This window comes from Paracoccus methylovorus (assembly GCF_016919705.1).
In the GTDB taxonomy this organism is placed as follows: domain Bacteria; phylum Pseudomonadota; class Alphaproteobacteria; order Rhodobacterales; family Rhodobacteraceae; genus Paracoccus; species Paracoccus methylovorus.
The window spans coordinates 1,955,652-2,065,015 of the sequence record NZ_CP070368.1; the positions used below are offsets into that span (position 1 = coordinate 1,955,652).

Below are 109,364 nucleotides of genomic sequence, written 5' to 3' on the forward strand. Positions count from 1 at the left end.
ACTTCACGCATGATGTGCATTACGAGGCGGGCACATACACACTGACGCGCGACGCCATCGGCACGCGTTATGTCCTGCTTGCGCTCCGGCTCCTGGCCGATCCCAGTGATCCGGACGATCTTGCGAAAGTGCATGCTCTGCAGGATGCAATACGTGTTGAACAAGACGCTCAAGGCAGTTTCGACGTTCCGGAATGGGATCAAGCCAGCCAGAACGCCACCAGAAAGGCGCTGCTGGAACTTGCCGCCGGTCTGCCTGACACCGCGCGAATGTTTGGTTCGAAAGACCAGGTCGATCCCGTGCGGCGTCTGATCGGCGCGGCACTGGGGTGGGGCGGCAACCCGGACGCGGATGCGCTGTATCTGAACCGGACCGAAGCCGACAATGACGGCCAGACGGTCTATCGGGTCCAGGTCGGGACCGTGCCCGTAAAAAGTTTCTGGTCGATCAGCGTCTACAATGCCGACGGCTATTTCACGCCAAACGAATTGAATGCCTATACCGTCAACGACATCACGGCGCAGCCGGATGCAGACGGTGGCGTCACGGTGCAATTTGGCGGCTGTGATTCGGAGGTGCCGAACTGTCTGCCGATCACCGAAGGTTGGAACTGGATGGTCCGCCTTTATCGACCCGGTCCAGAAATTCTCAGCGGAGCGTGGCAATTTCCCCAAGCCCAGAAGGTGGCGCCATGAACCGTCGCACGCTTCTGAAACTCTCGGCCGCCGCCATGGCGTTTCCGATGCGTCCGGCATTTGCGCAAGACATCACCCATACCATTCGGGACGCTTACATTTACACCTATCCTTTGGTGAAGAATTATCTGACCTTGTATCAATACGCGGTCGAGCGTGACGGCGGACAATACAAGGGTCCTTTCAATACGGTCGCCAGCGTTGCGCGCGTCTATACCCCGGAAGACACGGCAATCATCACCCCGAATTCGGACACGCCTTATTCCTTTATCGTGTTCGATCTGCGTGCTGAGCCCGTTGTTGTCACCATGCCAAAAATCGAGCAGGATCGTTATTATTCGCTGCAACTCGTCGATCTTTATACCAATAATGTCGACTATCCCGGCACGCGTATGGACGGGAATGATGGCGGGGACTTCCTGATAACAGGCCCGGACTGGGGCGGCGACGCGCCCGCCGGGATCACCCGCATCATCAAGATGCCAACCTGGCTTGGGTTAGGGGTCATTCGGACCCAGCTTTTCTCTCCCGACGATCTGGATGCAGTGAAGGAAATACAGGCAGGTTACAAATCCCAGCCCCTCTCGACCTGGGCAGATACAGCAGCACCGCCTGCTGCAGAGCAGATCGACTGGCGGCCCGTCTCTGATGCGTTGATGGAGAGCGATTTCTGGTCTCTTGCGGATTTCCTGCTGCCCTTTGCCCCCGCGTGGCTGGGGGACGAGGCGCAGCGTGACGGACTGACCAGGCTGGGCGTCACTGGCGCGGGCACATGGCCGCCTGCTGACCTGTCCCCTGATACGGTCGCAGCCATGCGGCAGGGGATCCAGACGACCTATCAGGAAGTCCGCGATGCGGCGGGCGCATTGACCGACTCGTCAAAGATTTTCGGGACGCCGGTGCAGATGCAGGGCCAATACCTGACCCGCGCGGCTGCCGCGCAAGGGGGGATCTACGGCAACAGCGCTGAAGAGGCGCTTTACGTCATCCAGGTGCTGGATGGCGATGGTGTTCCCATGGATGGCAGCAAAGGCAGCTATGGCCTGACCTTTGCACCGGACGGGCTGCCCCCGGTCGATGCTTTCTGGTCTTTGACGATGTACGACCGTGAAAATCAACTGTTGGTCGCCAACCCGATCGGACGTTATCTGATCAACTCCGCGATGCTTGAGGGCCTTAAGCGTGACGATCAGGGCAACATCACGCTCTACTTGCAGACTGAAAGTCCGGGAAGCGATCTGGAATCAAACTGGTTGCCCACGCCGACTGCCCCATTCTATACCGTGATGCGCCTGTATTTGCCGCAGGATTCTGCGCTGAACGGCAACTGGATTGCGCCACCGATCCGCAAACGATCCTGACATCCGCCGGCAAGCGCGGCCATTTGCGCGCCGCCCTGCGTCACGCCCAAAGCTATAGGGAAACGATCCGATGAAACGCCTGGTCTTGGCGATAACCCTTTTTCTCGCGGCGTGCGGCAGCAAGCCGGGGCAGGAGGTTCTGCTGCCAGTAAAGTCAGCTGTCGCAAACGATCAGCCGTTTCGGATGTTCGTCGCAACTACGCGGGGTCGGTCTGCCACTCAGGCGCTGTATTTCGACAATGGCCGATCACCGACGGTCAGCTACGTCGCTTACGATATATCCATCCCCCCGAATCACGCGAAGGGTGAGATCGAATGGCCGAAGGATCCACCCGATCCGCGGACAGAATTCGTGACTGTAGGGCGCAGCGACTATGATCGCCGTGGCTTTCTGAACGCTCTGACAGAGCATGGCAACACGGATGTCAGCCTTTTCATCCATGGCTACAACAACAGCATGGAAGAGTCGGTCTTCCGCGCCGCGCAGATCGCGAAAGATGCCGACGCAGGCGGTGCGGCGATTCTGTTCGCATGGCCGTCCGCTGCCCGCGCGACGGGCTATGTCGCCGATCGCGACGCCGCGGATTTCTCTCGGGCGGCTCTGGCCACATTGATCGAAGATCTGTCCGATAGCCGCAAAGTTCGCCGGATCGTTGTCATTGGGCATAGCATGGGCGGGCGTCTGACGATGGAGGCATTGATGCAGCTGCGACTGAAAGGTCGCTCGGATGTCCTGCGCGAAGTCGAAGTCGTGCTGGCCGATCCGGACATCGACCATGACTTGTTTTGGCAGCAGGCGCGCATTGTCGGCAAATTGCCGACCCCACTGTCCGTGATGGTCGCACCCGACGACCGTGCCTTGCGGGTGTCGCAAATCCTCGCTTCGGGGCGCGAACGCATCGGCAAGGCAGATGTGCGCGACCCCGATATGATGGCGAAAGCCGAGGCACACGGCGTCAGGCTGATTGATGTCACTGCGATTTCGACTGATCGAATGGCGCATAGCCGGATCGTTCAGATTGCAGCGCTTTACGACACACTTCCTGTCGCGAAACCCGGAACCGGGTTGCGCCGTGCCGGTGCATTCGTCTTCGGCGCCGTGGGACTTGGCATGGCCGAGATCGGTTCTGAACTCGGTCCATCGCGTTGAAACATACATATGAGTAAAAACTGGAGATCATGATGCGGCTTTTGATGATGTCTGCGCTCGCGGCATTCGGCGGCGCTGTCCCGGCTTTGGCACAGGACGCGAATTGGAATTACAGCGCGACCTCGTATCTGTGGTTTCCACAGACGACCACGGGCATGGAAACACCGCGCGGCACCGCCGAGGCGGAGTTGAGCGCCAAGGATGCGCTTGAAAACCTAGATATGGGGATCATGTTGACCGGGCAGGCGCAGCGCGACCGCTGGTCGCTGGTTGGCGATCTGATCTATCTGGATGTCGACGGCAGCAGCCCGAGCCCGTTCGGGCTGCTCTATTCCGATGTGGCGGCGGAAAGCAAACTCACCTCGATCAGCGCCTTTGCGCTTTATCAGGTTTGGCAAAACTCGCAGCACAGTCTTGATCTGGGTGCCGGTCTTCGGGCGGTGAAAACGGATCTGACCATGACGTTCCGCGCCGGCATTTTGCCGCAGAGCCGGATTCGTATTCAGGACGACTGGATCGACCCGGTCTTGGCGCTGCGTTACTCGGGCCGACTTTCTGACCGGTGGACGGGCCATATGTCGCTGGATTACGGCGGGTTCGGCATTGGCAGCGCCTCTGACGAGACGTGGCAGGCAGTGGCCAGCCTGGGCTATCAGTTAAACGACCGCTGGAGCTTGCTGGCGGGGTATCGGCATTTGCAAATTGATCAGGAAAAGGATGGCCTGCCTTATCGGCTAGAGCTTTCAGGCCCGGTGATCGGCCTGAATATCAGGTTCTGAACCCGCCAACCTGTTTGACCGCAAACGGCAAGTCGTTCACTTTTTTCGGGGCCAGAGTTAACGCCGGAACAACAACTTGGGTGCATCCATCGACACAGATCGCCACCATACCGCCATCGTCGTCGATGATCATGAGATCGTCGTGAAGGGCGTGTGTGCCGCCATTGCAGAAAAGCCCGGCTGGAGGGTGGTCGGATCCACGACAGATCCTACACAGGCGCTTTCACTTGTGACGGACCTGCGGCCCGAGGTGGCTGTCTTTGACTACAGCATGGTGAAAATGGACGGGGTCGAACTGACCCGCCGCGCGCTTGAACTGCATCCGACGCTGAAGGTGCTGATCTTCACGATGCATTACAATGATCTGGTCATCCGCGATGCGCTTCTTGCGGGTGCCCAGGGCTTCATCCTGAAGTCCGATGTGACAAGCACCCTGGATGCGGGGCTGGATGCCTTGGCGTTAGGTGAGCCATTCCTGCCGGGCCCCGCTGCGAACGTCCTGCTTCGGGCCTATCTGGGCAAGCCAACGGACGATGTGCCGGTCCTAACCCCGCGCGAGCGCGAGATCATCAAGCTGATTGCCAGAGGACATTCCGGCAAGGAGATAGCGATTCAACTCGCCATCAGTCCGAAGACGGTCGAGGTGCATCGCGCGTCGATCCACCGCAAGCTGAATCTGCGCAATCTTGCTGATCTTGTGCGCTATGCCATCCGCAATGGATTGATCGACCCCTAGCGGACGATCTGCCCTGCTCCCGGGCAGGCAATAACTTATAAGCGTCGTCAAATGCTTGCGTTGGTGGTATTCATTGCGCGACCTTCAACGGGGGCGTGAATGAGTGCACCGTGGCCCAACGATCATACACTTGGTTTCCGATCGGCTTACCTTTGGACGGGCGGCGCTTTGGCCAGCCTGCTGATCGGGGCCAGCACGCTCATCTACTCTGCGGCTTTGACCGATCGTGACGAGCGGATCGCAAGGCTGCCAGAAACCGCCGCACGTCTTTCCCAACTGCTGGACAGAGAGATCGAGACGACATTGGCCCGCTTGGTCGGCCTGTCGACGTCGCCGGCGCTGCTGGATGACGATCTGAAGAATTTCCATCGGCAGATGACGATCACGCCGATCCCGAAGGGAACCGTGCTCGCGATTTCTGACACGACGCGGCAGCTTGCCAATTCTATGATGCCCTATGGCACCGCGCTGCCCGAACTCAGTGCCTATACCCCGCAACCGCTTTTCTTCGAGCGACTGGAAACCGAGGGCAAATACATATCAAGCCGTGTCTATGGGCCTGTTGCGAAGGTGAATGCCGTCACCGTCAGCATGAAAATCCCCGACGACACCGGGCAGATGAAATATATCCTGACAACCGCAATCTTGAGTGATCGCCTGGCAGAACTTATGCGCGCGGCAGGCGCGGCGACACCGGGAGGGCGCATCATCCTGTTTGATGCGATGGCGCAAGAGCTGGCAGGTTTTCCGGGGCAGGGCGCCGAGCTGCCGATCCCGGAGATCGCCGGGGCAGCGCGCCTAGATGGTCGTGGCGTGTTGTCGAACCAGGCCGGGCGCGCGGTGGTGGTGGGCTATGATCGATCTGCCGTGACTGACTGGACGGTCGCCGCGACCGCGACAGAAGCCTGGATCAATGCGCCTGTCAGCCATGCGCGGCGCGTGCTCGCGGTGATGTTCGCCATTGTCCTGGCGATTGCGGCAGCCATTGTCATCGTCTTGCGCAACCGCGTCGCCCGCCCGTTCGGTGCGATGATGGAAGAACTGGGCGATGCCCGCCGAGAAATCGCTGATCTGGGTAATACCCTGCTGGTGGCGCGCACCGAGGAACACCGGCGCATCGCACAAGAACTGCACGATACCACAGCGCAAAAGCTGGTCGCGGCTGATCTTCATCTTCAAAGCATGGGCCGCAAGGTCACAGCCTCAGAACTCGAACGGGCCCAGATCCCTGTAATCCGTGGCCTGCTTTCACAGGCGATGGATGAGCTACGGACCTTCTCCTTTCTTCTGCGCTTCGACCAGCAAGAGGGGGCCGGTTTCAAAGACGCGCTCGAGGCGCTTGTCAAAGGGTTCTGCGACCGAGCGGACCTTGCATGTCGAACAGAGTTTCCCGAATGGCTCGACCGCATTGATGAATGCACGCAGACAGTCTTACTACGGGTCACACGAGAGGCGCTATCCAATGTGTATCGACATGCCAAGGCAAGGTCCGTGTTTGCCTCTGCATCACGCGACTATTCAAGCTATGTGCTGACCATTGAGGACGATGGTGTCGGCGGAATATCCTATCCAACGGTGGGCACGCCACGACCATGCGGATTAGGTATAAGTGGAATGGCGGCTGCACTGGCCGAGCGCGGCGGCCAATTGCAGATCGCTGCTTTGCCAAAGGGGACACGACTGGTCGCCCGAGCACCGCGAGGTGTTCAGCATGAATAGATCACATAGAGACCCGTCCCGCCGAGCCCGCAGGCAGAGCACTCTTGATTGTCGCCGGCATGTCGCCTGACTTCGGCCAGTTTCCCGCCCGTCGAACGCGGAATCCGCGCGTGCCGCCGTTCAGGCTGACGTTGCCCCCAACTTTTATCCAGCGTGAGCGAGACTCCGAGGTTGAGTTTTGCCCATTTGGGCGGGTTGGACAACGGGGGCTGGCGCGGAGCTTAGCGGATTGCGCAGCGTCAGGCCCCGTTGCGGGGCGAAGGTCTGGGCGAAGGCGGCGGGCGTCTGCCAGCCGAGGCGCGAGTGAGGTCGTTCGGTGTTGTAGTCCGTGCGCCAAGCGGCCAGCGTGACGCGGGCATGATGCAGGGACGGGAACAGGGTCTCGTTCAACAGCTCATCCCGCAGTCTGCCGTTGAAGCTTTCGATGAAGGCATTCTGGGTCGGCTTTCCGGGTGCGATGTAGTGCCAGTCAAACTTGCGATCATCCACGAACTTCAGGACCGCGTTCGAGGTGAACTCGGTTCCATTGTCGCTGACAATCGTCTGAGGCTTGCTGCGGGCGTCGAACAGCGTTGCCAGTTCACGCGCCACCCGTGCTCCCGATAGCGATGTGTCGGCGATCAGAGCCAGGCATTCCCGCGTGCAGTCATCCACCACGGTCATGATCCGGAAGCGACGACCATCCGTCAGTTGATCGGATATCGAGCCATGGAACGCCACTGGTTCGAGTGACCATGGCGAGGGCCCAACGACCAGCGCTGGTTCGGCATCAAAGGCAATATCATCAGTGCCCGCGTGCCGATGGCCCGCTTGCGCCCGCCACGACGGCGCACGTGCAGCCGTTCCTCGCGGTAGATGCGGAACAGGCGCTTGAGGGGCTGCTTCGGTGGACGCTGTCGCGCAGCATGGTGACGGGCCGATCGTCCACAAAGGGCCGCGAGCGTCGGGCCAAAATCGGGATAATCGCTGCGGATCAGCGACAGGATGTAATCGCGCTTGAGATCGCTGATGCGGTTATTCGAGGGCCTGCCGCGCAGCTTGTGGCGTACCGCGATCGCACCGTTTGCCTCCACCTCGCGGACCAGTCGCTGCACCTGACGTTGGCCGAGGCCAAGCACATGGGCCGCCGTCGCCGTGCGCAAGCTACCATCCAGAACCTGCGCCAGAACCTCGATCCGCTGAAGCTCACGTTCGCTCATCACGATATCCTGGATCTCCATGAAGGAGCCATCCGGCCGCAGATAGCGGTGTCCCGGCGTGACATAGGTGCCCGTGGACAGGTGCAGCCAGGTGTCCGTCACGTTGTGAAGGATCTGCGTCACTCGGCCCGGAGCGAGAACGCCGTCGGCGTTGAAGGACAGGACTACATCCGCGGGAGTGATGTCCTCGATGGGCATGAGCCTGCCGTCCCACAAAGTGATTGGGGTGCCGGCAGGAAAGCACTGATATTGATCTTCGATAAGATTCTCGAAATGATTGATCACCAAGAACCCAGGAACCTGAACCTCAACAAACGCATGAATGAGCACGCCGCGTACGTAACTTGTGATAACTTCTGATCCCCAATCAGGATTATCCAAGGTGACAAAGTCAATTACTTGACGTACCGAGTCGTCTAGGTCGTGTTGACAAAAGGGATTCCCCTTGGGCTTGGGGCATGATTCAAGCTGGCATCTGCGATGGAGACCAGCTTGGCACGAGACCTTATGTCGGACGAGGAGTGGGCGTTCTTTGAGCGCTTCATCTTCGCCGTCCGCGCCCCGAACGGGCGCAAGCCCACCAACCACCGCCTCGTTCTTGATGGCATATTCTGGATCGCACGCACCGGTGCGCCATGGCGGGACCTACCTGCCGAGTTCGGCAAATGGTCAAGCGTCTATCGGCAGTTCCGGCGCTGGACGCTGGCAGGCCTGTGGGAGGAAATCATGGATGCCCTGAACCAGAGCGGAGCCGTGCCAAGCGCCCTGCAAATGATCGACAGCACCGTGATCCGTGCCCACCATCAGGCAGCGGGCGCTAAAGGGGGACTCCGCGACAAGGTTTCGGCCGTTCTCGAGGTGGCTTTACGACCAAGATCCACCTTCTGGTCAACGCGCACGGGCTCCCTGATCGAGGGGATGGCAAGGTGGAGGCGGTACTCGAAACTTTCCATCGGTCGGGACAGGCCTCCGGTCCTCCGGGAGCCATGCTCAGTCAAGGCAACCTGAATACCGCGGCCCTGACCCTGTTCCTCGCGTTGAACCTGTCAGTGCCGTCGCAGTTGCCATGGCTAGTGCTCGATGATCCGGTGCAGTCGATGGATGACGTCCACATTGCCCAGTTCGCCGCATTGTTGCGGACTTTCTCTAAGGGTCTTGGCAAGCAGGTGGTGATCGCAGTGCACGAACGTGCGCTATTTGAGTACCTGACGCTTGAGCTGAGTCCAGCCTTCGCTGGCGACAGCCTGATCACTGTGGAGATCAGCCGGAATTTCGCGGGGGACGCGGTGGCGGATCCGCACTTCTATGTGTTTGAGGATGATAAGGCAGTCGCTGCTTGAAATCGAAAGCGGCAATTGATGGCGGGCACTCCCTGACAGTCAAACGCGTCGCCGGAATCCAGATTAGACGGCGGCATTTAGTTACCGCGCGACATCGCGTCTCAGGGCGGCGCCCGCCATGCTGATCTCCCGCTGTTGAAAAATCATAGCATGCAACCGAGTTTTGACACAGCCTCGGCCGGGTTTCGACGCTCCGGGCGTTAAGTTAAGCAGACAAGAATGCTGTAAGTCACGCACTGTGTCACAGGATAGCGAACGCGTTAGGGACTCATCTGTCAGCCAAAAAGACCGCCTTTTTGAAACAAAAGGCAAGACTTTCTGAAACGCCATAAACATCCAAATGGTCGGAGCGAGAGGATTCGAACCTCCGACCCCCTGCTCCCGAAGCAGGTGCGCTACCAGGCTGCGCTACGCTCCGACCGTGAGGGGGCACGTAGCCCCTGAGACGGCGGAATGCAAGGGGAAATCTTGCCCCAGCATGCCGGAAAAAAGCCTCACCCCCAGCCGCGCAACAGGCGCTGCAACAGACTCCAGCGCGGGGCGGTTACCGTCTCGCTGCCAAAGCGTGCCCGCGTCGCGGGACGCAGCCGCGAGACGCCCAGCCGCTCTCGCATCAGGATGTAAAGCCCCGAGGCCATGATCAGCCCAGCCCCCAGCACCGTGGGCCCGTCGGGGCGCTCTCCGAACAGGAACCAGCCGTATGCCACCGCCCACAGCATCTGTGAATATTGCATCGGCGCGACATTGGCCGCCTCACTTGCCTGATAGGCCAGAATCAGCAGGAAACCCGCCACAAGACCAAGCACCGCGATGACCCCCGTCAGCGCCAAGGCGCCAAGTTCCATCGGACGATAGGCTAAGCCCAGCGCGGCGCCTGTCAGCACGAAATTCCCGATCATCGGCCAAAGCAACAGGATCACCGTCCGCTCGGACCTGCCAAGCTTGCGCACGGCGATGGCCGCCAGCGCCGTAGTCGACGCCCCCATCAGCGCGGCCAGATGCCCCAGACCCAGCGGCATCACACCGGGGCGCAGCACGATCAGCACGCCGCAAAGCCCGGCGCAGACCGCCAGCCAGCGGTGCAGCCCGACCTTTTCCCCCAGCAGGGGCACCGACAGCACCGTGACGATCAGCGGCGCGGCGAAGAGCATGGAATAGACCTGCGCCAGCGGCAGCACCGAAAAGGCGTAAAACCCACCGATCCCCGAAGCCACGATGCAAAGCGACCGCAACCCGACCCAGAACGGATTGCGCGGCAGCAGGGTGCCATGCGTCGGATCGCGCAACAACAGAATGGCCAGCGGTGGAAAGGAGAAAAGCGCCGAGAAAAACAGAATCTGCAACGCCGGATAAGTCGCGCCCAGGTGCTTGATGATTACGTCATGGGTCGCATAAAGCCCCATGGACAGAAGGGCGAGCAGCGCGCCCTTGACATTGCCCGCCGTCATGCCCCTCCCCAACCGTTCGAGACAAGGCCGCGCCCACCGGATGGCAGGCGCGGCCCGGATATTACAGCGCGGAAAGCGCGGTAAGGACGTGGTCGCCCATCTCGGTGGTCGAAACCGGCTTGCCGCCCTCGGCGCCCATCAGGTCACCCGTGCGCACGCCGTCGGCCAGCACCTTCTCGACAGCCTTTTCCAGCATGTCGGCCTCGGCGCCCAGACCAAAGGAATAGCGCAGGCACATGGCAAAGCTGAGGATACAGGCGATGGGGTTCGCCTTGCCTTGGCCGGCGATATCGGGGGCCGAGCCGTGCACCGGCTCGTAAAGCGCCTTGGGCCGGCCATTGGCCATCGGAGCACCAAGGCTGGCCGAGGGCAACATGCCAAGGCTGCCGGTCAGCATCGCCGCCGCATCCGACAGGATATCGCCAAACAGGTTGTCGGTCACGATCACGTCGAACTGGCGCGGGTTGCGCACCAGTTGCATGGCACCGTTATCGGCATACATATGCGACAGTTCGACGTCCGGATATTCGTTGTCGTGGACCCATTGCACCTCTTCGCGCCAGAGGATGCCGGATTCCATCACATTGGCCTTTTCCATCGAGCACACGCGGTTGTTGCGCTTGCGTGCCAGTTCAAAGGCCGAGCGTGCGACGCGACGAATCTCTCCGCTGGTATAGCGCTGGGTGTTCACGCCGACGCGACCACCCTCGTTGCCCGGGGTATCATCCGCAGAAATGCCGCGCGGCTCGCCGAAATAGACGCCCGAGGTCAGTTCACGCACGATCAGGATGTCGAGACCGGCCACCACCTCGCGCTTGAGCGAGCTGAAATCGGCTAGGGCATCGAAACATTGTGCGGGGCGTAGGTTGGCGAACAGGTCCATTTCCTTGCGCAGGCGCAGCAGCCCGCGCTCGGGCTTTACCGAAAAGTCAAGATTGTCATATTTCGGCCCGCCCACGGCGCCCAGCAGGACGGCATCGACCGACTGTGCCTTGGCCATGGTTTCATCGGCCAGGGGCTTGCCACATTTGTCGTAAGCCGCGCCGCCGACCAGATCCTCGCTGACGTCAAAGGACAGACCCCGGTTGGTCTGAAACCAGCCGATGACCTTGCGCACCTCGGCCATGACCTCGGGACCGATGCCATCGCCGGGCAGGATCAGCAGGGAATAGGTGGTCATCGCAGGCATCCTCTATGCTTCTGGCTGTCGCCAATCGCGTATCCTTGCGCCTGCGCTACGTCAAGTTCACGGCGAATTGGGTTGCGCCGGACGGGCGGATCGGGCCGGATGTGCGCGAACCCAAACGTCCAGAACAAAGCAAGGGAGCACCCCATGAAAGCACTCGCGGCGCTGGCCGGCGCGTTGATCCTGGGAGCAGGCGCGGCGCTGGCCGACGGAGGCATCACCGTAAAGCTTCCCGATGTCTCGGGCCTGTCCGAGACCCAGGCGAAATCGCTGATCGCCGAACTGGCGAATGTGAACGTCATCACCTCGAACTGCCCGGATTACGCGATCACGGACGGGGAATGGACGCTGATCACCGGCACCGGCGACCTGCTGGCGGCGAAACTGGGGCTGGATGCCTCGGCCTATGACCGGACCTATTACGGGCCAGCCTTCAAGCTTCTGGACGATCCGGGGGCGTGCGATCGCATCGGTCCGACGGCAAAACCGCTGGTCCAGCAGTTGGTCGGCATGGGCGGCGGCACAACGCCGCTGACGCAATCGCAATAATGTCCCGCGTTGTCGGCGTGATCGCAAACAAGGCGTGCGTTGCTGTCGCAATCGCGATGACGCACCCTTTCGGCGCAGGCGACGTCTTGCCCGTGCGCCCGTCACGCCCTAGCTTGCGCGGATGATCGCCGATCCGACCTATAGGGGATTCGCGCTGGATGCCGACACGGCGCTGGCGCTTTTGCAGTGGCAGGCCGAGATGGGCGCGGACGAGCCCTGTCTCGACACGCCGCTCGACCGCTATGATTTACCCGACCGCGCCGGGGCCGCGCCTGCGCCGGAACCCGCAGCCCCGCCCGTGACAAAGCCACGCGACGAGGCCAAGGATCTGGTTGCCCATGCCGAGACCTTGGCCAGCGCCGCGACGACCCTTGCCGAACTGGCCACTGCACAGGAATCCTTCGACGGGATCGAACTGAAAAAGGGTGCGCGCAATTTCTGCTTTTGCGACGGCAACCCGACGGCGCGCGTCATGATTATCGGCGAAGCTCCGGGCGAGGAAGAGGACCGGCTGGGCCGTCCTTTCGTCGGCCGCGCCGGGCAACTGCTGGACCTGATGTTCGGCGCCATCGGCCTGTCACGCGAGGCGGTGGATGCGGAACGCGCGCTTTATATCACCAACGTGCTGACATGGCGACCGCCCGGCAACCGCAGGCCCGAGCCGGCCGAGATCGCCATGATGCTGCCCTTCCTGACCCGACATGTCGAACTGGTGCAACCGCAGGTGCTGGTGCTGATGGGCAATACGCCCTGCATCGCTGCACTGAACCAACAAGGCATCCTGAAGCTGCGCGGCAAATGGACGACCGCCTTCGGACTGCCGACGCTGCCGATGGCCCATCCGGCCTATCTGCTGCGCACACCTTTGGCCAAGCGCGACGCCTGGGCAGACCTTCTGTCGCTGGCGGCCAAGCTGGAAGGTTAGTTCGCCGCCACGCGGCAGCCCTGAAACTCGACCGCGTCGTCAGGGCCGATCAGCGTCAAGCGCAGCGATGCCGGGTCCAGCGCAAAGGGCTTGCCCGAAGCGGCGACGAAATCCGCCTGCGCCGTCAGTTGCCCCCCGGCCTCATGCGTTTCCGGGGCCGAAACCCAGATCTCGTCATCGGCAAGCTCCATGGCGACCTCGTCGCCGCGGTCGCTGTCCGCCGTGGGCAATGTGGCGGTGACCTGCATACCGTCCGCGATGGGCGCGATATGGCAGTCGGGCTGCAGGTCCGAGGTCTCGGGCTGGCGGGCGATGGCAGCCTCGATCAGCGGGTCGGGCATGGACCCGGCCGGTTCGGCCTGCAACTCCACCCGCACCGGCACGCAGATATCCTGACAAATGCCGAAATCGACCACCACTTTCGCATCTACCGGCGCGATGGAAACGACGGGGGTGATCTCGATCGGCAGGACCAGCTCTTCGTGATAGCCCAAGGTACGCTCGCCACCCGATTCGATCACCTCGGGGCGCGGCCACAGCAGCCGCACCTCGCCCAGGTTCTGCGAGCCCGCCCAGTCAAAGCGCGGCGGCACGCCGGCATCACCGGGGCTGCGCCAATAGGTCTTCCAGCCCGGCTCAAGCCGCAGGTGCAGCGCGGTCATCCGATGGCCTTCGGACGTGGTCCAGCCGGGCAGAAGCGTAGCGGACAGCAGTCCGGGCGGCAGGTCCTGCGCCAGGGCCGGCGCGGCGGTCAGGAAAAGCAGGGCGAGGGTCTTCATGGCGCTGTTCTAGTCGCCTCGCCCCCTCGCCGTGAAGTCACATTAGCGGCAGTCCCTTGCGAAAACATCGCACAAGGCCGATCTTTAAGAAAAAGAGACGGAGCAGATCATGGAACAGTCCAGCAACCTGACCGGCAAGATGCTGATCGCCATGCCCGCCATGCGCGACCCGCGTTTCGAGCAGTCCGTGATCCTGATCTGCGCCCATTCCGAAGATGGCGCGATGGGGCTGGTGGTCAACCGGCCGCTGCCGGAAATCGGATTTTCGGACCTGCTGGCCCAGCTTGGCATCGAGGTCGAGGAAAACGCGCTGGACATCCCCGTACGCTTTGGCGGCCCTGTCGAGCCGGGCCGAGGCTTCGTGCTGCACCGCGCGCCTCTCGACATTGATCTGGGCGAAAACCGGATGCGCATCAGCGACGATCTGGCCATGTCCACCACCCGCGACATTCTGGAAGATTTCGCGCGCGGTCAGGGGCCGCAACCCGCCATGCTGGCGCTTGGCTATGCCGGCTGGGGACCAGGGCAGTTGGATACGGAAATCCTGGAAAACGGTTGGCTGACGTCAGAGCGGGGCGATGAAATCATCTTCGGGACAGACAACCCCGGCAAATGGCGTGCGGCGCTGAAATCCATCGGCATCGACCCGTTGATGCTGTCACCCAGCGCGGGCCACGCCTGATCCCTGACGCGGCGCGGCGGCGCGGCGCAGGCGGTCGTTGATCGCGGCCCCCAGCCCATGCTCGGGCACCGGCGCGACGGCGATGGGCACACCCCGCGCATCGGCCCGGTGCAGCAGATCGAAAAGCCTTGCCGCGGCCTCTGTCAGGTCGCCGGTTTCGCTAAGCGTCATTTCGCCAGCGACGGGACCAAAGCCGATCAGCAACTCGCCCGGCCGGGCCGCATCGGCATTCAGCCGCACGTCGGCGCGGGGCGCGTAATGGCTGGTCAGCTGCCCCGGCGCATTGGGCGCGTCGGTATTGATCCGGGGTTGGGTAAGCGGCCGTCCCAGCGCCGCCTCGATCTCTTCCGACGCAATGCCGCCGGGACGCAACAGTGCGGGCTGACCGTCCACCCAGCTGACGATGGTCGATTCCACCCCGACCGGACAGGCGCCCGCATCCAGCACCGCCGCGATACGCCCGCCAAGCCCGTCCTCGGGATCTGCGGCATGGGCCGCCGTGGTCGGGCTGATCCGCCCCGAAGGATTGGCCGAGGGCGCCGCCAACGGCCCGCCAAAGGCGCGCAGCACCTTTTGCGCGGCAGGATGCGCGGGTACGCGAATCGCCACCGTATCCAGCCCCGCCGTCACCAGCGAGGCGATGTCGGCCCCCGGGCGCAACGGCAGCACCAGCGTCAGCGCGCCGGGCCAGAACGCCGTCGCCAAATCCAACGCGGCTTTGTCGAAGACCGCGATACGCTGGGCCGCCGCCAGATCCGGCAGATGCACGATCAGCGGGTTAAAGGACGGTCTGCCCTTGGCCTCATAGATGCGGGCCACGGCCTGGGCGTTGCGGGCGTCGCCCGCCAGCCCGTAAACCGTCTCGGTCGGGATCGCGACCAACTCGCCCTGCGACAGCAGTTCGGCGGCGGCGCGGACACCCGCAGGATCATGGCCAAGAATCAGCGTCTGCATTCGTTACGTCGGGTTGTGGTTGATGGACGCGGGTCCGCAAATATGATCGAACCTCATGGCATCAGTTACGCGCCGCAGCAGGATTTGCCAAGGCGCCAGAGGGAGAGAGTGCGGATGGCCTATCAAGCCCCCGTCGAGCAAATCGAGTTCATTCTGAACCGGATCGTTTCGTTTCCGGAACTGTCCGGCACCGAACGCTTTGCCGAGGCGACGGCGGAAACCACGACCGCCATCCTGACCGAAGCCGGCAAGCTGGCGACCGAGGTCATCGCGCCGGTGAACCGCTTGGGCGACCTGACACCCGCGCGGCTGGAGAATGGCAAGCTGCGGTCAAGCCCCGGCTATGCCGAAGCTTTCCGCGCGCTGGCCGAGGGCGGCTGGATCGGCATCGCCGCCAGCCCCGAATATGGCGGCATGGGTCTGCCGCAGGCGCTGAACATGGCGGTGAACGAAATGGTGGCCTCGGGCTGCCTGGCGTTGCAGCTGAACCCGCTGCTGACGCAGGGCCAGATCGAGGCGCTGGAACATCACGGCAGCGAGGAACTGAAGGCGCTGTACCTGCCCAAGCTGATCTCGGGCGAATGGTCGGGGACGATGAACCTGACCGAGCCTCAGGCCGGATCGGACGTGGGGGCGCTGACCACAAAGGCCGAACGCGACGGCGACGGCTCGTATCGCGTCACCGGGCAAAAGATCTTCATCACCTGGGGCGACAGCGACGTGACTGAAAACGTCTGCCATCTGGTGCTGGCGCGCCTGCCCGACGGCGGCAAGGGAACGCGCGGCATCAGCCTGTTCATGGTGCCAAAGCTCATCCCCGACGAAAATGGCAACCCGGGCATTGCCAACGATCTGCGCGTCGTCAGTCTGGAACACAAGCTGGGCATCCACGGCAGCCCCACCTGCGTCATGAGCTTCGAGGGCGCAAAAGGCTGGCTCGTCGGCGAGGAAAACAAAGGCATGGCCGCCATGTTCACCATGATGAACGCGGCGCGTCTGGGCGTCGGCGTGCAGGGCGTGGCGCAGGCCGAGGCGGCGTTGCAGCAGGCCGTGACCTATGCGACCGAGCGCTTGCAGATGGGTCCGATCATCCGCCACCCCGACGTGCGCCGGATGCTGGCCGTCTCGCGGGCCGAAGTATTCGCCGCACGCGCCATCTGTCTGGCCTGTGCCGTGGCGCTGGACATGGCCCGGGCCACGGGGTCCGAGGAATGGGCCGCACGCGCCGCCCTGCTGACCCCCATCGCCAAGGCGCATGGCACCGATGTCGGCATGCGCGTCGCCGATACCGCCGTGCAAGTGCATGGCGGCATGGGTTATATCGAGGAAACCGGCGCCGCCCAATATCTGCGCGACGTTCGCATCACCGCCATTTACGAGGGCACGAACGGCATTCAGGCCATGGATCTGGTCGGCCGCAAGCTTGCCGATGGCGGCGCGGCGGCGATGGCGTTGCTGGACGAAATCCTTGACGGTGCAAAGGCCGCACAGACGGACGAGCCCGATCTGGCCAACCAGCTTTGGCAGGCCGCCGAGACCTTGCGCGAGGCGACGCAGGACCTGCTGGAACAGGACATGGCGGACCGTTTCGCCGGCGCCGTGCCCTATCTGTCCGCCTTTGCCCGGGTGCTGGGCGCGCATTACCATCTGCGCGCAGCGACCGGCGGCGGCAGCAAGGCGCTGGCGCGGTTGTATATCACCCGCATCCTGCCGCAATTCGCTGCCGATCTGGCCGCGGCGCGTGGCGGTGTGGGCGATCTGGAGGCGCTTGACGATGCCGTGCTCTCGGGTCAAATGACCGGGTGATACGCACCGAGACACATACCCCTCCGGCCGAGGGCGAGGCGCATGAGATCGCCCCCGGCGTATTCTGGTTCCAACTGCCCCTGCCCTTTAAGCCCGATACGGTCAACGCCTATGCCTTTCGCGACGCGGATGGCTGGACCGTGGTGGACACCGGCCTCGACACTCGTCGTGGGCGTGGTCTCTGGCAGGGTTTCCTGAAGGGGCCGCTGGCCGGCGCGCCGGTGACACGGCTGATCGCCACCCATCACCACATCGACCATATCGGCCTTGCCGGCTGGTTTCAGGCTCAGGGGGCCGAACTGTGGACTTCGCGCTCATCCTGGCTGATGGCGCGGATGGGGATTCTGGACGTGCAGGAACGCCCGACGCCTCAGGCCATCGCCTTTTGGCGTCAGGCCGGCATGCCGCCCGAACTGGTCGAGGAACGCAGCCACGAACGCCCCTTCAACAGCGCCGATGTCTGCGCCCCGCTGCCGCCCGGCTATCGCCGGCTGCACGAGGACCAGCAGATCGATTTCGGCGAGCGGCGCTGGATCGTGCGCATGGGCAATGGCCATGCGCCGGAACACGTCACGCTTTGGTCGCTGGACGACGATCTGGTAATCGGCGGCGATCAGATGCTGGCGACGATCTCGCCCAACCTGGGCGTCTATCCCACCGAACCCGAAGCCGATCCCGTCGGCGACTGGCTGGAAAGCTGCGAAAGGCTGGCGCAATTCGCCCGGGCCGATCAACTGGTCCTGCCCGGTCATAAGCTGCCATATCGTGGCCTGCCGACCCGGATGCGGCAACTGGCCGAGAACCAACGCGCCGCGCTTGCCCGGCTGCTGGACGGGCTGCGGCAAGAGCCGCTAAGCGTCGTGGATTGCTTTCCCCTGCTTTATCGACGCCAGATCGCCAAGCCGGAATTCGGCCTCGCCCTGGCCGAAGCGGTCGGGCATATCAACCACCTGCGCGGAAGCGGCCAGGTGTGGCCAATGGGCAAGACTGAAACCGGCACGGTGCTTTGGGGGGCGTGACACGCCTGCCGCCTTGCGCTATCCCTGCCCCAAGCATCGCATCGTTCACGGACAGGATCATGGTCTCGCATCACCAAATCACCGAACACAAGCATGGCGAAATGGACATCCGTCACCAGCAGGCGACCTTCGCCGGCTTCATCAAGACGTCGATCTGGGTCAGCGTCCTGACGATCTTCATTCTGGTGTTCATGGCCTTGGCCAACGCCTGATCCTGACCGGGGAAAAATCAAATATGCAAAGGCGTGCCTTCCTTGCGCTGGCGCTGCCAGCCGTGCTTGCGGCCTGCGGTGCCGATAACAAATGGGCCAGCGACGAATCGATCCGCCGAGTCCGCTATGTCGCGAACGAGCCGCCCTCGATCACGCTGTTCACCGTGATCGGCATACCGCGTGGCGAAGGCGGGCATTCCGCGTTGATGATCAACGGCAGCCAGCGCGTGATCTATGATCCCGCCGGCAGTTGGGAACATCCGTCGATCCCGGAACGGCGCGACGTGCTTTACGGCATCACGCCAAACTTCAAGAATTTCTATATCGATTATCACGCCCGCTCGACCTATTGGGTAGCCGAGGACACCGTGCAGGTGTCGCTGGCCGTTGCCGATGCGGCAATCCGCTCGGTCGAACAGCAGGGCCCCTCGAACAAAAGCTTCTGCGCCGTCAATACCGGCAAGGCGCTAAGCCGCGTGCCGGGCTTCGAAGGCGCGCCGACCGGCTTTTCGCCCCTCAAGCTGCGGGAATGGTTCCTGACCCTGCCGGGCGTGACCTCCAAGCGGCACATGGACGGCGACCCTGCCAACAATCACGACGTGCTGTTGCGCCAGAAAAGCGGTGTGATCGCCGGTTATGGCCGCGACGGCCAGCTTCACGTGATGAAGTAAAACGCCGTGTAAAGCGTGGCCATCCCGCTGAGGATGGCCGCCAGCACGTTGCGCGTCGTCACCCCCACTGCCACTGCCACAGCCGCCGCGATCATCCGCGCCGGGTCGGGTGCACCTTGCGTCGCAGCCGGCCAGACCACCAGCGGCGCCACGATCGCCGGCAGCACTCCAACCGCCGTATAGCGCAAAAGCCGCTGGGCCCAGAGCGGCATCGGCCGGTTGCCGAATGCCCCAAGAAAGGACCAGCGCAGCCCATAGGTCCCCAGCGCTATCGCCAGGATGATCAGCCAGATCGTAGCAGTGCTGTATCCGGTCATATGCGAGCCCTGTTGCGACGTTCCATCAACACTTCGACCCCCGCCCCGGTCAGCATCGCCAGAGGCGCGGTCACGAACAGCCCCAGCCCCGAGGGCAGGAATGCAAAGACCAGCGACCCCACGACTGCCACCAGCGCCGCCGCAACATGCGCCGGACTGCGCAGCATCGGCGCGATCAGCGCCAGAAATGTGATCGGCATGGCGAAATCCAGCGCCCAGTCCTCGGGGATCGCTTTGCCCAGCCAGACGCCCAGCAGCGTGGCCACCAGCCATGGCGGGCAGGTGGCAAGCACCGCGCCCAGAAAATAGCCGACCCGCTGTTCAAGGCTAAGCCGCGGGTGCTTTTCATAGTGCTGGATCGCCAGCGCATAGGTCTGGTCGATCAGCACATAGGCGATCCAGGCCCGGTCGCGCGGCTTGGCCCTGCCCAGCCACGGCACCAGCGAGGCCGAATACATCGCCATGCGCAGGTTCACCGCGATGGCCGAAACGATGACCACCAGCGCCGGGGCGTGATCGGTCATAAGTTGCACCGCCGTAAACTGCGAGGCCCCGGCCAGCACCAGCACGGTGAAGCCCAGGATCTCTGGCAGATCCAGCCCAGCCTCTGCGGCAACCACGCCGAACAGCATCCCAAAGGGCACGATTACCAGGATAAAGGACAGAGCCTGCAAAAAGCCATGCCGCACACATTGTGCCGGGCTGCGCTGCAGGGCGCGGCTCTGTTCGGGGGTCGGTCGGGGATGGGCCGAATGCTCGGCTTGCGCGGACATGGTGAAAATGGCTCGTAATACGGATATGGCTGGCGGCACATTGGCCAAAACCGCGACCCGTTACAAGGAGCCTCATGTCCGCAACTCTGCCCCCACCCTGCATCCTGCACGGCATCCCGCCCGAACTGCATGGGGCGGCGGCGGCGCTGTTCTGGCGGCATTTCGGCGCACAGATCCTGCCCTTACCGGTCGGGGCGCGGCGCGGCGTGGCGCTGATCCGCGCCGCCATGCAACCGCAACGGGCGCTGGTGGCGGTATCGCCCTCGGGGCGGCTTGTGGGGATGGCCGGCCTGCGCGACGCGACAGGCGGCTTTCTGGAGCCCGGCACCGACAGCTTTGTCACGGTCTGGGGTCCGCTGCAGGGGCGGCTGCATCATCTGGCGACAGGGCTTTTTCGGCCCGGGGCCGAAACTGCGGACCTTGTGCTGGACGGAATCGCCGTGCATTTGCAATACCGTCGGCAGGGCATCGCGCGGGCGCTGATTACCGCCGCCACCACCCATGCCCGCCAGCTTGGCCACCCGGCCCTGCTTGCCGAGGTCGAGGCCCGAAATCATGGTGCTCTGGCAGCATGGCAAGCGATGGGCTTTCAGCCGCAAGCCCGTCAAAGACTGGGCTGGCCGTGGTCCGCGCCTGCCCATGTGCTGCGCCTGACGGCTTAGCGCAGCGTCTCGTCACCATCGTCGGTTTGCGCGTCCGCACGACCCAGCATGCCCGTCACCTGCGCCAGCAGCACATATGCCCGGCCCGAGCGGGTCTCGGCCAGCGCGGCCAGCAATTGCGGATCGCCGTTGTCCTGTGCCTTGCGACTTAGCAACCGGTCGAAGTGGCGCAGGAAATGATGTGCGACATCGCGAAACACCTCATCGCCGCGCAGCATCGCCCCGGCACTGGCCAAGGCGGTCTCGTCGCGAATCACCGCCAGCGCGGCGACCGATTCGCCGCGCGCACCTTCGGCAAAGCGGCGCCACAGGGCGGGGTCGGTCTGGGGGACCGCAAGCTCATCCATGTAAACGCCCTGCCCGGCCAGCAAGGTGACCACATCCTGCGCGGCCCGGATCAGACGCGCCATGCCCGGATCGGCCAGCGCCAGCCGCAGGCAGCGAATCGCCTCTCGGTCCTCGGGTCCGTCGGGAAAGTTCAGGGCATAGAACAGCTCGGTGGCGGTCAGTTCGGTCGCGGGCGGCGAATCAAGCTCCAGCGTGGCCTGCCGTGTATCCGCCGTCGGACGCGGCGCGGGCGGAAGCGGGCTACGCGGGACTGCGGCGGCGGCTGGGTGCGGGGTCGCACGCGGCTCGATCACCGCCTCGGGCTGCGACGCGGGATCATGCTCTTGCATCCGGGTCAGCATGGCGCGCAGGTCTTCGGCCTCTTGGCGCAGCGAAAGCAGGCTGCGCGCGGACCAGACAGCCAGCCAGATCAACGCCAGAGGCAACAGCACGCCCACCAGCCAGACAATCCAGCCGGCCGCACCCTGCCCTTCGCCCTCGGGCCCGAAAAACGCGAAAAGCCCAACCAGCGCCAACCACGCCAGGCTGACTGCCGCGCCGATCGTCAGCAAACGGTCGCGGGACTGTTCGACAGCCAGCCGGCGCAGCGGATCAAGCGAACTCATGCGCCCAGCCCTACCCGGTCAGACATAGCGGATCGAGATGATCTCATAGGATTTTCCACCCCCCGGCGTCACCACTTCGACGCTGTCGCCTTCGTCCTTGCCGATCAGGGCGCGCGCCAAGGGCGAGCGGATGTTCAGCAACCCGCGTTCCAGATCGGCCTCGGCCTCGCCGACGATCTGATAGGTCCGTTCACCTTCGGTATCTTCGTCAAGCAGAGTAACGGTGGCGCCGAACTTGATGCTGCCGTTCAGCTTTGCCGGATCGATGACCTCGGCCCGGGAAATGATCATCTCCAGCTCTTTGATACGGCCTTCGACGAAGCTCTGCTTTTCCCGCGCGGCATGGTATTCGGCATTTTCCGACAAATCGCCATGCTCGCGCGCCTCGGCGATGGCACGGATCACCGCCGGACGCTGGACAGAGCGCAGTTCGCGCAGTTCCTCGTCCAACTGGTCATAGCCCGCGCGGGTCATCGGTATCTTTTCCATTCCAGTCCTTCCGGTCGCAACCGTGCGACGCCAATCAACGCGAAACAAGGTGTTGGAACGCCCCCGACCATTGGCCAGGGGCGCCCGCTGAAAATCCGAAAAGCATCGTGGCGCGATCCGGTCCCTGTTTCAAGTCCCGCCGAATAGGATCCGCAACAGCCCGCCGACAAAACGTCGCGAGTTGATTATCGTGCGTCGCGTTACGATTGCCCGCAAGAATATTACGCGCTAGGTCTTGCGCGCGAATTGTCGAGCTAGGGAAAGTTGGGGGCCAAGCCATGTCCGGAATTGAGCGCGAGTCGATGGAATACGACGTGGTTATCGTCGGCGGGGGTCCCAGCGGGCTGTCGGCGGCGATCCGGTTGAAGCAGGTCAACCCCGAGCTTTCGGTGGTGCTGCTGGAAAAGGGCTCCGAGATCGGCGCGCATATCCTGTCAGGCGCGGTGCTGGACACCTCGGGCCTCGACCGGCTGATCCCGGACTGGAAGGACAAGGGCGCCCCGATCACCACCAAGGTCACCTCGGACAACTTTTACCTGCTCGGCCCGCATGGCCAGATCCGGGTCCCGAACTGGCCCATGCCGCCGCTGATGTCGAACCACGGCAAATATATCGTCTCCATGGGCAATGTCTGTCGCTGGCTGGCCGAACAGGCCGAGGCGCTGGAGGTCGAGATCTTCCCCGGCATGGCCTGCTCGCAACTGGTCTACGAGGGCGACCGCGTCGCCGGCGTCGTGGCCGGCGAGATGGGGCTGAACGCCGATGGCACCCCCGGCCCGGCCTATGAGCCCGGCATGGAACTGCGCGGCAAATACGTCTTCATCGCCGAAGGCGTGCGCGGCTCGCTGGCCAAGGAGCTGATCGGCAAATACGATCTCTCGGCCGGCGTTGATCCGCAGAAATTCGGCCTCGGCATGAAAGAGATCTGGGAAATCGACCCCGCCAAGGCCCGCCCCGGCACGGTGACGCATACCATGGGCTGGCCCTTGGGCAAGAATGCCGGCGGCGGCAGCTTCATCTATCATCTGGAAGGAAATCAGGTGCTTGTCGGCTTTGTCGTGCACCTGAACTATGCCAATCCCCACGTTTACCCCTATATGGAGTTCCAGCGCTTCAAGCATCATCCGCTGGTCGCCGAACTGCTGGAGGGCGGCAAGCGCGTGGCTTACGGCGCAAGGGCGATCTCAGAGGGCGGCTGGCAGTCGATCCCCAGGCTTTCGGTGCCGGGCGCGGTGCTCTTGGGCTGCTCGGCCGGGCTGGTGAACGTGCCGCGCATCAAGGGCAATCATAACGCCATGCTGTCGGGCATCGCGGCGGCCGAGGCGGCGGCGGCGGCCATCGCCGCGGGCCGCGAGGGCGACGAGCTTGCCGATTACGAGGCCGATGTGCGCAGCGGTCCCATCGCCCGCGACCTGAAGCCGGTGCGCAACGTCAAGCCGCTGTGGTCCAAGCTGGGCCTGACCGCCAGCCTGATGCTGGGCGGCATGGACATGTGGGTGGCGAACCTGACCGGGTGGAACCCGCTAGGCACTTGGAAACACGGCAAATCCGACGCCGCGGCCACCGGCAAGGCCGCCGATTTCAAACCCATCGACTATCCCAAACCCGACGGCAAGCTCAGCTTCGACCGGCTGACCAACGTGGCGTTTTCCTTTACCAACCACGAGGAAAGCCAGCCTTGCCACCTGAAGCTGAAGGACCCCTCGATCCCGATCGCGGTGAACCTGCCGCTTTATGCCGAGCCGGCGCAGCGTTACTGCCCGGCCGGGGTCTATGAGGTGTTGGAAACGCCTGAGGGGCCGAAGTTCCAGATCAACTTCCAGAACTGCGTCCACTGCAAGACCTGCGACATCAAGGACCCCAGCCAGAACATCAACTGGACAACCCCGCAGGGCGGCGATGGGCCAAACTACCCGAATATGTGATCGCGCTGGCCGGCGCCGCCCCGGTCGCAGCGTTGCCCAATGGCGCCGCGCCGGCTAGGGTCGCGGCGCAAATCGCCAAGACATGGGCCCAAGTCGTGACCACAAGATTGCTCCCGCTGGCGCTGATCGCGCTGACCGCCGCGCCGCTGCCGATGCCTCTGGGCGTAGCCATGGCCGCACCCTCGCTTGCGCAGGCAGAAACGCCCGACGCCCCGCACAGCGAGCGGCCGGCGCATCGCCCGGACGAAGTGGCGCCCGACGTGCGCGGACTGTCCGGCCCCTACCTGGCCGGACGGCTGGCCGCCATCCAGAACGACTTTTCCACCGCCGCACGGTATTACCTGCAGGCGTTGGCCCATGACGACAGCGATGCCTTTCTGCAAGACAGCGCCCTCGTCGCGCTGATCGCTGCCGGAGAGATGGAGCGCGCCACCGCACTGGCCGGCACCATGTCCGATCAGGGTCGCGCCACCGAACTCGCGCGGCTGGTACAGCGCGCCGAGCTGGCCCACGCCGGACGCTGGGATGCGCTGATCGAGTCCATCGACACCGCCCCCTCGCCCGAGGACGATGCCGGCACCCCCGGCGGCGGCATGCTGATCGACGGCATGATGCGCGCATGGGCGCTGCTGGGTGCCGGAAAGGCCGGCGAATCACTGACCGCCTTCAAGAAGCTGGCCGAATTGCGCGGGGCGGCGCCGATGGTGAATTATCACCTGGCGCTTGCCAAGGCGCGGGTCGGCGATTTCGAAGGCGCGGAACTGTTGCTGGCCGATCCGGCCACGGGCGCGCATATCCTGGGCATCATCGCCCGCGCGCAGGTGCTGTCGCAACTCGAACGCAACAAGGACGCACTCGCCATGCTCGAGGCGACGCCCGGCCTGACCGAAGAGCCCTATCTTGTCGCGCTGCGCGACCGCATGGCGCGGGGCGAAACCTTGCCCTTCGATTCGCTGCGCGGACCGGCAGATGGCATGGCGCAGGTGTTCCTGACCTTCGCCTCGGTTCTGGCCACCAACGATGATCCCGATCCGCTGGCGCTGATCCATGCCCGTCTGGCCGAATATCTGGCCCCCCAACTGGGCGAGGCGCGTCTGTTGGCAGCGCAATTGTTGCAGGATTTCGGTCAGTTCGACCTGGCCGAACATGAATTCGAAGCCCTCCGCCAGCTTGGCGACATGCGCCCCGTCGCCGAGCTGACGCGCATCGACGCGCTGGCCCGCGCCGAACGGCTGCCGGACGCCGAAAAAGCCGCGCTGGCGCTGACCGACGCCCATCCCGAACTGGCCCAGGGCTGGATCGCGCTTGGCGACATGCTGCGCCAGCAGGACAAGTTCAGCGAGGCGGTGCCGGCTTACGACAAGGCGCTGAACCTGATCGCCGACGGAAATGCCGAAGCGCGCTGGTTCCCGCTTTATGCCCGTGGCATCGCGCTGGAAAGATCGGGACAATTTGCCAAGGCCGAAGCGGATTTTCGCGCCGCCCTCGCAATCCGTCCGGATTCCGCGCAGGTGCTGAACTATCTGGGTTACAGTCTGGTGGACCGCAACGAAAAGCTGGACGAAGCACTGGGACTGATCCAGCGCGCGGTCGAACTGCGTCCCGATGACGGCTATATCCTCGACTCGCTGGCCTGGGCCTATTTCCGCCTCAACCGCTACCCCGAGGCCGTGGCGCCGATGGAACGCGCAGTGGCGGCCATGGCCAGCGATTCGCTGGTCAACGACCATATGGGCGACATCTACTGGATGGTTGGTCGCAAGCGCGAAGCCGAAATCCAATGGCACCGCGCCCTGTCGCTGAAGCCAGAAACCGAGGAAGAGGCGCACCGTATCCGCACCAAGCTGGAACGCGGCCTCGATGCGGTGCTTGAGGAAGAAAAGGCCAATGGCGGCAAATTGCCCCCGCCGCCGGAGCCGGAACAAGAACCGGCCAAGGTCGACTGAGCCATGCCCCTGCCACGGCGCGAAGCCGCGCCCGCCAAGCTGAACCTGACCCTGCACGTGACCGGCCGCCGCCCCGACGGCTATCACCTTCTCGATTCGCTGGTGGTGTTTCTGGAACTTGGCGACGTCGTGACCGTGACCCCGGGCCCCTTGTCGCTTAGCCTGACGGGCCCTTTCGCCCAAGGGTTGGCGGCCGAACCGAACAATCTCTGCCTGCGAGCCGCCCGGCTGGCGGAACGCGATGTGCGGATCACGCTGGAAAAGAACCTGCCGGTGGCTTCGGGCATCGGCGGCGGCTCGGCCGATGCGGCCGCCGTGCTGCGTGCGCTCGACGCCCAGCCCGACCGGCTGGAGACGCTGGGCGCCGATGTCCCCGCCTGTCTGGCCAGCCACCCGGTGCGGATGCAAGGTCTGGGAGAGATTCTGGCGCCGCTGCCGCCCCTGCCCGAACTGCACGTGCTGCTGGTCAATCCCGGCCACAGCCTGCCGACGCCGGATGTATTCAACGCTTTGGAACGGCGCGACAACCCGCCCATGCCTGACCGCCTGCCCGGTTTTCCCGACACCCACGCGCTGATCGGCTTTCTGCAAGAATGCCGCAACGATCTCGAGGCGCCGGCCATCCGCCTGATGCCTGAAATCGCCGACTGCCTTGCCGCGATCCGCGCGGCAGGTGCCACGCTGACCCGTATGTCGGGCTCGGGTGCGACCTGCTTCGGGCTGTTCACCGACGCGGACAGGGCCAAGGCCGCCCGCGACCGCATCGCCAGCGCAGCACCCGGCTGGTGGGTGGCTGCATCTGGACTTGCGCCCGCAAAGCTCTAACCTGCCGCCAAATCCAAAAGGGGGAAACCATGCTGCGCCTCGGCGTCAACATCGATCACGTCGCCACCATCCGCAACGCCCGCGGCACGCCCTGGCCCGACCCGTTGCGCGCGGCGAAACTGGCCGAAGAGGCAGGCGCCGACGGCATCACCGCCCATCTGCGCGAAGATCGCCGCCATATCTCGGACCACGACATCGACCGTCTGATGGCCGAACTGCATTTGCCGCTGAACCTGGAAATGGCCGCAACACCGGAAATGCAGGCCATTGCCCTGCGCCACCGTCCGCATGCCGTCTGCATCGTCCCCGAAAAGCGCGAAGAACGCACGACTGAGGGCGGGCTGGACGTGGCCGGCAACGAAGCCTTCCTCGCAGATTTCATCGCGCCCCTGCGCAACGCGGGCTGCCGCGTCTCGCTGTTCATCGGCCATGAGGCCCGGCAGATCGAGGCCGCCGCACGTATCGGCGCGGCGGTGGTCGAACTGCACACCGGCGCCTATTGCGACTTCGATACCGAGGGCCGCCCGGCCGAACGCGACCTGGAACTCGAAGCGCTGCGCAAGGCCGCCGCACAGGCGCATCTTCTGGGGCTCGAGGTTCATGCCGGCCACGGCCTGACCTTCGACACGGTGGGTCCCATCGCCGCCATCCCCGAACTGCGCGAACTGAACATCGGCCACTTCCTGATCGCCGAATCGGTCTTTCTCGGCCTCGGCCCCGCAATCCGCGAAATGCGCAGCCGGATGGATGTGGCGCCCGGCTGACTTCTTCGTTGTCCAAATACCCATATAACGACAGGACCAATCAGGCGCATGATTCTCGGCATAGGCTCGGATCTTTGCAACATCGACCGGATCGCGGGCGTGCTTGCCCGCCACGGCGACCGCTTTCGCCGCCGCGTCTTCACCGAGACCGAACTGGCGCTGGCGGCCCGCCGCCGGCACGAGGCCGCGACGCTGGCCAAACGCTGGGCCGCGAAAGAGGCCTGCTCCAAGGCGCTGGGAACCGGCCTCGCCATGGGAATCGCATGGCGCGACATGGCGGTCAAAAACCTGCGCACCGGCCAGCCAACCATGGAACTGACCGGCTGGGCGGCGCAGCGACTGGCCGAAATGACGCCGCCCGGACACAGCGCCCGGGTGTATGTGACGCTGACCGACGACCACCCCTGGGCGCAGGCCTTCGTGGTGATCGAAGCGCTTGCCGACGACGCGTGGGCCGGCACGACTTGACTTTGCCGCCCGCCGCACCCCATGAACGCGCGGACTTGCCGATGAAGGGAATGGCATAAATGGCCAAAAGCGAAGCCCGCAAGGATGGGGGCATCTGGGAAACCGTCAAGACCATTTTCTGGGCGTTGGTGATCGCAGGCGTGTTCCGCACCCTGTTTTTCCAGCCGTTCTGGATTCCTTCCGGCAGCATGAAGGACACGCTGCTGATCGGCGACTTCCTGTTCGTGAACAAGATGGCCTATGGCTATTCGCAGGTGTCCTGTCCCTTCTCGATGTGCCCGATCCAAGGTCGCATCCTGGGCTCGGACCCCGAGCGCGGCGATGTGGTGGTCTTTCGCCACCCGACGCGGGGCGACGATTTCATCAAGCGGGTGATCGGCCTGCCCGGCGACCGCGTCCAGATGAAGAACGGCGTGCTCTGGATCAACGGGCAAGAGGTGCCGCAGCAGCCCGCCGGCACCTTTACCGAACCCTATGCACCGCAGGGACCGCAGCAAACCCTGCCGAAATGCCGCAATGAGCCGGTGCCGCAGGGCGGGCTTTGCGAAAAGGACCGCTATACCGAAACGCTGCCGAACGGCGTGGCGCATGACGTGCTGAACATCTTTGACAACGGCCCGGGCGACAACACCGCCGAATTCACCGTGCCCGAGGGCAACTTTTTCTTCCTCGGCGACAACCGCGACAATTCGGGCGACTCGCGTTGGCCCGCGGCTGTGGGCGGCGTCGGCATGGTGCCTGCGGAATACCTGATCGGGCGTGCCGATCGCATCATGTTCTCGTCGGCCGGCAAATCGCTGCTCTATTTCTGGACCTGGCGGGCGGATCGTTTCTTCAAGGCCGTGAACTAGGGATGAATTGCCGCGGCACCCCCTGCCGTGGCAGGATCGGTACATGAAGATTTCCGCAGACCTGCGCGCATTCTCGGATCGGCTGGGGTATGAATTCTCGCAGCCCGAACTGTTGCGCCGCGCCCTGACCCACGGCTCGATCGCCAGCACGACGCGGCCCGACAACCAGCGACTGGAGTTCCTGGGCGACCGCGTCCTGGGCCTGACCATTGCCGAGGCGCTGTTCTCGGCCGACCGCGGTGCTACCGAGGGGCAACTTGCGCCGCGCTACAACACGCTGGTCAAGGGCGAAACCTGCGCCGCCGTCGCCCGCGAAATCGGGCTGGGCGAAGTGCTGAAGCTCGGCCGGTCCGAGATGATGTCGGGCGGGCGCCGCAAAGAGGCACTGTTGGCGGACGCGATGGAGGCAGTGATCGCCGCCGTCTATCTTGACGCAGGCTTCGAGGCGGCGCGCGCGGTCATCCTGGCCCTTTGGGCGGATCGGCTGGCCAACGTCGAAACCGATGCCCGCGATGCCAAGACGGCATTGCAGGAATGGGCACAGGCGCAGGGCATGAGCCCGCCGCGCTATATCCAGACCGCGCGTTCGGGACCCGATCATGCGCCGGAATTCGAAATCACCGTGCGGCTGGACAACGGCCGCGAAGCCGCAGCCAGCGGCAGAGGAACCAAACGCAGCATCGAACAGGCGGCCGCCTCGGCAATGCTGGAACAGATCGAAGGCAAAACATGACCCAGACACGCGCAGGCTTCGTCGCCCTGATCGGCGAGCCGAACGCCGGGAAATCCACCTTGCTGAACCGCATGGTCGGGGCCAAGATCTCGATCGTGACGCATAAGGTGCAGACCACCCGCGCCCGCATTCGCGGCATCGCCATGAAGGACGCATCACAGATCGTCTTTGTGGATACGCCCGGCATCTTTCGTCCGCGCCGGCGGCTGGACCGCTCGATGGTCAAGGCCGCATGGGGCGGGGCGGCGGATGCGGATGTAATCCTTTTGCTGATCGAGGCGCATCGCGGCCTGACCGACGGCGCGCAGGCGATCATCGACCAGTTGCGCGAACATTCCGGCAATACTCCGGTCGCGCTGATCATCAACAAGATCGACCGGGTGAAATCCGAGGTGCTGCTGGCCCTGTCGCAAAAGGTCAACGCAGCCTTTGAATTCACCCGCACCTTCATGATCTCGGCCGAAAAGGGTTATGGCTGCGACGACCTGCTGTCCTGGCTGGCGCAGGAAGTGCCCGAAGGACCCTGGCTTTACCCCGAGGATCAGGTCGCCGACCTGCCCATGCGCATGATCGCCGCCGAGATCACCCGCGAAAAGCTGACCCTGCGGCTGCACGAGGAAATCCCCTATCAGCTGACGGTCGAGACCGAAGCGTGGGAGGAACGCAAGGACGGTTCGGTCCGGGTGGACCAACTGGTCTATGTCGCCCGCCCCGGACACAAGGGCATCGTTCTGGGCAAAGGCGGCGAAACGATCAAGGCTGTCGGCCAAGCGGCCCGCGCAGAGCTGGCCGAGTTCATGGGCCGCCCCGTCCATCTGTTCCTGCAGGTGAAGGTGCGCGAAAACTGGCTGGACGAAGCCGAACGGTATAACGAAATGGGCCTCGATTTCCGCGACGGCGATGCCTGAGGCACGGCTGGCTGCCGGCATCTGGGTCGCAGCCTACCTGCGCCGGCTGTCGCTGGCCGACATCCCGGCCTATGTCACCCGTCATGGCGACGATACCGCCGGTGCGGTCATGGTGAAATGCGCCACGCTGGACGGGCGCGCCAGCCTGTGGATCCGGGAATGGAACTTCGAAACCGACCAGCGGATCTGGATGCAGTTGAACGAGGCCGAGGAGCGCGAAATCGACGCCGAGATCGCGCGAAACGCCGCCCGCGACCCCGATCTGTGGGTGATCGAGATCGAAAGCCGCAGTGCCCGCACGCTGCTGGACGAACCGGGGCTGGCATGAGCCCAGAGGCAAGGTCGGCATGGGTATTTGGGCAACGAAGAAGCCTTGTCTTGCAGCGGAAACTGCCGGCGCGCGACAGCGCCGGTGTGTTATCGGCCGACAGGCAGAGCATGGCCCTAAATCTTGTGGCTTTCCCGTGACAATCGGTGCGGCACACACTATAAGATGCGGGTCCAAGGCAGGATAAGAAGACAATGAACGAACCCGCCCCCCAGACCTCCGATTACGGCGCCGATTCCATCAAGGTTCTCAAGGGCCTGGAAGCGGTGCGCAAGCGTCCCGGTATGTATATCGGCGATACCGATGATGGCTCGGGTCTGCACCACATGGTCTACGAGGTCGTGGATAACGGCATTGATGAGGCGCTGGCGGGTCATGCCGATTTCGTCCACGTCAAAATCCATGCCGATTCCAGCGTTTCGGTGCGCGACAACGGTCGTGGAATTCCTGTGGACATGCACCCGTCCGAAGGTGTGAGCGCGGCCGAGGTCATCATGACCCAGTTGCACGCGGGCGGGAAATTCGACCAGAACAGCTACAAGGTTTCGGGCGGCTTGCACGGTGTCGGCGTCTCGGTCGTCAATGCGCTGTCGGACTGGCTGGAGCTCCGCATCTGGCGGGGCGGCAAGGAACATTACGTCCGGTTCGAAAACGGCGACACGGTCGAGCATCTGCGCGTGGTCGGCGATGCCGAGCCGGGCGAAAAGGGCACCGAGGTGCGCTTTCTGGCCTCATCGAAAGAAGAACGGCCCGACGGGACTTTTTCGAACCGCGATTTCGTCTTCAAGATTCTGGAAAACCGGCTGCGGGAACTGGCCTTCCTGAACTCTGGCGTGCGCATCATCCTTGAGGACGAACGCCACGCCGAACCGCTGCGGACCGAGCTTTACTATGACGGCGGCGTGCGGGAATTCGTCAAGTTCATCGACCGCTCGAAAACGCCAGTCCTGCCCGAGCCGATCTTTATTCAGGGCGAGCGCAACGGCATCAGCGTCGAAGTGGCGATGTGGTGGAACGACAGCTACCATGAAACCGTCCTGCCCTTTACCAACAACATCCCGCAACGCGACGGCGGCACGCATCTGGCCGGCTTTCGCGGCGCGCTGACCCGCGTCATCAACAATTACGCCCAGACCAACAGTCAGGCCCGCAGGGAAAAGGTCGATTTCACCGGCGACGACGCCCGCGAAGGTTTGACCTGCGTGCTGTCGGTGAAAGTACCCGATCCGAAATTCTCCAGCCAGACCAAGGACAAGCTGGTCTCGTCCGAGGTGCGTCCGGCAGTCGAGGGGCTGGTCGGCGAAAAGCTGGCGGAATGGTTCGAGGAAAACCCGACCGAGGCGAAATCCATCCTCGGCAAGATCGTCGAGGCCGCACTGGCCCGCGAAGCTGCGCGCAAGGCGCGCGAACTGACCCGTCGCAAGACCGCCATGGACGTGGCATCGCTGCCGGGCAAGCTGGCCGATTGCCAGGAAAAGGACCCGGCGCTGTCGGAGCTGTTCATCGTCGAGGGGGACTCGGCCGGCGGTTCGGCCAAGCAGGGCCGCTCGCGCCAGAACCAGGCGGTTCTGCCCCTGCGCGGCAAGATCCTGAACGTGGAACGGGCGCGGTTCGACCGGATGCTGTCCAGCGACCAGATCGGCACACTGATCACCGCGCTTGGCACCGGCATCGGGCGCGACGAATTCAACCTGGGCAAGCTGCGCTACCACAAGATCGTCATCATGACCGATGCCGACGTGGACGGCGCGCACATCCGCACGCTTCTTCTGACTTTCTTCTTCCGGCAGATGCCGGAGTTGATCGAAGCGGGGCACCTGTATATCGCCCAGCCGCCGCTTTACAAAGTCAGCCGCGGCCGGTCCGAGGTCTATCTGAAAGACGAGGCCGCACTGGAGGATTACCTGATCGAACAGGGCATCGACGGCGCCAGCCTGCGGCTTGGCAATGGCGAAACCCTGACCGGGGCCGATCTTGCCCGCGTGGTCGAAGATGCGCGCGTCGTGCGTCGCATCCTGCGCGCCTATCCAACCCATTACCCGCCCCATATCACCGAGCAGGCCGCCATTGCCGGCGCGCTGATGCAGGGCCGGATCGATGCCGACGCGCAGGGCGTGGCGGATGCCGTGGCCCAGCGTCTGGACATGATCGCCGAGGAATACGAGCGCGGCTGGTCAGGCCGCCCGACCCAGGATGCCGGCATCCGCCTGACCCGCCTGTTGCGCGGGGTCGAGGAAAGCCGCACCCTGGATGGGCCAATGCTGCGTAGCGCCGAAAGCCGGCGCCTGGGCGCCATGACCGAATCGCTGCGCGAAATCTATGGCCAGACCGCTCATCTGGTGCGCAAGGATCGCGACACTCCGATTCACGGCCCCATGACCCTGCTGCAAGCCATTTTCCTGGAAGGCGAAAAGGGCCTGTCGCTGCAACGCTACAAGGGTCTGGGCGAAATGAACCCCGAGCAGCTTTGGGAAACCACACTGGACCCGGCGGCACGGACCATGTTGCAGGTGCGAATCGAAGACCTCAGCGAGGCGGACGACATCTTTACCAAACTGATGGGCGATGTGGTCGAACCCCGGCGCGACTTCATCCAGCAAAATGCCCTGAGCGTGGAAAATCTGGACACCTGAACTGCGTCAATTTTGCGCAGGAGAGATGCCGGTTTTGATACGCTTTCGGCCATATTGTTACTATCATGTCGCGGATCACGGGGCGAATACGGTGTGACCGTACGGCTCTTCTTGCGATCAGCTGGCCGCAGGACTAGCAGTCAGCCAGAATGCTCGGGGTATTGAACCCGACCGGCATCGCTACGGATAGGAGTTTTGAAGATGTGCGCTGCTTGTATGAAAGCCCCCCTCGCTACTGCGGTCGCGATCTCGCTGACCTTGGGGACGGCTTTGTCCGCCAACGCAGGCGGCTACACGCCCACAGTCGTTGAGCCGAGCGTAGTGGCACCCATCGTCGACAGCGCACCCGTCAGCGATTGGACAGGCGGTTATGCCGGCCTGACATTGGGCTATGCCTTCGGCGGTGATGATCGCGTCGGTATTTCAGACAATGCCGGCATGGTTGACAGTGATATCGACAAACTGGAACTCAGCGGCGCGAACGCCGGCATACGTCTTGGCTATCGCTGGCAAAGTGATCGCTGGGTGTTCGGTCCCGAACTTGGTTTCGAGGGCGGCAACATCAAAGACAGCTTCTCGACCGCTGGCTATGACGCGGAATCGAAGATCAAGAACGTGCTGGCCCTGCGAGCGAAGGTTGGTTACGCGCTGGACAACGACGTTCTTCTTTACGGTATCGTCGGTGCTGCACGAGCCAAGGTGGATTATTCGGTGACGGGCAACGGCGCCGACATTCGGGACGACTATTCCAAGACTGGCTATATTGTCGGTCTGGGTGCCGAAAAGAAGCTCAGCGAGCGTATGTCGGTTACCGGCGAATATGAATATGCGAACTTCGGCAAAGAGACCGTGACGGACGGAACGTTTGAAACCCGCGCCACGCCGGACTATCACAACATCAAGCTGGGTCTGAACTTCAAGTTCTGATCCACGCCGGCTGATCCGGCTCTGCAGACGGAAAGGTCGCCCGCGGGCGACCTTTTTCACCTTTATGACCGGCGGAACCGGCCCAACGGCAGGGCGATGGCGCGGGCGCCGCAGGCGATCGCCAGCCCCTGCGGCACCAGTGCCAGCAACGCGGGGTCGTCATGCATAAGCCCACCGGTATAGGCTCCGAAAGCCGGCAGCAGCAGATGGTCCCATCCGACCAGAAAGGCCCGGCGCCGTTCCCCGGCCAGCCGCAGGGCCGGGTGGAAGTGACCCGAGATATCCGGCCCCCGCCCCGCCTCGTGACGCAAAACGATGTGACCCAGTGCAAGACTGTCCGCCGCCCGCCCCGGCAGACCCGCAGGCACGCCGGGATCGTGATTGCCGCCGATCCAGATCCAGTCCCGCCCCCGCGCCAGCCGCTGCAGGGCACCGCGCACCGGCAGATCCAGCGCCTCGACTGCCGCCAGATCGTCGAAGCCGTCACCAAGACTGACCACGACACCGGGCTCCAGCACCGCAACTTCGGCTGCCAGCCGTTCCAACGTGGCCAGCCCTTCATAGGGGGGCAGCAAGGGGCCGCCGCGCCGGGCCATGCGCTCGGATTTTCCCAGATGCAGGTCGGCCACGATCAGCCACCTTCCCTCAGGCCACCACAGCGCACCCGAGGCCCGCGCCTCAAAGCGCAAACCATGGAAATCGAATAGATATCCGCTCATGCGATCCCTTCCAGCCCGGCCTCGCGCATCAATGCTTCGGCCTCGATCTGCGCCAGCCGCTCGCGTCCCTCGCCACGGATCGGCACCCGGCCGATCTCCAGCAACAGTGGCGCGGCCATGGGCGAGACGCGGTCGAGCATGCGATGCTCGCGTCGGGGCGAGCGGTCCAACATCTCTTCGATCCGGCCGAAATCGACAAGCCCCCGCCCGGCCTCTTGCGCGGTAATGCGCAGCATCAGGTGGTTCGGGTCATATTTGCGCAAAGTATCGTACAGGATATCGCTGGAAAAAGTCGCCTGCCGTCCGCTTTTGCGTTGCCCCGGCAGGTTGCGCTGGATCAGCCCGGCGACAGTGGCGACATTGCGGAAGGTGCGCTTCATCACCGCATTCCCACCCAGCCAGTCGCCAAGCCCGGCCCGAAGCCGCGCCCGGTCCAACAGCGATGCGGGATCCTCCACCGCATCCAGCGACCAGATAAGCAGCGCGTAATCGGTGGAAAGAAACCCCAAGGGGCCCAGCCCCTCATCCTCCATCTCGCGCGTCAGCAACAGGCCCAGTGTCTGCAAGGCATTGCGGCCTGCGAAACCGTATAGTGCAAAATGCCACAGCCCGGCATGGGGAAAGGTTTCCGAAAGCAGCAGCCCCGGTTCGGGCAGGCACGAGACCTGCGCCTGCAATGCCAGCCAGTCACGGGTGTCGCTGGGCAAGGCGTGGTGTCGCGCGGGGTCACCAATCAATGCCAGCACCCGATGGGAAAGCTGCGTGGACATGGCAAGCTTTACGCCCGAATAGACTGCGATTTTCGGCCGCTGCGTCGGGTCTGGCGTCACCTCGATCACCATTTCGCGCATCGCATCCATGCGCACCACCCGGCCCCCGATCAGGAAACTGTCGCCGGGGGTAAGACTGGCCGCAAAAGCCTCTTCGACCTCCCCCAAGGGCGCGCCGCCGCGACCGCGCAGCCGGACCTTCATCATCTCGGCCTCGACGATGGTGCCGACATTCATCCGCAGCAACCTTGCCGCGCGGGGATCGCGCAACTGCCAAAGCCCGTTTCGCAACATCAACCGCTGCCAGCGGTCATAGGCACGCAAGGCATAGCCCCCAGTCGCTGCAAAATCGAGACAAGCGTCGAAATCAGCCCGGGTCAGGCTGCGATAAGGGCCGGCGGTGACCACCTCGGCATAAAGCACATCGGCATCGAAGGGGCCGGCACAGGCGGTCAGCAGAATATGCTGGCAAAGCACATCCAGCGGCCCCGGCCCGCGCGGATCGCCGTCCAGATCGCGTTCGCGCACGGCCTCCAACGCGGCCACGCATTCGACCTGCTCAAAGCGGTTCGCAGGCACGATCCGCGCCTTCGACGGGGCGTTATAGCGGTGGTTCGCCCGGCCGATGCGCTGCACCAGCCGCTTGACGTTCTTGGGCGCACCAACCTGGATCACCAGATCGACCGCGCCCCAGTCGATGCCCAGATCCAGACTGCCGGTCGCCACCACGGCGCGCAACTCGCCCGCAGCCATCGCCGCCTCGGTCCTCGCCCGCTGTTCGCGCGCAAGGCTACCGTGGTGCAGGCCGATGGGCAGGTTTTCTTCATTCCCGGCCCAAAGCGCCTGAAAGAACAGCTCGGCCTGCGCGCGGGTGTTGATAAAGATTATGGTGGTGCGGGCACCTTTCACGGCCTCCAAAACCTCGGGGATGGCGTAATGGCCACCGCCCCCCGACCAAGGCGCCGGCCGCGCGGTCGCCAGCATGCCGATGTCGGGGTCGGGACCGGGATCGGCCTGAACCACCGTGACCGGTTGCGCGCCCGCCATGAATCCCGCCAGTGCTTGCGGGTCCTCGACCGTGGCCGACAGTCCCGTCACCTGTAAATCGGGTGCAAGCGCACGCAGCCGGGCCAGCCCCAGCATCAACTGGTCCCCACGCTTGCTTTCGGCCAGCGCGTGCAGTTCGTCCAACACCACCCGACGCAGACCGCCAAAAATCTTTGGTGCCTCGGGATAGCTGAGCATCAGCGCAAGACTTTCGGGCGTGGTCAGCAGGATTTCAGGCGGATCGACGCGCTGGCGGCGGCGCTGGCTCTGCCCGGTATCGCCCGTCCGGTCCTCGACCCGGATGCCCAACCCCAATTCGGCCACCGGCCGCGCCAGGTTGCGGCCAATGTCCGCCGTCAGCGCCTTCAGCGGCGAGACGTAAAGCGTATGCAATCCAACCTTTGCACCTTCTTCGTTGTTCAAATACCCATCTTGCGACCACGCCACCTGCGCCAGTTCCACCAACGAGGGCAAAAACCCCGCCAGCGTCTTGCCCCCGCCAGTGGGTGCGACCAACAGGGTGTCGCCCTCCGCCGCCAGCAGGGCAAGCTGGTGCGGATGCGGCTGCCACCCCCGCCGCGCGAACCAGTCGAGAAACTCGGGTGGCAGGATCACAGCATCGCCTCAAGCGTGGCAAGGTGATCGGCCTCGGCCGCAGGCTTGTCCCAACGGATGCGGCTGATGCGGGGAAAGCGCATCGCCACGCCCGAGCGGTGCCGGGTCGAACGGTTCAGCCCCTCGAAGGCGACCTCGACCACCAGTTTCGGCGCAAGGGCACGGACAGGACCGTAACGCTCGGTGGTGTTTTGCCGCACAAAACGGTCCAGCTCGCGCAATTCGGCGTCGGTAAAGCCGAAGTAGGCTTTGCCGACCGGCACCAACTCATCCCCGTCCCATAGGCCAAAGGTGAAATCTGAATGAAAGCCCGAGCGTTTGCCATGGCCGCGCTGCGCATAGATCAGCACGGCATCCACCACCATCGGTTCACGCTTCCATTTGAACCACGGCCCCCGAGGACGCCCCGCGAGATAGGGGGAATCGCGGCGCTTGATCATCACCCCCTCGATCACCGCTGCCGGCGGGTCGGCACGCAGCGCGGCCAGATCCTCCCACGAGGCAAAATCCAGCAGCGGCGAGATATCGATGCGCGTGCCCAGATCAAGTGATTCCAGCACAGCGCGGCGGGTCTCCAGCGGTTCGGGGCGCAGGTCGCGGCCATCCCATAGCAACAGATCGTAAAGCCGCAGCCCCGCAGGATGGCTGGAAAGCAGCCCTTTGCCGACCGTCTTGCGATTCAGCCGCTTTTGCAGATCTCCAAAGGGTGCGACCTCGCCCTCGCGCCGCACGATCAACTCACCATCGGCGGCGCCGTCGAAATCCATCGCCTCGATCACATCCGGGAAGGCGTGCGAAATATCCTCGCCGGTGCGGGAATAAAGCCGCCGCAGCCCACCGTCGCTGACCGCCTGCACGCGGATACCGTCCCATTTCCATTCGGCGAAATAATCACGTGGGTCCTGCGCGCGCAATTCATCCAGATTGGTCGCGGTGGACAGCATCACCGGACGGAATGGCGCCAGCGCCGCGCTGTCCGGCCGCGCCCCGCCACCAAGCCAGCCGAAAAGCGGCGCATAGGGCGGGGTCAGCCCATGCCAGATTTCCTCGATCTCGGAAACTGCGGGGGCACCCATACCGGCCAAAGCCATCCGCGCCATGCGGGCCGAAACGCCCACGCGCAGATTTCCGGTGGCGAGCTTCAGAAAGGCCAGCCGCTCGGACGGACCCAGCCGGTCGAGCATCGCGGCAATGGCACCCGGCAGCGCCGCCTTGCCGGTCGTCCGCAACAGCTCCACCGCCTGCGACAGAGAAGGATCATCCTGCGCCCCCTCGGGCCAGATCAGCGCAATGGTTTCGGCCAGATCGCCGACGAAATCATAGCTCAACGCCAGAAGCTGGTCGTCCACCCGCTCGGCCGCCAGACCGCGCAACAGCGAAGGCGTGACCAGGTGCAGCTCCAGATCGCCGGTCAGCGCGGCCAGTGCCCAGCCGCGATCCGGGTCGGGGGTGCGTTCCAGATAGTGCTGCAAAAGCTGTAACTTGGCGTTGCGAGCAGGCGTAAAGGCCAGCCGTTCCAGCAGGGCGGCAAAGGCTTTCATTCCGCCTCGTCCTCGTAACCGACCAGCCGCAGCGGGCGGGCGGGAATCTGCGCAAGCTCGCACCAGCGGATCACGCCATCCTCGGCGCCATGGGTGACCCACACCTCGGACGGCGCCAGTTCGGCCAGCGTGCCGGTCAGCGCCGGCCAATCGACATGGTCGCTGAGGATCAGAGGCAGTTCGACGCCCCGCTGACGGGCACGCGCGCGCACCGCCATCCAGCCCGAGGCAAAGCCGATCACCGGGTCGCGGAACCGCTGCACCCAAGGGCTGGCAAAGGCCGAAGGCGGCGCGATCACCAGTTGCGCCACCACCTCATCCGCGGTGGCGGGAACCAGTTCGCCCAGCTCGACGCCGCAAGAGGCGTAGAAATCACACAGGGTCTTTAGCGCGCCATGAATCGCGATAGGCGCGTCATAGCCGGCCTCGCGCATCAACGCGATGACATGCTGCGCCTTGCCCAGAGCATAGGCGCCGATCAGATGCGGACGGTCGGGGAATTCCTGCATGCTGGCGATCAGCTTGCCCACCTGCGTGGCGGGGTCGGGAAAGCGAAAGACCGGCAAGCCAAAGGTCGCTTCGGTCACGAAGACGTCGCAAGGCACGGGTTCGAACGGCGCGCAGGTCGGGTTGGGCTGGCGCGCATAATCGCCCGAGACGACGATCCTGCGTCCCCCGGCGCTGACAGCGATCTGGCTTGATCCCAGCACATGCCCTGCCGGGTGAAAGCCGACGGTAACGCCGCCGATCCGCGCCTCGCCCTCGGCTATCTGGGTCGAACCTGCGAAACCGTCACCCATGCGCAGGCGCATGATCTGCAACGTATCGGCGGTGGCCATGACCGCACCATGGCCAAAGCGGGCATGGTCGGAATGGCCATGCGTGATCAGCGCGCGTTCAACCGGACGCAGCGGATCGATGTAAAACCTGCCTTCGGGGCAATACAGGCCGGCCTTGGTCGGTTGCAGGATTGAATCGGCGCACATCACCCGAACATGTAGAACATTTCGTGAAAATCAAGCCGGCGACAGGGGCCGGCCTTCGAAGATCGTCTCCATCGAGAAAACGCCGGTAACGCGTTCCAGATCCATGTCGGTGATCAGATGCTTGTAAAGCGCGTCATAGCCGGCCATGCCGGACACCACCGCCTTGGCCATATAGTCCCATTCGCCGCCGATGCGGTGGAACTCGGTAATCTGGGGCAGCGACTCGATCCGGGTGCGAAAACGGCGGGCCCAAGCGTCGTCGTGGTGGCGGGTTCGAATCATGACAAAGACCGTCAGGCCCAGCCCCAGCGCGGCGGCGTCAATGACGGCGCGACTGCCTTGCAGGACGCCCGCCTCGGTCAGCCGTTGCAGCCGACGCCAGCAGGCATTCTGCGACAGGCCCACCCGCTCGGCCAGTTCGCGCTGCGACAGGCTGGCGTCGCGTTGGAGCAGCGACAACAGCCGGTTGTCGATTTCATCCGTTTGGAAAATTTTGTCGCTCATTTGACAACCAATCCCCGAAAAATATCCATATATTCAGAATGATTTCTCGGCTTCTATTGGTCAAGATCGCCCTGCAAACAGGAGATCACCATGCCGCCCTTTGACAGCTACCTTGCCCGGCTGGGCGACGACCCGATGCAGGTGATCCATGACGGCGTGATCGGCCGCGATGCGGTGATCCAGGGGCCCTTCGGTCCGCGCCGGATGATCTATGCCGATTACATCGCCTCGGGGCGGGCTCTCAGGCCCATCGAAGAATGGATAATGGAAAATGTCCTGCCCTGGTATGCCAACAGCCATACCGAGGCCAGCCATTGCGGCGCCACGATGACCCGGATGCGGCGCGCCGCGCGTAAGGTGGTCGGCTCGCTCACCCATGCCGACGCGAATCATGCGGTGATCTTTACCGGCGCAGGCGCCACGCAGGGGATCAACCGGCTGGTGCATCTGCTAGGCGCAGGCCCGGGCACCACCGTGCTGCTGGGACCATACGAGCATCACTCGAATATCCTGCCTTGGCGCGAAAGCGGGGCCAAGATCGTCACCCTGCCCGAGGCGGCGACGGGTGGCCCGGATCTGGCCGCGCTGCGTCAGGCGTTGCAGGACGCCACCGGGCCGGTGATCGGCAGTTTTTCGGCCGCCTCCAACGTCACCGGCACCTTGACGGACGTGGCGGGGATCACGCGCATCCTGAAGGCGGCGGGTGCGAAGGTGGTCTGGGACTATGCCGGAGGCGCGCCCTATCTGCCCATCGACATGCGGCAGGGCATGGATGCGGTGGTCGTCTCGCCGCACAAGTTCATCGGCGGGCCGGGGGCCTCTGGCGTGACGATCCTGCGCCGCGACGCGGTGCTGGCAAACCGCCCCACCCTGCCCGGCGGCGGCACGGTCCGCTTCGTCTCGCCCGAAGGGCACGACTATTCCCTGTCGCTTGAGACGCGGGAAGAGGGCGGGACACCGAATGTCGTCGGCGATATCCGCGCCGCGCTGGTGTTTCTGACCAAAGCCGCCGTGGGTCAGGATCGCATCGACCCAAGGAACGCCGAATGGCTGGCATTGGGGATGGCGCGGCTGCGCGGCCATCCGCGGATCGAATTTCTGGGCAATCCGGATGCGCCGCGGCTGCCGTTTTTCAGCTTCCGCATCCGTGACGGGCGTGGCGGCTTTGTGCATCAGCAACTGGCGACACGGATGCTGTCCGATCTTTACGGGGTGCAGGCGCGGGGCGGCTGCGCCTGCGCCGGACCCTATGTGCATCACCTGCTGGGGCTGGGCGCGCAGGACTCGGCCCGGCTACGCACCGCGATTCTGGCCGGGGACGAGATCGAAAAACCGGGCTTCGTGCGGCTGAACCTGTGCTGGGCGGCCTCTCGCCCCGAGGTCGATGCGATACTGGATGCCGTCTGCGATCTGGCGGAGCGCGCCCCGGATCATCTGGCGCATTACCGCTGCGACCGGACAACGGCAATCTTCACGCCGGTTGCGGCCGAATAGCACAGGGACGCGAGACATATTCCCGCACCAAGGCCACCCGGCGCGGCCGAAAACTGGTGCCGCCCGGACGCATGGCCTGAATGCGCGGGACGTGAAAGGTGCGGAAATCGTCACGCAGCCTGCAATGGGCCAGCAGCATCATGTGATTGTCGCTGTAGCTTAGCCCCAGCGGCCAGATTTCGCGTGTGCTGGGCGTGTCGCGCAGGTCCAGATAGTCGATGACAAGGCTGCGTTCCTCCCACAGGGCCGTGCGCAGCAATGCCATGTCCACCTGCGGCTGCGGACGCTGCGCTGTCGGGCGAAACAGCCGCATGGTGGCATGCATGGCATGGCGGCCCTGGCTTTCGGGCAAGGTGGCGACGATGCGGGCCAAGGCATCCTCGCCGGCGCGGGTCAGTTCTGCATCGCCCAGCGTGCGCAAGCCCGAGACGGCAAGCAGCAGCGCCTCAATCTCCAGCCGCGAAAAGCTTTGCGGCGGCAGGGCCGGGTCCTCGGTCAGCGTATAGCCAAGCCCCGCCTCTCCATCGATCAGCGCACCCCCGGCCCGCAGCGTGGCGATGTCACGGTAAAGCTGGCGAAGCGAAACACCGGTTTCCTCGGCCAGCCGCCCCGCCGTCACCGGCGCGGGCAGGCGGCGCATCGTATCCATCAGGCGCATCAGCCGGTCGGTTCGGGACATACTGTCACCTTTTGTCAGGGGGCCGGGCGCATTCTGCCCGCATCAACTTATGAGGCCAAGATGCTGACCCTATATCACGCCCCTAAAAGCCGCTCATCCAGTATCGTCGTCCTGCTGGACGAGTTGGGCATTCTTGATCAGATCGAAATCCGCGCCGTCACGATTCCGCGTCAGGACGGCAGTGGCGGGCTTGATCCCGCCAACCCGCACCCCGAGGGCAAGGTGCCTTACCTGGCGAACGGCGACGACCATATCCGCGAACGCGGCGCCATCATCACCTACCTGACCGACATGTTCCCCGAGGCCGGGCTTGGCCCCCTGCCGGGCGATCCGAAGCGCGGCGAATATCTGGGCTGGCTGTTCTGGTATCAGGGCGTGCTGGAACCGGTGGCGGTGCTGAATTTCCTGAAGATCAGCCACCCGGCGCTTGAGGCGACATTTCGCGATTACGACACCGCCATCCAGCGGCTGGACGAGGTATTGCGCGACCAGCCTTATCTGCTGGGCGACGGCTTTTCGGCCGCCGACCTGCTGATCACCAGCCCCTTCCTGTTCTTCGGTGAAGGAATGCCGCGCACACCCGCCATCGACGACTGGGCGCGGCGGATTCAGTCGCGCCCCTCGATGGCGCGCGCGGCAGCCATCGACGGTTGAGGCGTGGCGGCGGTGGGAATCCGGGCAAGCTGCACCATAAGGATGCCCGCCGCCACGATCAGCGCGCCGATCACATCGGATGCGCCGAAACGCTCGCCCAGCATCGCGGCGGCGATGGCGACGCCAAAGATCGGCGACAGAAAGTGAAAGGTGGCAGCCCGCACCGCACCGACGCGATTGACCAACCGGAACCATAGCCATGTCGCACCTATGCCGGGGGCAAGCACGGTATAGGCAAAGGCCCAGATCAGGCCCGCGCTCCATTCCACCGGCCGGCCCCATTCCATCAGCACGGCCGGGATCACCAGCGCGACGGCCCCGACCGCCATTTGCAGGCCGACGATCATCATCATGTTGCGGCTGCCTCCGGCCCCACGCGCCGCCAGCGTGGCAAAGGTCAGCGCCACCATGCCAATCAGGCACAGGATCACCCCCGGCACATGCAGCCCGTGTTGCAGGCGCACCCCCATGATCAGCGCGACACCGGCCACCCCGGCGACCAGCCCGGCGACGGCCATCGGCCGCAACCGCTCGGCGAATAGCAGCCAGCCCAGGAAGGCCACGACCAGCGGCATCATCGAGGCGATGATGGACGAAACCGAGGCCTCGACATATTGCATGGCGACCCAGCTGAACCCCAGATACAGCGCATTCTGGCACAGGCCGAACAGGATCACCGTGCGCCACTCGGACCGGGTCAGATGCCAGTTCTGTCCCATGGCGCGGGCCAGCGGGATCGCCACGGCGGCGGACAGTCCGAAACGGATGACCAGCGCGGTCAGCGGCGGGGCGTCGGTGACGATGATGCGCGTCGTGGTAAAGGCCGACGCCCAGACCACGGCAAAACCGAAGCCCATCAAGATGGCCTTGAAATCCATGTCACCCCCCTGCTCGCCCCCCATGGGCTAACAGATGGGCGGGCGGGCGCAAGGGCCCGGGCCATAACCGCGCAACCGGACCCGGAAACAGAAAGAGCCGCGCAGGTCATGCGCGGCCCCCTTTGCGGCGATGCCGGGATCAGGCGTTAACGCTGTCCTTCAGCGCCTTGGCGATGGTGACCTTGACCACCTTGTCGGCGGGCTTCGTCATCATTTCCTGGGTTTGGGGGTTGCGAACCTGACGCTCGGGGCGGGTGCGGCAGGCGACTTTGCCGATCCCCGGCAGGGTGAGGGCGCCACCTTCGGCGACCGTACGCGACACAACAGCCGAAAGCGCGTCCAGAGCCGCGGTGGCGGTCTTTTTGTCGCTGCCCATTTCATCGGCCAGCGTGGCGACGAGCTGAGTCTTGGTCATCGGTTTCGAAGCGGCCTGGGCCATTTTCTGTCTCCTCGTTGTTCCCCGTTCGGGAAATTTTCGGACGCCACCTTGGCGGCACGTCTGTCGCTACACAAGCTTTTTAAGCGCAGTTCAAGCATTTTCGGCGTTTTTCCCCAGCAAACGCTGCGAAATGGCCGCCAAAGGCCGTTCTAAAGGAAGGCTGTCTCGTTGAACGACCGCAACTTGCGCGAATGGATGCGTTCCAGCGGCGTCTCGCGCAGCTTTTCCATGGCGCGGATACCGATCAGCAGATGGTTGGCAACCTGCGTCCGGTAAAAGGCGGTGGCCATGCCGGGCAGCTTCAGTTCGCCATGAAGCGGCTTGTCGCTGACGCAAAGCAGCGTGCCATAGGGGACGCGAAAACGGAAACCGTTGGCGGCGATCGTGGCGCTTTCCATGTCCAGCGCAATGGCACGCGACTGCGACAGCCGCTGCACCGGGCCCGACTGGTCGCGCAGTTCCCAGTTGCGGTTGTCGATGGTGGCGACGGTGCCGGTGCGCATGATGCGCTTCAGTTCATAACCTTCAAGCTGCGTCACCTCGGCCACAGCCTCTTGCAGGGCCACCTGTACCTCGGCCAGCGCCGGGATGGGCACCCAGACCGGCAGGTCGTCGTCAAGCACGTGATCCTCGCGCAGATAGGCATGCGCCAGGACGAAATCGCCAAGGGACTGGCTGTTGCGCAGCCCCGCGCAATGGCCGACCATCAGCCAGGCATGCGGTCGCAACACCGCGATATGGTCGGTCGCGGTCTTGGCGTTCGAAGGGCCGACACCGATGTTGACCAGCGTAATGCCGTCGCCGTCCGGGCGCTTGAGGTGATAGGCGGGCATCTGCGGCATCTTGGCGCCGGTGGCGATGATATCCTCGGGGCGCTCCAGGATCTGGTTTCCGGGCGCGACGAACTCGGTATAGCCCGAATTCGGATCGGCCAGCGCGCGGCGGGCGAAAAGCTCGAATTCGTCCACATAGAACTGGTAGTTCGTGAACATCACGAAGTTCTGGAAATGCTCGGGCAGGGTAGCGGTGTAATGCGCCAGCCGCGCCAGCGAGTAATCGACGCGCTGCGCGGTAAAGGGCGCCAGCGGATGGCTGCCATCCGGGTTCGTCCCCGAGGTGCCGTTCACGATGTCGTCGTTCATCGTGTTCAGGTCTGGCACGTCGAACACATCGCGCAGGGAATAATCCAGCACCCCCTCTTGCGGGACGTTCAGGTCGCTTTGCGTGGCCACGGCAAAATGCACCGGCATGGGCGTGCTGCTTTCGCCGATCGCCACCGCCACGCCATGATTGCGCATCAACAGGCCGATCTGCGCGATCAGGTAGCCGCGAAACAGGTCCGGGCGGGTGATCGAGGTCGAATAGGTGCCCGGCACGCCCACATGACCAAAGGACAGCCGCGAATCCGTCTTGGAATGGATCGGCACCGTCATGCGCAGTTCCGGGTAAAAGGCCCGATACCGCGCCGCAGGCCGCCCGCCCTGCAAAGTGGCCAGAAAGCGGTCCAGCAGAAAGTGCGAAGCGCGCTCGTATAGTTCGATCAGCCGCGCGACGGCGGCGGCCGCATCATCGAAATACACGCGTTCGGCGGGTTCGGGTGTTTCGATGGGAAGTCTCCGGCTGTCGGTTATCATGCGCGCTCTCCAGTTTCGGCCGAGAGTGCCAGCGCGGCAGCGGGCTGGCAAGCCGGCGCCGGACGTCCTATCTGAAAGGGGCAAAGGAGTAATCCGCATGGAATTTTCCATTCTCGATCTGGCCGTGGTCGCCGAGGGCTCGGACGCCCGGCAGGCCATCGCCAATTCGGTCGCGTTGGCTCAGGCTGCCGAGGGCTGGGGCTACAAGCGTTTCTGGCTGGCCGAACACCACAACATGCCGGGGATCGCCAGCGCCGCGACCGCGGTGCTGATCGGTCACGTGGCCGACCACACCAGCACGATCCGCGTCGGCGCGGGCGGTGTCATGCTGCCCAATCACGCGCCGCTGGCGATTGCCGAACAGTTCGGTACGCTGGCGACGATCCATGGGCGGCGTATCGACCTGGGGCTTGGCCGCGCGCCGGGCGGCGATGGCGCGGTGATGCATGCGCTGCGCAGATCCATGCAGCGCAACGAGGATTTCCCCAACGACGTGGTCGAGCTTCTGCGCTATCTTGGCCCGCCCCGCCCCGGCGCACCCGTCGCGGCCCATCCCGGCGAGGGCACGGATGTGCCGGTCTGGATCCTTGGCTCATCGCTTTATGGCGCCAGCCTCGCCGCCGCGCTTGGGCTGCCCTATGCCTTTGCCAGCCATTTCGCCCCCGGCGATCTGGAAGAGGCGCTGCGGCTTTACCGCGAACGGTTCGAACCCACCGAGTTCGGCGCCAAGCCGCGCTTCATGCTGGCGGTGAATGTCATCGCCGCCGAAACGGATGCCGAGGCACAGCGGCTGCGTTCCAGCCAGCAGATCAGCTTTGCCCGGCTGCGGCTGGGGATGCCCGGCCTCTTGCCACCCCCGGTCGATGATGTGGTCGAGGCGATCCCGGTACGCATCCTGCCCACGGTCAACGCGGCATTGGCCGTCAGCGCGACCGGCAGCCCCGACACCGTCGCAGCCGAGTTGGACCGGCTTATCGCCCGTTATCAGCCCGATGAATTGATCCTTGTCGGCAACATCTACGATCAGGCCGCGCGACACCGTTCCTTTGCCATCGCAGCCGAAATCCTGCGGGCACGTGCCTGATGAGGATGCTGGTTTTTGGCCATGGCTACACTGCCGGTTTCCTGACGCCGCTACTGCGGGCGCAGGGCTGGCAGGTCACCGGCACCACGCGCGCCGCCACGGATCGCGTCGCGCAGGCCGGGGCCGAGCCGCTTTGCTGGCCGGGTCAGGAGGATGCCGTTCGGCAAGCCATCGCGCAAGCGGATGCGATCCTGATCTCAGCCGGGCCAGAGCAGGGCGCCGACCCGGTTCTGACCGCATTCGCCGCCGAAATCGCCGCCGCGCGGCCCCGCTGGCTGGGTTATCTGTCCACCACCGGGGTTTACGGTGACCGGGACGGCGGCTGGGTCGATGAGGACACGCCCTGCGCGCCGTCAACCCGGCGCGGGCGGGAACGTGTCGCGGCAGAGCAGGCATGGCAGGCGTTGGCCAGCGAACATGGTCTGGCCCTGCACATCTTTCGCCTTGCCGGCATCTATGGTCCCGGGCGCGGACCCTTTGCCAAGGTCCGGGCCGGCACGGCGCGGCGCATCGTCAAACCCGGTCAGATCTTTTCCCGCATCCATGCCGAGGATATTGCGCAGGTTCTCCTGGCCTCCATCAACGTGCCGCGGCCGGGGGCGATCTATAACGTCTGCGACGACGACCCCACCCCCCCGGAGGCGGTGATCGGCCATGCGGCTGAACTGCTGGGCCTGCCCCTGCCCCCGGCCGAGGATTACGCCACGGCCGAGATGTCGCCGATGGCGCGCAGCTTCTATGCCGAGAACAAGCGCGTCTCGAACGATCGCATCAAGCACGAACTGGGCGTGACACTGCGCTATCCCGACTATCGCGCGGGTTTGGCTGCGCTCGCCAAGGCCGAAAGGATTTAGGGCGCGATCGTGCAGCAGCCCGTCAGCATACGCGACGGCTGCTCTTGCCCGTCCAGGATCACCGCGACGGCCAGCGCGTAATGGCGGTCCGACATGCCGTCCGAACATTGCTCGGGCCGAACGAACGCCGTCAGCCGGCCGTTGTCGTCGCCGGCGATGATGCCGCGCACCGGCTCACCCTCGATGCCGCGATCCATGACCTTGCGCAGCGAAAGCTGACGCTCGGGTTCACCGGGTTCGCTGAAGACCAGCCCCTTCTGCACGGTTTTGACCGACCAGAACGGCTCGGTCCCGCTGCACCGCAAAGACAGCGGCAGCTCTGCCGGCTTCCAGACCGTTGCCTGCGGCTTGAGAAAGCGCAGCGCCACCCAGCCCGAGGCTTCGCCCACATTCACCCGGCCCCATTTGCCGCTGGCGTCGCGCTCCAACAGCTCGACCCCTTTGGCGGTCGAGGCCAGCCTGCCGATGATCTTGGCATTGCCATCCGGCGCCTCGCGCACGTTCAGCTTGTCCCATGTCTCGACCACGGTGACGTCGAACAGGTTAGGCAAATGATCCTGCGCATGCGCCGCAAGCGGAACGCAAAGCGCAAGGCCGGTCAAAAGGATACGCAGCATTGTCACCTCTCAGGCACGTTTTGCCAGCGCCACACCCAGAACCTCCAGCACCTTGGCTTCGATGTCGGGGGCGGACATGCGGGCCTCGCGATACATGGCTTCGGGGCTGGCGTGGTCGATGAATGTGTCGGGCAGGACCATCTGGCGGAAGCGCAAACCGTCGTCAAACACGCCTTCGTCCGAAAGCAGTTGCGCGACCAGACTGCCAAAGCCGCCGACCGCACCCTCTTCGATGGTGATCAGCGCCTCATGCGTGCGCGCAAGGCGCAGGATCATTTCGCGGTCCAGAGGCTTGGCAAATCGCGCATCGACCACCGTCGGGCCGACGCCCCGCGCCACAAGCGCCTCGCGCGCCCGCATGACTTCGGACAGGCGGGTGCCAAAGGACAGGATGGCGACGCGCTTGCCCTCGGCGATCATCCGGGCCTTGCCGATCTGCAACACCTCGCCACGCTCGGGCATCTCGACGCCGGTACCCTCGCCGCGCGGATAACGAAAGGCGATGGGACCTTCATCATGGGCGGCGGCGGTGGCCACCATATGGACCAGTTCGGCCTCGTCGGCGGCGGCCATGACCACCATGCCGGGCAGGTTGGCAAGGAATGCGACGTCATAGGCGCCGGCATGGGTCGCGCCGTCGGCGCCCACCAGACCGGCGCGGTCGATGGCAAAGCGCACCGGCAGGCGCTGGATCGCCACGTCATGCACGACCTGATCGTAACCGCGTTGCAGGAAGGTCGAATAAAGCGCGCAGAACGGCCTCATCCCGCCTGCCGCCAGCCCGGCCGAGAAGGTCACGGCATGTTGCTCGGCAATGCCCACGTCAAAGCAACGGCGCGGGAACCGCTCGGCAAACAGATTAAGCCCGGTGCCGTCCGGCATGGCGGCCGTGACGGCGACAATGCTTGCATCCCGGCTGGCCTCATCGACCAGCGCCCGGGCAAAGACCGAGGTATAGCTGGGCGCATTCGATTTCGCCTTGGCTTGCGCCCCGGTTTCCACGTTGAATTTCGCGGTGGCATGGCCCTTGTCGGCGGCGCGCTCGGCCGGGGCATAGCCCTTGCCCTTGCGGGTCACGGCATGGATCAGCACTGGGCCCGTGGCGCGCGTCTTGACCGTGCGCAAGAGCGGCAGAAGCTGGTCCAGATCATGCCCATCGACCGGGCCGATATAGGAAAAACCCAGTTCCTCGAACAGGGTGCCGCCGACGGTCATGCCCTTGAGCATCTCTTTGGCGCGGCGCGCACCCTCTTGCAGGGGCGGCGGCAGGAAGCCGACCGCACCCTTTGCCACGGCCTTGAGGTCCTGGAAGGGTCCTTCGGCATAAAGCCGCGTCAGATAGCGCGACAACGCCCCGGTCGGCGGGGCGATGGACATCTCATTGTCGTTCAGCACCACGAACAGCCGCTTGCCAAGATCGCCCGCGTTGTTCAGCGCCTCAAAGGCCATGCCCGCGCTCATCGCGCCATCGCCGATCACCGCGATGGCGTCGCCCGGATCGCCGCCCAATTCACGCGCCATGGCCAAGCCCAGCGCCGCGCTGATCGAGGTCGAGCTGTGCCCGGCCCCGAACGGGTCATAGGGACTTTCGGACCGTTTGGTGAACCCCGACAGCCCTCCCTCCATCCGCAAGGTGCGGATACGGTCGCGCCGCCCCGTCAGGATCTTGTGCGGATAGCATTGGTGGCCGACGTCCCAGATGATCTTGTCGCGCGGTGCGTCAAAAACGGCATGCAGCGCCACGGTCAATTCGACCACCCCCAGCCCTGCGCCCAGATGACCGCCGGTCACGGAAACGGCGCTGACCGTCTCGGCCCGCAATTCATCGGCAAGCTGTCGCAGCTCGCGATCTGTCAGGTCCTTGAGGTCGGATGGCAGCGTCACCCGGTCCAGAATCGGTGTCGAAGGGCGGTCGGAAGTCTCTTGGGTCATGGCTTGCCCCTCTCCGGGCGGGCTTGTCAGGCGTCGCGTTCGATAACGAAACGCGCAAGCTGCCGCAAGTTTCCTGCGGCCTCGCCATAGGGGTCAAGGGCATTTTCAGCATTACGGACCAGTTTGCGGGCCTTGTCCTGCGCCCCCTCCAGTCCCAGCAGCGACACGAAGGTCGCCTTGTTCGCCGCGCCGTCCTTACCGGTGCGCTTGCCCGTCTCGGCCTCGTTGCCGGTCACGTCCAGAATGTCGTCCTGAATCTGAAAGGCCAGGCCCAGATTCCTGGCATATTCCGCCAGCGGCGCCGTATCCTCGCCCGCCATGACGGCCCCGGCCGTCGCGGCGAACTGGATCAGTGCCCCGGTCTTGGCCTGCTGCAGCCGCTTGATGGCAACAAGATCAAGCGGCGCGATGGCCGTCTCGGCCGCGATATCCAGCGCCTGCCCCCAGACCATGCCCCGCGCGCCAACCGCCTCGGAAAAGCCGCGGATCAGCGCCAGCCGCACCTCTGGCGCACCGACCTGCGGATCGCCGAGCAGACCAAAGGCCAGGCTTTGCAACGCGTCGCCCGCCAGGATGGCGGTTGCTTCGGACCATTGCACATGCACGGTGGGCAAACCGCGCCGCAGGTCGTCATTGTCCATCGAGGGCAGGTCGTCATGGACCAGACTATAGGCATGCAGCGCCTCGACCGCCGCCGCGACGGGCAGCGATTCGCGGTCGCGCAACCCGAACATCCGCGCCGATTCCATAACCAGAAAGGCCCGGATGCGCTTGCCGCCGATGCAGGCATAGCGCATGGCATCCGCCAACTCGCCCGGAGGCAGGCCGGTCATGGCGGCTTCCAGCGCAGATTGCACCTGCGCCTTCACCTCCTCAAGACGGTCCATCATCACAGGCCCTCGGCCGGGACGGTGCCTGTGGGCTGACCATTGGCGGCCAGCGTGATCTTTTCGACCCGCTCCTCGGCCTCGCGCAAGCGCTTGTCGCAATGCGCCCGCAGGGCCGCGCCGCGTTCATAAAGCTTGATCGATTCCTCCAGCGTGGCTTCGCCATGCTCCAGCCGGCCGACTGTCGCCTCCAGCTCCTTCATCGCCTCTTCGAAGGACATGTTCTCGATCTCGGTCACGCCGCAGTCTCCCTCAGCACATCGACATGGGCGCGCGCCGAGCGGCCCAGAGCGGCAAGATCATAACCCCCTTCCAGCGCCGATACCACCGGGGCCGAACAGATGGCCGCGGCGTCGCAGATCATGCGGGTGATTGCGGTGAAATCGGCCTCGTTCCACAGCAACTGAGCCAGCGGATCGTCGGCATGGGCGTCGAAACCCGCCGAGATCAGCACCAGTTGCGGCCGCCATGCCTCGACCCGCACGCAAATCGCCCGCCAGGCTGCGCGGGCCTCGCCCCCGCCGCTGCCCGGCGTCAGCGCGACATTGACCATCTGGCCATGCGCGCCCCGCTCCGAAGGCAGGCCGGTGCCCGGATAAAGCGGCATCTGATGCGTCGAGGCGAAAAACGCCCGCCCCTCATCCCACAGCACATCCTGCGTGCCGTTGCCGTGATGCACGTCGAAATCCAGCACCGCCACCCGGTCCAGCCCGTGATGGTCCAGCGCCCGCAAGGCCGCAATGGCGACCGAGGACAGGATACAAAATCCCATGGCCTTCATCCGCTCGGCATGATGGCCCGGCGGACGCATGGCGACAAAGGCGTTGGGGGCCGTGCCCGCAAGAACCGCGTCCACCGCGGCGCAAACCCCGCCCACGGCATGGCGCGCCGCCATCAAACTGCCCGGCGACAGATAGGTGTCCGAATCCAACATGCCCCAGCCCTCGGCCGGGGCATTGCGCTGCAAAAGCGACAGATATTCGGCGGGATGGGCGCGCAGGATATCCGCATCCGCAGCATCTGGCGCCTCCCGCTGCTCCAGATCCGCTCCGCCAAGCGCAGCCAGAACGGCATCCAGCCGGGCCACCTGTTCTGGATGGCTGGGCGGCGTCACATGCGAAAGCCCCGAAGCGTGCGTATAAAGCAAGGTCATCGACCCAAGGATTATGTGCCGCCTGCCCACCCGGCAAGGAAATGTTTCGCACCCCGCCGAAAAGACCACCCGTCAACCGATCAACGCCCTCCAAAAACGCAATGGCGAATCGCAATGGCCGTCGCGGCCTTCTTTCGTGACCAAATATCCTCGGGGGGAGGTCATCGGCCCTGGCCGATGGCCGGGGGGCGGACAGCCCCCAAAGCCGGTGACGAAAGCCCCGCCCTCAGACCCTCAGCCGTTGCCCGTCATGGCCGGCAATCCGCAACTCCATCAGCGTGCCCTCAGGCATATCGCGGTCAAAGGCGACCTCGGTGAAATGCTCGGTGCGGCCAAGACGGGGGCCCTCGGTCAGCACCATACGCATCTCGCCGATCTGCGCCTGCAGATGCCCGGCCAGCGCCGCATCCCCGACAGCCCGCAGCCTTGCGGCGCGCTCCTTGATCGCCGGGCCCGGCACGCGCGGCATCCGCGCCGCCGGGGTGCCCTTGCGGGCGGAATAGGGAAAGACATGCAGAAAGGTCAGCCCGCAATCCGCCACCAGCTTCAAGCTGTTTTCGAACATGGCCTCGGTCTCGGTCGGGAAGCCGGCGATGATATCGGCGCCGAAGACGATGCCGGGACGCAGCCGCCGCGCCTCTTCGCAGAAACGGATGGCGTCGTCGCGCAAATGGCGGCGCTTCATCCGCTTCAGGATCATGTCGTCGCCTGCCTGCAGGGACAGGTGCAGATGCGGCATCAGCCGTGGCTCGGTCGCGATTGCCAGCATCAGGTTCTCATCCGCCTCGATCGAGTCGATCGAACTGATCCGCAACCGCGGCAGATCGGGCACCAGCCGCAGGATTCGCATGACCAGATCGCCCAGACGCGGCTGCCCCGGCAGGTCGGCCCCCCAAGAGGTCAGGTCCACCCCGGTCAGCACCACCTCGTTGAAGCCGCGGTCCCGCAACCGCCTGATCTGATCGACCACCACACCAGCCGGCACCGACCGGGAATTGCCCCGGCCATAGGGGATGATGCAAAAGGTGCAGCGGTGATCGCATCCGTTTTGCACCTGCACATAGGCGCGATGCCGACCGAAGCCGTCGATCAGGTGGCCGGCGGTCTCGCGCACCGACATGATGTCATCGACCTGCACCTTTTCGGTCTGGCCGATCAGGTCCGGGGCCTGCAACCCGGCCCAGGTCGCAGGCTGCATCTTTTCGTGATTGCCGATGACACGCGTCACCTCGGCCATGGCGGCAAAGGTTTCCGGCTCGGTCTGCGCCGCGCAACCGGTGACGATGACCGGGGCACCGGGGTTTTCACGCGCAAGCCTGCGGATCTCTTGCCGGGCCTTGCGCACTGCCTCGGCGGTCACGGCGCAGGTGTTCACGATCACCGCGCCCGTCAGACCGGCGGCATCGGCCATTTCGCGCATCGCCTCGGTCTCATATGCATTCAGCCGGCAGCCCAGAGTGGCGAAAACCGGCGGCTTCAGGTCCTTCATCCGCGCCAGACCCCATCGAAGACATGTGCCGTCGGCCCGGTCATCCAGACCCCACCCTCGCGCCAGTCGATTTCCAGCATGCCGCCGGGCACGTTGACCCTGACCCGCCGCCCTGTCAGCCCGCGCCTTGCCGCCGCCACCACTGCCGCGCAGGAACACGATCCCGAAGCCAGCGTGATGCCGGTGCCGCGTTCCCAGATGCGCAGGGTGATCTCGTCGGACGAGACGACCTGCACCACCTCGACATTCGTCCGCTGCGGATAAACCGGATGGTGCTCATGTTCCGGCCCGAACCGTTCCAGATCGACCGCAGCGGCATCGGGCACGAAAAAGGTCATGTGCGGATTGCCCATGCCGGTCGCCACCGGATCGCCGGGAATGGGCAGGTGCAGCGTATCGACATCCTCGGCCAGCGGGATCCCCGCCCAGTCCAGCACCGGCGCACCCATATTGACCCGGGTAAGCCGCCCCCCCGCATCCTCGGCCAGCAGCACGGCATGATCTGTGGCCAGTCGCAGCGCCGACGCGCCGGTTTCGTCCATAAGGAACCGGGCAACGCACCGGGTGGCATTGCCGCAAGCCGCGGAAAGCGAGCCGTCGGAGTTAAAGAACACCAGCCGCGCATCGGCATTCTCGCCGGGCAGGATGACGGCCAGTTGGTCAAAGCCGACCCCGCAATGACGGTTGGCAATGGCGGTGACGGTCGCGGCTTCGGGCAGCACGCCGGTGCGGCGGCTGTCGATGACCACGAAGTCATTGCCGAGTCCATGCATCTTCATGAAAGGCAGAGGGTTCCTCTGACCGGGGTTTTGCTGGTGTTCCATGGCGCAGACATACTCTTGCCGAAAAGATTCTGCCAGAGGCGGCGATTTTTCCGCTTGACCCTGTCACCCGCCGCTAATACTTAGCCCCCCGTGCGATGGGCCCGTAGCTCAGTTGGTAGAGCAACTGACTTTTAATCAGTGGGTCACAGGTTCGAATCCTGTCGGGCTCACCACTGAACTTCCTGTCTGTCAGGTAACATGCGAGTTGTCCATTTGTGACAGCTTTTTGTCCATTTGTGACAGATCTTCTGTCCATTGGGCACCTCTCCTCATTTCGGTCGATGAAGTAGAGTTGCAGCAGATTACTCGCCTCCCCTGCTGCACGCAGGACTGTCAATAAGGGCGGGGAGCTGCCTGACGGCGCTGCAGCATGGCGGTCGCAGCGAAGCCGAGAAAGCGGCCTCCTGTCCGTGGCGGTGGCCCGCGTTGGAAATCCTCCCAAGGTGTGATGAGGACAGCGCTTACGCCTCATAGGCACATGCAAGATGAACGGCGTCGAGCCCTATGCCCTGCTCGACATGGATCAGCATCCGGTCGCTGTCGATATCGCCGATCTTCAGGTTGCAGACCTCGGCGGTGCGCAACCCCGCACTGGTACGCTCGGCAGCGATGCCACTCCAAGCTTATTGCCCGGGCCGAACTGGAGGCTTTCGCCGACCAGTACCTCTCCCTCGGCGCACTCGCAGCCGAGGCTCGCATTCAGGCCAATCATGTTGCCCGCAGAATGGAACGAAACGGGATCATCCCGCTTGATTTTCCCGCGCATCTCAACAAGATTTTTCAGCGGGAGGCCGTGCAGCCGCCCGAGCATGTAGGAAGGCCGCCCATCGTTGTTTAAGTGAAAATAGGTATGGAATTAATAGACATGAACGAGAGATACTGGACATCCTTGGAGACCGGAGCTCATTCCGCTGGAACATTTTTTGACGAACTTTGGAAAGTCTGGCGTTGGTTGGGCATTGGAGTTCTGGGGTTTGGCGCCTATGACGCCACTGGTTCTACCCAAGCTCTAATTTTCAGCATCTGCGTAACGGTCATTGGTGTCGGAACGCTCGCAAGCTGGATATTTTCCAATATAATAAAGGCATGACAAGCAAGGGTCGAACATCAGGTGTAATTGTCAGTGTCAGCTTGGAGTTTCTTATATTTTTAATATCTACTTACCTAGGTCATGTTGACAAATGGCGGAGCCAGAGGCGGATCGACGTGATGTCGATGAAGCCCAGGAAGCTTTCGGCGGTCTTGTCGTAGCGGGTGGCGACGCGACGGGCATTCTTGAGCTTGTTGAAGCACCGCTCAACGAGATTGCGCAGGCGGTAGAGCCTGCGGTCAACGGCGACCCGTAGCTTCCGGGTTTTGCGCATGGGGATGACCGGCACCACGTCGCGCACCTCCATGGTCTTGCGGATGTTGTCGGAGTCGTAGCCGCGGTCTGCGAGCAGAACGCTTGGCTCGGGCAGGTTGTCAGCCATGACCAGATCGAAGCCGAGGTAGTCCGATGTCTGCCCGGCCGTGATCTCGGTTCTCATGGGCAGGCCTGCCGCATTGACCCGCAGATGGATCTTGGTCGTGAAGCCACCTCGCGAGCGGCCGAAACCTTGGCGCGGAGTCCCCCTTTTGCGCCCGCTGCCTGATGATGAGCGCGAACCACGGTGCTGTCGATCATCTGCAGCGCATCCGGCACGATCCGGCTCTCGTTCAGCGCCTCCAGGATCTGTTCCCACAGCCCCGCCAACGTCCAGCGCCGGAACTGCCGATAGACAGACGACCATTTGCCGAACTCTTCCGGCAGGTCGCGCCAGGGCGACCCCGTTCGGGCGATCCAGAAAATCCCATCCAGAACAAGCCGATGGTTCGTGGGCTTGCGGCCGTTCGGAGAACGGACAGCCAGGATGAAGCGTTCAAAGAACGCCCACTCGTCGTTCGACATCAGGTTTCGTGCCACGCTGGTCAACGCCAAGACCGGCACAGGCAACGCGATCCAGAGCCATCGCATCCCGGACTCTGTCTTCCGCATTATGCGCCACAAGGGCGGGCTAGGTGCTGCAGGGTCGCACCCGGCCGTGTTTCCGGTGGCGCTGGTCGAAGCGGTACTGACCGCGTTTTCGGATCCCGGCGACCTGATCTACGAGCCGTTTTGCGGCTCCGGCACCCAGATCGTCGCCGCCGAACGCGCTGGGCGGCGGTGCTTCGCGATTGAACTGGATCCAGTCTATTGCGACGTGGCCGTGCGGAGGTGGGAGATCGCGACCGGGAAGAAGGCGGAATTGGACTAGAAGTGCCTTGGAATATAACTGCCCGAACCTCTTTGGGTCTGCTAGACGGTGTCTGACCAAATTCAGCGGATACATCATGCCACGCAAGTCTCTTCCACGCGCTCGTATTCAGGGCAATCTCGATGGCCTTTGTGGCGTTTATGCCGTCGTCAACTCAGTCCGAAACATCAGCCCCAAGAGGCTGAATGGCGACCAAGAAAAAGAGCTTTTCCGTCAGCTGATTGGATTGCTGGGCAAAGAGGATCGGCTGGAAGACGCTCTCTGCAATGGAATGACGGTTCAACCATTAGGCCGACTTATCGATGCCGCCAGCGCATTCCTGCAAGCCACACATGGCACTCGGCTTGGTCGTCAGCTTGCCTTCAGAAAAGCTCCGGAAGGGCTCCAGCAGTTTTGGGATGCCATCGTTGAACATTTGGACGAACATGGACCGGGATCAGTGCTTCTCGGACTTGGGGGAAAGCATGACCACTGGACCTGTGTAGGCACTATGAGCGAGAATACCATTACTCTAATCGACAGCGATGGCATTCGCCGCATCCATCGCAAACATTGCACAGTCGCCGATGCCAAAGGCGTACGGCATCACGTGCTTTGGCCGACCCAAACATACCTCTTGCATGCTGACACATAGACTTATTCATTCAGCGTTCTGATCATCGGACTCTATTCTATAGACAGATCCCCTGCCCGTGACCCGTTCGGAACCGATATGCAGGCCCAGCTTCTTCTTGAGGGCACCTGAGATCGCACCGCGAACAGTGTGAGCCTGCCAGCCTGTCTCGGCAACGATCTCGGAAATTGCCGCGCCTTCAGGGCGCCGAAGCATTGCAATGAGCATTGCCTGCTTGGTGCCCGTGCGCGGCGTCGGCTGTCGCGCCTCCGGTGCCTTCGTCGCGTGTTGGTGGATCGCAACCACGGTTTTCACCACCACCGGTTCGATCCCGATGGCCAACAAGCCAGCATCCGTCACCACCAGCGTGGTGCCATGGCCATCGCCAGTTTCGCGCCAGAGCGGTTCATTTCGCCGCAGGTTGGCGTCAACCTCCTGCAGCCAGCCGTGTTCAATCATCTTGGTGACTGCCATCTTCGCTGCTGCACCGGCCAGCCCCTTGGGCAGCGGCAGGGCGATGTTTTCAGGGCGCTGGGCTCCCGCGCTGAGGATGATGGTCTGAGTTTCGGTGAGCTTCGTCATGGCGGGGTTCCTGTCAGGCGAGGTGTTCATCCGCATCCGGCCGCGCCGGGCCGAGGACGGTCTGACCGTGCCCCTTCAGCTGCAGATGCTGCCCGCCGAAATGCTGCCCTTGGATATGAACCGCACCCTTCCCGGTGCGGGACTGATCCGTCAGGGCATCGAGTTCGACGGAATCGGCCGACGTGTTGCCTATCACTTCCTGCGCCGTCACCCGGGCGATCTGACCGATCCCGGCCTCGCGGGCGAAACCGTGCGTGTCCCGTCCGCCGACGTGATCCATGTGCTGGACCCGGTCGAGGCTGGCCAGCTGCGCGGCGTGTCGCGGTTTGCGGCCGCTATCGTCAAGCTGTTCACGCTGGACCTCTATGACGACGCCGAGCTGGAGCGGAAGAAGATCGCGGCGATGTTCGCGATGTTCATCACCTCGCCCGCGCCGGAAACGCCACTGGAACCGACCGACGAGGATCTCGAGGTCGAACCCGGCCAAGTGGTGCGGCTCGATCCAGGCGAGGATGTCTCGACCCCGGCGACGCCAGACTCGGGCGGAACCTATGAGCCGTTCCAGTACCGCACACTGCTGCAGATCGCGGCCGCGCTGGGCGTGCCCTATGGCTATCTGACCGGCGACACGGCGAAGGGCAACTTCTCGAACACCCGGATTTCTCTGATCGAATTCCGCCGTCGGATATCCGCCTGGCAGCATGGGGTGCTGGTTTATCAGCTTTGCCGCGCCGTCTGGGTGCGCTGGATGGACACCGCCGTGTTGTCGGGTTCCCTCGACCTGCCCGGCTACGACAGCCGGCGCCGCCACTATCAGGCCTGCGCCTGGCTACCGACCAAATGGGACTGGATTGACCCGATGAAGGACGCCTCGGCCGAGATCCTGCAGATCGAAGCGGGCCTGAAGTCTCGGACGCAAGCCTTGGCGGAACGCGGCTACGACGCGGAACAGGTGGACCGTGAAATCGCCGCCGAACGGAAACGCGAAGCGGCGCTGGGCCTAGACTTCCGGCGGCCGGGGTCACCCGCGCAGGGGCCGGGTGAAGGCACGGCGAAAGATGCGGATCAGGACAGCGCCAAGGACGACGAGGCCGACGACACCGCCGATGAAAAACCCGACCCCAAGGAGGGCGCATGATGCACCACGCGCAAATCGCCCAGCGCGCCTTCAACACGCCGTTGATGGTCGACCCGGCCAAGGCGCTGGCCTTCCTGTCTGGGTTGGGGCCGCGCATCACCGGACAGGAAATAACCTTCCATGGCGTTGACGCGGACGTTTCCGATCAGACTGCAGTTGCTCTTCCAGCCCGGGCCTCGCTCTTCGGCAATGATCTCGCCCAGCGCCATCAGCGAAACGGCTCTCAGCCCTTTGCGGTGGTCGATGGCATCGCCGTGATCGAAATCGCGGGAACGCTGGTTCATCGCGGCGCATGGATCGGGCAATCCTCGGGTTTGACCTCATACGAGGGCATCGCCGCACAGCTGCAGGCAGCTGTCGCGGATCCCGGCGTTCGTGGCATCGCGCTGGACATCGACAGCTTCGGCGGCGAGGTCGCCGGGGCCTTCGATCTGGCGGATCGCATGCGGGCCGCCCGGGCGCAGAAACCGGTGCACGCATTTGTCGCCGAACATGCTCTGTCGGCTGGCTATGTCCTCGCCTCCCAGGCCGACCGCACCTGTGGTGGAATACAGCGCCGATGATCAGGCGCTTGCCGCTGATGAGGTGAAGGCGCTGCAAGAGGGCGCGCTGATTGTCCAGATGCTTGCCGATTATGTTGTTCTGCGCGACCAAGCAAAGGCGTGCCGGTGAAGCAAAAGACCTGCAACGCGCAGTTGAAGGCTTAACTCTTTGAAATGGTGTATGAGCAACGCAGAAATCGAAAAACAGTCAATCCATGTAATCTGCATGAACAGCAGCTCTGGCCGAGACGGCTGCGCGATTTATTGGTCATTTCGATAAGTGTTCAATGCCTGTTCAAGGTTTGGGACACCGACGCGACGGCGTTCTTTCCGTTTTGGTATGTCGTTGAGCCACCGGACCAGATCGCCTTCAAGTTCCGGGTGTTGGGCGAGTTTGAAGCGGTAGTGTGTAAAAAAGAATGTACGCAGCGCACGCATTAGAATTTGATCGTTTCCGCGACGGATCAGCACTGTGCGCGAAGGTGATGCAGCGAAGCTATCCCGGTTCGCGAGGACAGCCTTGAGCTCGTGTGCGCTATCAGGGGGCGACAGACGGCAAAGGTCGGTCGCGACATATTTGACGATCCGAGTGTAGAGAAGGTGATCGTCAAAAGTGGCTGCATCGAACCGGTGCGGAGCATCGAGGCTATATTCTTCTGTTACCAGATCGCGATATCCGACGACTTTATTGTGCTCGGCAAGCAAACGCGTAGTCTCGACACCTGAATGCGCTGCGTAATTGCGTAACAACCGGTAGTATTCGAGCAAGTCGTATCGCTCGCGACCTATTCTCTTTTTGTTCAGATCAAATCCACCGTCGATGGATGCCAAAGTATACTTGAGGTCAGACTCACCATCTTGGCGGCTACGCCACTGGCGGCCTAGCGCAAGCTGCTCACGCCGGAATCGTTCCAGGAAATCCTCAAAGTAGCGCGAAGTGCCGACGAGCAGCAGCCTCGCCAAATGAGACGGCAACCCGTTCAGGTCCACGAATCGCGTTGGAATCCTGTATTTTCGAGCCAACCCAAGTCCGAACTCGGCCGGGTCGTCGCACTTGGATGTTGTTTCAGAGAGATATCGGGCGGAGATCGTAAGCGCAGCTGCTAGTCCGTCAATAGCGCCGAGTTCAGCGACCAGAGTTCGATAGCTGTCAAATATGAAGGGTATGTCCTGACGTGGCTGCTTAGTCCTTGGCAGCCGAACCGCATCGTCCATAGGTTGTTCTCGTGCTGAATATACTTCGAGGTTACCGGTATTCACCGAGATCCGATAGCGACTTTCGCATCCAGAATTTCGTGCGCGTACCACCGACGACTTTTCTCAGGAATTTTCTTGGGGAGCGTTCCACTTCCCTACTGTCGGCTTTGGGCCAGCTTCGTCTGAATTGTTGGACATTTAGTCGGATGGGTGAACCACCGTCCCAGCCTCTACCACCCGAACGGTCTCGTTCACCGGCCCCAACCCTCGAACGTGCGCTTTGCGCCAGCTCGCTCCCTTGGCGGTCCGCATGTAATGCCCGCGAACCCGATGGGCCCGACGTCGGGCACCTCCGACACCGCCCTCTTCGTCATCAACCGCCTGCAGGTGCAGCCTGCCTTGGACGTTCACCCGGATCCTAGTCACGACCGGTGGCGCCCCAACGGGAAGCGCCCCGGCTCGTTCCATACGCCGCCGCTCCGGGCGAGAGAACATCGGCTCGTCATTGGCATCGAGAGGCCCACCCTTCGCGGCGATCAAGTGCATCGCCCCGACGGCGTTCAAGATCGCCCAGCCAGTTTGCGGGAACGCTTCACCAAAAAACTGACTGACCCGTTCATCCTGGGTTCCCTCATATTTGCTGATGAACCGTGGAGAGGTAAAAGGATCGGCCCGCATATCGAGCTTCCCGTCAGCATCCACCGTCAAAAATAGCAAGGGCTCAATCAACGGCTCACCGCTCGGCCGGTGAAGACTACAAACAAGAATTTTTCCGACAACCTTCTGGATCAGGACACCAGATTGGCTGCGCGTTTCGCCGATATCCTCCTCGAATTCCATCCAGACCGAGTCAAACGGCAGCGGTGCCTCGAGGAGCAGCGGGCCGAAATCCTCGACAAGCTTCACGCCGGTCTGGACTGTGGCGATCAGGTCGAGCGCAGCTGGTTCAATGACGAATGGTTTGGCACGATAAGCCAGATCACGGACCATCTTGACCCGCCTGTAGCGCTCCTCTTGATCATCGCTGTGCAGCTTCATGAGAAATGGGTCCGACGCCGGGTCCGCCAAATGCCTGTCGTAGATTTCTCTAACCATCTTGAGAAGCACGGGCCATTTCTCCTACGGTTGCATTATCGCGCATGAGCGTGACGCTTGGACAAAATCATCCCCTGATTGACCTGAGAGTTTCAAGCGTCAAACTGACAGTTGCACATTCCTCTGGATGTCTTCTGACCTCTGATCCGGCATTTGACTATGGCGCAGACCTGTAGGGTTTGCCGTGGCATTGCTTGGCTGGTCATGTGGGGAAATCCGGCCACACAGCAAGAATAGAGCTTGATAGGGAGGAATGACCGATCATAGCGGGTCGGCCGAAAGGGTCGGTTTCATTTTCATCCTGCCGGGCGAGTGCGGGTAGACCGTCAAGCAAGCGGCGCACCCACCTTCATGCGGAGAATAGCAGTGGCAATCTCCGCACTTCTTGCGGCGTTAATTCTTGCGGATTCGGCGAATAGGATGCATTATCGCCGCATCTGGCGCGGAGTTTACGATGTACATCTGGGAGAGGTCAGACTGGCCGACACTGACCTGGCGCGATGGCAGCATCGCGACACCGCTGGCGGCGGTGCGTCACGATCAGGGTCGCCTGATCGGCCGGATGGAATCCCTTGGGTTCAAGCTGCGCGAAGAAGCGGTGCTGCAGACTCTCACGCAGGATGTGCTCAAGACCAGCGAGATCGAAGGCGAGGCGCTGGACGCCACACAGGTCCGCTCATCGCTTGCAAGACGCCTTGGCATCGATATCGGCGCCCTGCCCCCGACCGACCGCAACGTTGAGGGCATCGTCGAGGTAATGCTGGATGCGACCCGGAATTACACTGCACCGCTGACGGCAGAGCGCTTGTTCGGTTGGCATGCCGCCCTGTTCCCGACCGGGCGCAGCGGCATGACACGGATCCGCGTCGGCGATTGGCGCGACGACAGTTCGGGGCCCATGCAGGTAGTGTCGGGACCGGTCGGCCGAGAGCGGGTGCATTTCGCGGCACCTCCGGCTGACAGGGTCCCGGTGGAGATGGACGCGTTCCTGGCATGGTTCAATGCACCCCTGTCCACCGATCCGGTGATCAAGGCGGCTCTGGCGCATCTGTGGTTCGTGACCATCCACCCGTTCGAGGATGGCAACGGCCGCATCGCCCGCGCCATCGCCGATTTGGCGCTTGCGCGATCCGAGGCCAGCCCGCAGCGGTTCTACAGCATGTCGGCGCAGATCCGGATCGAACGGTCAGACTATTATGATGAGCTGGAGCGCACCCAGAAAGGCGCGACGGATGTGACGGAGTGGCTGACCTGGTTTCTCGCCTGCCTTGGCCGGGCGATCCACGATGCTGATGGCGTCCTGGCAACAGTCATGGCCAAGGCCCAGTTCTGGGAACGCGCCGCAGCGCTGGCGCTGAACGAACGCCAGATCAAGATCCTGAACCGACTGCTTGACGGTTTCGAGGGCAAGATGACATCGTCCAAATGGGCGACCATCGCGAAGTGCTCACAAGACACCGCGAACCGCGACATCGCGGCATTGCTGGATCTGGGGCTTCTTCGCAAAGGGGAAGCTGGTGGCCGCAGCACGAGCTATGAGCTTGTGATCTGAGGGGTTCGCAGCCGGGCTCCATGCCACTCTCAAAACGTTGACATGGCGTTGACACAAAATGCACAAGCAAAAAGCCGCCCTTGCGGACGGCTCATAACTTCTTGATATATTTGTCAGATTTGGTTGCGGGGACAGGATTTGAACCTGTGACCTTCAGGTTATGAGCCTTGTTGAGATAATCTTGCGTGTCGTTTGAGATAGATAGCCATGTCGCATAAAAAATTATCGCAATAAGATCATACAGTTGGCTGCTGCCTTGAGATACTGACCCATGTCGTCCGACATTCCTTATATGACAATTAGTTACGGCAAATTGCCTTTAAGGTGGTTCGGGCGCTGACCTGCCCGTGAGGGATAATTCTGCGCCACTGGAATGGCTCCGAATCTCCCTCTGCCGCGCCCTGAGCCAACCTGCCACAATTACCTGGGATTCGTCGCAAAACCAGACGCCGCAATACCCGCAAAGTGGCAGCCATGCGCACAAAGTTGGCACGAAACGGGCTCGGGCCGATCCGACGCGGAATAAACGGCAAATGGCGGGGGTTTGATTTGCCTCGGCACAGTCGCAGAACATAAGTTGGCCGCATGAGCGCCATTGGACACATCCACCGACCCTACAGTCGCGCCGAGCGTCTCAGCGATGGCGTGGTCCATGTCCTGGGCGTGGCACTTGCAGCCATAGCGGTCCCCACCCTGATCACGCTGACCGCCCTATCCGGCGCAGGAGGGGCGGCAATCGTCGGCGTATCGGTCTATGGCACTACGTTGATCCTGATGCTCAGCTTCTCGGCGCTGTGCAACATGGTGGACAGCCCAAGATGGGCGGGCTTGCTCAGGCGGCTGGATCATTCGGCCATCTATGTGAAAATTGCAGGCACCTACACGCCGTTCACGCTGCTTTCCGCGGGTCAGGCGCCCGGGTTGCTTGTCGGGTTGTGGACTGCGGCGGCCTTTGGCTTGTCGATGAAAATGGTGGCCCCGGCGCGGCTGAGATGGTTCGCACTGGCACTTTATCTGGCGATGGGTTGGGCGGCGCTTTACGCTGGCGGGCAGATGCTGGCCAGCCTTCCCGGATCGGTGCTCGTGCTGATGCTGGTCGGCGGCAGCATATATACCATCGGTGTGGTGTTCTTCCTTCTGGAGCGCCTGCCCTTTCACAACACGATCTGGCATGTCTTCGTGCTGGCGGGCAGCGTGCTGTTCTTTATCGCGGTCGCACAATGCATCGCGCATATCCCGGCAGATAACTTCTGACGACCCAAGGCTTGGCCGCGCCATCGCTTAAAGCCCGCAGATCGGGCAACCGTCCGCCATCAAACCCGGGACCGGGCCGCAAGTCCGGGACATTCCTTCCAAGCAGCTTGTCTTTTGACCGGCCCGGCTGTTCACTGCCCATAGCAACAACCTGCACGCGAGGGACACAATGATCCGCAATCTGTCTGCGCTACAGCCGTATGCAATCGGGCTTCTGCGTATCGTCACCGGGCTGCTCTATTTTGAGCACGGAACCCAAAAGCTGTTCAGCTATCCGATCCCGGGCCCCGAGACACTTTCCGCCCTGTCGCTTGCCTCCGGGCTTTTGGAGGTCATCGGCGGTGCGCTGATCGTCCTTGGCCTGTTCACCCGGCCGGTGGCGTTCATCCTGTCCGGCCACATGGCTTTCGCCTATTGGATGGTGCATGCGCCCAATGGCTTTTTCCCGGTGGGCAACGGCGGTGACGCGGCCATCATGTTCTGCTTCGTATTCCTGACACTCGTGACGACAGGTTCTGGCGCATTCTCGCTCGACAATCGTCAAGGCCGCTGAGAGCTTTCCCGTCCCTCGGACCACGCCGAGGGACGACGCATTATTTATCCTCACGGATCATGGGCATCGTCTGGGTTGGTCCCGGCTTTGCCCAATCTTTCGTAACATGGCGGGCCCGCATCCTTTGACCGGGATGCGCGTGCGCTGCGGATCCGTCGGTCCATCGGCAGACGGGGTTTCCGCACGCCCCGGGCAATATGCCGCAATAGACCCTTGCTTCCATTTCGTTATGCTTGAACAAATATAACGATTCGCCGAAACATTAAGGGGCGGAATGACGATTCGTATCGGCACAGGGTTGGTCAGGGCACGGATAAAGCACCGGTTTTCGTCCAACAACTCTTGTCGCCCACAATCAAGGTGACGCGAATGCTCGGGCCGGCCTCTATCGAATCGCCGCATCCGGCGGCGCAGCCAATGCGTCGGCAACGGACGGTGGTTCCTGTGCTGGGGCTGACGCTTTTGGGACTGGCGGTACTTTCCCTGGGATTGGGCCGGGTCTCCATACCACCCGGCACGGTTCTTGCGGTACTGGTCGCGCAAATATGGGAAATCCCCGCGGATTGGACGCCGGCCGTCGAGCAGATCGTGGTTCATGTCCGGCTGCCGCGCATTTTGGCCGCGATGTTGGTGGGGGCAGCGCTGGCCGCAGCGGGGGCAGCCTATCAGACGTTGTTTCGCAACCCTATCGTGGCACCGGACGTGCTGGGGGTGTCGGCTGGGGCGGGATTCGGCGCTTCGCTTGCGGTGACGCTGAATCTGGGTGCATGGGCGATTCAGGCGGGTGCTTTCGCCATGGGGCTTTGCGCGGTGGGGCTGGTCTTTGCCGTGGGTCAGGCCATAAATCGCCATTCGCTGATCGTGCTGGTGCTTGTCGGTGTGGTGATCGCGGCCTTTTTTCAGGCGCTGATCTCGGTGCTGAAGATCATAGCCGACCCGGTGGATGTGCTTCCGGCAATCACCTTCTGGCTGCTGGGAGGGCTGAACCGGGTCACATCTGCCGACCTGCCCCTGGTGGCGATGCTGATCGGGCTGGCGCTGAGTGTGCTTTACGCTCTGCGTTGGCAGGTCAACGTGATGAGCGTCGGCAGCGAAGAGGCACGGATGCTTGGCGTGGACGTCGGCGCGATCCGTCTTGCATTGATCCTGTCGGCCACGCTGATGTCCGCAGCGGCGGTTTCGATCGCTGGAATCGTCGGTTGGGTGGGGCTGGTCGTGCCGCATATCGCCCGGCTGCTCGTCGGCTCGTCCTTTGAGCGATTGCTGCCCGTATCGGCGCTGACCGGTGCATTGTTCCTGCTGCTGGTGGACAACCTGTCGCGCGGCGCCACCACAATGGAGATACCGTTGGGCATCACCGCCAGCGTGATCGGCGCACCACTGTTTCTGCTGTTGCTGTTGCGCACAAAGGCAGGCTGGTCATGAGGCTGGCGGTATCGGACCTGTCCTTCACCCACGGAGCCGGTGCGCGACCGTTGCAGGAGATCGGCTTTTCGCTGGACCCCGGAGAGGTACTTTGCCTGCTGGGCCCGAACGGCGCCGGCAAGACGACGCTGCTGCGTTGCCTGATCGGGGCGCTGACCCCCTCAGGCGGCTCGATCCTGCTGGATGGGCGGCCCATTGACAGCCTTTCCCCGCGCGCTCTGGCCCGCAGCATGGCGTATGTGCCGCAGGCGACGCAGCCCGCCTTTGGCCATCTAGTGCGTGAAATGGTGATCATGGGCCGCTCGCCGCATCTGGGACGGTTGGATATACCGGGCCGTGCCGATCAGGCCATCGCCATGGATTGCCTGGACCGCGTGGGGCTGGCGCATCTGGCCGAGCGGTCCTTTTCAGCCATCAGCGGCGGCGAGCGGCAATTGTGCCTGCTGGCACGCGCTTTGGCGCAACAGGCGCGGCTGCTGATCCTGGACGAACCTGCCGCCAGCTTGGATTTTGGCAATCAGTTGCGGCTGCTGGACATCATCGTCGGACTGGCGCGGGATGGGTTGGGCATCCTGATGGTCACGCATCACCCTGATCATGCCCTGCATGCCGGCAGCCGCTTCGTCGCGCTGCGCGAGGGACGGGTCCATGGCGCGGGTCCCGTCGCGGATCTGGCGCAACCCGGTTATCTGAGCGCGCTTTACGGTCGTGGCGTCCGCATCATCCGGGATGCCGATGGCACGTTGGCCTGCGCACCGCTTTTCCCGTCACCGCAACCAGAGAGCAGACATGTTCCTTAAAGCAATCCCCCTTTTGTCAGGGCTGCTTGCCCTTGGCTTGTCCGGCGCCGCGCTGGCCCGCGATATCACCGACATGGCGGGCCGCACCGTCACCGTGCCCGACCGGATCGACAGCGTGGTGACGCTGGGCTCGGTTCCGGTCATCAACAGCTTTGTCTTTGCCGCGGGACAAGGTGCGCTGATCGCCAACGACCTGCCGCCGTGGGCGCGGCAATCGGGCCGTTGGGCATGGCAGGACGTTTTCGCACCACAGCTTGCTCAAAGCCCCCGCGTCGAGGATGCCGAACGCAATCTGGCCCTGGAGGAGTTGTTGACGCTTGATCCCGATGTGACGCTGACATTTGCGCGGGACGTGGCCGACCTGCTGGATCAGCACGGGATTCCCACCGTGGTTTTGCGCATCCAAACCCCCGAGGATGTCAAGGACGGCGTGGCGCTGGTCGGCGATCTGCTGGGTAACGAAAATATCGGCCCGGAATATGCCGCATGGTTCGACGGCATGCTGTCCGGGATCGCAACCAGACTTAAGAACGCGGGAGAGCGACCCTCGGTGCTTTATCTCAACCCGGTCAATATGACCCAGCCGCATCTGGTTGCGGAATGGTGGATCACGGCGGCGGGCGGGGATTCCGTCACCAACGACGGCCGCAGCGAGGAAACCCTGGCGCTGACCACCGAGGTCGTGCTGGCCGCCGATCCGGATTTCGTCATTGTCGGCGATCCCTCTCATGTTACCCAGTTGAACGACAATCCCAACCTGGCGCAACTGCGCGCAGTCAAAGAGGGCCGCGTCCTTGTCGCACCGATGGGCGCGCATATCTGGGCCAACCGAACGGTCGAGCAGCCGCTAACGGTGCTATGGGCGGCCTCGCATTTCCACCCCGCCCTTTTCCCCGAGGCCGGGTTGATCGCCACGGTGGGCGAGTTTTACGAAAACTTCTTTGGCACCAAGCTCAGCGACGACCAGATTCGCGCAATTCTGAGTGGCGCTGCATGAGCCCCTCTTGGCAGGAAAGGCATTCGCATGACCGCATCGCATCTTGAACGGACGCTTGACGCGATAACCGGCATCCTTGGCGACCAAGAGGCCGCGGTGCACAAGGTGGACCGCGCCACGCTTGGGCTGTTCTTTATCGCCGTTACGCTGGACAGCGGCCATACCGGCCTGTGCGCCACGCCGCTGAAAGAGATCCCCGAGGCAGTCTGTTGCCCCTCATCGGCCATGTCGATGCCCTTTCCGGGAAAATTGCGGGGCATGGGCGCGCTGCGGCTGGCGCAAGAGGCGCTTTCGCACACCGGCCTGCGCCGTGCGCTCGGCATCGCCGCGCTGAACGCGCTGGCGCATCTGGCCGCCGAACGGCGCGGGCCGCGGGGCTATCGCATCCTCGAAGGGGTGGACGCGTTTGATGTCGCCCGCATCCAGCCCCAAGAAACGGCGGTGGTGGTCGGCGCCTTTGGTCCGTTCCTCAAGGCTCTGCGCGGCATCGGCGCGCGGCATTTCGTGCTGGAAAAGGACCCTGCCACCCTGCGCCCGAATGAGATGGAGCATTTCCGCCCCGCCGAAAGCTATCCCGAGATCGTGCCGCAGGCGGATGTGCTGCTGATTACCGGCACGACGCTGATCAACGACAGCCTGCCCGGCTTGATCGCCTGCGCCCACCCCCAGGCGCGGGTGGTGCTGGTCGGTCCGACCGTTCCGATGCTGCCCGACGCCTTTCTGGTCCGGCGCGGCATGATTCTGGGCACCGTGCGCGTCACCGATTCCGATGCGTTGCACAACGTGCTGGCCCAAGGCGGGTCAGGCTATCACTTCTTTGGAAAATACGCGCCCAAGATCGTTCTGGCGCAGGACTGACTGGGTTTTCGAAAGGATAAGCAGATGAGCGACGATGCAGGAACCGTGACACTGACCAAGATGTGCCTGAAGCATGGCATCGACATGCCGCGCAAGGGCAAGTTGGCGGCACGCTTTCAAACCGCCTTTCCGGCAGCACATTACGATGAAGAGGCCGGCGAGTGGCGCATGGAGTGGAAAAAAGGCAGCTTTGCCGAATCCAACGCCCGGCTTGAGGCGTTCTTTGCCGAAAACGGCGTCAGCATCAGCCATATCGACAGGTGCTGAACGACTGGCAGGCACGGCGAAAGCCTGCCTGCCCCCAATCATCCAAACAGAAGGGCCGCCAAATGCGGCCCTTCGACTTGGCGTATGCGGAAATCCCCCTCTCGATCAAGGATTCCGATAGGGATCGTTGATGCGCATCGAAGCTAAGCCCTGCCGAACCTCAAGCATCCGGACACGGTCGGCTCCCAAGCATTCCAGACCCCTTCCCCCAGCAACAACGGCCCTACTCGTGGCGGTGGTCGCAGGGCATGACCGGCCCTGGACTTGGGCCCCTTGTCCACAGTGCGGTTTATGGTCACAGATAGGGTCAGGAAAACCCGACCTGCCGCTCGTCCATTCCCGAGAAAGTCGAAGATCACCAACATGACGACCGTCACCATGCCCGCCGCGCGTGCGAAAACCCATCTGACCGTGCTTATGGTGCTGGGCGTGTCGCATCTGCTGAACGACCTGATGCAATCGCTGATCCCTGCCGCCTATCCGATCCTCAAGGATACCTATGCGCTGGATTTCGTGCAGATCGGCATGATCACCATGACCTTCCAGATCGCCGGATCGCTGCTGCAACCGGTGATCGGCATGGTGACCGACCGTCATCCGGCCCCCTATTCGCCTGTGGTGGGCATGATGTTCACCTTGTCCGGGCTGGTCAGCCTGGCCTTTGCCCACAGCTATGCGATCATCCTTGTCTCGGTCGCGCTGATCGGCATCGGCTCATCTATCTTCCACCCCGAGGCCACGCGGATGGCGCGCTATGCGGCCGGGGGGCGGCAGGGGTTGGCGCAGGGTCTGTTTCAGGTGGGCGGTCAGGCGGGCGGCGCACTTGGCCCGGTCTTCGCGGCGCTGATCATCGTACCATGGGGCCAGCCGAGTCTGGCGTGGTTCGCCCTTGCCGCCCTGCTGGCGATGATGCTGCTGGTCTGGATCGGCAGCAAGCAACGCCAGATCAGCGCCGAGTTCGTGGCAATGCGTTCGGCCAGCAAGACGGGCGGCACCGGACTTGTCCAGCATGCCCCATTCACCATCGGGGTGGGGCTTGTCGTCCTTACCCTGCTGATGTTTTCCAAGAACGCCTACAGCGAAAGCTTTCGCTCTTTTTACACCTTTTACTTGATGGACCGCTTTGGGCTGTCGATCCCCGCGGCGCAGATGATGCTGTTCATCTTCCTGCTGGCCTCGGCGGCGGGGGCGCTGATCGGCGGGATCATCGGCGACCGCATCGGGCGCTATCGCATCATCTGGATATCGGTGCTGGGGCCGCTGCCGCTAACCCTGATCCTGCCTTTTGCCGATCTGTTCTGGACCGGAGTGCTGACGGTGATGATCAACCTGATCATGGCCAGCGCATTCGCCTCGATCCTGATTTACGCGATGGAGCTTTTGCCAGGTCGCATCGGGCTGATCGGGGGGCTGTTCTATGGCCTGAACTTCGGCCTTGGCGGCATCGCCGCAGCAATCCTCGGCGGAATGGCCGATAGCTTCGGCGTCGAAACGGTCTTTCGCCTGTGCTCATTCCTGCCGCTGGCCGGATTGCTGGCTTGGTTCCTGCCCAGGATCGAAGAACCGCGGTGAAAACCCAAGGTGCAGGGTTCGGTCGGGCGCGCGTGCCCGAAAGGCTGCCCAAGCGGGCATCTAAACGGCCAACCTGTCGCGCGGAAAAATAGTTCCCAATGTTCCCCGCCGATTGCGCGATAGCTTTGGTTGTCGGGGTGAAACTGCGCCTGAACCACCCCATCTTTCAATGATCCGCGCGGCACGGCCGAGCGGCACGGTATCACTGCGAGCCTTGGGCATACGCCCCTTGGCCGCACGAGTTCTTCCGATGCGCTTGGCGTAACAAGGCGGCCTTTGCGCTTAGCCGGTATATGTCATTGGAAGCATCAGAAGGTGAGACGGCGGGGTAATGCCCCGCCGTTCTTGCAAACGAACTTCGGCCGGCGGTTTCCCGCCAATCCCGGATCCAGCCCGTGGTTTTCCGGGTTTTCGCCTGCGGGCGACCAAGGTATCGCACCCGTTTCTAGCCCTCTTGCCCGGCATAGCCAAAGGTTTCCTTTGCTTTATCCGGCAGGAACGGGCATAGATGTGGGGCTACGTTGATTCTCTCTGCATCCTGTCTCCTTTCGGCTTCAGTCTGCTTTCGAACTGACTGAGCCGGGTTGCTGCATTCCGCGAGCAACAAATCCAAAAGGAGATCTCACGATGGCCAATGGCACCGTGAAATGGTTCAACGCCACCAAAGGCTTCGGCTTCATCGCACCCGAGAACGGCGGCAAAGACGTGTTCCTGCACATCTCGGCTGTTGAGCGCGCCGGACTGAGCACCATCGCCGATGGTCAGGCCGTGACTTTCGACATCGAGTCGGGTCGCGACGGCCGCCAATCGGCAAGCAATCTGGCACTCGCCTGATTTCTGCTGAGCAGCCTGGCCGTCCCGGCCGGGCTGAACCCTCTGGGAGGCCCGCATGGCTACCAAGGCGAGAAATCTATTCCGCGACCCTGCACCGCTTACAGCCATGGATCGCACGACCTCTGAAGCAAAGCTCATCATTGATGAACAAGCCCGCAAGAGGAACGAACTGACGGCATCCCTGAAAGCCGCAAGACTGGCACAAGAGGCGGCAGCTTCCGCCGAGACGCCCAAGAAAAAGCGCAAGAAATAACGCATTCAAGACAATGAATTGCCCGCAGGCGGCCCTCGCGGTGCAGCCACGCTATGAAGCGGCAATCTAGGGCGGCTGGCATTTCATTATGCGCGCAAGGCCGGATCCATCCTTTTGCCCGAGTCTGTCGCGAAGCTATCCTAACCCCGCTCCCATGATCCCGCTGCCGCATGTGGCAACGCGAAGTCTTGTCCGCAACCGCAAAACCGTGGATCAATCGGGGACATGACGGACGCGCAGATCCCAGACACAGCAAACCCGCCGCATGCGGCGCGGTTGTGGCTGGCAATTTTTCTGGCCCTGCTGGTTGCCATACTGCCGGGACCACAGGTTACCGCTGCGGCAAGCCAAACTGCGCAACTGAACCTTTCCACCAACGATCTGACGGCAATCCACGGCCGCGACCTGATCGCGCGCAAGGATGCGGTGCAGATCCGCCCGCTGGCCGCAACCGCCTTACCGCCGCCAAGTTTCGCGCGCCCGCCACCCCGTGCAGGGGCATCCGTCGCCTATGCCTATCGTTCCGCGACAGGGGCAGGCACCTGCCCGCTTGCACCGCACGCCCGCGCACCCCCCATCCTTCGCACGACCGCCTGATCGCCTCTGCCCCCGGTTGCGGGTTGGCAGATCACGACCCTTGCGTTCACGAAGGACGAAAGATGAATTCGCACGAAGAACCCCCGGCCAAGAGCCGGACACCGTTTGAGGCCCAGACACCGCCTGCCGACAAAGCATCGCCCGCACCCACACCGGTCCCCACCCCAGGACAGACACAATCTGGGAAGGCCGTGTTGCTGAACTGGGTCATCATGCTCGTCGGCTTTTGCGCCATTGCCTTTGCTGCGCATTGGCTGATTGGCTGATTGGCTGAGGTGGTATCCCTGCAGGTATCCCATCCGCAGGGGTTTCCCTGTCCGTCCCCCACACAGATAAATCAGTCACTCTTGTCCTGTTCAGGGCTGCCGTCATAGCACCCTTGCAGGCGGGAGATATCTTTCGTGGGGGTGGTGATGGCGGAGACGAAGTCATACGGCTTTTTATATTAAGCGCACGATTTTAAAGTAAAATAATTATAGCTTGATGAACCGCCAGAGCCGTTCGATGAAGATGTTGTCGAGGCACCGGCCCTTGCCGTCCATCGAGATCCGGGCGCCGATCCGCTTCAGCCGGTCGGTCCAGGCGAAAGACGTGAACTGCGAGCCCTGATCGGTATTCCTGATCCCAGGCGCGCCGAAGCGGTGAATGGCCCCTTCAGCGCCTCGACGCAGAAGTCGGCCTCCAGCGTGTTCGAGATGCGCCCGGCCAGAACCTTGCGGGTGAACAGTCCATGACGGCGACCAGATAGAGGAAGCCCTGCCGCATCGGCAGGTATGTGATATCGGCGCACCAGACTTGGCTGGGCCGATCGACCCGCAGCCCGCCCAGCAGGTAGGGGTAGGTCTTGTGCCCCTTGGCTGGCTTGCTGGTGTTGGCTTCTGGTAGATCGGCATCAATCGCATGAGCCGCATCAGGCGGCGGATGCGCTTCTGGTTACCGGGATGACCCTCGTAGGTGCTGGGTCATCTGGCGGACGCCATAGAACGGGGTTTTCAGGAACTGCCGGTCGATCAGCCGCATCAATGCCAGGTTCACCTCGGTCTCGCCCTGCGGTGCGTAGTAGAACGACGACCTTGAGATCGACAGTAGGCGGCATTGCGCCCCGATCGACAGCGTGGGGTGGTGACGTTCGATCATCCCGCGCCTCACTTGCCGGTCCAGGGCTTGAGCTTTCGTGACAAAAAATCGTTGGCGACCACCAGTTCTCCAATCTTGGCGTGCTGCGACCGCACTGTCTCCTCGTCGACCTCGGCCTTCTTCTTCCCGCCGTGCTCGACGATGCCCGACGCCCCCTCGAGCAGCGCCTTCTTCCACTGATGGATCATGGTCGGATGCACACCGTATTCTGCGGCCAGCTCCGACACGGTGCGCTCGCCCTTCAGGGCTTCCAACGCCACGCGAGCCTTGAAGCCCGCATCATGGTTCCTGCGTTTCGACATGTTCTGATCTCCTCGTCCTGGGAGACCAGCAGACGGTAGATCGTAGCTTCCGTCACTGTCCGATTCTCGGGGAGGTGCTCACAGAGGCAGGCAACCACGGAAGACGAACAGATGTCCGGCGAACGGATCCTGCTTCATCTCCACCGGCAAAAAGCGCGGCTCATCCGACGAGGGCGGAACCGACGCCGGGTTCGGTGTAGAGCGGAGATCGCGCAGCCACTTGAAGATCAGATTGGCATTCACCGCGTAGCGCCGCGCAACCTGCGCAACCGAAACGCCCGGCGCGGTCGTCTGGAAACAGATCGACCGCTTCTCCTCTTCCGTCCAAAGCCACTTTGTCCGACGCGCCACGCCATCACCATAGTGTCCACCATTAATAGTGGACACTATCCCGCACTCTCATGCCGCGGCAGAGCGGTCAGACCGAACGTACCCCTGTTGCATCCAATATGCTTCCAGGGCGTTTGGGCTAGAATGCAGAAAGCCTCCCGAAGGAGACCTAATACACTGATATATCAGAAAATCTGGTTTTGGAGGCAGGATTTAATCTTTACTTGCTGCCCGAGCAAGTAAAGATGGTTGCAAGTCTACACCATCAATACTTGTAATTCACTTCAACCAGTCACACCACCTCGCCTACTACAGATAGTGGTAGCGGTCTGTTTCGTATTGCAGCGTAGTTCTTGCTGTCTCTCCGATGGATTTCACAATGTTATAATAACATATCGGATTGCACCGACCACCGGGATATGTGGCATGCACTGATCATAGGAATATTGGCGGAGCCAATAAAAACTTACACGGCCAGCTACCGATCCAGCGTCTTCAGGATGCTGCCACATCTGGACCGGATCGCCTTCTCGACTTCGTCAAGCATCGGATGGTCCCCCGCCGGCATGGCCGCGACGGCGGCTCTCGCATCGGCAAGCCGGTCCTGAATCGCCTCGGCCAACGCCCTCACACGTCCCAGGGCCACCCTCGGCGCGAGCCCGCATTTTTCCGCCTCGCGCGATCAGTGCCACCCCTTAATATACTCGCCACGGCGCTTATCATCGACATCGAGCGCGAGGTTCTCGGTGATGCCGGGCCAGACCTTCGCGCCCATCACATCGTAAATGGGGGCAAGCTCGATGCCATCGCCCCGGATCAGATGGAATAGTTCTTCAGATGCGCGTCCGTGTTGCAGCACAGCACGTTGAAGACCATGGCATCCCAGAGCCGGAACACCTCGCCCGTGCCGCCGATGGCGCGCAGCCGGTCCATCATGGCGGCAAAGCTGACTTTCGGGCCGCTCGTCTGGTTGTGCTGGTATTTTGCCGATGGCGGCAGGCCAAGCGCTTGACAGAAATCCTCCTGATGCAGCCGACGCAGGGCCTCGCCCTGCGGCACGCGATCATAGCGTCCGACCAGCAGATAAAGCCGCTGACCCGCCCTGCCCGTGCTGACATCCGGCGCCCGCAGGCCGACCAGCCGCGCCAGTGTCAGGCACAGTGCCTCATTCTGCACGCCACCCCAGAGGCGGTCGCTGGCCGGCTTCAGGATATGGCTTGAGGCCGTGCCGTTGACCGGGATGGCGATGCCACCGCGCTCCAGCACACGCACGGCCAGCTTGCTCTGCACCCCGGCAAGCAACATGGAGACCCCGTCTTCCCCTACAAGGAACGGCTTTCGCGGAAGCTCGCCAATGATCCGTTCAAGTTCGTCTTCGGAGGCAACCTCTCGCACCTCACAGCCAGTCCCGCCGCGCTCAGCGAAAGAAATCGCCCCTGAGGTGTCACGTCCTACCCGTCCCAGAAGGGCCAGCACATCGGTATGAGGCACATCAAGAATGCGCGCCATCATGCGGATGGTATGATTGTCCTCGGGCAGCAGATTGATCAGCCAAGGGGCGAGCACCGGCCAGCCCCATGGTTGGGACTGAAGCGGCAGGGTTGTAGAGAGCGAAAGGGCACCGCCCTGTGCCAGCCACGCGGGATCATAGCGGAACGCCGGGGCGGTGGTGTCTCCCGTGATGATCTCGCCAACGGGATAACGCTCATAGAGCAACTGCATGGGTCAAGCGCTTACAACGGTGGAAGCTGGGGGGCGGAAGGCTTCAGCCCCTCGGGGAACAGATTGCCGATCCGCATCCCCAGCGCCTTGCGGCGCGCTCGGATGGCTGCGCCGAACTCCCGAGCCAGACGTTCTTCAGCCATGGACAGGGCTATGAAATCCTCGCACGAATGATACGTAGATGTATCTCATCGGGCGCAGAGAAGCAATATGTTACCCAGATGTATCATCTCTAGGGCGTGTTGACAAAAGGGATTCACCGGGCGCGGTGATCGTGATTCAAGCTGGTATCTGCAATGGAGACCAGCGTGGCACGAAACCTGATGTCGAACGACGAGTGGGCGTTCTTTGAACGCTTCATCCTGGCTGTCCGTTCTCCGAACGGCCGCAAGCCCACGAACCATCGGCTTGTTCTGGATGGGATTTTCTGGATCGCCCGAACGGGGTCGCCCTGGCGCGACCTGCCGGAAGAGTTCGGCAAATGGTCGTCTGTCTATCGGCAGTTCCGGCGCTGGACGTTGGCGGGGCTGTGGGAACAGATCCTGGAGGCGCTGAACGAGAGCCGGATCGTGCCGGATGCGCTGCAGATGATCGACAGCACCGTGGTTCGCGCTCATCATCAGGCAGCGGGCGCAAAAGGGGGACTCCGCGCCAAGGTTTCGGCCGCTCGCGAGGTGGCTTCACGACCAAGATCCATCTGCGGGTCAATGCGGCAGGCCTGCCCATGAGAACCGAGATCACGGCCGGGCAGACATCGGACTACCTCGGCTTCGATCTGGTCATGGCTGACAACCTGCCCGAGCCAAGCGTTCTGCTCGCAGACCGCGGCTACGACTCCGACAACATCCGCAAGACCATGGAGGTGCGCGACGTGGTGCCGGTCATCCCCATGCGCAAAACCCGGAAGCTACGGGTCGCCGTTGACCGCAGGCTCTACCGCCTGCGCAATCTCGTTGAGCGGTGCTTCAACAAGCTCAAGAATGCCCGTCGCGTCGCCACCCGCTACGACAAGACCGCCGAAAGCTTCCTGGGCTTCATCGACATCACGTCGATCCGCCTCTGGCTCCGCCATTTGTCAACATGACCTAGGGGCCAGTTGCACCCCAAAGGCATCCACCGCCTCGCTGATCTGCTCGGCGGCGCCTGCCGGTAGCCGCCCCCGGCGCTCGTTGACGACCAGGATGTTACGCAACTCGGCCCACAGCAACCAAGGTGCACCGATTTCTTCGTGCCTCTCGGCCAGAGAAGCCAGATCCACGCCAGACTCATCCGGCATGACCCACGCAATCAACGCCGAAGCATCGATGACCAGCATCAGCGGCGGCCTTCGTCTCGCGCCGAAAGAATATCGTCGATTCCAAGCCGCACATCTCTTGCCGCGAGCCTGCTGCGCAATTCAGCCATGCGAAGCAGGGCGGCGGTGCGGTCATTGTTTGCTGGAGGCACCAAGCGAGCGACGGGCTGGCCGCGCCGGGTAATCGTCACCGTCTCGCCTGCCTTTGCGGCGGCAAGAAGCTCCGACAGATGCGTTTTGGCCTCGAAGGCACCGATCTCGCGCATGCGAATCTCCATCAACTGGTTTGAAGTCTAGTCTGATGATAATCCTTCTTCAAGCACCCTGCCCAGCATAGGGTAACGACACAAAAGCAGTGCCGATGAGGCAGAGATCGTGACGTATCCTCCAGCTGCCGGCGATTTCGAACTCGAGGCTATATCCAGGCACCGCCTGCTTGCAGCAATACATCTCGTAATCCGGCCCGCCGGCAAAGAAGTCGCAAGGGATATCGGGGCCGTCTGGCAACGGCATCGCGGATCTGCGGCATCCTGGATCTGGCGCAGCTTTTCCTCGCCTGTGAACAGACCGTCGAACCAGGATCCAGCCCGCGCACCCGCAGATCCGGCCGATACATCGTCGCCCCCACCGCCCGCAGATGGGTCGCCTGCCCATGCGCGACCCAGGGAACCTCTTCTCGCACGGCAAAGACCAGCATCCCGGTCGAGCGCGGGGTGCTGATCATATCAGCGCATTGCAACTCGACCCCGCCATAGATCAGCACGGTGACATAAAGCCCGGCCTCGAGCGATGTAACCGCTTCGGAGGGCGGCGGCGGCGGATGGTTTGCGCCGCGCACCAGCATGTTGAGCCGCTCGCTGCGATGTTCGATGAAATGCGGTACGCCCATGCCCTCGCCCTCTGGATCGGTCCCGACAATCGGGAGCGGTGCGCGAGGTGGGCCCGGCGGCCTGCCTTCATGCCCGATCATACAGAAGCAGAAGGCGGGCGACCAAAACCGGGCAGGCAAAGCGCGGCGATGCCGAGGCTGACTCAGGTTGCGGCGCTTTGCGCGCTACCCTGCCCCGCCGTCATCAAGAGCCCCGCCCCCCATCACCGTGACCACGGCAAGGTTGCGGCCCGTGAAGAGATCGGCCCATGCGCCGCCGGTATCCGCCGCGGCGGCGGTCGGATCTGTCTTGTGTCATTTCGGTTCTCTCTCTGCCTTGGTGAATCAGGCCCTGCGCGGCCAGGACAGGGCCAGCACGATCAGCGCGACGGACAGCGCGACCAGCGGCGCGATGCTGTGATCGTATTCGGCATGGATCAGCGTGGTCAGCGCCGCCGCCGCCATGATGCAGGCCCCCAGCCCCGCGCCATAAGGCCGGGTCGGCGCGCGCGGCAGCAAGATCGCCGCCAGCAATTCCAGCGCGGCGGTCACATAGTGGAACCAGCCGGGATAGCCCCAGCGGGCATAGGCGGCCTCGTTCTCGACCGAGAGAAGCAGGTTCCCCCAAGGCGCCGTACAGGAAAAAGGCAGCCAGAAGCAGCCCGAGGCCGGCACCGGCCCGGTGCCTTGTCGTGTTCATGCGTCCTCGCAATTCAGGCATGGCGGGGCCTGCCGCCCGCATGGATGCGGCGTCTGCAAAACCCCTGTCATTCGTAGTGCGATCAGTCTATTTAACTAATAGGCGGCGTCAATATATAAATAGAGTGATCACTCAAGGAATATTCCAGCCATGGCACGCAAGGTCGATCCCGAGAAGCACGAGGAAAAGCGGCTCGAACTGCTGGAGGCCGCGCATTGCTGCTTTCTGCGCGAGGGGCTGCGCGGCGCCTCGACGGCGATGATCTGCAAGGAGGCCGGGATCAGCCCCGGCCATCTCTACCATTACTTCGCCTCGAAAGAGGTGATCGTCGAGGCGATGGCCGAGGATTACCTGCGCCGCCTGCATGGTTATTTTGCCGATCAGCCCGAGGGTGCGAACACCTCGACCGTCCTCTTGTCCGAGATCTGGTCGATGCAGGGCTGGGGCGATGTCGATCACTGCCGCATCCTGTTCGAGCTCTTGGCCGAGGCCGGGCGCAACCCGCGCATCCGGGCGATCCTGCGCGAAAACACCAGCGGTGTGCACGCGGTTTTGTCGCAGACTTTGCGCGCGGGTCAGGCGAAGGGCGAAGTGGACGCGGGGCTGGACCCCGACCAGGTGGCGGCGATGCTGATCGCGGTGGTCGATGCCGCGCCGATGCTGCCGCTGATGGTCGAGGGCCTCGACTTCGCCGCCAGCCGCGACTTGCTGACCCTGATGGTGCGACGCTTTCTCGCGCCGCAGAGGGAAGTATAGGCGGACTGGCTCCAGCCCGTCACGCCCAGGCGATCCAGCCCTTGAAGGTAAGGGCGGCATAGAACAGCTGGACCTCGCGGAAGCCCGCCGCCGCCAGAAGCGCGGCATCCTCCTCGGGCGCAAGGACCGGCAGGCGCTCTTTCATCGTGGCCATGCCGGCCATGGCCTGCGCCTCGGGAACGCCGCCCGAGACCAGCCAGGCCGCATTGCGCCGCAGCCACAGATCCTGCAGGCCGTCCGCCTGCGGAAAACTGTGATGGGCCATGACGAAGAGCGCCGCGGGGCGAAGGCGGCGATGCAGCTGGCGCAGGGTGCGCAGGCGTTCCTCGCGCGGCAGGAAATGCAGGGTCAGCAGGCAGGTCGCACCGTCGAAGGGGCCTTCGGGGGCGTCATCGATATAGCCCTGATGAAACGTCACCCGGTCGTCATCTTGACCGAGGGTGTCCCGTGCCTGCCGGATCATCCCGGCCGAGGGATCGACGCCGTCGAAGCGCCAGCCCGGATAAGCCCTGGCGAAGGCGCGCAGCTCCAGCCCGCCGCCTGCGCCGAGGACCAGGACACGGCCCGCCTCGGGCACGCGCTCGGCCAGCAGCAGCCCGGCCATACGGTGCAAGTCCTTGAGCCCCGGCACATGGCGCGCGACACGCGCGGCATAGCTAGCGGCGTCGCCCATATGGGTCGCGCCGCTCATTCCGGCCAGACCAGCGAGCGATGCAGCTGTGCCCCGGCCCAAGCGCCGTCCCCCACCGCCAGCGAGACGGAATGCGGCGCCCGCGCGACGTCGCCGCAGGCGAAGATGCCGGGAAGGCTGGTTTCCTTCGTCTCATCCGTCAGGACCTGGCGGCCCATCGGCGTCTCGATCACCTCGCAGCCGGCGGCCTCGGCCAGCGGGCTGGCCGGCTCGGTCCGGGTCGCGGTGAAAAGACCGGCGAAGGGCAGCACCCGGCCGTCGCGCAGTTCCACCTCGGCCGCGCCCGCAATCCGGGCGATGGGGGTTTCCTCGACGGCGACGCCGCGGCTGCGCAAGTCTTCGCGCTGCTCCGGCTCCAGTGTCAGCGCGCCGTTGGTCAGGAAGGTGACCTCGCCCCATTCCGGCAGCAGCTGCGCCTGATGCGGCGACATCGCGCCGGCGGCGATGACCCCGATCCGGCCCTGGTCCAGCTCGTAGCCGTGGCAATAGGGGCAATGGAACACCGTCTTGCCCCATCGCTCCGGCAGGCCCGGAATGTCGGGAAGCAGGTCTCGGACCCCGGTGGCCAGCAGGATGCGGCGGCCGGCATGGGCCGTGCCATCCGCCGTGGCCAGCCGGAAATCGTCCTTGCGCCCCGAGATCGCGACGGCCTCGCCCTCGATCCAGCGCAGGGTCGGATAGGTCAGCAACTGTTGTCGCGCCGCGGCCCAAATCTGCGCCGGATCAATCCCGTCCTGCCCCAGAAACCCGTGCGAATGGCGGGCGAAGCGGTTGCGCCGCTGTCCGGCATCGATCACCCGCACCTTGCGGCGCGCACGCGCCGGCTGCAGGGCGGCGGCCATTCCGGCATAGCTGCCGCCGATCACGATCACGTCCTGCATGTCCTACTCCTTCGTCGCCCGCCTTTGCGCATGGCTGCGGGCGAAATCCTCGGCCAGATCGGCCAGCGTCACGTCGGCGAAACGTTCCAGCAGCATCGCCTCGGCCTCGGCAAAAGCGCCATCCAGCGCGGCATTGACCGATTGCTCAACCAGGCATTCCGGCGTCTCGTTGCGGTTGCCGATGGCAAAGATCGCCGGCTCGCCCAGGGCCTCGTGCAGCCGGCGCAGGCTGACCGCCGCCAGGTCGGCCGAGATGCGCCAGCCCCCGGCGTGCCCCCGCTCGGCCGTGACCAACCCCACCTCGCGCAACAGCCCCATGGTGCGGCGCACCACCACCGGATTGGTGCCGAGGCACCGGCCAAGCGCCTCGGAGGTCATGGGTCCGTCATGTTCCGCCATGTGCAGCAGGGCATGGAGGACCGAGGAAAGGCGGCTGTCGCGCTTCATGTAACTATATATGTTACGATTTGGAGCGGCGGTCAAGACAGTGATGCGGGACATCGCCACGCGTCACCGCTATGATGTCGGTTGCAGCACCTGATCGAAGCGGGAACAGGCGATGACGATCACCAATCAGGACGAACTCGACGGGTTGAAGGAGATCGGCCGGATCGTCGCCAACACCATGCAGGCCATGGCGAAAGCGATGGAACCCGGCATGACCACTCGCGAGCTGGACGAGATCGGCCGTGCGATGCTGGAACGTGAGGGCGCCGTTTCGGCGCCGCAATCCACCTATAATTTTCCCGGCGCAACTTGCATCAGCGTGAACGAGGAAATCGCCCATGGCATCCCCGGTGACAGAATGATCGCGGCGGGCGATCTGGTGAATATCGACGTCTCGGCCTCCAGAAACGGCTATTTCGCAGATACCGGCGCCACATATCGCGTCGCGCCCATGCGCCCCTCGCTGGATCGGCTGTGCCGCGATGGCAGGCAGGCGATGCAGATCGGCATCGCCCAGGTCGGCAGCGGTCGGCCGCTTGCGGGCATCGGCCGCGCCATCGGCAAGTTTGCAGAGCGGCGCGGCTATACGCTGATCCGCAACCTTGCCAGCCATGGCATCGGCAGGGCGCTGCACGAAGAGCCTGCGGAAATTCCGACCTGGCCCGCGCGCGATGAACGGCGACGCATCCACAGGGGGCTTGTGCTGACGGTCGAACCGTTCCTGTCCAAAGGCGGCCTCTGGGCGACGGAGGCAGACGACGGCTGGACGCTTTACAGCGCGCCATCGGCTCCTGTTGTGCAATACGAACATACGGTCGTTGCGACGGACCGCGGTGCCATGGTGGTCACCTTGCCGGGCTGAACCTGGCGGTCCTTCCCTGCCCTGCATCAGGCCGCCAGCGCCACCGCATCCGCTCCAGCCGGATAGCGCAGCCGGTCGGTGCCATCAGTTGCGGCCCGGAACACCGCCTCGGCCACGTCGGTTTCCCTCGTGATCAGGGCCGGGCTGGCGAAGGCGGCAAAGACCGGCGCGGCGAAATCAGCATAGGCCGGGGGGATCATGTCCTCGATGGCGAAGTCGATGTTCTGTGAAAACCGCGTGGTCGGCGCATAGCCCGGCTCGACCAGCTTTGCCCGCACACCGAAGGCCGCCAGTTCATGCGCCAGCGATCCGGTAAAGCCCTTGATCGCCTGCTTGCTGGCGGTATAGGCGGCAGCCAGCGGCATCGGCGCCAGCGTCACGCTGGAGGTGACGTTGACGATCACGCCCGACCGCCGCGTCCGCATCTGCGGGATCATCGCCTGCACCATGGCCATGGTGCCGAAGGTGTTGGTCTCGAACAGCTTGCGGACGTAATCCATCGGCGCGGCCTCGAAGGCGCCGACAAGGCCGATGCCGGCATTGTTCACCAGCACGTCGATGGGACCGGCGGCCTTGATGGTGGCGGCGATGCTGGCCGGGTCGGTGACATCCAGCGGCAGAATGCGCAGGCCCTCGGGCAACAGCCCCTCGCGCGGGGTCCGCATGGTGGCGATGACCTGCCAGCCCTGCGCGTGGAAATGGCGGGCGGTTTCCAGCCCATAGCCCGACGAGGTGCCGGTGATGAAGACGGTGTTCATGACGATCTCCTGAGTTGACAGCAGGAATGTAGCGCGCATGATCAGGATGTTTATCAATCACAAGTCCTGATTAAGTTTGTAAAAGTCCTGAATGTCTGACCCGCTTGCCCAGGTCATCGAGCTGCTGCGCCCGCAGGCGGTGTTCTCCAAGGGGATAACCGCCGCAGGCCGCTGGGCGGTTGAATATACCGAATTCGGCCGCCCGGCCTTTGCGGCGATGACGATGGGCAGTTGCCGGCTGACAGTCGCGGGTGAAGACCCGGTCACCGTCGAGGCCGGCGACTTCGTGCTGCTGCCCGCCACGCCGCGTTTCGGCATGTCCAGCCTGAACCCCCGGCCCGCTTCGCCGGATCGACGCCCGCACCGACTCGCCGCAGCATGAGGTTCGCCATGGCCGGCAGGACGGCCCGCCCGAGATGCGGCAGTTCGGCGGCTGGTTCACCTTTGCCGCGCCGGATGCGGCGCTGCTGGTAACGCTGTTGCCCCGGATGATCCACCTGCGCGGCGTGCCGCGGCTGACGCAGCTGGTGCATATGCTGGGCGAGGAGGCTGCGCGCGACGATGCGGGCCGCGACCTGATCCTGGCGCGTCTGGTCGAGATCCTGCTGATCGAGGCGTTGCGCGCCGCGCCGGAAGGAGCCGCGGCACCCGGCCTGCTGCGCGGCCTGTCCGATCCGCGCATGGCCAGCGCCCTGCGCAGCCTGCATGGCGACATCACCCGCGCCTGGACGGTTCCCGACCTCGCCAATACGGCCGGCATGTCGCGCTCGGCCTTCTTCGAGCGGTTCACCCGCATGGTCGGCAGCCCGCCGATGGAATACCTGACCACCTGGCGCATGGCCGTGGCGCACGATCTTTTGCGCCAGGGCAGCCTTGCGCTCGATGAGGTCGCAGCACGCGTCGGTTATGGCTCGGCGAGCACCTTCAGCACCGCCTTCAGCCGCCACACCGTCCAGCCACCGGAGCGGTATGCAAAAGCGGTGCTGGCGGGAGGATGAAAAAACGGCCCTTCGCCGTCGGTCGGCACACATGCATGCTGCGAGGCGGCACCCTCCAAAGCAGCCGTTGGAATGGTACCGCAGCGAAACCCCAGCCAACATGGCAGCGATGCGAACACCGATGCCGGCCTGTGCCGCGCCAAGGCGCCCGTGTCCCGGAAGGACGCCGACAGCCGCGGCTTCTGGCCGGTGGTCAAGCCGAATGACTGGTGCGGCGAGTTCGCAAGCCAGTTCGCAGCCGAACGAGGCAGCCAGGCGGCAATGCCGGCCGGATGAGGGCAGCCCATGGGGCTGCCCGCTCGTTTCAGGGGCGCTGCATCTTCAGCATCACCGTGAAGAACCAAGCTGTTCGCGAACTGGCCGCCAGCTCCGCTCCCGGCTTTCGGGATGGCAGGACGGCAGGAACCCGGCGACGGGCCAGTCATGCCGGCCAGCGGCACCCTCACTCCTCTGCGCCGAAGAGGGCGATCAGCCCATCCGCCAGCGCCCCGCGCCAGACCAGATAATCGTGGCCGCCGACATATTCCCGCCATGCGACCTCATATCCCTGAAGCCGCAGCACGTCGCGCAATTGCCGCGAAGTCTCCAGGATGCCGGCGGTGCCGGCGCGCCCGGTCTCGAAAAGCCCGGCGCTCAGGAAGAACCGGATGGGCAGCTTCTCACGCCCGGCATAAGCAGCAGCGACATGGGGGATGCCGTCCGCCACCGTGCCCTCGGGCGCCCACCAGAACGAGCCTGACATCGAGATCGCGTTGCCGAAGGTATCGGGCCGGGCCAGCGCCACCGTGGCGGCGGCGAGGCCGCCATAGCTGGCGCCGGCCAGCACCGTCCGGGCAGGATCGGGGCGGATGCCGGTTTCCGCCGCGACGCGCGGCAGCAGTTCCTCGGCCAGGGCCTGCGCAAAGACCGGGTTGCCGGGCAGTTCCTTCCCCCGCGTCTGGCTGTCGATCGAGGGGATCAGCACCGCCACCACCGGCGGCAGCGCCCCCTGACGTGTCAGCGTATCCAGCATGCGCGGGGCGTCGATCCGGTTCATGGCCTGCTCGCCATCGAAGATCAGGGCCAGCACGATATCCGGGTCGGCGGGGTCCAGGCCGCGCAGGAAAGACAGCGTGATTTCGCGGCTGTTGCCCAGAAGCCCGCTGTCGAAGGTGAAGCGCTTAAGCTCGGGGTCCGCCTCGGCCGCGGGCGGCGTGCCGGGCTGGGCGGGCGCATTCCGCAACACGACCGTCGAGTCCTGATTGAAGCGGTCCGGTGTTTCGCTGGGCCAGGGGTGACGATTCAGCGGATCCATCTGCGCCGTGGCCAGGATCGCCTCCCGGCGCGCTCGGGCATCGCCCGGGATGTCGGGCACGTCGGGCGCCAGCTTGTAGGAAAGCCGCAGGCTGTCCGGCACGCGAAAGCTCTTGAACCAGATATCCGTGCCCAGCAGCCGTTCCAGCCATTCATGGTCGTTCGAGGGTGCGCCGAACAGCCGCACGTTGCGGCTGGCCCCGCGCCACAGGAAGGTGACGACGACCTTGCCCTTGCCGGCATCCTCTACCATGGGCGTGCCCTCCGCCGCGACCTTGCGCCAGAAGGCATCGATATCGCCACCGGCTGCCAGCGCGGCGATGCGCGGGCTGAGATATTCCGGCGCGGGCGGGTGCTGGTCGGCGGGCGGAACCGGCTGATCCAGCGCCACCCCGACGCGGCCTGCCTGCGGGGCGGACAGCTGCAGCAGTGTCGTATCCTGCTCGGCCACGGCATGAAAGCCGATATTGCCGCGACCGTCATGCGACAGACGGCGCAAATGGTGGCCCTGCGCATCCAGCAGATCGGCATCGACGGGCAGGGCGCCCGCCTCGATCCGCCCGGCCAGATAGCTGCCGGGGGGCGCCTCGATGCGCAGACACAGGGGCGCGCCCGCGACCAGTTCGACCGTTTCGACCGGGCCGGGAACCAGCGTGTCCTGCGCCAGTCCCGGACCTGCCAGCACGGCCAGCAGCAGGGCCAGCCTTACCATGTGTAATCGACCGAAAGCCGCGCCTGGCGCTCGCTTCCGACCCAGCAGGCATAGGCGCTGGCACAGGAGGCGGTATAGAATTCGTCGGTCAGGTTGGTGACGTTCAGCTGTGCGCGCACGCCTTCGTAACGACGATCCAGGGCGCCGAGATCATAGCCGACTGCCGCATCGACCAGCGTCACGCCGGGCACGGTAAAGGCGTTGCCGCGCGCCCAGCTCTTGCCGATATAGCGCACACCCAGCGCCGCATCCCAGCCGTTGCCGAAGTCGTATTTGCCCCAGATCAAGGCCTGATGCCGCGGCACGCGGTCGTTATGGGTTCCGATCTCGTCCGGGTCGTTCGATTTCGACACTTTCGAGTCGTTGTAGGAATAGCCCGCGACCAGTGAGAAGGCATCGGTCACCCGGCCCTGCGCCTCCAGTTCGAAGCCGCGCGACTTGATCTCGCCGATCTGGCGATAGGTCGCGGTGGCGTCGTCGTATTTCAGGATATTGGTCTGGCGCAGGTCATAGGCCGCGGCGGTGACCATCAGCGTCTCGGCGCTGTTGGCCCATTTCACGCCGATCTCGACCTGCCGGCCCTCGGTCGGGTCGAAGGGGTCCTGGCCGCTGGCGGGCGTCTGCGTCACCGGCTCGAACGAGGTCGAATAGCTGACATAGGGAGAGAAGCCGTTCGCCATCTCATAGAGCAATCCGATGCGGCCGGTCAGCGCCTCGCCGTCATAGGTTTCGCGGCCGCCGGTCAGCAGGTCTCGGGAGTCGTTCGTGGCCCAGTCGTAGCGCAGCCCGGCCTGGACATGCAGATTGCCGAACTTCGCCTGGTCCTGCACATAGATGCCAGTCTGGCGCAGGCGCGAGATGCCGTCGGACTGGCCGCGCGGCTCACCAACCGTTCCGACCGCATGAACGGGATCGGTCCAGTCGATGGAATTGGCCGCAGCGCCATAGCTCGACGTGCTGTCGTTGCGCGTATATTTCAGGTCGATCCCGCCCAGGATGACATGCTCTCCGCCACCAGCATTCAGCCGGTATTCGGCCTGATTGTCCAGCAGGGCCTGTTTCGTCTTGCTGTAGCTTTCCGTGACCGTGCGGCTGATCGTGCGCTCATCCGCGGCCAGCACCCCCCAGACCAGCGTACGCTGGTCCCAGTCGCCGATCGAATACCGGGCCTTCTGGCGCAGGGTCAGCGCGTCGCTGATCTTGTGCTCAACCGTCCAGCCGAAGCTTTTCGAGGTCCGCTCCGAACGCTCGAAATCCGGGTCTCCGACCAGGAAATCGCCGGGGATATAGCCGTAAGAGGTCGGGTTCAGCGTCCCCAGCGCCTCGCGGAAGTTGCGGTAGCCGGCATCGGGCTCGCGCTGATACATCGCGTAAGCCGTCACGGTCGTGGCATCCGTCGGCGCCCAACGCAGCGAAGGCAGCAAGGTCAGCCGCCGGGTTTCCAGCCCGTCTTCCTGCGTGTCGGCCTTTTCGGCCAGGCCCACCAGACGCCAGGACAACGTATCGTCGAGCCGCCGGGCCACGTCCAGGCGCACGCCGGCCCGCGCATCGGTGCCGGTGTCGAAGCCCAGCCTGTTATGTTCCGTGCCGTCCGCCTTCTTCAGTTCCATGTCGATCAGGCCGCCGGGGCTGGCCTGGCCGTAAAGCAGCGAGGCCGGCCCCTTGACCGTCGCCACCGATTCCAGGATCCAGGGGCCGATCTGCTGGCCCGAGCCCTCGATGGCCAGACCGTCCAGATAGCGTGGCACGTAGCCGAAGCCGCGGATATAGGTCTCGTCCGAGATGTTCGAACTGCCGCGATATTCCGAGGCGACGCCCGGCGTATAGCGCAGCGCTTGCGCGACCGAGGTGACGCCCTGGTCCCGCATCTGCCGATCCGTCACCACCGAGACCGAGGCCGGCGTTTCATCAAGCGGCGTATCGGTCTTGGTTCCGGCAGTCGAGCGCTGCGCGGCATATCCCTGTGCCTGCCCGACGGTGATGGTCACCTGATCCAGCACAACGGCGCCCTCTTGCGCCTGGGCGAGGGCCGGCACGGCTGCGGTAAGCACGGTCGATGTCAAAAGTGCCGTATGCAGGCGCATACGGTGCGAAATCCCTAGTTTCATGTTCCAGCTCCGTCAGGAAGCGGACTGGCTACTCGGGATTGGCGCCGCGATGGTGGCTGCTTTCTAGTCCCTTGCTTCTTGCTTGTCCACATGCGTGACGAGTGGTTCTTCTCGGCAGTTGTTCGACGGTATGATGCAGGACAACCAGTTCCTGGCGCGATTGCACGATGGCCTCGGTGCCGGGCTGCTCGGCCGCCACATCGGCGGCAATTTCGCGGCTGCAATCCAGTATCTCGCTCCGCACCCGCTGTCGGCGCAGGTGATCCAGCGCGGCATTTGTCGCGGCGCGGGCCAGATAGTTGCGCGGCGACTGGACATCGCGTCGATCCTCCCGGTGGAGCACATTCAAGAAAACGTCCTGCACCAGATCCTCGGCGTCCGTCCGACTACGTATGACATGGCGCACCCGCCGCACAAGCCGGTCACGCTCGCTGCGAAACAAACTGCCCAGTTGAAGCACAATTGAGGACATGGCCGTGTTTATCGAATGACGCTCCTCAGATAACCCTACAGAAACAATTAGGAAATTCAGATCAGGAAAATGGCATCTTTCAGCCCTCGGGAGTGCCCATAGCGTAACAATCGCGACAGCTTTGCCCTGGAGGATGCTCGTAACGAGATTGGTGATCAATGGCGCAGACCCGCCACGGGTCTTTACTTCAGCGGCAACCAGTTTCAGGGTCATCCGGGCCATCAGCGGATGCCATCACGTCAATGTGACCTCGCCGATTTCGCGCTATGGTTTCCGCGCGATTGCTTCCGATGTGATTCCGGAGCGATTAGAGCGCAAATGCAAAAAGCCTCTGGAGGAGGCTTAAGTTGCTGTAATGTAATGGAATTTTTGGTTGCGGGGGTGTGCAACCATCTTTACTTGCGACCGCCCGGTTCTCTTCACGCCATGCTGCTGCGGACGGAAACAGCGCTCTTTGGCGAAGCATTTCGTACAGCAGCGTAGGAAGTGGACCCCATCCGTATGCGACTTTATCGCAGCTGCCTCGTGCTTTTATCAGAAGATAACTCGACCCTGCCTGACCCTTCTGGGACTTGTGAGACCGAACCGATGGCCTGACTCATTTGTGGTGCCGCAGTTGCTGACCGTGGGGTGCGGACAGTTCGTGGAGAGATTCAACTGCCGACCGGCAAAGGGTCGGTCCCTTCGCTAAGAATTGCAAGGTAGCGCCGGTAGCTGAACACCCGCCCCCGCTTGCGCCCGGTGATCTCATCAACGATGCCCATCTTCTCCAGATCAGCCAGCGCCGCATTGACCGTCGGCGCCGACAGACCCGTCTGCCGGACAAGCTGGTTGGAGGTCAGGAACGGATTCTGCTGGAAGAGATCGTGGATACGCAGCGCCGATCCGGCCCGGTCGCTTTCGGTCGTGATGCGCTCGCGGTCTTCCTTGAACAGGTCAACGATGCGGGTCGCGGCCTCGAACGCCTGGTTCGCCGTCTTAGTTACCCCGGCAAGGAAGAAATCGAGCCAAGCCTCCCAGTTGCCATGCTCGCGCACTTCCTGAAGCAGACGATAGTAGTCTGCCCGGTGTGTCTTCAGATAGAGGCTGAGATAGAGCAACGGCTTGCGCAGCACCCCGTTGACACAGAGATACAATGTCACCAGCAGGCGGCCGATACGGCCGTTGCCATCGAGGAACGGGTGGATGGTCTCGAACTGGACATGCAGCAACCCGGCCTTGATCAGCGCCGGAAGACGCGAGCTGTCCTCGTGCATGAAGTGTTCCAGCGCATCCAGACAGGTGTCGAGTTCGGTGACGGGCGGCGGCACAAAAAGCGCGTTACCCGGGCGCGAGCCGCCGATCCAGTTCTGCGTGCGGCGGAACTCGCCCGGGCTTTTCGTGTCGCCGCGCCCGCTTTGCAGCAGCCGCGCATGCATCTCGCGGATCAGGCGCAAGGACAGCGGCAGTTCCTCCAGCCGTTTCAGCCCGTACATCATCGCATCGACATAGTTCGACACCTCGCGGATGTCGTCGATCGGCTCCCCGGCCTGCGCCTCGGTCTCGAACCGCAGAAGATCGGTCAGCGTGGATTGCGTGCCCTCGATCTGGGACGACAGCACCGCCTCTTTGCGCACATACATGTAGAGGAACAGTTCCTGGCGCGGCAGCAGCATGGTAATGCCGTCAAGCCGCCCGAGCGCGCGTTCGGCGAGGCTCAGCCGGTCCAGAAGAGCCAGCACGTCGATCTGCGGCTTCGGCGGCAGGGGCGGCGGAACGAAGGCGCGCACGATCTTGCCCGCGACAGGGGTTTCGACGAAGCGGCCAAGCCGCTGATTGGGTTCGGAATCGATCATGGGATCATCATGGCAGCGCGGCACTATTTAAACAATGCCGCCACAACTTAAATAGCCAGAATGCTAACGTAAGCGACCTTAAATAGGCTCGTCGCCCCTGGCCAGCGCGAGGTACGCAACGTGAAACAGGCCCAGTCCGCAAGTGCGACAGCGAACGATGCTGCCGCCACATCTCAATTGAGATACAATACTTGCAACTCATGGAGAACAGCCATGCCTGCACAAACATCAATGCTGCACGTTCGCGTGGACGACAAGATCAAGACCCAGGCAGCCGAGGCGCTGGCAGGTGGCGGTCTGACCCTTTCGGATGCCGTGCGCATCCTCCTCACCAGGATAGCCCGCGAGGGTGGCCTTCCTGCAGGGTTGACGGCCGATCCCGACGCCTATGACGCCTGGTTCCGGGCCAAGGTGCGAGAAGCGCTGGAGGATGAGCACCCTACGACGGTCCATGCCGATGTCAGGGCCGAGATGCGCGGACTGATCGACCGGAAGCGCCGTGCCTGATCTGGAATGGCGGGAAACCGCGCGAGAGGGCCTGCGGTCGAATTTCGAATACATCGCGGATGACAACCCGGCAGCGGCGCTGGCATTGCTGGAAGAAATCGAGACAAAATTCGCCGCAAAGACCGTCGTGCAGCCGGCTAGCCGACCGCATTCAGCCAAGCCTCCCGCCCAAGACGGGAGGGATGCCCAAACGACCCTGATATGCTACAGTGAACATCGACAGCATCACGGAGCACCAGCGCCTTCCCCTCAGTCCCATCTGACGACCTTGGCCTCGCGCTTATGAACCTTGAACTGCATGGATGCGTGGGCATCAGCGCAGCCAACGCGCTCTGCGACTGCGGGCTGGTCTCGCCCGCAACCTTCGTCAAATCCCGCAGCGATATGGGAGACTTCGTCTTCGAGGCTATCGAGATGGAACTGCAGGCTACGGTGGAAATCGGCCGCATCTCGCTGGCCCAAGCCACGAAACACCCCTTCATCACCGAAGCCTTCGCACGAATGCAGATCGACCAGTTCGCCACAGACGAGCGCGTCGTGTTCGACCACGGCCATCTTTCTCAATGCAGCCCAAAGGCGTTGGAAACAGCATTCGCCAGGTCTGCGCGAAGTTGGCGAAGAGGGGCGGCACCGAACGCTCAGGGTTAACTCGCAACTCCAAGGGGGCACCACTGCGCGCCGCACCGCGATGAAATCCGGCCCATACCTGCCGATCGGGCTCGCTGCATGCTAGGTGGCCGTCTCCCCGAAGCGGCCGTTCAGTCAATGTTGCAGCAATAGGCTCGCCTCCGTGGTCGTGATGTGATCGCAGGCGAACATAATGAGGGAAGCGGCCGTTTGGCCGCCTTAGGTTCTGCGCAATGTGCCGCAGACCATCCTGCCCGGTCGCGCAGCCAATTGCGGGTGCGGGCCCGGACATTGGCATAGGGCGAGCCGCTGTTGAACTGGATCAGCCGTCGCGGATCGGCGAACTCTACTTGTCATGGTAGTGATGCGGAACCCGCGCCACGCCCGCACACAGCAGTGCCATTAGGGGAATGCTACTATGCAGCATTTGGAGAGCCTGACCGGCCACTCTGGGTCGGCTACGCCTTCGCCGCCTGCAGATAGGCCTGGCACATTTCCAGAAGCTGCTGTCTCAGCGCCTGGCTGTAGGCGTCAGTCACACCCCGCTCGAACGCATTGCGGACCGTGCCGAAGGTCACCGTAACCACGGTAAGGTTGACGCTGCGCAGATCCGGGAAAGTCGCGTCGGTCGCGCTGGCCAGCATTGCCGTGGTGGCGGCATCGACCCGACGGGCAAAGGTCTCGATCAACTCGGCATTGTTCATCTCGGCGACCGAGCGATAGAGCGCCCGTGTCACCTCTGGCCGTTCGGTCTTGGCGCGCCAGTAGGTCTCGATCAGTGCCTCGACCATCCGGTTGATCGGCGCGGCGTGATGGGCAAGGCAGATGGTCTCGATCCTTTCCGCCAGCACCTCCAGATACCGTTCGTTGAGCGCATAGATCAGCGCCTGCTTGTTCGGGAAGTACTGATACATCGTACCGACCGATACACCCGCTCGTTCTGCGACACGGGTCGTGGTCAGACGGTGCATCCCCTCGCTGAGCAAAAGCTGAATGGTCGCCTCGAATATCGCGTCCACCGTCACCACGGCCCGCGCCTGACGCGGCCTTTTCCGGGGGGATATGGGCGAAGTCGAGATTGTCCCAGCGCTCTTCCCAGCCGAGACGCAACTGCCCCCCGGGCGCACGCCGCAGGATGTCGCCAAGCACCCTGAAAGCGTCTTGCGGCAACCTCTCCCATATTCCCTGAGAGGTAGGCAAGAAGTCGCCGTTGAAGGTGGTATCGAGCCAGTCGGACGTCTTGGCGGCACTCGCTGCATCGTCGAACAATCCTGCTACCGCGCGGATACTCCCGTATGACAACTTCACGCCCAGCGCTCCGAACTGCCTCGAAAGCCACGGTTCGTTGCAGCATCCCGGTCTGCAAGCAGGTCGGTTTGGACAGTCCGCTGCTGCTCAGGGCGCACGGAGCCTGTAGACCGTCCCCCTGACGCACTGCGGGATCAGTGCGCAGCAGACGCTCCGCGCCGGTGATCATGTCGGCGAAGTCGATCAGGCCACCCGCCGCGCGGCCTTCGGAAAAGCGACTCATTATCAAAGATTTGCGGAATCACGATCGGTCCTCAATGGATTCTTTTGCGAAAGCCAGGGAAGCCAGTTCGGGGAAGCCACGCTGCCGGAAGCCAGCCAGTGGAGGCCACACTCCAGGAAGTCGTTGAATCCGCAGTCATTTTCCATCTGACAGACCTGCCCCCATTGACCTACCCCTTGATCATCGAAGAATTGCGCCCGGAGGACACCCCTCGCGGGCGTTTTTTGTTTTCCTGCCATCCCGGTTCCCGATCCTGACGCAGCCCTTTCCGGCCGCGCATATCGGCATGCCCGCCCTGCCCCGGATGAGACCCGCCCCATGGACCTGGTGTTTGCACCAAGCCAGATCGAGACTTGGCCGCTCGACCGGCTGCGCCCCTATGCCCGCAACGCCAAGATGCACGGCACCGACCAGGTGGCGAAGATCGCCGCCAGCATGGCAAAGTTCGGCTGGACCGTGCCCTGCATGGTGGCCGACGATGGTGAACTGATCGCCGGCCATGGCCGGGTGCTGGCCGCCACCATGCTCGGGTTGACCGAGGTGCCGGTGATCCGGCTCGGCCATCTCGACGAGGCCGAGCGCCGGGCCTATCGCATCGCCGACAACAAGCTCACCGAACTGGGCGAGTGGGACGAGGCCCTGCTGCGCGAGGAGATCGCGGGGCTGTTGGCCGAGGATTTCGACCTGTCACTGCTCGGGATCAGCGATGATGATCTGGATGCGCTGCTGCGTGATCCCGAGGCGCTGGGCGGAGATGGCCCGGTCGAGGGCGAGGGCGATGTGCCCGAACCGCCGGTCACGCCTGTCTCGGTGCCGGGCAAAGCCCGCAGGCAAGAAGCACAACGTCTTGGCCTTCAATGAGGCCACGACCAATCTTGCCGTGTCGCACGGCACTTACATCCTGACAAAGCGTTTCACCTCCAAGGAAGAGAAGCGGCGGCTGGTGGCAGTGATCTATGATCCGGCGGCGGTCGATGCCGAGTATGTCGGCTTATCGGCCTCCCTCCTGCCCACCTAGTTCCCGGTGTCGCGGCAATCAATGCATGCAGAAAATGATGCCCAGTGATTGACGCATCGCATGAGGCTGCCTAAATATGTTTGTGACTACTCACTAACTAACGGGGTGCCCCGTGCGAAAATCAGCGGAGCTTCGCAAGGCCGAGATCGTGGCCACCGTGCTCGACCTGGCCGACCGGATCGGGCCGGACCGGGTGACGACGGGGGCGGTCGCGTCGCAGATCGGCGTCACGCAGGCCGCGCTGTTCCGGCACTTCCCGACCAAGGCGGCACTCTGGCAGGCCGTTGCCGAGCATGTGGCCGAGGGGCTGGCAACGGCGTGGGAGGATGCATTGCGCCTCGGAGACACCCCGATCGTCAGGTTGCGTGCACTGATTTCCGCACAGTTCGCGCAGATCGACGCGACCCCCGCGCTGCCGATGCTGCTGTTTTCGCGTGAGTTGAATGTCACCAATGCGGACCTGCGCGCCACCTTTCACGGCAGGCTCACGACCTTCCACGGCCTTCTGGCCATGGCGGTCAGAGCCGGCCAGAAAACCGGCGCGTTGCGCGGCGACATCGCCGCAAACGATGCGGCGGCGCTGCTGACGTCGCTCGTGCAGGGCGTGGCGATCCGCTGGGCGCTCGGCGCTCGCGATTTCGACTTGCGAGCCGAGGGGCTACGCCTATTCGACGCACAGTGCCGGCTTTTGGCTACGTAAGGAGAATAGACGATGCGGCGCATTTGGCTATCGGCTCTTCTTCTAGCAGCGGCTGTCGCTGCCGGCTTTCTGTTCTTCACCGAACGCCCAGTGACGGTGGCGGTCATTCAGCCCGAACATGATGTGGCCCTTCGCATCTACGGGCTCGGCACTGTAGAGGCGCAGATACTCAGCCGCATCGGCTTCGAGGTGGGCGCCGCCCTGACCCGGCTTTCCGCCGATGCCGGCGACAGCGTGACCAAGGGGCAGGAATTGGCCGTCCTCCACTCTGCCGTGCAGGAAGCGCGTGTTGTCCGCGCCCGGGCCGCGGTGGCAGCGAACGAGGCCAATCTTGCCAGGGCCGAAGCGGCGCTGGTGCGGGCCCGGGTCATGCTGGCGCAGCGCGAGGTCGCGAACCAACGGCTGCAGGGGCTGGCGCAACGCGATGTGGCCTCGATCCAGCGCGCCGAGGAAACGCAACGCGATGCGGACGTGGCCCGCGCCGATCTGGCGGTGGCCGAGGCGGATGTGGCCGTGATCCGGGCACAGGGCCTCGATGCGGCGGCCGCCCTGCGGCAGGAGGAAGCCCTTCTCGGCCATCACCGGCTGCTCGCGCCCTTTGATGCGCTGCTTGTCACCCGCCATGCCGAACCGGGCACGGTCGTCAAGGCGGGCGACCCGATCTTCACCCTGATCGACCCGGCCACCATCTGGATCCAGGCGTACATCGACGAAGAACGTGCCGGCCAGCTTGTCCGGGGCCAGCCGGGCACGATCCGGCTGCGATCGCAGCCTTCGGCCGAATTCCATGGCACCATCGCCCGCATCGGCATCGAAAGCGACCGGGTGAACGAAGAACGCCGCGTCTGGCTGACCTGCGCCGACTGCCCCGCCGAGATGTTCCTTGGCGAACAGGCCGAGGTGCGCATCCTGACCGGCACGCGCGCGAGCGCCCTGATGGTGCCGGAGGTCGCGATCACCGGCTTCGACGGCCATCGCGGCACGGTCTGGACGGTGCGAGACGGCCGTCTCGCGCGGGTGGAGTTGACCCTCGGCGTCCGCGATGATCGCGGTCGCGTCGAGGTCACGGGCGGACTGCCCGAGGGAGCCGCCATCGTCGCCCATCCGCCCAAGGGCGCGGCCGAGGGTCGGCGCGCCCGCGGCAGTGAGGCGCCATGAACCTCGCGCTCAAGGACATCCGCCATGGCCTGTTCCGGTTCGTGCTGACCTGTTTCGGGTTGGGGCTGCTGATGACGGTCGTGCTGGCGATGATCGGCATCTACAACGGCCTCGTCTCGGACGCGCTGGCGGTTGTAAAGGCACCGGCCGCAGATGTCTGGGTGGTGGAGGCCGGAACCAAGGGACCGTTCGCGGAAGCCTCCAGCATTCCCGCCGACACCCGCGACGCGGTGGCGCGGATGCCCGGCGTGGCCGAGGCCGGTGCGGTCAACTACCAGAACGTCGAGGCGCCCCATGCCGGGCGCACGCTGCGGCTCTATGTCGTCGGCTACGAGCCGGGCCGTCCGGGCGGGCCGCAGATGATCGCCGCGGGGCGGGGCATCGGCGCCAGCCATTTCGAGCTGGTGGCCGACCGCAAGACCGGCCTTTCGCCCGGCGAGACCATCCGGCTCGGGCGCAACCGCTTTACCGTGGTCGGCCTGGTCGAAGGGGCGATGAACTCGGGCGGGGATCCGGCGGTCTATGTGACGCTGGCCGACGCGATGGCGCTGCAGACCGAGCTCGACCCGGCCGCTCAGCGGGTGCAGGCCGCGCGCGGGGCTGTCTCCGTCAAGTCCGCATCGGTCGCCGCCATAATTGCCCGCATGTCGCCGGGCGCCGATGTCGATCTGCTGACCGCGACCGTGCGCCAATGGAAGCACCTCGCCGCCATGACTCAGGCCGAACAGGAGGAACTGCTGCTGGCCTCGGTCGTCGACAAGGCGCGCCGCCAGATCGGGCTGTTCCTCGGCATCCTTCTCTCCGTCAGCGCCGTGGTGATCGCGCTGATCATCTACACGATGACCATGGAGAAGCTGAAGCAGATCGCCACGCTGAAGCTGATCGGCGCGCCCGACCGCACCATCATCGCGCTGATCGTGCAGCAGGCGCTGATTCTCGGCGCCGCGGGCTGGGGGATCGGCCTGATGCTGATCCTTGCGGTGAAGGACTATTTTCCCCGTCGCGTGGTGCTGGAGCCGTTCAACGTCATGGTCCTTGCCGGCATCATCGCCGCCGTCTGCCTTCTATCCTCGGCGCTCGGCGTGCGAGCGGCGATGAAGGTCGACCCGGCCACAGCGCTCGGGAGCTGACATGGCGCTCGGCGACATCCTCATCGAGGTTTCGGGCGTCGCCAAGCATTTCGGCGAGGGCGAAACCCGCGTCGATGCCCTGCGCTCGGTTGATCTCACCGTGCGCGCCGGCGAGGTGATCGCGCTGCTCGGGCCGTCAGGTTCGGGCAAGACGACGCTACTCAACATCATCGGCTGCATCCTCGCCCCATCGGCGGGACGGGTGGTGCTGGACGCCGAGCCGGTCTTCGACGGCAAATGGCTGCGGCGCGACCTGAGGCGTCTCAGGCTCGACAAGATCGGCTTCATCTTCCAGAGTCACAACCTGCTGCCCTTCCTGACGGCGCAGGAGAATGTCGCGGTCGTGCTCGATCTTACCGGTCTGCCCGCCGAGGAAGGCCGGACGCGGGCGCGTGAACTGCTGGACTATCTGGAGGTCGGCCATCGCGCGATGGTCAAGCCGGCGCTGCTGTCGGGTGGCGAAGCGCAGCGCGTGGCGATTGCCCGCGCGCTGGCCAACCGCCCCCGCATCATCCTTGCCGACGAACCCACTGCCGCGCTCGACGGCGCGCGCGCCGGGCTGGTGATGGACCTCATGCGCAAGCTCGCGGCCGAGCAGGAAGCCTGCATCGTGACCGTCACCCATGACGAGAAGATCTTCGACCGCTTCGACCGCCTGATCCACCTGCGCGACGGCCATCTGGTTAGCGCGTGATGGTCAGGAGTCAGGAGGCAGACATGACCCAAGCCCTCACACGCCGATCCTCGCCACCGTCATGCCTGCGGCGGATCGGATGTCGCACGACAGTGGCCGATACCACGCGACCTTGAAAAGGTGTAACCAAGATGCAACCGACATCCTATTCCAGAGCCCAGATCATCCTGCACTGGACGATTGCGGCCCTCGTCTTTTTCCAGATCCTCATGCATGACGGCATCGTCAAGGTATGGGACGGGCGGATGGACGGCATGCTGCCGAACCAGCCGACGATCAATCCTCATGCCGTTGCCGGCGCGCTGATCCTCGTTCTCGTTCTGTGGCGGCTGGTGCTGCGCCGCCGGCGCGGCGTTCCGGGCCTGCCGGAAGGCGAGCACCCGGCCCTGAAAGTTCTGGCCACGGGCATGCATGCGGCTCTCAACCTCCTGCTGATCCTGATGGCGCTTTCCGGCATGGCGGCGTGGATTTCCGGCGTCGAGGCGATCGGCGAAGCCCATTCCATCGCGCGGCTGGCGCTGGTTCCGCTGGTCCTCCTGCATATCCTCGCCGCACTTTACCATCATTTCTGGCTCAAGACCGATGTGCTGCGGCGCATGTTTGGCCGGGCCTGAGGCGGGGTCCGTTCCGCGCGCCGCAACCCGCAACCCATGGCAGGCCGGGCCACGCCCGCCCGGCCGCTCCCCAAACCCCGAACTCCGGAGGCAGACATGACGAGAAGACCGCGCAGCCAGACCGTTGCCGCCGCCGTCGCGGTGATCTTCGGCCTGCTGACCATCGTTTCGGGCGGCAGGGCGCTGTTCGGCGGCGTCGATATGGGCGCAGTGGTGCCATTCGTGCTGTGGTTCAACTTCGTCGCGGGATTTGCCTATGTCCTGGCCGGGATCGGCCTGTTGCGCGGCGCAGGGTGGGCGCCGCTGCTGTCGCTGGCCATCGCCACGGCCACGGTGGCCGTCTTCGCCGCCTTCCTGTGGCATGTCGGTGCCGGCGGCGCATGGGAGGCACGCACCATGGGCGCGATGATCCTGCGCAGCGCCATCTGGATAGCCGTCGCGGCCTTTGCATTTCGGTGCCATAAGCCATCCGATTGATCCACTCACCCAGCCAGCGATGGCGGCTGCCAGCCGCGACCTCGCCAGCCAGGAACCTGACATGAAGCGATTTCCAACTATTGACCTGTCACTGACCCTTTCGCTCGTTACCGTGCTCGGCATGGCAATGGCGGCGGCCGGCAGGTGGCTACCAAGCGGAGCTTTCGACGCTCTGGAGCTGCCGGGACTGGTGCTGGTCTATCTGGCTGGCGGCCTGCCGACCGGCTGGCGCGCGCTGTCGGAGCTGTGGCGCGCGCGCGTGCTTGACATCGACCTGTTGATGATCGTCGCGGCAATCGCCGCCGCAATCGTCGGCGCCCCGTTCGAGGGTGCGGTGCTGCTGACGCTGTTCAGCATCTCGACCACGCTGGAGGAACGCGCGCTTGGCCGGGCCCGCCGCGCCATCGAGGCCTTGATGGCGCTGCGCCCCGAGACCGCCTTGCGCAAGACCGCGGGCGGCGATGTCGAGGAAGTTCCCGCCGAGGTGCTGACCGTCGGCGATGTAGTGGTGCTGCGCCCCGGCGCCCGGGTGCCCAGTGATGGCGTGGTCGTCACCGGGCGCGGCGGCATCGACGAGGCCAATATCACCGGCGAATCCATGCCCGTGTCGAAAGAGGCCGGTGCGCAGGTGTTCGAGGCCACGATCAACCTCGACGGCGTGCTGGAGGTCGAGGTCACGCGCAGCGTCAGCGACAGCACCATCGCCCGCATGATCCGTCTGGTGACCGAGGCACAGGCCGCCCGCGCGCCCTCCGAACGGTTCAGCGAATGGTTCGGCCAGCGCTACACGGTCGCGGTGCTGGCGGGTGCGGTGATCGCCTTTGCCACGTTCTGGTGGCTGGGCGGCGACTGGGAACTGGCGCTTTACCGCGCCGCCACGCTGCTGGTCGCCGCCAGCCCCTGCGCCATCGTCATTTCCGTCCCCGCCGCGATCCTGTCGGCCCTTTCGGCGGCGGCGCGGGGCGGTGTTCTGTTCAAGGGCGGCGGCGCGCTGGAGACGCTGGCCGAGGTCGATATCTTCGCCTTCGACAAGACCGGCACCCTGACCACCGGCCGCGCCGAGGTGACGGAAATCGTCGCGCTGGATGGCGACGAGGCCGGGTTCCTGTCGCTGCTGGCGGGGCTGGAGGCGCATTCCGAGCATCATATCGCGGCCGCGATCCGCCGTGAGGTCGCCAGCCGCGGGCTTGATCCGGCGCAGGTGGCCGATGTGAACGCCCGGCCAGGCATCGGCATCGAAGGGTCCGATGCACTTGGCCCGGTTTGGGCGGGCAATGCCTATCTTGCCGAGGACACGAAGGCCGCAACGGATCACCCCGCGTTGCAGGCGCTGGCGGATGGCGCCAATACGGTCGTCTATCTGGGTCGCGACGCCACCGTGCTGGGCGCCGTCAGCGTGGCGGATGAGGCACGGGCCAGTTCCGCCGGGGCGATCGCGGCCCTGCGCGACAGTGGTGTCCGCCGCATCGTCATGATGACCGGGGATCGCAGGCCGGTGGCGCTGCGCATCGGCGCCCAGCTTGGGCTGGGGCCCGAGGAGACTCACGCCGAAATGCTGCCACAGGACAAGGTTCGCGCGGTTGGCGAACTGGCCGCAACCGGCCGCGTCGCCTTTGTCGGCGACGGCGTGAACGACGCCGCGGCGCTGGCCCGCGCCGATGTCGGCATCGCCATGGGTGCGGCCGGGTCCGAGGTGGCGCTTCAAGCCGCCGATGTGGCGCTGCTGTCCGAGGATATGGAGCGGCTTGCGGACGCGCACCGCCTGTCGCGCCGAACCACAAGGGTGATCCGGCAGAACCTGACCTTCGCCATCGGCGCCATGGTGGTTCTGGTCATCGGCGGGCTGTTCTTCGATCTGCCGTTGCCGCTGGTGGTGATTGGCCATGAAGGCGGCACCGTGCTGGTGGTGCTGAACGGGCTGCGGTTGCTGTCGGACCCGATCCGCCGGTCGAAGGCGTCCGTTGCCGGACAGGCGCTGACGGGTGTCGCGCAGCCCACCTGAACCGTGGGGATGCGCTCACCCCCGAAAGACGCGCAGATGCGGAAACGCGCCCTTTTCCAGATAGGCTTCCTCCTCGGGCGTCGATCTGCGACCAAGGATGGCGTTGCGGTGCGGGTGGCGGCCAAAGCTGGCGATGATGCGGCGCACCTGCCCCGCTTGATCGACGAGCGAGGCATAGAGCGGCCGCAACGGCGTCGGCGCACGGGCGGCAATGTCACGGCGCAGGGCGGTCAGCCGATCAATGCGGGCCAGATGGTCCGACCCCTCTGCATGGCCCAGGGGCTGGGTGAAAGCGATCTGGAACCACGGCAGGCCAAGTGCCGCCCAGTCTCCTTTTTCCAACCCTTCCAGCGCCTGCGCCAGGGCCGCCGGGTCTTGCGCCCAGGCCCGCTTGCTGCCCCGCCACAGCGAGCGCGGGAACTGGTCCAGCACCACGATCAGCGCCAGCCGGCCCCTGGGCGTCCCGGCCCAATGATCCAGCGCCCTCGCCGCGCCGCGTTCGGTCAGCGGGCCAAAGCGCGCCGCAATCGCACCGTCCGCGCCGCCATGCATCCGCCAGCGCCACAGCTCGGCATGGCGGTCAGGGTCGATATCCAGCGCGCGGCCCTCGGGGAACCAGAAATCCAGAACCTCGCCGATCTGTCTGGCATCATTGCTATCGGTCATGTCATCCCCCATGAAAACGCCCCCGCGCCATGGACACGGGAGCGGAATTGTCGATGAGGCACAAGCGCCTAGGCGGTCGCGGGCACCGCTGCCTGCGCAGGCCGGCGTCCGCCGGGACCGCGCGGGACGCGCAGCAGGCGCATGGCGTTGGCGATCACCACCAGCACCGAAAGCTGGTGGATCAGCATGCCCTCGGCCATATGCACATCGCCGCTGAACACGCCAAACAGCAGCCCGGCCACGGTCAGCAGCGCAATGACGAGGTTCTGGCGCATATTGCTCAGCGTCGCGCGGGAAATCGCCATCGCCTCGGGCAGTTTCTCCAGATCGTCGGCCATCAGCGCAATGTCGGCGGTCTCGATCGCCACGTCCGAGCCCGCGACCCCCATGGCGATCGAGGTATCAGCGGCAGCCAGCGCTGGGGCGTCGTTAATGCCGTCGCCGATCATGGCGACATGGCGGCCCTCGGCCTGAAAGCGGCGGATCAGGTCAAGCTTGTCCTCGGGCAGCAGCCCGGCATGAACCTCGTCGATGCCGATTTCCGCAGCGATGGCGTGGGCGGCCTGCGGCTGGTCGCCGGTCAGCATGGCGATGCGCCCGACCCCGATGTCGCGCAGCCGGGCAATTGCGCCCTTGGCCGAGGGGCGGGGCTGGTCGGACAGGCCAAAGATGCCCGCGATGCGCCCGTCCAGCGCCACGATGATCGGCGTGCGCCCGCGCCCCAAAACCCCGGACAGCGCGGTCTCGGCCTCGGGGTCGAACGCGATGCCCAGCCTGTCGAACAGCCGCCGGTTGCCGGCCGCGACCTGCCGGCCCGCGTGGTTCACCACAAGGCCCATGCCGGCCACTTCCTCGACCGCTTCCGGCGCGGGAATGTCACCCTCGGCACGACCAGCGGCCACGACGGGCCGACCCAAGGGGTGATCCGAGCCGGATTCGGCGATGGCGGTCCAGTGCAGCAACTCGGCGCGGTCCATACCCGCCAGCGGCAGCACCTCGACCAGACTCGGGCGGCCCTCGGTGAGCGTCCCGGTCTTGTCCAGCGCCAGCATGTCGATGCGGCCCGCGCTTTCCAGATGCTGCCCGCCCTTGATCAGGATCCCCGACCGCGCCGCCCGCCCGATACCGGCGACGATGGAGACCGGCGTCGAGATCACCAGCGCGCCGGGGCAGGCCACGACCAGCAGCGTCAGCGCGAGGCGAATGTCCTGCGTCACCGCCCAGGCACCCAGCGCCAGCACCATGATGCCGGGCGTATACCATTGCGCGAAACGCTCGATCATGCGCTGGCTGGGGGCGCGTTCCTCCTGCGCCTCTTCGACGCGGCGGATGATCCGGGCCAGCGTGGTATCGGCGCCGATGCCGGTGGCGCGGATGCGCAGCACGCCATTTTCCGCGATGGTGCCGGCATGGACGTGGGAGCCGGGGGCTTTCTCGGCCGGGATCGGCTCGCCGGTGATGGCGGCCTCGGACACGGCGGCGTTGCCGTCGATCACCTCGCCATCGACGGGGATGCGGTTTCCGGCGCGCACCAGCACGACCTCATTCGGCTGGACAGCACTGGCGGCGATCTCGACCGGCTGGCCGTCGCGGATCACGGTGGCGATCTCGGGCGCGGCCTTCAGCAGATCGGCCAGCGCGCCACGGGTCTGGCGTAGGGTGCGCGCCTCAAGCCAGGCGCCGAAGCTGAACAAAAAGGTAACGGCGGCGGATTCCCAGTATTCGCCGATGAACAGCGCGCCGATGGCGGCGACAGTCACCAGCAACTCGATCGAGAAATGGCGGATGCGCAGCGCTTGCACCGCCCGCCAGGCAATGTCGGAGCCGGCGACAAAGGCCGCCGCCAGCATGGACGCCGCCCAAAGCCCGCGCAGGCCGAACCCGTAAAGGGCGATCAGGCCCAGCACGATCAGGCTGCCGCTGATGATGGTCAGCCACTTCCTGCGGCTGGCCGGCTGGTGAAGAATTGTCAGGATGGGGGTCAACATGCGGGGCCTCATCTATGTAAAGGCCCGGCCGCGCGGGCAGGCACGGCCGGGCTGGAAAGGGTTGCGTCAGAATGCGGCGGGGCGGGCCTCGTAGCCGGTGGATTTTACCACCGAGACAAGCGCCTCAACCGGGGCGGATGCGGGGTCATGTTCGACCTCGATGCGGCCGGTGTTGAAATGCACCTTGGCGCTGGTCACGCCCTGGGTTGCCGCCAGCGCCTTTTCGATCTTGGTGACGCAGGAAGGGCAGGAAAATTCGTCGCTGCGCAGGATGGTCTTGGTCATGGCTGGTTCCTTTCATGTCGCCGCCCGGTGGGGCGGTCATTGCTTGTGAACTCAAGATATGCTGTCCTTTCAGGATCAGGATTGGCAATTCAGGCAAGGGATCATTGCATGAATGCACAGGCGCAGGATTGGGACGATCTGCGGTTGTTTCTGGCCGTGGCGCGGGCGGGGTCGCTTTCGGGGGCGGCGCGCAGCCTTGGCGTCACCCATTCCACCGTCTTTCGCCGCATCGGCGCGTTCGAGGCGCGGTTGGGGGTGCGGCTGTTCGACCGGCTGCCCGGCGGCTATGCGCTGACCCAGGCGGGCGAGGAGATGCGCGATTCCGTCATCCGCATCGAGGAAGAAATCACCGCGCTGGCGCTGAAGGTGACCGGACAGGACCAGCGGCCCACTGGGACGATCCGCATCACCACGACCGACCTGCTGGCGGTGGGTGTGCTACCCCGCCATGTCGCCGCCTTCCGCGCCGAATGGCCCGAGATCGAGATCGAGGTGGTGGTGGCGGATACGGTGCTGGACCTGACCCGGCGCGAGGCGGATGTGGCCCTGCGCATCGGCAATCCGGGACAGGAGACACTGATCGGGCGGCGGGTCGGGCGGTTGGCCTTTGCCGCCTATGCCGCGGCGGACCGGCCGCTGGGCGATCCTGCCGAGGGTGACTGGATCGGCTATGGCTCTGCGCATGGCCCGCTCAGCCGCAATCTGGCCCGCTGGTGGCCGGGTGCGCGACAGGTTTACCGGACAAACTCTATCATCGCCGCCCATGCCGGCGCGAAGGCGGGGATCGGACTTGCCGCCTTGCCTTGCGTGATCGCTGATTGCGACCCCAGCCTGATCCGCGCCGCCGCGCTGCCCGAGGACTTCATGCTGGACCTGTGGTTGCTGATTCACGAGGATCTGCGCCAGACCGCCCGCATCCGCCTGTTTCTGGACTTCATGGCAACGGCCCTGGCGGCCGATGCCGACCTGCTGGAGGGGCGCTGCCCGTGCAAGACAAGGCCGGCGCAGGCGTGACGCCCGCGCTGGCCCATGCCTGCGCCCGTGGCGTCAGTCGATCATCTGCCAGCCCGGATGCTCGAAATGCTCGCCATAGGCGTTCAATGCCTGAACGATCGTCACCGCGCCGGTCTCGACCTCGCCGGCCTCCAATGCCGAGATGCCGGTCATCACCTCGCCGAGGACGATATGGAACTGCTCGTCCACCTCGGGCTCCAGCACACAGTTCTCGACCATGAAATCAACCTGCTTCTGGACATCGGCGGCCATGGTGCCGGCGGCCTCGGCGGGCAGGCTGCCCGCATGGATCGCCTCCAGATTGGCCGTCATGGTGCCGTGGATCGCGCTCATGCCGGTGATCATGTTCTGATCGCCCTGCCATTTGGCGCCATCGTTCAGCGTGATCTCGATAGCCCCCGCGCCATGGCTGTCATGATCATGGGATTGCGCGGCGGCAATGCCAGCTGACCCCAGCGCGAGGGCGAGAGCGACAGCGACGGTGGTGAAAGATTTTACAGTCCGCATAGTGATCTCCTGTATCTGACAAGTGGTTCTGGCCGCGGCGGGCATCGACAGACGCCGCCGGGCTTGGGATAGACATAGGCTGTCCGTTTTCGCACGAGAATTGACGAAATCTGCAAATACCCATTGCACAAATGGACAGACCTCAGGCACGAACCAGACCCTCGCGGCCTGCCGCCGATACCATCGGGCTGTCGAACAGCGCCCCGACGGCATGGGTCCGGATGCCGCCTGCCTCGCGCATCAGAAACAGCGCATCGAGGGAAAGGCGTGCAGCGAGTTCGCCGCCCACCTGCGGACCCAGCACCATCAGCGCGGTTGCCCAGGCATCGGCCTCGGCGCAGCTGCCCGTGACGACCGTGACCGAGGCCGGCGACGACCGCAGCGGGCCGCCCGTCGCCGGGTCCATCGTATGCGACAGGCGCTGGCCCTGAACGGTGACATGATGCCGGTAATCGCCCGAGGTGGCGACGGCGGCATCTTGCAGCATCAGGACCGAATGGGGCGCGCGGCGTTCGGGATCGGGCGCCTCGACGGCGACGGTCCAGGGCATGCCGTCGGGCCGCAGCCCGGAGGCTCGCATCTCGCCGTCGATGCCAACAAGGAACCCGGTGATGCCGAAGCCCCGTAACATTTCGGCCAACCTGTCGACGCCGTAGCCCTTGGCGATGCCGTTCAGGTCGAGCGTGATGGGTGCATGTTTCCTGACCAACCCGGCCGCGCGGTCGATCTCCAGCACCTCATGCGCGGGCGGGCGCGTGGTTACCATGGCCCAGCGGATGGCTTCAGCGCTGGCTTCCTCGGGGCCAAAACCCCAGGCGCGCACCGCATCGCCCATGCCGATATCGAACGCACCGCCCGATGCCGCACAGATCCGCAGCCCGAGGTTCAGCACCTCGGCCAAGCCGGCAGGAACGGCCACCCAGGCGCCAGTGGGCGCCCGGTTCAGGCGCATCAGGTCGCTGTCGGGTTGCCATGTCGACATTGCGGCATCAACCTCCGCCACGGTCGCTTGCAGGGCAGCCTGCACCGGGGCGGGGTCCAGCCCGGCATCGGCGTGGAAACGCGCCGACCAGCGAGTGCCCATGGTCGGGCCGTTCAGCGCGTGGCGGCCCGGGTCAGTAGATATCTTCGGCATAGCGCCCCTCCGCTTTCAGCGCGAGCGGGGTAAGACCCGTCGGCGCGAGGATGTCGGTCAGCGCCTCGGCCACGCCCGAGGCCATGTCGCGCCCGCCGCAGACCATGATGCGCGCGCCTTCGTGTACCAGCCGGATCAGTTCAGCGCTCTCGGCCCGCAGCGCGTCCTGGACATGGCGCGGCTTTGCCCCGCGCGAGTTCGCGGTGGTCAATCGCGCCAGACGGCCATCGACCTGCCAGCCGGCCAGATCGTCGCGATACAGGAAATCGCTGTCGGGGTGGCGCATCCCGAAGGCCAGATGGATGGGCCGCTTGCGGCTGTTGCCCCGGATGAAGCCCGCAAGCGGGCCGATGCCGGTGCCGGCGCCGATCAGGATCAGCGGCGAGCGTCCTGCTGCGGCATGGAAAGCCGGATTGTGCCGGACGAAGGCGCGGATCGCCTGGCCCGGCTTCAGCGCCAGAAGCTGACCCGAGCAGAGGCCGCCGGGATGCTTGCGCACCACGATCTCGACGAACCCGTCGCGCCGTCCGGAGGCCAGCGAGTAGAAGCGCGGCAGATCCGCACCCTCGGGCAGAACGCCGAGGAGATCACCGGCCTGAAACCGGCCAAACCCCCGACCTGTCAGCCGTTGCAAAAACGTCGCCTCGGGTAGGGCAAAGCGCAGGATCGTGGTCGGCGCCTGCACCTCCGCCCCGTAATCACGGCGCGAGATCAGGGTGAGCCGCCCCGTCACGGGCGGGGTTGGCACATGTTCGAGCGTAAGCTCGATCCCCAGCGCCGCCCCCAGGGCGCGGCCCCAGCGGGCGAAATCCTGCGGCGACTGGCGATCGACCGTGTCGAAGGGCATCAATTGCGCCCAGCCTTTGGCAGCAGCCCGACTCCCGACTTCATCGGCGAACGCGCAGAACGCGGGAAAGCTGCGATCGCCGAAACCAAGCACCGCAAGCGGGGCCTCAGGGACAGATTCCAGCGCCGCGAGGCGTTCAATGAACCCCTTCGCCGTGGCGGGAGCCTGTCCCTCGCCCCAGGTGGCGGCGAGAATGACGAACCGTTCGGCCTGCGGATAGCGCGCCGGCTCGAAACCGGACATTGGCGCGACATGAACATGCTGGCCCGCCGTGGTCAGCGCATGTTGGAGCGTCGCAGCGAAACCCCAGGTGCTGCCGCCCTCCGAGCCCACCAGCAAGATGGTCGCAGCGCCGTTTGCAGGATGATTGCCACGGAGACG

At 64.1% G+C, this 109,364-nt stretch carries 113 protein-coding genes, 2 tRNA genes and 8 pseudogenes (2 of these 123 cut by a window edge); 67 read left to right on the forward strand and 56 right to left on the reverse strand.

Features of this window, described 5'->3' with window-relative positions:
• The 6 genes from JWJ88_RS09730 to JWJ88_RS09755 form a co-directional block, all read left to right on the forward strand.
• Window positions 1–695, forward strand: the 3' portion of a protein-coding gene (locus JWJ88_RS09730; RefSeq protein WP_205293875.1) for a DUF1254 domain-containing protein. The gene continues 325 nt to the left of window position 1, outside the view; 695 of the gene's 1,020 nt are visible here — the last part of the coding sequence; its start codon lies beyond the left edge, outside the window; its stop codon occupies window positions 693–695.
• Window positions 692–2,056, forward strand: a complete 1,365-nt coding sequence (locus tag JWJ88_RS09735; protein ID WP_205293876.1) for a DUF1254 domain-containing protein — start codon at window positions 692–694, stop codon at window positions 2,054–2,056. The genes JWJ88_RS09730 and JWJ88_RS09735 overlap by 4 nt, the downstream gene beginning before the upstream one ends.
• A 70-nt stretch (window positions 2,057–2,126) precedes the next feature.
• On the forward strand, window positions 2,127–3,206 hold the full coding sequence (locus JWJ88_RS09740; protein ID WP_205293877.1) for an alpha/beta hydrolase: 1,080 nt from the start codon (window positions 2,127–2,129) through the stop codon (window positions 3,204–3,206).
• Window positions 3,207–3,235: 29 nt separating this feature from the next.
• Window positions 3,236–3,985, forward strand: a complete 750-nt coding sequence (locus JWJ88_RS09745) for an outer membrane beta-barrel protein (protein WP_205293878.1) — start codon at window positions 3,236–3,238, stop codon at window positions 3,983–3,985.
• A 76-nt stretch (window positions 3,986–4,061) separates the two neighbouring features.
• A complete protein-coding gene (locus JWJ88_RS09750; protein ID WP_205293879.1) occupies window positions 4,062–4,721 on the forward strand; it encodes a LuxR C-terminal-related transcriptional regulator in 660 nt (219 codons plus the stop codon).
• Window positions 4,722–4,820: 99 nt separating this feature from the next.
• Window positions 4,821–6,440: a sensor histidine kinase gene (locus JWJ88_RS09755; RefSeq protein ID WP_205293880.1), complete on the forward strand. Its 1,620-nt coding sequence runs from the start codon at window positions 4,821–4,823 to the stop codon at window positions 6,438–6,440.
• A gap of 144 nt (window positions 6,441–6,584) precedes the next feature.
• Here JWJ88_RS09755 and JWJ88_RS09760 read toward each other — a convergent pair.
• Window positions 6,585–7,312: pseudogene (locus JWJ88_RS09760) on the reverse strand (integrase core domain-containing protein); the annotation flags it as partial.
• A gap of 186 nt (window positions 7,313–7,498) precedes the next feature.
• Window positions 7,499–7,837, reverse strand: a pseudogene (locus JWJ88_RS22060) (hypothetical protein); the annotation flags it as partial.
• Between the two features lie 282 nt (window positions 7,838–8,119).
• Here JWJ88_RS22060 and JWJ88_RS09765 point away from each other — a divergent pair.
• Both JWJ88_RS09765 and JWJ88_RS09770 read left to right on the forward strand, forming a co-directional pair.
• Window positions 8,120–8,553: pseudogene (locus JWJ88_RS09765) on the forward strand (IS5 family transposase); the annotation flags it as partial.
• Window positions 8,554–8,625: 72 nt separating this feature from the next.
• Entirely contained in the window at window positions 8,626–8,979 is a 354-nt protein-coding gene (locus tag JWJ88_RS09770; RefSeq protein ID WP_205295190.1) for a hypothetical protein, read from the forward strand.
• Between the two features lie 341 nt (window positions 8,980–9,320).
• On the opposite strand, the gene JWJ88_RS09775 is transcribed toward JWJ88_RS09770, so the two are convergent.
• From JWJ88_RS09775 to leuB, 3 genes are all read right to left on the reverse strand, one after another.
• Window positions 9,321–9,397 (reverse strand) — tRNA-Pro (locus tag JWJ88_RS09775).
• A gap of 76 nt (window positions 9,398–9,473) precedes the next feature.
• Entirely contained in the window at window positions 9,474–10,427 is a 954-nt protein-coding gene (locus tag JWJ88_RS09780; RefSeq protein WP_205293881.1) for a DMT family transporter, read from the reverse strand.
• Between the two features lie 61 nt (window positions 10,428–10,488).
• Entirely contained in the window at window positions 10,489–11,607 is a 1,119-nt protein-coding gene (gene leuB, locus JWJ88_RS09785) for a 3-isopropylmalate dehydrogenase (RefSeq protein ID WP_205293882.1), read from the reverse strand.
• Between the two features lie 153 nt (window positions 11,608–11,760).
• Here leuB and JWJ88_RS09790 point away from each other — a divergent pair, with 153 nt between their 5' ends.
• Together JWJ88_RS09790 and JWJ88_RS09795 are read left to right on the forward strand one after the other, a co-directional pair.
• Entirely contained in the window at window positions 11,761–12,162 is a 402-nt protein-coding gene (locus tag JWJ88_RS09790) for a hypothetical protein (RefSeq protein WP_205293883.1), read from the forward strand.
• Between the two features lie 121 nt (window positions 12,163–12,283).
• Window positions 12,284–13,087, forward strand: a complete 804-nt coding sequence (locus JWJ88_RS09795) for a uracil-DNA glycosylase (RefSeq protein ID WP_205293884.1) — start codon at window positions 12,284–12,286, stop codon at window positions 13,085–13,087.
• Here JWJ88_RS09795 and JWJ88_RS09800 read toward each other — a convergent pair.
• Window positions 13,084–13,866 carry a protein-disulfide reductase DsbD domain-containing protein gene (locus JWJ88_RS09800; RefSeq protein WP_205293885.1) on the reverse strand — a complete coding sequence of 261 codons (783 nt, stop codon included), beginning with the start codon at window positions 13,864–13,866 and terminating at the stop codon, window positions 13,084–13,086. The genes JWJ88_RS09795 and JWJ88_RS09800 overlap by 4 nt on opposite strands.
• Before the next feature lie 109 nt (window positions 13,867–13,975).
• Between JWJ88_RS09800 and JWJ88_RS09805 the strand changes: the two genes are divergently transcribed.
• Window positions 13,976–14,548 (forward strand): YqgE/AlgH family protein, encoded by a 573-nt coding sequence (locus JWJ88_RS09805; protein ID WP_205293886.1) that lies wholly within the window; start codon window positions 13,976–13,978, stop codon window positions 14,546–14,548.
• Here the strand turns inward: JWJ88_RS09805 and JWJ88_RS09810 are convergent.
• Window positions 14,525–15,502, reverse strand: a complete 978-nt coding sequence (locus JWJ88_RS09810) for an L-threonylcarbamoyladenylate synthase (protein WP_205293887.1) — start codon at window positions 15,500–15,502, stop codon at window positions 14,525–14,527. The two genes, JWJ88_RS09805 and JWJ88_RS09810, sit on opposite strands and share 24 nt — an antisense overlap.
• 114 nt (window positions 15,503–15,616) lie before the next feature.
• On the opposite strand from JWJ88_RS09810, the gene JWJ88_RS09815 reads away from it, so the two are divergent.
• Genes JWJ88_RS09815 through JWJ88_RS09830 form a run of 4 tightly spaced genes read left to right on the forward strand, consistent with a single transcriptional unit; the run spans window position 15,617 to window position 19,210 of the window.
• The gene (locus tag JWJ88_RS09815; protein WP_205293888.1) at window positions 15,617–17,308 is read left to right on the forward strand and encodes an acyl-CoA dehydrogenase; all 1,692 of its coding nucleotides are present in this window, start codon (window positions 15,617–15,619) and stop codon (window positions 17,306–17,308) included.
• Window positions 17,305–18,327, forward strand: coding sequence for an MBL fold metallo-hydrolase (locus JWJ88_RS09820; RefSeq protein ID WP_205293889.1), 1,023 nt, complete (start codon window positions 17,305–17,307; stop codon window positions 18,325–18,327). Before JWJ88_RS09815 ends, JWJ88_RS09820 begins: the two co-directional genes overlap by 4 nt.
• A 59-nt stretch (window positions 18,328–18,386) precedes the next feature.
• A complete protein-coding gene (locus tag JWJ88_RS09825; RefSeq protein ID WP_205293890.1) occupies window positions 18,387–18,539 on the forward strand; it encodes an aa3-type cytochrome c oxidase subunit IV in 153 nt (50 codons plus the stop codon).
• A gap of 23 nt (window positions 18,540–18,562) precedes the next feature.
• Window positions 18,563–19,210 carry a hypothetical protein gene (locus JWJ88_RS09830; protein ID WP_205293891.1) on the forward strand — a complete coding sequence of 216 codons (648 nt, stop codon included), beginning with the start codon at window positions 18,563–18,565 and terminating at the stop codon, window positions 19,208–19,210.
• Here JWJ88_RS09830 and JWJ88_RS09835 read toward each other — a convergent pair.
• Together JWJ88_RS09835 and JWJ88_RS09840 are read right to left on the reverse strand one after the other, a co-directional pair.
• A complete protein-coding gene (locus JWJ88_RS09835) occupies window positions 19,195–19,527 on the reverse strand; it encodes an AzlD domain-containing protein (RefSeq protein ID WP_205293892.1) in 333 nt (110 codons plus the stop codon). The genes JWJ88_RS09830 and JWJ88_RS09835 overlap by 16 nt on opposite strands.
• Complete coding sequence (locus JWJ88_RS09840; protein ID WP_205293893.1) at window positions 19,524–20,300, reverse strand: AzlC family ABC transporter permease; 777 nt, start codon at window positions 20,298–20,300, stop codon at window positions 19,524–19,526. The genes JWJ88_RS09835 and JWJ88_RS09840 overlap by 4 nt, the downstream gene beginning before the upstream one ends.
• 74 nt (window positions 20,301–20,374) lie before the next feature.
• On the opposite strand from JWJ88_RS09840, the gene JWJ88_RS09845 reads away from it, so the two are divergent.
• A complete protein-coding gene (locus tag JWJ88_RS09845; RefSeq protein WP_205293894.1) occupies window positions 20,375–20,962 on the forward strand; it encodes a GNAT family N-acetyltransferase in 588 nt (195 codons plus the stop codon).
• On the opposite strand, the gene JWJ88_RS09850 is transcribed toward JWJ88_RS09845, so the two are convergent.
• Both JWJ88_RS09850 and greA read right to left on the reverse strand, forming a co-directional pair.
• Window positions 20,959–21,915: an RAD23 family protein gene (locus JWJ88_RS09850; RefSeq protein ID WP_205293895.1), complete on the reverse strand. Its 957-nt coding sequence runs from the start codon at window positions 21,913–21,915 to the stop codon at window positions 20,959–20,961. The two genes, JWJ88_RS09845 and JWJ88_RS09850, sit on opposite strands and share 4 nt — an antisense overlap.
• Window positions 21,916–21,933: 18 nt before the next feature.
• Entirely contained in the window at window positions 21,934–22,404 is a 471-nt protein-coding gene (greA, locus tag JWJ88_RS09855) for a transcription elongation factor GreA (protein ID WP_205293896.1), read from the reverse strand.
• A 278-nt stretch (window positions 22,405–22,682) separates the two neighbouring features.
• On the opposite strand from greA, the gene JWJ88_RS09860 reads away from it, so the two are divergent.
• From JWJ88_RS09860 to JWJ88_RS09910, 11 genes are all read left to right on the forward strand, one after another.
• A complete protein-coding gene (locus JWJ88_RS09860) occupies window positions 22,683–24,329 on the forward strand; it encodes an electron transfer flavoprotein-ubiquinone oxidoreductase (RefSeq protein WP_205293897.1) in 1,647 nt (548 codons plus the stop codon).
• Between the two features lie 95 nt (window positions 24,330–24,424).
• Window positions 24,425–26,275, forward strand: coding sequence for a tetratricopeptide repeat protein (locus tag JWJ88_RS09865; RefSeq protein WP_240200153.1), 1,851 nt, complete (start codon window positions 24,425–24,427; stop codon window positions 26,273–26,275).
• A 3-nt stretch (window positions 26,276–26,278) separates the two neighbouring features.
• Complete coding sequence (locus JWJ88_RS09870) at window positions 26,279–27,100, forward strand: 4-(cytidine 5'-diphospho)-2-C-methyl-D-erythritol kinase (RefSeq protein ID WP_205293899.1); 822 nt, start codon at window positions 26,279–26,281, stop codon at window positions 27,098–27,100.
• A gap of 29 nt (window positions 27,101–27,129) precedes the next feature.
• Complete coding sequence (locus JWJ88_RS09875) at window positions 27,130–27,864, forward strand: pyridoxine 5'-phosphate synthase (RefSeq protein ID WP_205293900.1); 735 nt, start codon at window positions 27,130–27,132, stop codon at window positions 27,862–27,864.
• A gap of 48 nt (window positions 27,865–27,912) precedes the next feature.
• Window positions 27,913–28,332, forward strand: coding sequence for a holo-ACP synthase (acpS, locus tag JWJ88_RS09880; protein WP_205293901.1), 420 nt, complete (start codon window positions 27,913–27,915; stop codon window positions 28,330–28,332).
• 59 nt (window positions 28,333–28,391) lie between these two features.
• Window positions 28,392–29,183 carry a signal peptidase I gene (lepB, locus tag JWJ88_RS09885; protein ID WP_205293902.1) on the forward strand — a complete coding sequence of 264 codons (792 nt, stop codon included), beginning with the start codon at window positions 28,392–28,394 and terminating at the stop codon, window positions 29,181–29,183.
• A 43-nt stretch (window positions 29,184–29,226) separates the two neighbouring features.
• The gene (gene rnc, locus JWJ88_RS09890) at window positions 29,227–29,916 is read left to right on the forward strand and encodes a ribonuclease III (RefSeq protein ID WP_205293903.1); all 690 of its coding nucleotides are present in this window, start codon (window positions 29,227–29,229) and stop codon (window positions 29,914–29,916) included.
• Window positions 29,913–30,824, forward strand: a complete 912-nt coding sequence (era, locus tag JWJ88_RS09895) for a GTPase Era (protein WP_205293904.1) — start codon at window positions 29,913–29,915, stop codon at window positions 30,822–30,824. The genes rnc and era overlap by 4 nt, the downstream gene beginning before the upstream one ends.
• Window positions 30,817–31,152 carry a DUF1491 family protein gene (locus tag JWJ88_RS09900; RefSeq protein ID WP_205293905.1) on the forward strand — a complete coding sequence of 112 codons (336 nt, stop codon included), beginning with the start codon at window positions 30,817–30,819 and terminating at the stop codon, window positions 31,150–31,152. The genes era and JWJ88_RS09900 overlap by 8 nt, the downstream gene beginning before the upstream one ends.
• A 194-nt stretch (window positions 31,153–31,346) precedes the next feature.
• Window positions 31,347–33,785, forward strand: coding sequence for a DNA topoisomerase (ATP-hydrolyzing) subunit B (gene gyrB, locus JWJ88_RS09905; protein WP_205293906.1), 2,439 nt, complete (start codon window positions 31,347–31,349; stop codon window positions 33,783–33,785).
• 216 nt (window positions 33,786–34,001) lie between these two features.
• Window positions 34,002–34,712 carry an outer membrane protein gene (locus tag JWJ88_RS09910; RefSeq protein WP_240200154.1) on the forward strand — a complete coding sequence of 237 codons (711 nt, stop codon included), beginning with the start codon at window positions 34,002–34,004 and terminating at the stop codon, window positions 34,710–34,712.
• A 62-nt stretch (window positions 34,713–34,774) separates the two neighbouring features.
• Here the strand turns inward: JWJ88_RS09910 and pdeM are convergent, their stop codons facing one another.
• Genes pdeM through JWJ88_RS09935 form a run of 5 tightly spaced genes read right to left on the reverse strand, consistent with a single transcriptional unit; the run spans window position 34,775 to window position 40,894 of the window.
• Entirely contained in the window at window positions 34,775–35,431 is a 657-nt protein-coding gene (gene pdeM / locus JWJ88_RS09915; RefSeq protein ID WP_205293908.1) for a ligase-associated DNA damage response endonuclease PdeM, read from the reverse strand.
• Window positions 35,428–37,863, reverse strand: coding sequence for a ligase-associated DNA damage response DEXH box helicase (locus JWJ88_RS09920; RefSeq protein WP_205293909.1), 2,436 nt, complete (start codon window positions 37,861–37,863; stop codon window positions 35,428–35,430). The genes pdeM and JWJ88_RS09920 overlap by 4 nt, the downstream gene beginning before the upstream one ends.
• Window positions 37,860–39,404 carry a cisplatin damage response ATP-dependent DNA ligase gene (locus JWJ88_RS09925; RefSeq protein WP_205293910.1) on the reverse strand — a complete coding sequence of 515 codons (1,545 nt, stop codon included), beginning with the start codon at window positions 39,402–39,404 and terminating at the stop codon, window positions 37,860–37,862. Before JWJ88_RS09925 ends, JWJ88_RS09920 begins: the two co-directional genes overlap by 4 nt.
• Window positions 39,401–40,390 carry a ligase-associated DNA damage response exonuclease gene (locus JWJ88_RS09930; protein ID WP_205293911.1) on the reverse strand — a complete coding sequence of 330 codons (990 nt, stop codon included), beginning with the start codon at window positions 40,388–40,390 and terminating at the stop codon, window positions 39,401–39,403. Before JWJ88_RS09930 ends, JWJ88_RS09925 begins: the two co-directional genes overlap by 4 nt.
• A 30-nt stretch (window positions 40,391–40,420) precedes the next feature.
• On the reverse strand, window positions 40,421–40,894 hold the full coding sequence (locus tag JWJ88_RS09935; RefSeq protein ID WP_205293912.1) for an Lrp/AsnC family transcriptional regulator: 474 nt from the start codon (window positions 40,892–40,894) through the stop codon (window positions 40,421–40,423).
• Between the two features lie 90 nt (window positions 40,895–40,984).
• On the opposite strand from JWJ88_RS09935, the gene JWJ88_RS09940 reads away from it, so the two are divergent.
• Complete coding sequence (locus tag JWJ88_RS09940) at window positions 40,985–42,388, forward strand: aminotransferase class V-fold PLP-dependent enzyme (RefSeq protein ID WP_205293913.1); 1,404 nt, start codon at window positions 40,985–40,987, stop codon at window positions 42,386–42,388.
• Here the strand turns inward: JWJ88_RS09940 and JWJ88_RS09945 are convergent.
• Entirely contained in the window at window positions 42,366–43,067 is a 702-nt protein-coding gene (locus JWJ88_RS09945; protein WP_205293914.1) for a helix-turn-helix transcriptional regulator, read from the reverse strand. The genes JWJ88_RS09940 and JWJ88_RS09945 overlap by 23 nt on opposite strands.
• Window positions 43,068–43,127: 60 nt before the next feature.
• Here JWJ88_RS09945 and JWJ88_RS09950 point away from each other — a divergent pair, with 60 nt between their 5' ends.
• Window positions 43,128–43,721 carry a glutathione S-transferase family protein gene (locus JWJ88_RS09950; RefSeq protein WP_205293915.1) on the forward strand — a complete coding sequence of 198 codons (594 nt, stop codon included), beginning with the start codon at window positions 43,128–43,130 and terminating at the stop codon, window positions 43,719–43,721.
• Here JWJ88_RS09950 and JWJ88_RS09955 read toward each other — a convergent pair.
• The 3 genes from JWJ88_RS09955 to JWJ88_RS09965 all read right to left on the reverse strand — a co-directional run bounded on the left by JWJ88_RS09955 (window position 43,676) and on the right by JWJ88_RS09965 (window position 46,672).
• The gene (locus tag JWJ88_RS09955) at window positions 43,676–44,599 is read right to left on the reverse strand and encodes a DMT family transporter (protein WP_205293916.1); all 924 of its coding nucleotides are present in this window, start codon (window positions 44,597–44,599) and stop codon (window positions 43,676–43,678) included. The genes JWJ88_RS09950 and JWJ88_RS09955 overlap by 46 nt on opposite strands.
• Window positions 44,600–44,738: 139 nt before the next feature.
• Complete coding sequence (locus JWJ88_RS09960) at window positions 44,739–45,038, reverse strand: HU family DNA-binding protein (RefSeq protein ID WP_205293917.1); 300 nt, start codon at window positions 45,036–45,038, stop codon at window positions 44,739–44,741.
• 149 nt (window positions 45,039–45,187) lie between these two features.
• Window positions 45,188–46,672 (reverse strand): AMP nucleosidase, encoded by a 1,485-nt coding sequence (locus JWJ88_RS09965; protein WP_205293918.1) that lies wholly within the window; start codon window positions 46,670–46,672, stop codon window positions 45,188–45,190.
• A gap of 97 nt (window positions 46,673–46,769) precedes the next feature.
• Here JWJ88_RS09965 and JWJ88_RS09970 point away from each other — a divergent pair, with 97 nt between their 5' ends.
• Window positions 46,770–47,756, forward strand: coding sequence for an LLM class flavin-dependent oxidoreductase (locus JWJ88_RS09970; RefSeq protein WP_205293919.1), 987 nt, complete (start codon window positions 46,770–46,772; stop codon window positions 47,754–47,756).
• The gene (locus JWJ88_RS09975; RefSeq protein ID WP_205293920.1) at window positions 47,756–48,610 is read left to right on the forward strand and encodes an SDR family oxidoreductase; all 855 of its coding nucleotides are present in this window, start codon (window positions 47,756–47,758) and stop codon (window positions 48,608–48,610) included. Before JWJ88_RS09970 ends, JWJ88_RS09975 begins: the two co-directional genes overlap by 1 nt.
• On the opposite strand, the gene JWJ88_RS09980 is transcribed toward JWJ88_RS09975, so the two are convergent.
• The 7 genes from JWJ88_RS09980 to dapF all read right to left on the reverse strand — a co-directional run bounded on the left by JWJ88_RS09980 (window position 48,607) and on the right by dapF (window position 55,512).
• On the reverse strand, window positions 48,607–49,227 hold the full coding sequence (locus JWJ88_RS09980) for an SH3 domain-containing protein (protein ID WP_205293921.1): 621 nt from the start codon (window positions 49,225–49,227) through the stop codon (window positions 48,607–48,609). The genes JWJ88_RS09975 and JWJ88_RS09980 overlap by 4 nt on opposite strands.
• A 9-nt stretch (window positions 49,228–49,236) precedes the next feature.
• Window positions 49,237–51,159 (reverse strand): 1-deoxy-D-xylulose-5-phosphate synthase, encoded by a 1,923-nt coding sequence (gene dxs, locus JWJ88_RS09985; protein WP_205293922.1) that lies wholly within the window; start codon window positions 51,157–51,159, stop codon window positions 49,237–49,239.
• A gap of 26 nt (window positions 51,160–51,185) precedes the next feature.
• A complete protein-coding gene (locus JWJ88_RS09990; RefSeq protein WP_205293923.1) occupies window positions 51,186–52,049 on the reverse strand; it encodes a polyprenyl synthetase family protein in 864 nt (287 codons plus the stop codon).
• Window positions 52,049–52,285, reverse strand: coding sequence for an exodeoxyribonuclease VII small subunit (locus tag JWJ88_RS09995; protein ID WP_205293924.1), 237 nt, complete (start codon window positions 52,283–52,285; stop codon window positions 52,049–52,051). The genes JWJ88_RS09990 and JWJ88_RS09995 overlap by 1 nt, the downstream gene beginning before the upstream one ends.
• Window positions 52,282–53,199, reverse strand: coding sequence for a histone deacetylase family protein (locus JWJ88_RS10000; protein ID WP_205293925.1), 918 nt, complete (start codon window positions 53,197–53,199; stop codon window positions 52,282–52,284). The genes JWJ88_RS09995 and JWJ88_RS10000 overlap by 4 nt, the downstream gene beginning before the upstream one ends.
• A gap of 226 nt (window positions 53,200–53,425) precedes the next feature.
• Complete coding sequence (gene mtaB, locus JWJ88_RS10005) at window positions 53,426–54,679, reverse strand: tRNA (N(6)-L-threonylcarbamoyladenosine(37)-C(2))-methylthiotransferase MtaB (RefSeq protein WP_205295182.1); 1,254 nt, start codon at window positions 54,677–54,679, stop codon at window positions 53,426–53,428.
• A gap of 5 nt (window positions 54,680–54,684) precedes the next feature.
• The gene (dapF, locus tag JWJ88_RS10010) at window positions 54,685–55,512 is read right to left on the reverse strand and encodes a diaminopimelate epimerase (RefSeq protein ID WP_205293926.1); all 828 of its coding nucleotides are present in this window, start codon (window positions 55,510–55,512) and stop codon (window positions 54,685–54,687) included.
• Between the two features lie 97 nt (window positions 55,513–55,609).
• On the opposite strand from dapF, the gene JWJ88_RS10015 reads away from it, so the two are divergent.
• Window positions 55,610–55,685: transfer RNA gene (locus JWJ88_RS10015), tRNA-Lys, on the forward strand.
• A gap of 327 nt (window positions 55,686–56,012) precedes the next feature.
• Here the strand turns inward: JWJ88_RS10015 and JWJ88_RS10020 are convergent.
• Together JWJ88_RS10020 and JWJ88_RS10025 are read right to left on the reverse strand one after the other, a co-directional pair.
• Window positions 56,013–56,102 (reverse strand): annotated as a pseudogene (locus tag JWJ88_RS10020) (tyrosine-type recombinase/integrase); the annotation flags it as partial.
• Window positions 56,103–56,681: 579 nt separating this feature from the next.
• Window positions 56,682–57,508 (reverse strand): IS5-like element ISPme2 family transposase gene (locus JWJ88_RS10025; RefSeq protein ID WP_205293927.1). Its coding sequence is split into 2 segments (ribosomal slippage): window positions 56,682–57,133 and window positions 57,133–57,508, totalling 828 coding nucleotides; the frame shifts between segments, so codons are not numbered across the junction.
• Here JWJ88_RS10025 and JWJ88_RS10030 point away from each other — a divergent pair.
• Together JWJ88_RS10030 and JWJ88_RS10035 are read left to right on the forward strand one after the other, a co-directional pair.
• The gene (locus tag JWJ88_RS10030) at window positions 57,405–57,788 is read left to right on the forward strand and encodes a DNA methyltransferase (protein WP_407673849.1); all 384 of its coding nucleotides are present in this window, start codon (window positions 57,405–57,407) and stop codon (window positions 57,786–57,788) included. The genes JWJ88_RS10025 and JWJ88_RS10030 overlap by 104 nt on opposite strands.
• 76 nt (window positions 57,789–57,864) lie before the next feature.
• Window positions 57,865–58,422 (forward strand): hypothetical protein, encoded by a 558-nt coding sequence (locus JWJ88_RS10035; protein WP_205293928.1) that lies wholly within the window; start codon window positions 57,865–57,867, stop codon window positions 58,420–58,422.
• Between the two features lie 6 nt (window positions 58,423–58,428).
• Here JWJ88_RS10035 and JWJ88_RS10040 read toward each other — a convergent pair whose 3' ends face one another.
• Complete coding sequence (locus JWJ88_RS10040) at window positions 58,429–58,983, reverse strand: DUF3489 domain-containing protein (RefSeq protein ID WP_205293929.1); 555 nt, start codon at window positions 58,981–58,983, stop codon at window positions 58,429–58,431.
• 7 nt (window positions 58,984–58,990) lie between these two features.
• On the opposite strand from JWJ88_RS10040, the pseudogene JWJ88_RS10045 reads away from it, so the two are divergent.
• Both JWJ88_RS10045 and JWJ88_RS10050 read left to right on the forward strand, forming a co-directional pair.
• Window positions 58,991–60,121 (forward strand): annotated as a pseudogene (locus JWJ88_RS10045) (phage portal protein); the annotation flags it as partial.
• Window positions 60,121–60,657 (forward strand): annotated as a pseudogene (locus JWJ88_RS10050) (ATP-dependent Clp protease proteolytic subunit); the annotation flags it as partial. The pseudogenes JWJ88_RS10045 and JWJ88_RS10050, both read left to right, overlap by 1 nt.
• A gap of 267 nt (window positions 60,658–60,924) precedes the next feature.
• Here the strand turns inward: JWJ88_RS10050 and JWJ88_RS10055 are convergent.
• The gene (locus JWJ88_RS10055) at window positions 60,925–61,878 is read right to left on the reverse strand and encodes a hypothetical protein (RefSeq protein WP_205293930.1); all 954 of its coding nucleotides are present in this window, start codon (window positions 61,876–61,878) and stop codon (window positions 60,925–60,927) included.
• 180 nt (window positions 61,879–62,058) lie between these two features.
• Entirely contained in the window at window positions 62,059–62,967 is a 909-nt protein-coding gene (locus tag JWJ88_RS10060; RefSeq protein WP_205293931.1) for a hypothetical protein, read from the reverse strand.
• A gap of 442 nt (window positions 62,968–63,409) precedes the next feature.
• Here JWJ88_RS10060 and JWJ88_RS10065 point away from each other — a divergent pair, with 442 nt between their 5' ends.
• From JWJ88_RS10065 to JWJ88_RS10125, 13 genes are all read left to right on the forward strand, one after another.
• Window positions 63,410–64,507, forward strand: a complete 1,098-nt coding sequence (locus tag JWJ88_RS10065) for a Fic family protein (protein WP_205293932.1) — start codon at window positions 63,410–63,412, stop codon at window positions 64,505–64,507.
• Between the two features lie 585 nt (window positions 64,508–65,092).
• Window positions 65,093–65,761 carry a PAQR family membrane homeostasis protein TrhA gene (trhA, locus tag JWJ88_RS10070; RefSeq protein WP_205293933.1) on the forward strand — a complete coding sequence of 223 codons (669 nt, stop codon included), beginning with the start codon at window positions 65,093–65,095 and terminating at the stop codon, window positions 65,759–65,761.
• A gap of 169 nt (window positions 65,762–65,930) precedes the next feature.
• A complete protein-coding gene (locus tag JWJ88_RS10075) occupies window positions 65,931–66,314 on the forward strand; it encodes a DoxX family protein (RefSeq protein WP_205293934.1) in 384 nt (127 codons plus the stop codon).
• A gap of 369 nt (window positions 66,315–66,683) precedes the next feature.
• Window positions 66,684–67,739 carry a FecCD family ABC transporter permease gene (locus JWJ88_RS10080; protein ID WP_240200155.1) on the forward strand — a complete coding sequence of 352 codons (1,056 nt, stop codon included), beginning with the start codon at window positions 66,684–66,686 and terminating at the stop codon, window positions 67,737–67,739.
• Window positions 67,736–68,539: an ABC transporter ATP-binding protein gene (locus tag JWJ88_RS10085; RefSeq protein ID WP_205293935.1), complete on the forward strand. Its 804-nt coding sequence runs from the start codon at window positions 67,736–67,738 to the stop codon at window positions 68,537–68,539. Before JWJ88_RS10080 ends, JWJ88_RS10085 begins: the two co-directional genes overlap by 4 nt.
• Window positions 68,529–69,536: an ABC transporter substrate-binding protein gene (locus JWJ88_RS10090; protein WP_205293936.1), complete on the forward strand. Its 1,008-nt coding sequence runs from the start codon at window positions 68,529–68,531 to the stop codon at window positions 69,534–69,536. Before JWJ88_RS10085 ends, JWJ88_RS10090 begins: the two co-directional genes overlap by 11 nt.
• Window positions 69,537–69,563: 27 nt before the next feature.
• Window positions 69,564–70,394, forward strand: coding sequence for a DUF364 domain-containing protein (locus tag JWJ88_RS10095; RefSeq protein WP_205293937.1), 831 nt, complete (start codon window positions 69,564–69,566; stop codon window positions 70,392–70,394).
• A 24-nt stretch (window positions 70,395–70,418) separates the two neighbouring features.
• Complete coding sequence (locus JWJ88_RS10100; protein ID WP_205293938.1) at window positions 70,419–70,661, forward strand: hypothetical protein; 243 nt, start codon at window positions 70,419–70,421, stop codon at window positions 70,659–70,661.
• Window positions 70,662–71,024: 363 nt separating this feature from the next.
• On the forward strand, window positions 71,025–72,233 hold the full coding sequence (locus JWJ88_RS10105) for an MFS transporter (protein ID WP_205293939.1): 1,209 nt from the start codon (window positions 71,025–71,027) through the stop codon (window positions 72,231–72,233).
• 627 nt (window positions 72,234–72,860) lie between these two features.
• On the forward strand, window positions 72,861–73,067 hold the full coding sequence (locus JWJ88_RS10110) for a cold-shock protein (RefSeq protein WP_205293940.1): 207 nt from the start codon (window positions 72,861–72,863) through the stop codon (window positions 73,065–73,067).
• Window positions 73,068–73,122: 55 nt separating this feature from the next.
• Window positions 73,123–73,320 (forward strand): hypothetical protein, encoded by a 198-nt coding sequence (locus JWJ88_RS10115; RefSeq protein ID WP_205293941.1) that lies wholly within the window; start codon window positions 73,123–73,125, stop codon window positions 73,318–73,320.
• Between the two features lie 225 nt (window positions 73,321–73,545).
• On the forward strand, window positions 73,546–73,917 hold the full coding sequence (locus tag JWJ88_RS10120; protein ID WP_205293942.1) for a hypothetical protein: 372 nt from the start codon (window positions 73,546–73,548) through the stop codon (window positions 73,915–73,917).
• Window positions 73,918–73,979: 62 nt separating this feature from the next.
• Window positions 73,980–74,183, forward strand: a complete 204-nt coding sequence (locus tag JWJ88_RS10125; RefSeq protein WP_205293943.1) for a hypothetical protein — start codon at window positions 73,980–73,982, stop codon at window positions 74,181–74,183.
• Between the two features lie 667 nt (window positions 74,184–74,850).
• On the opposite strand, the gene JWJ88_RS10135 is transcribed toward JWJ88_RS10125, so the two are convergent.
• The 5 genes from JWJ88_RS10135 to JWJ88_RS21985 all read right to left on the reverse strand — a co-directional run bounded on the left by JWJ88_RS10135 (window position 74,851) and on the right by JWJ88_RS21985 (window position 77,551).
• Window positions 74,851–75,054 carry a hypothetical protein gene (locus tag JWJ88_RS10135; protein ID WP_205293945.1) on the reverse strand — a complete coding sequence of 68 codons (204 nt, stop codon included), beginning with the start codon at window positions 75,052–75,054 and terminating at the stop codon, window positions 74,851–74,853.
• 8 nt (window positions 75,055–75,062) lie between these two features.
• Window positions 75,063–75,356 (reverse strand): transposase, encoded by a 294-nt coding sequence (locus tag JWJ88_RS10140; RefSeq protein WP_205293946.1) that lies wholly within the window; start codon window positions 75,354–75,356, stop codon window positions 75,063–75,065.
• 78 nt (window positions 75,357–75,434) lie between these two features.
• Entirely contained in the window at window positions 75,435–75,707 is a 273-nt protein-coding gene (locus JWJ88_RS10145) for a transposase (RefSeq protein ID WP_240200156.1), read from the reverse strand.
• Window positions 75,708–76,502: 795 nt separating this feature from the next.
• The gene (locus JWJ88_RS10150; protein ID WP_205293947.1) at window positions 76,503–77,408 is read right to left on the reverse strand and encodes a HipA domain-containing protein; all 906 of its coding nucleotides are present in this window, start codon (window positions 77,406–77,408) and stop codon (window positions 76,503–76,505) included.
• A gap of 11 nt (window positions 77,409–77,419) precedes the next feature.
• Complete coding sequence (locus tag JWJ88_RS21985) at window positions 77,420–77,551, reverse strand: hypothetical protein (RefSeq protein WP_256439702.1); 132 nt, start codon at window positions 77,549–77,551, stop codon at window positions 77,420–77,422.
• 180 nt (window positions 77,552–77,731) lie between these two features.
• Between JWJ88_RS21985 and JWJ88_RS10155 the strand changes: the two are divergent.
• Window positions 77,732–78,492 (forward strand): annotated as a pseudogene (locus JWJ88_RS10155) (IS5 family transposase).
• Here JWJ88_RS10155 and JWJ88_RS10160 read toward each other — a convergent pair.
• The 4 genes from JWJ88_RS10160 to JWJ88_RS10175 form a co-directional block, all read right to left on the reverse strand.
• On the reverse strand, window positions 78,484–78,723 hold the full coding sequence (locus JWJ88_RS10160; protein ID WP_205293948.1) for a type II toxin-antitoxin system VapC family toxin: 240 nt from the start codon (window positions 78,721–78,723) through the stop codon (window positions 78,484–78,486). The pseudogene JWJ88_RS10155 and the gene JWJ88_RS10160 overlap by 9 nt on opposite strands.
• On the reverse strand, window positions 78,723–78,968 hold the full coding sequence (locus tag JWJ88_RS10165) for a type II toxin-antitoxin system Phd/YefM family antitoxin (protein ID WP_205293949.1): 246 nt from the start codon (window positions 78,966–78,968) through the stop codon (window positions 78,723–78,725). The genes JWJ88_RS10160 and JWJ88_RS10165 overlap by 1 nt, the downstream gene beginning before the upstream one ends.
• Before the next feature lie 149 nt (window positions 78,969–79,117).
• Window positions 79,118–79,591 carry a hypothetical protein gene (locus JWJ88_RS10170; protein ID WP_205293950.1) on the reverse strand — a complete coding sequence of 158 codons (474 nt, stop codon included), beginning with the start codon at window positions 79,589–79,591 and terminating at the stop codon, window positions 79,118–79,120.
• Window positions 79,592–79,915: 324 nt separating this feature from the next.
• On the reverse strand, window positions 79,916–80,245 hold the full coding sequence (locus tag JWJ88_RS10175) for a DoxX family protein (protein ID WP_240200157.1): 330 nt from the start codon (window positions 80,243–80,245) through the stop codon (window positions 79,916–79,918).
• Window positions 80,246–80,420: 175 nt separating this feature from the next.
• Between JWJ88_RS10175 and JWJ88_RS10180 the strand changes: the two genes are divergently transcribed.
• Entirely contained in the window at window positions 80,421–81,026 is a 606-nt protein-coding gene (locus JWJ88_RS10180; RefSeq protein WP_205293951.1) for a TetR/AcrR family transcriptional regulator, read from the forward strand.
• 19 nt (window positions 81,027–81,045) lie between these two features.
• On the opposite strand, the gene JWJ88_RS10185 is transcribed toward JWJ88_RS10180, so the two are convergent.
• The 3 genes from JWJ88_RS10185 to JWJ88_RS10195 are packed head-to-tail and all read right to left on the reverse strand — an operon-like array spanning window position 81,046 to window position 83,045.
• Window positions 81,046–81,717 (reverse strand): class I SAM-dependent methyltransferase, encoded by a 672-nt coding sequence (locus JWJ88_RS10185; protein ID WP_205293952.1) that lies wholly within the window; start codon window positions 81,715–81,717, stop codon window positions 81,046–81,048.
• The gene (locus JWJ88_RS10190; RefSeq protein ID WP_205293953.1) at window positions 81,714–82,598 is read right to left on the reverse strand and encodes an NAD(P)/FAD-dependent oxidoreductase; all 885 of its coding nucleotides are present in this window, start codon (window positions 82,596–82,598) and stop codon (window positions 81,714–81,716) included. Before JWJ88_RS10190 ends, JWJ88_RS10185 begins: the two co-directional genes overlap by 4 nt.
• Window positions 82,599–82,601: 3 nt before the next feature.
• A complete protein-coding gene (locus tag JWJ88_RS10195) occupies window positions 82,602–83,045 on the reverse strand; it encodes an RrF2 family transcriptional regulator (RefSeq protein WP_205293954.1) in 444 nt (147 codons plus the stop codon).
• Window positions 83,046–83,157: 112 nt separating this feature from the next.
• Here JWJ88_RS10195 and map point away from each other — a divergent pair, with 112 nt between their 5' ends.
• Entirely contained in the window at window positions 83,158–83,907 is a 750-nt protein-coding gene (gene map, locus JWJ88_RS10200) for a type I methionyl aminopeptidase (RefSeq protein WP_205293955.1), read from the forward strand.
• 26 nt (window positions 83,908–83,933) lie between these two features.
• Here the strand turns inward: map and JWJ88_RS10205 are convergent, their stop codons facing one another.
• A complete protein-coding gene (locus tag JWJ88_RS10205; RefSeq protein ID WP_205293956.1) occupies window positions 83,934–84,665 on the reverse strand; it encodes an SDR family oxidoreductase in 732 nt (243 codons plus the stop codon).
• 91 nt (window positions 84,666–84,756) lie between these two features.
• Between JWJ88_RS10205 and JWJ88_RS21990 the strand changes: the two genes are divergently transcribed.
• The 3 genes from JWJ88_RS21990 to JWJ88_RS10215 all read left to right on the forward strand — a co-directional run bounded on the left by JWJ88_RS21990 (window position 84,757) and on the right by JWJ88_RS10215 (window position 85,939).
• Window positions 84,757–85,047, forward strand: coding sequence for a cupin domain-containing protein (locus JWJ88_RS21990; RefSeq protein ID WP_256439703.1), 291 nt, complete (start codon window positions 84,757–84,759; stop codon window positions 85,045–85,047).
• A gap of 34 nt (window positions 85,048–85,081) precedes the next feature.
• Complete coding sequence (locus tag JWJ88_RS21995; RefSeq protein ID WP_256439704.1) at window positions 85,082–85,663, forward strand: helix-turn-helix transcriptional regulator; 582 nt, start codon at window positions 85,082–85,084, stop codon at window positions 85,661–85,663.
• 72 nt (window positions 85,664–85,735) lie between these two features.
• Complete coding sequence (locus tag JWJ88_RS10215) at window positions 85,736–85,939, forward strand: hypothetical protein (RefSeq protein WP_205293957.1); 204 nt, start codon at window positions 85,736–85,738, stop codon at window positions 85,937–85,939.
• A gap of 166 nt (window positions 85,940–86,105) precedes the next feature.
• Here JWJ88_RS10215 and fes read toward each other — a convergent pair whose 3' ends face one another.
• From fes to JWJ88_RS10235, 4 genes are all read right to left on the reverse strand, one after another.
• Entirely contained in the window at window positions 86,106–87,668 is a 1,563-nt protein-coding gene (gene fes / locus JWJ88_RS10220) for an enterochelin esterase (protein WP_205293958.1), read from the reverse strand.
• Window positions 87,662–89,776 (reverse strand): TonB-dependent siderophore receptor, encoded by a 2,115-nt coding sequence (locus JWJ88_RS10225; RefSeq protein WP_205293959.1) that lies wholly within the window; start codon window positions 89,774–89,776, stop codon window positions 87,662–87,664. Before JWJ88_RS10225 ends, fes begins: the two co-directional genes overlap by 7 nt.
• Window positions 89,777–89,804: 28 nt before the next feature.
• Window positions 89,805–90,470, reverse strand: coding sequence for an RNA polymerase sigma factor (locus tag JWJ88_RS10230; protein ID WP_205293960.1), 666 nt, complete (start codon window positions 90,468–90,470; stop codon window positions 89,805–89,807).
• A 431-nt stretch (window positions 90,471–90,901) separates the two neighbouring features.
• Window positions 90,902–92,083, reverse strand: coding sequence for a Fic family protein (locus tag JWJ88_RS10235; RefSeq protein WP_205293961.1), 1,182 nt, complete (start codon window positions 92,081–92,083; stop codon window positions 90,902–90,904).
• A 213-nt stretch (window positions 92,084–92,296) separates the two neighbouring features.
• Here JWJ88_RS10235 and JWJ88_RS10240 point away from each other — a divergent pair, with 213 nt between their 5' ends.
• Together JWJ88_RS10240 and JWJ88_RS10245 are read left to right on the forward strand one after the other, a co-directional pair.
• On the forward strand, window positions 92,297–92,590 hold the full coding sequence (locus JWJ88_RS10240; RefSeq protein WP_205293962.1) for a type II toxin-antitoxin system RelB/DinJ family antitoxin: 294 nt from the start codon (window positions 92,297–92,299) through the stop codon (window positions 92,588–92,590).
• A gap of 282 nt (window positions 92,591–92,872) precedes the next feature.
• Window positions 92,873–93,238, forward strand: a complete 366-nt coding sequence (locus JWJ88_RS10245) for a hypothetical protein (protein ID WP_205293963.1) — start codon at window positions 92,873–92,875, stop codon at window positions 93,236–93,238.
• 437 nt (window positions 93,239–93,675) lie between these two features.
• On the opposite strand, the gene JWJ88_RS10250 is transcribed toward JWJ88_RS10245, so the two are convergent.
• The gene (locus tag JWJ88_RS10250) at window positions 93,676–94,245 is read right to left on the reverse strand and encodes a TetR/AcrR family transcriptional regulator (protein WP_240200158.1); all 570 of its coding nucleotides are present in this window, start codon (window positions 94,243–94,245) and stop codon (window positions 93,676–93,678) included.
• 821 nt (window positions 94,246–95,066) lie between these two features.
• Between JWJ88_RS10250 and JWJ88_RS10255 the strand changes: the two are divergent.
• The 9 genes and pseudogenes from JWJ88_RS10255 to JWJ88_RS10295 all read left to right on the forward strand — a co-directional run.
• Window positions 95,067–95,597: pseudogene (locus JWJ88_RS10255) on the forward strand (ParB/Srx family N-terminal domain-containing protein); the annotation flags it as partial.
• Window positions 95,596–95,766 carry a hypothetical protein gene (locus JWJ88_RS10260; protein WP_205293965.1) on the forward strand — a complete coding sequence of 57 codons (171 nt, stop codon included), beginning with the start codon at window positions 95,596–95,598 and terminating at the stop codon, window positions 95,764–95,766. The pseudogene JWJ88_RS10255 and the gene JWJ88_RS10260, both read left to right, overlap by 2 nt.
• Before the next feature lie 112 nt (window positions 95,767–95,878).
• Window positions 95,879–96,466 (forward strand): TetR/AcrR family transcriptional regulator, encoded by a 588-nt coding sequence (locus JWJ88_RS10265; RefSeq protein WP_205293966.1) that lies wholly within the window; start codon window positions 95,879–95,881, stop codon window positions 96,464–96,466.
• Between the two features lie 12 nt (window positions 96,467–96,478).
• Window positions 96,479–97,624 carry an efflux RND transporter periplasmic adaptor subunit gene (locus JWJ88_RS10270; protein WP_205293967.1) on the forward strand — a complete coding sequence of 382 codons (1,146 nt, stop codon included), beginning with the start codon at window positions 96,479–96,481 and terminating at the stop codon, window positions 97,622–97,624.
• Window positions 97,621–98,754, forward strand: a complete 1,134-nt coding sequence (locus JWJ88_RS10275) for an ABC transporter permease (RefSeq protein WP_205293968.1) — start codon at window positions 97,621–97,623, stop codon at window positions 98,752–98,754. The genes JWJ88_RS10270 and JWJ88_RS10275 overlap by 4 nt, the downstream gene beginning before the upstream one ends.
• Window position 98,755: 1 nt before the next feature.
• Window positions 98,756–99,448: an ABC transporter ATP-binding protein gene (locus JWJ88_RS10280; RefSeq protein WP_205293969.1), complete on the forward strand. Its 693-nt coding sequence runs from the start codon at window positions 98,756–98,758 to the stop codon at window positions 99,446–99,448.
• Between the two features lie 131 nt (window positions 99,449–99,579).
• A complete protein-coding gene (locus JWJ88_RS10285) occupies window positions 99,580–100,062 on the forward strand; it encodes a cytochrome b (RefSeq protein WP_036760157.1) in 483 nt (160 codons plus the stop codon).
• 96 nt (window positions 100,063–100,158) lie between these two features.
• Window positions 100,159–100,539 (forward strand): hypothetical protein, encoded by a 381-nt coding sequence (locus JWJ88_RS10290; protein ID WP_149766318.1) that lies wholly within the window; start codon window positions 100,159–100,161, stop codon window positions 100,537–100,539.
• A 61-nt stretch (window positions 100,540–100,600) separates the two neighbouring features.
• A complete protein-coding gene (locus JWJ88_RS10295; RefSeq protein WP_205293970.1) occupies window positions 100,601–102,541 on the forward strand; it encodes a heavy metal translocating P-type ATPase in 1,941 nt (646 codons plus the stop codon).
• Window positions 102,542–102,556: 15 nt separating this feature from the next.
• Here the strand turns inward: JWJ88_RS10295 and JWJ88_RS10300 are convergent, their stop codons facing one another.
• The 3 genes from JWJ88_RS10300 to JWJ88_RS10310 all read right to left on the reverse strand — a co-directional run bounded on the left by JWJ88_RS10300 (window position 102,557) and on the right by JWJ88_RS10310 (window position 105,480).
• Window positions 102,557–103,207, reverse strand: a complete 651-nt coding sequence (locus JWJ88_RS10300) for a DUF924 family protein (protein ID WP_240200159.1) — start codon at window positions 103,205–103,207, stop codon at window positions 102,557–102,559.
• A 68-nt stretch (window positions 103,208–103,275) separates the two neighbouring features.
• Window positions 103,276–105,195, reverse strand: a complete 1,920-nt coding sequence (locus JWJ88_RS10305) for a heavy metal translocating P-type ATPase (RefSeq protein WP_205293972.1) — start codon at window positions 105,193–105,195, stop codon at window positions 103,276–103,278.
• A 66-nt stretch (window positions 105,196–105,261) separates the two neighbouring features.
• Window positions 105,262–105,480 carry a heavy-metal-associated domain-containing protein gene (locus tag JWJ88_RS10310; protein WP_205293973.1) on the reverse strand — a complete coding sequence of 73 codons (219 nt, stop codon included), beginning with the start codon at window positions 105,478–105,480 and terminating at the stop codon, window positions 105,262–105,264.
• Between the two features lie 108 nt (window positions 105,481–105,588).
• On the opposite strand from JWJ88_RS10310, the gene JWJ88_RS10315 reads away from it, so the two are divergent.
• Window positions 105,589–106,494: a LysR family transcriptional regulator gene (locus JWJ88_RS10315; RefSeq protein ID WP_205293974.1), complete on the forward strand. Its 906-nt coding sequence runs from the start codon at window positions 105,589–105,591 to the stop codon at window positions 106,492–106,494.
• A gap of 33 nt (window positions 106,495–106,527) precedes the next feature.
• On the opposite strand, the gene JWJ88_RS10320 is transcribed toward JWJ88_RS10315, so the two are convergent.
• From JWJ88_RS10320 to JWJ88_RS10330, 3 genes are all read right to left on the reverse strand, one after another.
• Window positions 106,528–107,001 carry a hypothetical protein gene (locus JWJ88_RS10320; RefSeq protein ID WP_205293975.1) on the reverse strand — a complete coding sequence of 158 codons (474 nt, stop codon included), beginning with the start codon at window positions 106,999–107,001 and terminating at the stop codon, window positions 106,528–106,530.
• Between the two features lie 142 nt (window positions 107,002–107,143).
• Window positions 107,144–108,136 carry an FAD:protein FMN transferase gene (locus JWJ88_RS10325; RefSeq protein ID WP_205293976.1) on the reverse strand — a complete coding sequence of 331 codons (993 nt, stop codon included), beginning with the start codon at window positions 108,134–108,136 and terminating at the stop codon, window positions 107,144–107,146.
• Window positions 108,117–109,364, reverse strand: the 3' portion of a protein-coding gene (locus tag JWJ88_RS10330; protein ID WP_205293977.1) for a PepSY domain-containing protein. It continues 960 nt past the right edge of the window; only the last 1,248 of its 2,208 coding nucleotides appear in the window; the start codon falls outside the window, past its right edge; the stop codon is at window positions 108,117–108,119. Before JWJ88_RS10330 ends, JWJ88_RS10325 begins: the two co-directional genes overlap by 20 nt.

What these genes read in the sequence shown, in the direction of transcription:
- JWJ88_RS10115 (WP_205293941.1), top strand. Translation starts at nt 73,123, where the DNA reads ATGGCTACCAAGGCGAGAAATCTATTCCGCGACCCTGCACCGCTTACA.
- JWJ88_RS10320 (WP_205293975.1), bottom strand. Translation starts at nt 107,001, where the DNA reads ATGCGGACTGTAAAATCTTTCACCACCGTCGCTGTCGCTCTCGCCCTC.
- era (WP_205293904.1), top strand. Translation starts at nt 29,913, where the DNA reads ATGACCCAGACACGCGCAGGCTTCGTCGCCCTGATCGGCGAGCCGAAC.
- JWJ88_RS09870 (WP_205293899.1), top strand. Translation starts at nt 26,279, where the DNA reads ATGCCCCTGCCACGGCGCGAAGCCGCGCCCGCCAAGCTGAACCTGACC.
- JWJ88_RS09800 (WP_205293885.1), bottom strand. Translation starts at nt 13,866, where the DNA reads ATGAAGACCCTCGCCCTGCTTTTCCTGACCGCCGCGCCGGCCCTGGCG.
- JWJ88_RS10040 (WP_205293929.1), bottom strand. Translation starts at nt 58,983, where the DNA reads ATGACGAAGCTCACCGAAACTCAGACCATCATCCTCAGCGCGGGAGCC.
- JWJ88_RS10285 (WP_036760157.1), top strand. Translation starts at nt 99,580, where the DNA reads ATGCAACCGACATCCTATTCCAGAGCCCAGATCATCCTGCACTGGACG.
- JWJ88_RS09770 (WP_205295190.1), top strand. Translation starts at nt 8,626, where the DNA reads ATGCTCAGTCAAGGCAACCTGAATACCGCGGCCCTGACCCTGTTCCTC.
- JWJ88_RS10080 (WP_240200155.1), top strand. Translation starts at nt 66,684, where the DNA reads ATGCTCGGGCCGGCCTCTATCGAATCGCCGCATCCGGCGGCGCAGCCA.
- JWJ88_RS10190 (WP_205293953.1), bottom strand. Translation starts at nt 82,598, where the DNA reads ATGCAGGACGTGATCGTGATCGGCGGCAGCTATGCCGGAATGGCCGCC.
- JWJ88_RS10290 (WP_149766318.1), top strand. Translation starts at nt 100,159, where the DNA reads ATGACGAGAAGACCGCGCAGCCAGACCGTTGCCGCCGCCGTCGCGGTG.
- JWJ88_RS10235 (WP_205293961.1), bottom strand. Translation starts at nt 92,083, where the DNA reads ATGATCGATTCCGAACCCAATCAGCGGCTTGGCCGCTTCGTCGAAACC.
- JWJ88_RS10000 (WP_205293925.1), bottom strand. Translation starts at nt 53,199, where the DNA reads ATGACCTTGCTTTATACGCACGCTTCGGGGCTTTCGCATGTGACGCCG.
- JWJ88_RS09780 (WP_205293881.1), bottom strand. Translation starts at nt 10,427, where the DNA reads ATGACGGCGGGCAATGTCAAGGGCGCGCTGCTCGCCCTTCTGTCCATG.
- JWJ88_RS10215 (WP_205293957.1), top strand. Translation starts at nt 85,736, where the DNA reads ATGGTACCGCAGCGAAACCCCAGCCAACATGGCAGCGATGCGAACACC.
- JWJ88_RS10280 (WP_205293969.1), top strand. Translation starts at nt 98,756, where the DNA reads ATGGCGCTCGGCGACATCCTCATCGAGGTTTCGGGCGTCGCCAAGCAT.
- JWJ88_RS09795 (WP_205293884.1), top strand. Translation starts at nt 12,284, where the DNA reads ATGATCGCCGATCCGACCTATAGGGGATTCGCGCTGGATGCCGACACG.
- JWJ88_RS10295 (WP_205293970.1), top strand. Translation starts at nt 100,601, where the DNA reads ATGAAGCGATTTCCAACTATTGACCTGTCACTGACCCTTTCGCTCGTT.
- JWJ88_RS10225 (WP_205293959.1), bottom strand. Translation starts at nt 89,776, where the DNA reads ATGAAACTAGGGATTTCGCACCGTATGCGCCTGCATACGGCACTTTTG.
- dapF (WP_205293926.1), bottom strand. Translation starts at nt 55,512, where the DNA reads ATGGAACACCAGCAAAACCCCGGTCAGAGGAACCCTCTGCCTTTCATG.
- JWJ88_RS10185 (WP_205293952.1), bottom strand. Translation starts at nt 81,717, where the DNA reads ATGAGCGGCGCGACCCATATGGGCGACGCCGCTAGCTATGCCGCGCGT.
- JWJ88_RS10275 (WP_205293968.1), top strand. Translation starts at nt 97,621, where the DNA reads ATGAACCTCGCGCTCAAGGACATCCGCCATGGCCTGTTCCGGTTCGTG.
- JWJ88_RS09735 (WP_205293876.1), top strand. Translation starts at nt 692, where the DNA reads ATGAACCGTCGCACGCTTCTGAAACTCTCGGCCGCCGCCATGGCGTTT.
- JWJ88_RS10090 (WP_205293936.1), top strand. Translation starts at nt 68,529, where the DNA reads ATGTTCCTTAAAGCAATCCCCCTTTTGTCAGGGCTGCTTGCCCTTGGC.
- JWJ88_RS09825 (WP_205293890.1), top strand. Translation starts at nt 18,387, where the DNA reads ATGGTCTCGCATCACCAAATCACCGAACACAAGCATGGCGAAATGGAC.
- JWJ88_RS10160 (WP_205293948.1), bottom strand. Translation starts at nt 78,723, where the DNA reads ATGCTGGTCATCGATGCTTCGGCGTTGATTGCGTGGGTCATGCCGGAT.
- JWJ88_RS10140 (WP_205293946.1), bottom strand. Translation starts at nt 75,356, where the DNA reads ATGTCGAAACGCAGGAACCATGATGCGGGCTTCAAGGCTCGCGTGGCG.
- JWJ88_RS09860 (WP_205293897.1), top strand. Translation starts at nt 22,683, where the DNA reads ATGTCCGGAATTGAGCGCGAGTCGATGGAATACGACGTGGTTATCGTC.
- JWJ88_RS10305 (WP_205293972.1), bottom strand. Translation starts at nt 105,195, where the DNA reads ATGTTGACCCCCATCCTGACAATTCTTCACCAGCCGGCCAGCCGCAGG.
- JWJ88_RS09975 (WP_205293920.1), top strand. Translation starts at nt 47,756, where the DNA reads ATGAGGATGCTGGTTTTTGGCCATGGCTACACTGCCGGTTTCCTGACG.
- JWJ88_RS09805 (WP_205293886.1), top strand. Translation starts at nt 13,976, where the DNA reads ATGGAACAGTCCAGCAACCTGACCGGCAAGATGCTGATCGCCATGCCC.
- JWJ88_RS09965 (WP_205293918.1), bottom strand. Translation starts at nt 46,672, where the DNA reads ATGATAACCGACAGCCGGAGACTTCCCATCGAAACACCCGAACCCGCC.
- JWJ88_RS10180 (WP_205293951.1), top strand. Translation starts at nt 80,421, where the DNA reads ATGGCACGCAAGGTCGATCCCGAGAAGCACGAGGAAAAGCGGCTCGAA.
- acpS (WP_205293901.1), top strand. Translation starts at nt 27,913, where the DNA reads ATGATTCTCGGCATAGGCTCGGATCTTTGCAACATCGACCGGATCGCG.
- JWJ88_RS10325 (WP_205293976.1), bottom strand. Translation starts at nt 108,136, where the DNA reads ATGCCGAAGATATCTACTGACCCGGGCCGCCACGCGCTGAACGGCCCG.
- JWJ88_RS09930 (WP_205293911.1), bottom strand. Translation starts at nt 40,390, where the DNA reads ATGTGCGCCGATTCAATCCTGCAACCGACCAAGGCCGGCCTGTATTGC.
- JWJ88_RS10075 (WP_205293934.1), top strand. Translation starts at nt 65,931, where the DNA reads ATGATCCGCAATCTGTCTGCGCTACAGCCGTATGCAATCGGGCTTCTG.
- gyrB (WP_205293906.1), top strand. Translation starts at nt 31,347, where the DNA reads ATGAACGAACCCGCCCCCCAGACCTCCGATTACGGCGCCGATTCCATC.
- JWJ88_RS09950 (WP_205293915.1), top strand. Translation starts at nt 43,128, where the DNA reads ATGCTGACCCTATATCACGCCCCTAAAAGCCGCTCATCCAGTATCGTC.
- JWJ88_RS09850 (WP_205293895.1), bottom strand. Translation starts at nt 21,915, where the DNA reads ATGAGTTCGCTTGATCCGCTGCGCCGGCTGGCTGTCGAACAGTCCCGC.
- JWJ88_RS09815 (WP_205293888.1), top strand. Translation starts at nt 15,617, where the DNA reads ATGGCCTATCAAGCCCCCGTCGAGCAAATCGAGTTCATTCTGAACCGG.
- lepB (WP_205293902.1), top strand. Translation starts at nt 28,392, where the DNA reads ATGGCCAAAAGCGAAGCCCGCAAGGATGGGGGCATCTGGGAAACCGTC.
- JWJ88_RS09810 (WP_205293887.1), bottom strand. Translation starts at nt 15,502, where the DNA reads ATGCAGACGCTGATTCTTGGCCATGATCCTGCGGGTGTCCGCGCCGCC.
- JWJ88_RS09740 (WP_205293877.1), top strand. Translation starts at nt 2,127, where the DNA reads ATGAAACGCCTGGTCTTGGCGATAACCCTTTTTCTCGCGGCGTGCGGC.
- JWJ88_RS10165 (WP_205293949.1), bottom strand. Translation starts at nt 78,968, where the DNA reads ATGCGCGAGATCGGTGCCTTCGAGGCCAAAACGCATCTGTCGGAGCTT.
- JWJ88_RS10195 (WP_205293954.1), bottom strand. Translation starts at nt 83,045, where the DNA reads ATGAAGCGCGACAGCCGCCTTTCCTCGGTCCTCCATGCCCTGCTGCAC.
- JWJ88_RS09845 (WP_205293894.1), top strand. Translation starts at nt 20,375, where the DNA reads ATGTCCGCAACTCTGCCCCCACCCTGCATCCTGCACGGCATCCCGCCC.
- JWJ88_RS10085 (WP_205293935.1), top strand. Translation starts at nt 67,736, where the DNA reads ATGAGGCTGGCGGTATCGGACCTGTCCTTCACCCACGGAGCCGGTGCG.
- JWJ88_RS09755 (WP_205293880.1), top strand. Translation starts at nt 4,821, where the DNA reads ATGAGTGCACCGTGGCCCAACGATCATACACTTGGTTTCCGATCGGCT.
- JWJ88_RS10240 (WP_205293962.1), top strand. Translation starts at nt 92,297, where the DNA reads ATGCCTGCACAAACATCAATGCTGCACGTTCGCGTGGACGACAAGATC.
- JWJ88_RS09990 (WP_205293923.1), bottom strand. Translation starts at nt 52,049, where the DNA reads ATGATGGACCGTCTTGAGGAGGTGAAGGCGCAGGTGCAATCTGCGCTG.
- JWJ88_RS10095 (WP_205293937.1), top strand. Translation starts at nt 69,564, where the DNA reads ATGACCGCATCGCATCTTGAACGGACGCTTGACGCGATAACCGGCATC.
- JWJ88_RS10270 (WP_205293967.1), top strand. Translation starts at nt 96,479, where the DNA reads ATGCGGCGCATTTGGCTATCGGCTCTTCTTCTAGCAGCGGCTGTCGCT.
- JWJ88_RS21990 (WP_256439703.1), top strand. Translation starts at nt 84,757, where the DNA reads ATGTCTGACCCGCTTGCCCAGGTCATCGAGCTGCTGCGCCCGCAGGCG.
- JWJ88_RS10035 (WP_205293928.1), top strand. Translation starts at nt 57,865, where the DNA reads ATGCCACGCAAGTCTCTTCCACGCGCTCGTATTCAGGGCAATCTCGAT.
- leuB (WP_205293882.1), bottom strand. Translation starts at nt 11,607, where the DNA reads ATGACCACCTATTCCCTGCTGATCCTGCCCGGCGATGGCATCGGTCCC.
- JWJ88_RS09900 (WP_205293905.1), top strand. Translation starts at nt 30,817, where the DNA reads ATGCCTGAGGCACGGCTGGCTGCCGGCATCTGGGTCGCAGCCTACCTG.
- JWJ88_RS10030 (WP_407673849.1), top strand. Translation starts at nt 57,405, where the DNA reads ATGAAGCGTTCAAAGAACGCCCACTCGTCGTTCGACATCAGGTTTCGT.
- JWJ88_RS10120 (WP_205293942.1), top strand. Translation starts at nt 73,546, where the DNA reads ATGACGGACGCGCAGATCCCAGACACAGCAAACCCGCCGCATGCGGCG.
- map (WP_205293955.1), top strand. Translation starts at nt 83,158, where the DNA reads ATGACGATCACCAATCAGGACGAACTCGACGGGTTGAAGGAGATCGGC.
- fes (WP_205293958.1), bottom strand. Translation starts at nt 87,668, where the DNA reads ATGGTAAGGCTGGCCCTGCTGCTGGCCGTGCTGGCAGGTCCGGGACTG.
- JWJ88_RS10055 (WP_205293930.1), bottom strand. Translation starts at nt 61,878, where the DNA reads ATGGACGATGCGGTTCGGCTGCCAAGGACTAAGCAGCCACGTCAGGAC.
- rnc (WP_205293903.1), top strand. Translation starts at nt 29,227, where the DNA reads ATGAAGATTTCCGCAGACCTGCGCGCATTCTCGGATCGGCTGGGGTAT.
- JWJ88_RS10125 (WP_205293943.1), top strand. Translation starts at nt 73,980, where the DNA reads ATGAATTCGCACGAAGAACCCCCGGCCAAGAGCCGGACACCGTTTGAG.
- JWJ88_RS10100 (WP_205293938.1), top strand. Translation starts at nt 70,419, where the DNA reads ATGAGCGACGATGCAGGAACCGTGACACTGACCAAGATGTGCCTGAAG.
- JWJ88_RS10105 (WP_205293939.1), top strand. Translation starts at nt 71,025, where the DNA reads ATGACGACCGTCACCATGCCCGCCGCGCGTGCGAAAACCCATCTGACC.
- JWJ88_RS09935 (WP_205293912.1), bottom strand. Translation starts at nt 40,894, where the DNA reads ATGAGCGACAAAATTTTCCAAACGGATGAAATCGACAACCGGCTGTTG.
- JWJ88_RS09970 (WP_205293919.1), top strand. Translation starts at nt 46,770, where the DNA reads ATGGAATTTTCCATTCTCGATCTGGCCGTGGTCGCCGAGGGCTCGGAC.
- JWJ88_RS21995 (WP_256439704.1), top strand. Translation starts at nt 85,082, where the DNA reads ATGCGGCAGTTCGGCGGCTGGTTCACCTTTGCCGCGCCGGATGCGGCG.
- JWJ88_RS09960 (WP_205293917.1), bottom strand. Translation starts at nt 45,038, where the DNA reads ATGGCCCAGGCCGCTTCGAAACCGATGACCAAGACTCAGCTCGTCGCC.
- JWJ88_RS21985 (WP_256439702.1), bottom strand. Translation starts at nt 77,551, where the DNA reads ATGGCTGAAGAACGTCTGGCTCGGGAGTTCGGCGCAGCCATCCGAGCG.
- JWJ88_RS10150 (WP_205293947.1), bottom strand. Translation starts at nt 77,408, where the DNA reads ATGCAGTTGCTCTATGAGCGTTATCCCGTTGGCGAGATCATCACGGGA.
- JWJ88_RS09830 (WP_205293891.1), top strand. Translation starts at nt 18,563, where the DNA reads ATGCAAAGGCGTGCCTTCCTTGCGCTGGCGCTGCCAGCCGTGCTTGCG.
- JWJ88_RS09910 (WP_240200154.1), top strand. Translation starts at nt 34,002, where the DNA reads ATGAAAGCCCCCCTCGCTACTGCGGTCGCGATCTCGCTGACCTTGGGG.
- JWJ88_RS10065 (WP_205293932.1), top strand. Translation starts at nt 63,410, where the DNA reads ATGTACATCTGGGAGAGGTCAGACTGGCCGACACTGACCTGGCGCGAT.
- JWJ88_RS09875 (WP_205293900.1), top strand. Translation starts at nt 27,130, where the DNA reads ATGCTGCGCCTCGGCGTCAACATCGATCACGTCGCCACCATCCGCAAC.
- JWJ88_RS10315 (WP_205293974.1), top strand. Translation starts at nt 105,589, where the DNA reads ATGAATGCACAGGCGCAGGATTGGGACGATCTGCGGTTGTTTCTGGCC.
- JWJ88_RS09925 (WP_205293910.1), bottom strand. Translation starts at nt 39,404, where the DNA reads ATGAAAGCCTTTGCCGCCCTGCTGGAACGGCTGGCCTTTACGCCTGCT.
- JWJ88_RS09945 (WP_205293914.1), bottom strand. Translation starts at nt 43,067, where the DNA reads ATGTCCCGAACCGACCGGCTGATGCGCCTGATGGATACGATGCGCCGC.
- JWJ88_RS10205 (WP_205293956.1), bottom strand. Translation starts at nt 84,665, where the DNA reads ATGAACACCGTCTTCATCACCGGCACCTCGTCGGGCTATGGGCTGGAA.
- JWJ88_RS10245 (WP_205293963.1), top strand. Translation starts at nt 92,873, where the DNA reads ATGAACCTTGAACTGCATGGATGCGTGGGCATCAGCGCAGCCAACGCG.
- JWJ88_RS10135 (WP_205293945.1), bottom strand. Translation starts at nt 75,054, where the DNA reads ATGATCGAACGTCACCACCCCACGCTGTCGATCGGGGCGCAATGCCGC.
- JWJ88_RS09790 (WP_205293883.1), top strand. Translation starts at nt 11,761, where the DNA reads ATGAAAGCACTCGCGGCGCTGGCCGGCGCGTTGATCCTGGGAGCAGGC.
- greA (WP_205293896.1), bottom strand. Translation starts at nt 22,404, where the DNA reads ATGGAAAAGATACCGATGACCCGCGCGGGCTATGACCAGTTGGACGAG.
- trhA (WP_205293933.1), top strand. Translation starts at nt 65,093, where the DNA reads ATGAGCGCCATTGGACACATCCACCGACCCTACAGTCGCGCCGAGCGT.
- JWJ88_RS09745 (WP_205293878.1), top strand. Translation starts at nt 3,236, where the DNA reads ATGATGCGGCTTTTGATGATGTCTGCGCTCGCGGCATTCGGCGGCGCT.
- JWJ88_RS09980 (WP_205293921.1), bottom strand. Translation starts at nt 49,227, where the DNA reads ATGCTGCGTATCCTTTTGACCGGCCTTGCGCTTTGCGTTCCGCTTGCG.
- JWJ88_RS09835 (WP_205293892.1), bottom strand. Translation starts at nt 19,527, where the DNA reads ATGACCGGATACAGCACTGCTACGATCTGGCTGATCATCCTGGCGATA.
- JWJ88_RS10310 (WP_205293973.1), bottom strand. Translation starts at nt 105,480, where the DNA reads ATGACCAAGACCATCCTGCGCAGCGACGAATTTTCCTGCCCTTCCTGC.
- JWJ88_RS09955 (WP_205293916.1), bottom strand. Translation starts at nt 44,599, where the DNA reads ATGGATTTCAAGGCCATCTTGATGGGCTTCGGTTTTGCCGTGGTCTGG.
- JWJ88_RS10300 (WP_240200159.1), bottom strand. Translation starts at nt 103,207, where the DNA reads ATGACCGATAGCAATGATGCCAGACAGATCGGCGAGGTTCTGGATTTC.
- dxs (WP_205293922.1), bottom strand. Translation starts at nt 51,159, where the DNA reads ATGACCCAAGAGACTTCCGACCGCCCTTCGACACCGATTCTGGACCGG.
- JWJ88_RS09940 (WP_205293913.1), top strand. Translation starts at nt 40,985, where the DNA reads ATGCCGCCCTTTGACAGCTACCTTGCCCGGCTGGGCGACGACCCGATG.
- JWJ88_RS10230 (WP_205293960.1), bottom strand. Translation starts at nt 90,470, where the DNA reads ATGGCCCGGATGACCCTGAAACTGGTTGCCGCTGAAGTAAAGACCCGT.
- JWJ88_RS10110 (WP_205293940.1), top strand. Translation starts at nt 72,861, where the DNA reads ATGGCCAATGGCACCGTGAAATGGTTCAACGCCACCAAAGGCTTCGGC.
- JWJ88_RS10170 (WP_205293950.1), bottom strand. Translation starts at nt 79,591, where the DNA reads ATGGGCGTACCGCATTTCATCGAACATCGCAGCGAGCGGCTCAACATG.
- JWJ88_RS09840 (WP_205293893.1), bottom strand. Translation starts at nt 20,300, where the DNA reads ATGTCCGCGCAAGCCGAGCATTCGGCCCATCCCCGACCGACCCCCGAA.
- pdeM (WP_205293908.1), bottom strand. Translation starts at nt 35,431, where the DNA reads ATGAGCGGATATCTATTCGATTTCCATGGTTTGCGCTTTGAGGCGCGG.